104 protein-coding genes, 1 pseudogene and 1 other annotated feature (2 of these 106 cut by a window edge) are annotated in these 115,343 nt (G+C 51.8%); of the genes and pseudogenes, 69 read left to right on the plus strand and 36 right to left on the minus strand.

Annotated elements, in window-relative coordinates:
• From serB to nadR, 3 genes are all read left to right on the plus strand, one after another.
• Positions 1-865 carry the 3' portion of a phosphoserine phosphatase gene (gene serB, locus ACLJQJ_RS14885; RefSeq protein ID WP_001132983.1) on the plus strand. Its footprint begins 104 nt before the window's first position, so 865 of the gene's 969 nt are visible here — the last part of the coding sequence; its start codon lies beyond the left edge, outside the window; it ends in the stop codon at positions 863-865.
• Positions 866-948: 83 nt separating this feature from the next.
• Positions 949-2,331: a DNA repair protein RadA gene (gene radA, locus ACLJQJ_RS14890; RefSeq protein WP_001029710.1), complete on the plus strand. Its 1,383-nt coding sequence runs from the start codon at positions 949-951 to the stop codon at positions 2,329-2,331.
• A gap of 150 nt (positions 2,332-2,481) precedes the next feature.
• Positions 2,482-3,714, plus strand: a complete 1,233-nt coding sequence (gene nadR / locus ACLJQJ_RS14895) for a multifunctional transcriptional regulator/nicotinamide-nucleotide adenylyltransferase/ribosylnicotinamide kinase NadR (RefSeq protein ID WP_000093829.1) — start codon at positions 2,482-2,484, stop codon at positions 3,712-3,714.
• A 117-nt stretch (positions 3,715-3,831) separates the two neighbouring features.
• On the opposite strand, the gene ettA is transcribed toward nadR, so the two are convergent.
• Positions 3,832-5,499 carry an energy-dependent translational throttle protein EttA gene (gene ettA, locus ACLJQJ_RS14900; protein ID WP_000046770.1) on the minus strand — a complete coding sequence of 556 codons (1,668 nt, stop codon included), beginning with the start codon at positions 5,497-5,499 and terminating at the stop codon, positions 3,832-3,834.
• Between the two features lie 175 nt (positions 5,500-5,674).
• On the opposite strand from ettA, the gene sltY reads away from it, so the two are divergent.
• Positions 5,675-7,645: a murein transglycosylase gene (gene sltY / locus ACLJQJ_RS14905; protein WP_155580949.1), complete on the plus strand. Its 1,971-nt coding sequence runs from the start codon at positions 5,675-5,677 to the stop codon at positions 7,643-7,645.
• A 57-nt stretch (positions 7,646-7,702) separates the two neighbouring features.
• Complete coding sequence (gene trpR / locus ACLJQJ_RS14910) at positions 7,703-8,029, plus strand: trp operon repressor (protein WP_000192004.1); 327 nt, start codon at positions 7,703-7,705, stop codon at positions 8,027-8,029.
• A gap of 100 nt (positions 8,030-8,129) precedes the next feature.
• On the opposite strand, the gene yjjX is transcribed toward trpR, so the two are convergent.
• On the minus strand, positions 8,130-8,645 hold the full coding sequence (gene yjjX / locus ACLJQJ_RS14915; RefSeq protein WP_000554314.1) for an inosine/xanthosine triphosphatase: 516 nt from the start codon (positions 8,643-8,645) through the stop codon (positions 8,130-8,132).
• Positions 8,646-8,693: 48 nt separating this feature from the next.
• On the opposite strand from yjjX, the gene gpmB reads away from it, so the two are divergent.
• Positions 8,694-9,341: a 2,3-diphosphoglycerate-dependent phosphoglycerate mutase GpmB gene (gene gpmB, locus ACLJQJ_RS14920; protein WP_000942363.1), complete on the plus strand. Its 648-nt coding sequence runs from the start codon at positions 8,694-8,696 to the stop codon at positions 9,339-9,341.
• Here gpmB and robA read toward each other — a convergent pair.
• Positions 9,338-10,207 (minus strand): MDR efflux pump AcrAB transcriptional activator RobA, encoded by an 870-nt coding sequence (gene robA / locus ACLJQJ_RS14925; protein WP_000371685.1) that lies wholly within the window; start codon positions 10,205-10,207, stop codon positions 9,338-9,340. The genes gpmB and robA overlap by 4 nt on opposite strands.
• A 211-nt stretch (positions 10,208-10,418) precedes the next feature.
• Here robA and creA point away from each other — a divergent pair, with 211 nt between their 5' ends.
• From creA to creD, 4 genes are read left to right on the plus strand one after another with little or no spacing between them, the layout of a single operon-like run.
• Positions 10,419-10,892, plus strand: a complete 474-nt coding sequence (gene creA, locus ACLJQJ_RS14930; protein ID WP_000875811.1) for a protein CreA — start codon at positions 10,419-10,421, stop codon at positions 10,890-10,892.
• Between the two features lie 12 nt (positions 10,893-10,904).
• Entirely contained in the window at positions 10,905-11,594 is a 690-nt protein-coding gene (gene creB, locus ACLJQJ_RS14935; protein WP_001187046.1) for a two-component system response regulator CreB, read from the plus strand.
• Positions 11,594-13,018: a two-component system sensor histidine kinase CreC gene (gene creC / locus ACLJQJ_RS14940; RefSeq protein ID WP_001219523.1), complete on the plus strand. Its 1,425-nt coding sequence runs from the start codon at positions 11,594-11,596 to the stop codon at positions 13,016-13,018. The genes creB and creC overlap by 1 nt, the downstream gene beginning before the upstream one ends.
• Positions 13,019-13,075: 57 nt before the next feature.
• Positions 13,076-14,425, plus strand: a complete 1,350-nt coding sequence (gene creD, locus ACLJQJ_RS14945; protein WP_063809581.1) for a cell envelope integrity protein CreD — start codon at positions 13,076-13,078, stop codon at positions 14,423-14,425.
• Positions 14,426-14,482: 57 nt separating this feature from the next.
• On the opposite strand, the gene sthE is transcribed toward creD, so the two are convergent.
• The 8 genes from sthE to arcA all read right to left on the minus strand — a co-directional run bounded on the left by sthE (position 14,483) and on the right by arcA (position 22,759).
• The gene (gene sthE, locus ACLJQJ_RS14950) at positions 14,483-15,568 is read right to left on the minus strand and encodes a fimbrial major subunit SthE (protein WP_063809580.1); all 1,086 of its coding nucleotides are present in this window, start codon (positions 15,566-15,568) and stop codon (positions 14,483-14,485) included.
• Positions 15,569-15,608: 40 nt separating this feature from the next.
• Entirely contained in the window at positions 15,609-16,166 is a 558-nt protein-coding gene (locus ACLJQJ_RS14955; protein WP_063809579.1) for a fimbrial protein, read from the minus strand.
• A 17-nt stretch (positions 16,167-16,183) separates the two neighbouring features.
• A complete protein-coding gene (locus tag ACLJQJ_RS14960; RefSeq protein WP_001160707.1) occupies positions 16,184-18,721 on the minus strand; it encodes a fimbrial outer membrane usher protein in 2,538 nt (845 codons plus the stop codon).
• A 45-nt stretch (positions 18,722-18,766) separates the two neighbouring features.
• Positions 18,767-19,450 (minus strand): fimbrial biogenesis chaperone SthA, encoded by a 684-nt coding sequence (sthA, locus tag ACLJQJ_RS14965; protein ID WP_000680522.1) that lies wholly within the window; start codon positions 19,448-19,450, stop codon positions 18,767-18,769.
• 70 nt (positions 19,451-19,520) lie between these two features.
• Entirely contained in the window at positions 19,521-20,066 is a 546-nt protein-coding gene (locus ACLJQJ_RS14970) for a fimbrial protein (RefSeq protein ID WP_000482235.1), read from the minus strand.
• A 338-nt stretch (positions 20,067-20,404) separates the two neighbouring features.
• Positions 20,405-21,076: a winged helix-turn-helix transcriptional regulator gene (locus ACLJQJ_RS14975; RefSeq protein WP_000811635.1), complete on the minus strand. Its 672-nt coding sequence runs from the start codon at positions 21,074-21,076 to the stop codon at positions 20,405-20,407.
• A 384-nt stretch (positions 21,077-21,460) separates the two neighbouring features.
• Positions 21,461-21,775 carry a hypothetical protein gene (locus ACLJQJ_RS14980; RefSeq protein WP_000749515.1) on the minus strand — a complete coding sequence of 105 codons (315 nt, stop codon included), beginning with the start codon at positions 21,773-21,775 and terminating at the stop codon, positions 21,461-21,463.
• A 267-nt stretch (positions 21,776-22,042) separates the two neighbouring features.
• Complete coding sequence (gene arcA, locus ACLJQJ_RS14985) at positions 22,043-22,759, minus strand: two-component system response regulator ArcA (protein ID WP_001194359.1); 717 nt, start codon at positions 22,757-22,759, stop codon at positions 22,043-22,045.
• Between the two features lie 95 nt (positions 22,760-22,854).
• On the opposite strand from arcA, the gene yjjY reads away from it, so the two are divergent.
• The 6 genes from yjjY (at position 22,855) to thrC (ending at position 29,125) form a co-directional block, all read left to right on the plus strand.
• On the plus strand, positions 22,855-22,995 hold the full coding sequence (gene yjjY / locus ACLJQJ_RS14990) for a protein YjjY (protein WP_001541509.1): 141 nt from the start codon (positions 22,855-22,857) through the stop codon (positions 22,993-22,995).
• Between the two features lie 399 nt (positions 22,996-23,394).
• On the plus strand, positions 23,395-24,081 hold the full coding sequence (locus tag ACLJQJ_RS14995; protein WP_001266780.1) for a tRNA/rRNA methyltransferase: 687 nt from the start codon (positions 23,395-23,397) through the stop codon (positions 24,079-24,081).
• A gap of 213 nt (positions 24,082-24,294) precedes the next feature.
• Complete coding sequence (gene thrL, locus ACLJQJ_RS15000; RefSeq protein WP_001575544.1) at positions 24,295-24,360, plus strand: thr operon leader peptide; 66 nt, start codon at positions 24,295-24,297, stop codon at positions 24,358-24,360.
• Positions 24,296-24,416: a sequence feature (Thr leader region), on the plus strand. (Overlaps the previous gene by 65 nt.)
• Before the next feature lie 25 nt (positions 24,417-24,441).
• Entirely contained in the window at positions 24,442-26,904 is a 2,463-nt protein-coding gene (thrA, locus tag ACLJQJ_RS15005; RefSeq protein ID WP_063809578.1) for a bifunctional aspartate kinase/homoserine dehydrogenase I, read from the plus strand.
• Between the two features lies 1 nt (position 26,905).
• The gene (thrB, locus tag ACLJQJ_RS15010) at positions 26,906-27,835 is read left to right on the plus strand and encodes a homoserine kinase (RefSeq protein ID WP_000241685.1); all 930 of its coding nucleotides are present in this window, start codon (positions 26,906-26,908) and stop codon (positions 27,833-27,835) included.
• Positions 27,836-27,838: 3 nt separating this feature from the next.
• Positions 27,839-29,125: a threonine synthase gene (gene thrC / locus ACLJQJ_RS15015; protein ID WP_063809577.1), complete on the plus strand. Its 1,287-nt coding sequence runs from the start codon at positions 27,839-27,841 to the stop codon at positions 29,123-29,125.
• A gap of 93 nt (positions 29,126-29,218) precedes the next feature.
• Here thrC and yaaA read toward each other — a convergent pair whose 3' ends face one another.
• Together yaaA and ACLJQJ_RS15025 are read right to left on the minus strand one after the other, a co-directional pair.
• Complete coding sequence (gene yaaA, locus ACLJQJ_RS15020) at positions 29,219-29,992, minus strand: peroxide stress protein YaaA (RefSeq protein ID WP_000906173.1); 774 nt, start codon at positions 29,990-29,992, stop codon at positions 29,219-29,221.
• A gap of 78 nt (positions 29,993-30,070) precedes the next feature.
• Positions 30,071-31,501: an alanine/glycine:cation symporter family protein gene (locus tag ACLJQJ_RS15025; RefSeq protein ID WP_001113807.1), complete on the minus strand. Its 1,431-nt coding sequence runs from the start codon at positions 31,499-31,501 to the stop codon at positions 30,071-30,073.
• 268 nt (positions 31,502-31,769) lie between these two features.
• Between ACLJQJ_RS15025 and tal the strand changes: the two genes are divergently transcribed.
• On the plus strand, positions 31,770-32,723 hold the full coding sequence (gene tal / locus ACLJQJ_RS15030; protein ID WP_000130175.1) for a transaldolase: 954 nt from the start codon (positions 31,770-31,772) through the stop codon (positions 32,721-32,723).
• Between the two features lie 110 nt (positions 32,724-32,833).
• Complete coding sequence (gene mog / locus ACLJQJ_RS15035) at positions 32,834-33,424, plus strand: molybdopterin adenylyltransferase (protein WP_000380373.1); 591 nt, start codon at positions 32,834-32,836, stop codon at positions 33,422-33,424.
• A gap of 56 nt (positions 33,425-33,480) precedes the next feature.
• Here the strand turns inward: mog and satP are convergent, their stop codons facing one another.
• The 3 genes from satP to ACLJQJ_RS15050 form a co-directional block, all read right to left on the minus strand.
• Positions 33,481-34,047 (minus strand): acetate uptake transporter, encoded by a 567-nt coding sequence (gene satP, locus ACLJQJ_RS15040; RefSeq protein WP_000528525.1) that lies wholly within the window; start codon positions 34,045-34,047, stop codon positions 33,481-33,483.
• Between the two features lie 149 nt (positions 34,048-34,196).
• Entirely contained in the window at positions 34,197-34,910 is a 714-nt protein-coding gene (gene msyB, locus ACLJQJ_RS15045) for an acidic protein MsyB (protein WP_001103477.1), read from the minus strand.
• A gap of 35 nt (positions 34,911-34,945) precedes the next feature.
• A complete protein-coding gene (locus ACLJQJ_RS15050) occupies positions 34,946-35,350 on the minus strand; it encodes a DUF2541 family protein (protein WP_001258090.1) in 405 nt (134 codons plus the stop codon).
• A gap of 348 nt (positions 35,351-35,698) precedes the next feature.
• Here ACLJQJ_RS15050 and dnaK point away from each other — a divergent pair, with 348 nt between their 5' ends.
• From dnaK to ACLJQJ_RS15070, 4 genes are all read left to right on the plus strand, one after another.
• Positions 35,699-37,615: a molecular chaperone DnaK gene (gene dnaK / locus ACLJQJ_RS15055; protein ID WP_000516126.1), complete on the plus strand. Its 1,917-nt coding sequence runs from the start codon at positions 35,699-35,701 to the stop codon at positions 37,613-37,615.
• A gap of 85 nt (positions 37,616-37,700) precedes the next feature.
• Positions 37,701-38,840 (plus strand): molecular chaperone DnaJ, encoded by a 1,140-nt coding sequence (dnaJ, locus tag ACLJQJ_RS15060; protein WP_001119009.1) that lies wholly within the window; start codon positions 37,701-37,703, stop codon positions 38,838-38,840.
• A gap of 280 nt (positions 38,841-39,120) precedes the next feature.
• The gene (locus ACLJQJ_RS15065) at positions 39,121-40,068 is read left to right on the plus strand and encodes a LysR family transcriptional regulator (RefSeq protein ID WP_000534911.1); all 948 of its coding nucleotides are present in this window, start codon (positions 39,121-39,123) and stop codon (positions 40,066-40,068) included.
• Between the two features lie 126 nt (positions 40,069-40,194).
• On the plus strand, positions 40,195-40,539 hold the full coding sequence (locus ACLJQJ_RS15070; RefSeq protein WP_000026889.1) for a phage holin family protein: 345 nt from the start codon (positions 40,195-40,197) through the stop codon (positions 40,537-40,539).
• Between the two features lie 60 nt (positions 40,540-40,599).
• On the opposite strand, the gene ACLJQJ_RS15075 is transcribed toward ACLJQJ_RS15070, so the two are convergent.
• Entirely contained in the window at positions 40,600-41,133 is a 534-nt protein-coding gene (locus ACLJQJ_RS15075) for a glycoside hydrolase family 108 protein (RefSeq protein WP_001068132.1), read from the minus strand.
• A 16-nt stretch (positions 41,134-41,149) separates the two neighbouring features.
• A complete protein-coding gene (locus ACLJQJ_RS15080) occupies positions 41,150-41,593 on the minus strand; it encodes a transcriptional regulator (RefSeq protein WP_000860681.1) in 444 nt (147 codons plus the stop codon).
• Between the two features lie 380 nt (positions 41,594-41,973).
• Between ACLJQJ_RS15080 and ACLJQJ_RS15085 the strand changes: the two genes are divergently transcribed.
• The 12 genes from ACLJQJ_RS15085 to ACLJQJ_RS15140 all read left to right on the plus strand — a co-directional run bounded on the left by ACLJQJ_RS15085 (position 41,974) and on the right by ACLJQJ_RS15140 (position 56,553).
• Positions 41,974-44,073 (plus strand): glycosyl hydrolase family 18 protein, encoded by a 2,100-nt coding sequence (locus tag ACLJQJ_RS15085; protein ID WP_063809576.1) that lies wholly within the window; start codon positions 41,974-41,976, stop codon positions 44,071-44,073.
• 92 nt (positions 44,074-44,165) lie between these two features.
• Complete coding sequence (locus ACLJQJ_RS15090) at positions 44,166-47,162, plus strand: hypothetical protein (RefSeq protein WP_063809575.1); 2,997 nt, start codon at positions 44,166-44,168, stop codon at positions 47,160-47,162.
• A 280-nt stretch (positions 47,163-47,442) separates the two neighbouring features.
• Positions 47,443-48,147 (plus strand): winged helix-turn-helix transcriptional regulator, encoded by a 705-nt coding sequence (locus tag ACLJQJ_RS15095; protein ID WP_000738619.1) that lies wholly within the window; start codon positions 47,443-47,445, stop codon positions 48,145-48,147.
• A 429-nt stretch (positions 48,148-48,576) separates the two neighbouring features.
• Positions 48,577-49,119 carry a fimbrial protein BcfA gene (locus ACLJQJ_RS15100; RefSeq protein ID WP_000743357.1) on the plus strand — a complete coding sequence of 181 codons (543 nt, stop codon included), beginning with the start codon at positions 48,577-48,579 and terminating at the stop codon, positions 49,117-49,119.
• Positions 49,120-49,219: 100 nt separating this feature from the next.
• Positions 49,220-49,906, plus strand: coding sequence for a fimbrial biogenesis chaperone BcfB (gene bcfB / locus ACLJQJ_RS15105; protein WP_000739906.1), 687 nt, complete (start codon positions 49,220-49,222; stop codon positions 49,904-49,906).
• Positions 49,907-49,910: 4 nt separating this feature from the next.
• A complete protein-coding gene (bcfC, locus tag ACLJQJ_RS15110; RefSeq protein ID WP_063809574.1) occupies positions 49,911-52,532 on the plus strand; it encodes a fimbrial usher BcfC in 2,622 nt (873 codons plus the stop codon).
• Entirely contained in the window at positions 52,533-53,540 is a 1,008-nt protein-coding gene (locus ACLJQJ_RS15115) for a fimbrial protein BcfD (RefSeq protein ID WP_063809573.1), read from the plus strand.
• Entirely contained in the window at positions 53,541-54,086 is a 546-nt protein-coding gene (locus tag ACLJQJ_RS15120; protein WP_063809572.1) for a fimbrial protein BcfE, read from the plus strand.
• 15 nt (positions 54,087-54,101) lie between these two features.
• On the plus strand, positions 54,102-54,620 hold the full coding sequence (locus ACLJQJ_RS15125; RefSeq protein WP_001243227.1) for a fimbrial protein BcfF: 519 nt from the start codon (positions 54,102-54,104) through the stop codon (positions 54,618-54,620).
• Entirely contained in the window at positions 54,586-55,317 is a 732-nt protein-coding gene (gene bcfG, locus ACLJQJ_RS15130; RefSeq protein WP_077914348.1) for a fimbrial chaperone BcfG, read from the plus strand. The genes ACLJQJ_RS15125 and bcfG overlap by 35 nt, the downstream gene beginning before the upstream one ends.
• A 64-nt stretch (positions 55,318-55,381) precedes the next feature.
• Entirely contained in the window at positions 55,382-56,227 is an 846-nt protein-coding gene (locus ACLJQJ_RS15135; protein ID WP_000291393.1) for a DsbA family protein, read from the plus strand.
• Positions 56,228-56,265: 38 nt separating this feature from the next.
• Positions 56,266-56,553 (plus strand): hypothetical protein, encoded by a 288-nt coding sequence (locus tag ACLJQJ_RS15140; RefSeq protein ID WP_000839831.1) that lies wholly within the window; start codon positions 56,266-56,268, stop codon positions 56,551-56,553.
• Positions 56,554-56,652: 99 nt separating this feature from the next.
• Here the strand turns inward: ACLJQJ_RS15140 and ACLJQJ_RS15145 are convergent, their stop codons facing one another.
• Complete coding sequence (locus ACLJQJ_RS15145; protein ID WP_023238139.1) at positions 56,653-57,102, minus strand: transcriptional regulator; 450 nt, start codon at positions 57,100-57,102, stop codon at positions 56,653-56,655.
• 747 nt (positions 57,103-57,849) lie between these two features.
• Between ACLJQJ_RS15145 and ACLJQJ_RS15150 the strand changes: the two genes are divergently transcribed.
• On the plus strand, positions 57,850-58,062 hold the full coding sequence (locus ACLJQJ_RS15150) for an arylsulfatase (RefSeq protein WP_074182082.1): 213 nt from the start codon (positions 57,850-57,852) through the stop codon (positions 58,060-58,062).
• 204 nt (positions 58,063-58,266) lie between these two features.
• Here the strand turns inward: ACLJQJ_RS15150 and ACLJQJ_RS15155 are convergent, their stop codons facing one another.
• Complete coding sequence (locus ACLJQJ_RS15155; RefSeq protein ID WP_223229620.1) at positions 58,267-58,581, minus strand: 5'-nucleotidase C-terminal domain-containing protein; 315 nt, start codon at positions 58,579-58,581, stop codon at positions 58,267-58,269.
• A gap of 437 nt (positions 58,582-59,018) precedes the next feature.
• Between ACLJQJ_RS15155 and ACLJQJ_RS15160 the strand changes: the two genes are divergently transcribed.
• The 8 genes and pseudogenes from ACLJQJ_RS15160 to nhaR all read left to right on the plus strand — a co-directional run bounded on the left by ACLJQJ_RS15160 (position 59,019) and on the right by nhaR (position 66,683).
• On the plus strand, positions 59,019-59,783 hold the full coding sequence (locus tag ACLJQJ_RS15160; protein ID WP_000052612.1) for an outer membrane protein OmpK: 765 nt from the start codon (positions 59,019-59,021) through the stop codon (positions 59,781-59,783).
• A gap of 20 nt (positions 59,784-59,803) precedes the next feature.
• Positions 59,804-61,297 (plus strand): sulfatase, encoded by a 1,494-nt coding sequence (locus ACLJQJ_RS15165; protein WP_000754367.1) that lies wholly within the window; start codon positions 59,804-59,806, stop codon positions 61,295-61,297.
• A gap of 103 nt (positions 61,298-61,400) precedes the next feature.
• Positions 61,401-62,597 (plus strand): anaerobic sulfatase maturase, encoded by a 1,197-nt coding sequence (locus ACLJQJ_RS15170; RefSeq protein WP_001189145.1) that lies wholly within the window; start codon positions 61,401-61,403, stop codon positions 62,595-62,597.
• Between the two features lie 17 nt (positions 62,598-62,614).
• Positions 62,615-63,868, plus strand: coding sequence for a hypothetical protein (locus ACLJQJ_RS15175; RefSeq protein ID WP_063809570.1), 1,254 nt, complete (start codon positions 62,615-62,617; stop codon positions 63,866-63,868).
• 118 nt (positions 63,869-63,986) lie between these two features.
• Complete coding sequence (locus ACLJQJ_RS15180; protein WP_063809569.1) at positions 63,987-64,235, plus strand: hypothetical protein; 249 nt, start codon at positions 63,987-63,989, stop codon at positions 64,233-64,235.
• Positions 64,166-64,393, plus strand: a pseudogene (locus ACLJQJ_RS15185) (arylsulfatase); the annotation flags it as partial. The gene ACLJQJ_RS15180 and the pseudogene ACLJQJ_RS15185, both read left to right, overlap by 70 nt.
• A gap of 162 nt (positions 64,394-64,555) precedes the next feature.
• Positions 64,556-65,722: a Na+/H+ antiporter NhaA gene (gene nhaA / locus ACLJQJ_RS15190; protein WP_000681340.1), complete on the plus strand. Its 1,167-nt coding sequence runs from the start codon at positions 64,556-64,558 to the stop codon at positions 65,720-65,722.
• A gap of 61 nt (positions 65,723-65,783) precedes the next feature.
• Positions 65,784-66,683: a transcriptional activator NhaR gene (gene nhaR / locus ACLJQJ_RS15195; RefSeq protein WP_000062872.1), complete on the plus strand. Its 900-nt coding sequence runs from the start codon at positions 65,784-65,786 to the stop codon at positions 66,681-66,683.
• A 54-nt stretch (positions 66,684-66,737) separates the two neighbouring features.
• On the opposite strand, the gene ACLJQJ_RS15200 is transcribed toward nhaR, so the two are convergent.
• From ACLJQJ_RS15200 to rpsT, 3 genes are all read right to left on the minus strand, one after another.
• A complete protein-coding gene (locus ACLJQJ_RS15200) occupies positions 66,738-68,777 on the minus strand; it encodes a TIM-barrel domain-containing protein (protein WP_001116446.1) in 2,040 nt (679 codons plus the stop codon).
• A gap of 39 nt (positions 68,778-68,816) precedes the next feature.
• Positions 68,817-70,190 carry an MFS transporter gene (locus tag ACLJQJ_RS15205; RefSeq protein ID WP_000099989.1) on the minus strand — a complete coding sequence of 458 codons (1,374 nt, stop codon included), beginning with the start codon at positions 70,188-70,190 and terminating at the stop codon, positions 68,817-68,819.
• A 455-nt stretch (positions 70,191-70,645) separates the two neighbouring features.
• Positions 70,646-70,909, minus strand: coding sequence for a 30S ribosomal protein S20 (rpsT, locus tag ACLJQJ_RS15210; RefSeq protein WP_001518655.1), 264 nt, complete (start codon positions 70,907-70,909; stop codon positions 70,646-70,648).
• Between the two features lie 105 nt (positions 70,910-71,014).
• Here rpsT and ACLJQJ_RS15215 point away from each other — a divergent pair, with 105 nt between their 5' ends.
• The 8 genes from ACLJQJ_RS15215 (at position 71,015) to rihC (ending at position 79,450) form a co-directional block, all read left to right on the plus strand.
• A complete protein-coding gene (locus tag ACLJQJ_RS15215) occupies positions 71,015-71,230 on the plus strand; it encodes a DUF2575 family protein (RefSeq protein WP_001726890.1) in 216 nt (71 codons plus the stop codon).
• 7 nt (positions 71,231-71,237) lie between these two features.
• Positions 71,238-72,176, plus strand: a complete 939-nt coding sequence (gene ribF, locus ACLJQJ_RS15220; protein WP_000767311.1) for a bifunctional riboflavin kinase/FAD synthetase — start codon at positions 71,238-71,240, stop codon at positions 72,174-72,176.
• A gap of 44 nt (positions 72,177-72,220) precedes the next feature.
• Positions 72,221-75,055 carry an isoleucine--tRNA ligase gene (gene ileS, locus ACLJQJ_RS15225; RefSeq protein WP_038393931.1) on the plus strand — a complete coding sequence of 945 codons (2,835 nt, stop codon included), beginning with the start codon at positions 72,221-72,223 and terminating at the stop codon, positions 75,053-75,055.
• A complete protein-coding gene (lspA, locus tag ACLJQJ_RS15230) occupies positions 75,055-75,555 on the plus strand; it encodes a signal peptidase II (RefSeq protein ID WP_000042736.1) in 501 nt (166 codons plus the stop codon). Before ileS ends, lspA begins: the two co-directional genes overlap by 1 nt.
• A 154-nt stretch (positions 75,556-75,709) precedes the next feature.
• Positions 75,710-76,159, plus strand: a complete 450-nt coding sequence (gene fkpB / locus ACLJQJ_RS15235) for an FKBP-type peptidyl-prolyl cis-trans isomerase (protein ID WP_000047269.1) — start codon at positions 75,710-75,712, stop codon at positions 76,157-76,159.
• Positions 76,160-76,161: 2 nt separating this feature from the next.
• Positions 76,162-77,112 (plus strand): 4-hydroxy-3-methylbut-2-enyl diphosphate reductase, encoded by a 951-nt coding sequence (gene ispH, locus ACLJQJ_RS15240; RefSeq protein ID WP_001166428.1) that lies wholly within the window; start codon positions 76,162-76,164, stop codon positions 77,110-77,112.
• A 199-nt stretch (positions 77,113-77,311) separates the two neighbouring features.
• Positions 77,312-78,514: an XAC2610-related protein gene (locus ACLJQJ_RS15245; protein WP_063809568.1), complete on the plus strand. Its 1,203-nt coding sequence runs from the start codon at positions 77,312-77,314 to the stop codon at positions 78,512-78,514.
• Between the two features lie 15 nt (positions 78,515-78,529).
• Positions 78,530-79,450, plus strand: a complete 921-nt coding sequence (gene rihC, locus ACLJQJ_RS15250) for a ribonucleoside hydrolase RihC (RefSeq protein WP_000127283.1) — start codon at positions 78,530-78,532, stop codon at positions 79,448-79,450.
• A 21-nt stretch (positions 79,451-79,471) separates the two neighbouring features.
• Here the strand turns inward: rihC and ACLJQJ_RS15255 are convergent, their stop codons facing one another.
• The 6 genes from ACLJQJ_RS15255 to citS form a co-directional block, all read right to left on the minus strand.
• Positions 79,472-80,158 carry a response regulator gene (locus ACLJQJ_RS15255; RefSeq protein WP_000377411.1) on the minus strand — a complete coding sequence of 229 codons (687 nt, stop codon included), beginning with the start codon at positions 80,156-80,158 and terminating at the stop codon, positions 79,472-79,474.
• Position 80,159: 1 nt separating this feature from the next.
• Positions 80,160-81,779 (minus strand): sensor histidine kinase, encoded by a 1,620-nt coding sequence (locus ACLJQJ_RS15260; protein ID WP_023216942.1) that lies wholly within the window; start codon positions 81,777-81,779, stop codon positions 80,160-80,162.
• A gap of 134 nt (positions 81,780-81,913) precedes the next feature.
• Complete coding sequence (locus ACLJQJ_RS15265; RefSeq protein ID WP_000444831.1) at positions 81,914-83,215, minus strand: oxalacetate decarboxylase subunit beta; 1,302 nt, start codon at positions 83,213-83,215, stop codon at positions 81,914-81,916.
• A gap of 12 nt (positions 83,216-83,227) precedes the next feature.
• A complete protein-coding gene (gene oadA / locus ACLJQJ_RS15270; RefSeq protein ID WP_108679511.1) occupies positions 83,228-84,997 on the minus strand; it encodes a sodium-extruding oxaloacetate decarboxylase subunit alpha in 1,770 nt (589 codons plus the stop codon).
• A gap of 15 nt (positions 84,998-85,012) precedes the next feature.
• Positions 85,013-85,252, minus strand: a complete 240-nt coding sequence (locus ACLJQJ_RS15275) for an oxaloacetate decarboxylase subunit gamma (protein ID WP_052936230.1) — start codon at positions 85,250-85,252, stop codon at positions 85,013-85,015.
• Between the two features lie 158 nt (positions 85,253-85,410).
• Positions 85,411-86,751, minus strand: coding sequence for a citrate/sodium symporter CitS (citS, locus tag ACLJQJ_RS15280; RefSeq protein ID WP_000183596.1), 1,341 nt, complete (start codon positions 86,749-86,751; stop codon positions 85,411-85,413).
• A 244-nt stretch (positions 86,752-86,995) separates the two neighbouring features.
• Between citS and citC the strand changes: the two genes are divergently transcribed.
• From citC to caiF, 10 genes are all read left to right on the plus strand, one after another.
• Positions 86,996-88,039 carry a [citrate (pro-3S)-lyase] ligase gene (gene citC, locus ACLJQJ_RS15285; RefSeq protein WP_074182168.1) on the plus strand — a complete coding sequence of 348 codons (1,044 nt, stop codon included), beginning with the start codon at positions 86,996-86,998 and terminating at the stop codon, positions 88,037-88,039.
• Between the two features lie 29 nt (positions 88,040-88,068).
• Positions 88,069-88,362, plus strand: a complete 294-nt coding sequence (gene citD / locus ACLJQJ_RS15290; RefSeq protein ID WP_063809500.1) for a citrate lyase acyl carrier protein — start codon at positions 88,069-88,071, stop codon at positions 88,360-88,362.
• Positions 88,359-89,228, plus strand: coding sequence for a citrate (pro-3S)-lyase subunit beta (gene citE, locus ACLJQJ_RS15295; protein WP_001247811.1), 870 nt, complete (start codon positions 88,359-88,361; stop codon positions 89,226-89,228). Before citD ends, citE begins: the two co-directional genes overlap by 4 nt.
• A gap of 10 nt (positions 89,229-89,238) precedes the next feature.
• Complete coding sequence (citF, locus tag ACLJQJ_RS15300) at positions 89,239-90,759, plus strand: citrate lyase subunit alpha (protein ID WP_063809499.1); 1,521 nt, start codon at positions 89,239-89,241, stop codon at positions 90,757-90,759.
• Positions 90,759-91,310, plus strand: coding sequence for a citrate lyase holo-[acyl-carrier protein] synthase (gene citX, locus ACLJQJ_RS15305; protein WP_020437961.1), 552 nt, complete (start codon positions 90,759-90,761; stop codon positions 91,308-91,310). Before citF ends, citX begins: the two co-directional genes overlap by 1 nt.
• Positions 91,288-92,196 carry a triphosphoribosyl-dephospho-CoA synthase CitG gene (citG, locus tag ACLJQJ_RS15310; RefSeq protein ID WP_001103238.1) on the plus strand — a complete coding sequence of 303 codons (909 nt, stop codon included), beginning with the start codon at positions 91,288-91,290 and terminating at the stop codon, positions 92,194-92,196. The genes citX and citG overlap by 23 nt, the downstream gene beginning before the upstream one ends.
• Positions 92,197-92,375: 179 nt before the next feature.
• Positions 92,376-93,197, plus strand: a complete 822-nt coding sequence (dapB, locus tag ACLJQJ_RS15315) for a 4-hydroxy-tetrahydrodipicolinate reductase (RefSeq protein ID WP_000544030.1) — start codon at positions 92,376-92,378, stop codon at positions 93,195-93,197.
• Between the two features lie 863 nt (positions 93,198-94,060).
• On the plus strand, positions 94,061-95,209 hold the full coding sequence (gene carA, locus ACLJQJ_RS15320) for a glutamine-hydrolyzing carbamoyl-phosphate synthase small subunit (protein ID WP_063809498.1): 1,149 nt from the start codon (positions 94,061-94,063) through the stop codon (positions 95,207-95,209).
• 15 nt (positions 95,210-95,224) lie between these two features.
• The gene (gene carB, locus ACLJQJ_RS15325; RefSeq protein WP_001126310.1) at positions 95,225-98,452 is read left to right on the plus strand and encodes a carbamoyl-phosphate synthase large subunit; all 3,228 of its coding nucleotides are present in this window, start codon (positions 95,225-95,227) and stop codon (positions 98,450-98,452) included.
• A gap of 273 nt (positions 98,453-98,725) precedes the next feature.
• Positions 98,726-99,121 carry a carnitine metabolism transcriptional regulator CaiF gene (gene caiF / locus ACLJQJ_RS15330; RefSeq protein ID WP_000333324.1) on the plus strand — a complete coding sequence of 132 codons (396 nt, stop codon included), beginning with the start codon at positions 98,726-98,728 and terminating at the stop codon, positions 99,119-99,121.
• A 77-nt stretch (positions 99,122-99,198) separates the two neighbouring features.
• On the opposite strand, the gene caiE is transcribed toward caiF, so the two are convergent.
• The 6 genes from caiE to caiT form a co-directional block, all read right to left on the minus strand.
• A complete protein-coding gene (caiE, locus tag ACLJQJ_RS15335) occupies positions 99,199-99,795 on the minus strand; it encodes a carnitine operon protein CaiE (RefSeq protein ID WP_000122863.1) in 597 nt (198 codons plus the stop codon).
• A gap of 109 nt (positions 99,796-99,904) precedes the next feature.
• Complete coding sequence (caiD, locus tag ACLJQJ_RS15340) at positions 99,905-100,690, minus strand: crotonobetainyl-CoA hydratase (protein ID WP_000004376.1); 786 nt, start codon at positions 100,688-100,690, stop codon at positions 99,905-99,907.
• A gap of 53 nt (positions 100,691-100,743) precedes the next feature.
• A complete protein-coding gene (caiC, locus tag ACLJQJ_RS15345; protein WP_063809497.1) occupies positions 100,744-102,297 on the minus strand; it encodes a crotonobetaine/carnitine-CoA ligase in 1,554 nt (517 codons plus the stop codon).
• 62 nt (positions 102,298-102,359) lie between these two features.
• Positions 102,360-103,577 (minus strand): L-carnitine CoA-transferase, encoded by a 1,218-nt coding sequence (gene caiB, locus ACLJQJ_RS15350; protein WP_001016212.1) that lies wholly within the window; start codon positions 103,575-103,577, stop codon positions 102,360-102,362.
• A 110-nt stretch (positions 103,578-103,687) separates the two neighbouring features.
• The gene (gene caiA / locus ACLJQJ_RS15355) at positions 103,688-104,830 is read right to left on the minus strand and encodes a crotonobetainyl-CoA dehydrogenase (RefSeq protein ID WP_005124373.1); all 1,143 of its coding nucleotides are present in this window, start codon (positions 104,828-104,830) and stop codon (positions 103,688-103,690) included.
• A gap of 34 nt (positions 104,831-104,864) precedes the next feature.
• Positions 104,865-106,382 carry an L-carnitine/gamma-butyrobetaine antiporter gene (gene caiT, locus ACLJQJ_RS15360; protein ID WP_000787071.1) on the minus strand — a complete coding sequence of 506 codons (1,518 nt, stop codon included), beginning with the start codon at positions 106,380-106,382 and terminating at the stop codon, positions 104,865-104,867.
• Positions 106,383-106,862: 480 nt separating this feature from the next.
• Between caiT and ACLJQJ_RS15365 the strand changes: the two genes are divergently transcribed.
• The 7 genes from ACLJQJ_RS15365 (at position 106,863) to ACLJQJ_RS15395 (ending at position 112,732) form a co-directional block, all read left to right on the plus strand.
• Complete coding sequence (locus ACLJQJ_RS15365; RefSeq protein WP_063814033.1) at positions 106,863-107,633, plus strand: electron transfer flavoprotein FixA; 771 nt, start codon at positions 106,863-106,865, stop codon at positions 107,631-107,633.
• 15 nt (positions 107,634-107,648) lie between these two features.
• Positions 107,649-108,590: an electron transfer flavoprotein subunit alpha/FixB family protein gene (locus ACLJQJ_RS15370; protein WP_063808739.1), complete on the plus strand. Its 942-nt coding sequence runs from the start codon at positions 107,649-107,651 to the stop codon at positions 108,588-108,590.
• A gap of 49 nt (positions 108,591-108,639) precedes the next feature.
• Positions 108,640-109,926, plus strand: a complete 1,287-nt coding sequence (locus ACLJQJ_RS15375) for an FAD-dependent oxidoreductase (protein WP_042312403.1) — start codon at positions 108,640-108,642, stop codon at positions 109,924-109,926.
• Entirely contained in the window at positions 109,923-110,210 is a 288-nt protein-coding gene (gene fixX / locus ACLJQJ_RS15380) for a ferredoxin-like protein FixX (protein WP_000203736.1), read from the plus strand. Before ACLJQJ_RS15375 ends, fixX begins: the two co-directional genes overlap by 4 nt.
• A gap of 146 nt (positions 110,211-110,356) precedes the next feature.
• Positions 110,357-111,697: an MFS transporter gene (locus ACLJQJ_RS15385; RefSeq protein WP_001674927.1), complete on the plus strand. Its 1,341-nt coding sequence runs from the start codon at positions 110,357-110,359 to the stop codon at positions 111,695-111,697.
• An 88-nt stretch (positions 111,698-111,785) separates the two neighbouring features.
• Positions 111,786-112,016, plus strand: coding sequence for a YgdI/YgdR family lipoprotein (locus ACLJQJ_RS15390; RefSeq protein WP_001172089.1), 231 nt, complete (start codon positions 111,786-111,788; stop codon positions 112,014-112,016).
• A 299-nt stretch (positions 112,017-112,315) separates the two neighbouring features.
• Positions 112,316-112,732: a hypothetical protein gene (locus tag ACLJQJ_RS15395; protein ID WP_161976010.1), complete on the plus strand. Its 417-nt coding sequence runs from the start codon at positions 112,316-112,318 to the stop codon at positions 112,730-112,732.
• A gap of 223 nt (positions 112,733-112,955) precedes the next feature.
• Here the strand turns inward: ACLJQJ_RS15395 and srfN are convergent, their stop codons facing one another.
• Positions 112,956-113,246, minus strand: coding sequence for a DUF1471 family virulence protein SrfN (gene srfN, locus ACLJQJ_RS15400; RefSeq protein ID WP_000745961.1), 291 nt, complete (start codon positions 113,244-113,246; stop codon positions 112,956-112,958).
• An 897-nt stretch (positions 113,247-114,143) separates the two neighbouring features.
• Between srfN and ACLJQJ_RS15405 the strand changes: the two genes are divergently transcribed.
• Positions 114,144-115,343, plus strand: partial view of a sulfatase-like hydrolase/transferase gene (locus tag ACLJQJ_RS15405; RefSeq protein WP_000066315.1) — the 5' portion only. The gene runs 690 nt beyond the window's last position; 1,200 of the gene's 1,890 nt are visible here — the first part of the coding sequence; it begins with the start codon at positions 114,144-114,146; its stop codon lies off the right edge, out of view.

The following is a 115,343-nucleotide window of genomic DNA, read 5'->3' on the forward strand; positions in this document are numbered from 1 at the left end:
AGGCCGCAGCGGTTGGCTGCTGTATGGGCGCGGGCTGGATAAGCAGCGTTTAACTCAATATCAGACCAAACTGGGCGCCGCAATGGTGATTGTCGCCGCCTGGTGCGTGGAGGATTATCAGGTCATTCGTCTGGCGGGGTCGCTGACGCCGCGTGCGACGCGGCTGGCGCATGAGGCGCAGCTGGATGTCGCGCCGCTGGGTAAAATTCCGCATCTGCGCACGCCGGGGCTGCTGGTCATGGATATGGATTCCACGGCGATCCAGATTGAGTGTATCGATGAAATCGCGAAGCTGGCCGGTACCGGTGAGAAGGTGGCTGAAGTGACGGAGCGCGCGATGCGCGGCGAGCTTGATTTTACCGCCAGCCTGCGCAGCCGCGTGGCGACGCTGAAAGGCGCGGATGCCGATATTTTGCGCCAGGTGCGCGGGAATCTGCCGCTAATGCCAGGATTAACGCAGTTGGTGCTAAAACTGGAAGCGCTTGGCTGGAAAATCGCTATCGCCTCCGGCGGCTTCACTTTCTTCGCCGACTATCTGCGTGACCAGCTACGCCTGACGGCGGCGGTCGCCAATGAGCTGGAGATCATGGACGGTAAATTTACCGGCCACGTTATCGGCGATATTGTGGATGCTGAGTATAAAGCCAATACCTTGCTTCGTCTGGCGCAAGAGCATGACATCCCGCTGGCGCAGACGGTGGCGATTGGCGACGGCGCTAACGATCTGCCCATGATCAAAGCGGCAGGGTTAGGTATTGCCTTCCATGCCAAGCCAAAAGTAAACGAAAAGACGGAGATTACGATCCGCCACGCTGACCTGATGGGCGTGTTTTGCATTCTCTCCGGCAGCATGAACCAGAAATGATTAACCTGCCCAATGGCAAGGCGACCGTAGGCCGGATAAGCGTCAGCGCCATCCGGCAACAGCGTTAACGAAAGAGGTAAAACGTGGCAAAAGCTCCCAAACGCGCCTTTGTTTGTAATGAATGCGGGGCCGATTACCCGCGCTGGCAGGGGCAATGCAGCGCCTGCCATGCCTGGAACACCATTACCGAGGTGCGCCTTGCCGCGTCGCCGACGGTGGCGCGTAACGAACGTCTGAGCGGATACGCCGGCAGTGCGGGCGTATCAAAAGTGCAGAAACTGTCTGACATCAGTCTTGAGGAACTGCCGCGCTTTTCTACCGGTTTTAAAGAGTTTGACCGCGTGCTGGGCGGCGGGGTGGTACCCGGCAGCGCCATTTTGATTGGCGGTAACCCCGGCGCGGGCAAATCAACGTTGCTGCTGCAAACGCTGTGCAAGCTCGCCGAGCAGATGAAAACGCTGTACGTCACCGGCGAAGAATCGCTACAGCAGGTGGCGATGCGCGCGCACCGTCTCGGCCTGCCGACCGCTAATCTGAATATGCTCTCCGAAACCAGCATCGAGCAGATCTGCCTGATAGCGGAAGAAGAACAGCCGAAACTGATGGTGATCGACTCCATACAGGTGATGCATATGGCGGACATTCAGTCGTCGCCAGGCAGCGTCGCCCAGGTCCGCGAAACGGCAGCCTACCTGACGCGCTTCGCCAAAACGCGCGGCGTGGCGATCGTGATGGTCGGCCACGTCACCAAAGACGGGTCGCTGGCGGGGCCGAAAGTGCTGGAACACTGTATCGATTGCTCAGTATTGCTCGACGGCGACGCCGATTCTCGTTTCCGCACGCTGCGCAGCCACAAAAACCGCTTTGGCGCAGTCAATGAGCTGGGCGTCTTCGCCATGACCGAACAGGGGTTGCGCGAAGTGAGCAATCCGTCCGCCATCTTTTTAAGCCGCGGCGATGAGGTCACTTCCGGCAGTTCAGTGATGGTCGTCTGGGAGGGTACGCGACCGTTGCTGGTGGAGATTCAGGCGCTGGTCGATCACTCGATGATGGCGAACCCCAGACGCGTGGCGGTCGGTCTGGAACAAAACCGTCTGGCAATCCTGCTGGCGGTGCTGCACCGACACGGCGGTCTGCAAATGTCGGATCAGGACGTCTTCGTCAACGTGGTCGGCGGCGTGAAAGTCACCGAAACCAGCGCGGATCTGGCTTTACTGCTGGCGATGGTCTCCAGCCTGCGTGACAGGCCGTTGCCGCAGGATCTGGTGGTGTTTGGCGAAGTGGGGCTGGCAGGCGAGATTCGTCCGGTGCCGAGCGGGCAGGAGCGTATTTCCGAGGCGGCGAAACACGGTTTTCGTCGGGCGATTGTGCCTGCCGCCAACGTACCGAAAAAGCCGCCGGAAGGAATGCAGGTGTTCGGTGTTAAAAAGCTCGCAGATGCGTTAAGCGTGTTTGACGACTTATAATTCTCTGTATGTAGTGATGTTGTATAATTTGCCGGATGGCGATGCAATGCGTCTTATCCGGCCTACGGATTGATACGGATTGATGTTGTAGGCCTGATAAGCGAAGCGCCGTCAGGCAGTGTTATGCGATTTTTCCAGCAGGAGGCTCTTGTGTCATCGTTCGACTATCTCAAAACCGCGATTAAGCAGCAAGGTTGCACTCTGCAACAGGTGGCTGACGCCAGCGGTATGACCAAGGGGTATCTGAGTCAGTTACTTAACGCCAAAATCAAAAGCCCCAGCGCGCAAAAACTGGAGGCGCTACACCGTTTTCTCGGGCTGGAGTTTCCCCGCCGACAGAAAAACATTGGCGTGGTGTTCGGTAAATTTTATCCATTGCATACCGGACACATCTACTTGATCCAGCGCGCCTGTAGCCAGGTGGATGAGTTGCACATCATTATGGGATATGACGATACGCGCGACCGCGGGCTGTTTGAGGATAGCGCCATGTCGCAGCAGCCCACCGTGTCGGATCGCCTGCGCTGGTTATTGCAAACCTTCAAATACCAAAAAAATATTCGCATCCACGCCTTTAATGAAGAGGGGATGGAGCCTTATCCGCATGGCTGGGACGTCTGGAGCAACGGCATTAAAGCGTTTATGGCAGAGAAGGGAATACAGCCGAGCTGGATCTACACTTCCGAAGAGGCTGATGCGCCGCAGTACCTGGAGCATTTAGGGATTGAGACGGTGCTGGTCGATCCTGAACGCACGTTTATGAATATCAGCGGGGCGCAAATCCGCGAAAATCCGTTTCGTTACTGGGAATATATTCCTACCGAAGTGAAGCCGTTTTTCGTGCGTACCGTCGCGATTCTGGGCGGGGAATCAAGCGGCAAGTCTACGCTGGTCAATAAGCTCGCCAATATTTTTAATACCACCAGCGCCTGGGAATATGGCCGCGACTATGTCTTTTCGCATCTGGGCGGCGATGAGATGGCGTTACAGTATTCCGACTACGATAAAATTGCGCTGGGCCATGCGCAATATATTGATTTCGCAGTGAAATATGCGAATAAAGTGGCGTTTATCGATACCGATTTCGTCACCACCCAGGCATTTTGCAAAAAATACGAAGGGCGCGAGCATCCGTTTGTCCAGGCGCTGATCGACGAGTATCGCTTCGACCTGGTGATTTTGCTGGAGAATAATACGCCGTGGGTAGCTGACGGACTGCGAAGCCTGGGCAGTTCAGTGGATCGCAAAGCGTTCCAGAACCTGCTGGTCGAGATGCTGAAAGAGAACAACATTGAGTTCGTTCACGTTAAAGAGGCTGACTACGATGGCCGCTTTTTGCGCTGTGTGGAACTGGTGAAAGAGATGATGGGCGAGCAGGGATAAGAACCAATGCCTGATGCGACGCTTACCGCGTCTTATCAGGCCTACAGTTTCACAACGTACTGGAATCGCTGGGTTTGTAGGCCGGGTAAGCGCAAGCGCCACCCGGCATTCAGACATTTATTTGGCAATACGCTTGTACTTGATACGCTTCGGCTCCAGCGCCTCGGCGCCCAGCGTGCGTTTCTTGTACTCTTCGTATTCGGTAAAGTTGCCTTCGAAGAATTCCACCTTACCTTCGTCCTGATAATCCAGGATGTGGGTGGCGATACGGTCAAGGAACCAACGGTCGTGCGAGATAACCATCGCGCAGCCAGGGAACTCCAGCAGGGCGTTTTCCAGCGCGCGCAGGGTTTCGATATCCAGGTCGTTCGTCGGTTCGTCGAGCAGCAGGACGTTGCCGCCCACCTGCAGCAGTTTCGCCAGGTGCAAACGACCGCGCTCACCGCCGGACAGTTCGCCAACGCGTTTGCCCTGATCGACGCCTTTGAAGTTAAAGCGGCCTACATAGGCGCGGCTTGGCATTTCAGTGTTGCCGATCTTCATGATATCCAGCCCGCCGGACACTTCTTCCCAGACGGTTTTGCTGTTGTCCATCGCGTCGCGGAACTGATCGACCGAGGCCAGCTTGACGGTTTCACCCAGCGTAATGGTGCCGCTATCAGGCTGCTCCTGACCGGACATCATGCGGAACAGGGTCGATTTACCCGCGCCGTTTGGCCCGATGATCCCGACGATAGCGCCTTTCGGCACCGAGAAACTCAGGTCATCGATCAGTACGCGGTCGCCGTAGGATTTACGCAGGTTGCTGACTTCAATGACTTTGTCGCCCAGACGCGGTCCTGGTGGAATAAACAGTTCGTTGGTTTCGTTACGTTTCTGATACTCAACGCTGTTCAGTTCTTCAAAGCGAGCCAGACGCGCCTTACCTTTCGACTGACGGCCTTTCGCGCCCTGACGCACCCACTCCAGCTCTTTCTCAATGGATTTACGGCGTGCCGCTTCGGCAGACGCTTCCTGCGCCAGACGCTGATCTTTCTGCTCCAGCCAGGAGGAGTAGTTGCCTTCCCACGGAATACCTTCGCCGCGGTCAAGTTCCAGAATCCAACCGGCAACGTTATCGAGGAAGTAACGGTCGTGGGTAATCGCCACGACGGTGCCTTCGAAGTCGTGCAGGAAACGTTCCAGCCACGCAACAGATTCGGCATCCAGGTGGTTGGTGGGTTCGTCGAGCAGCAGCATGTCCGGCTTTTCCAGCAACAGACGGCACAGCGCCACGCGACGGCGCTCGCCGCCGGACAGTTTTTCGACTTTGGCATCCCAGTCCGGCAGACGCAGAGCGTCAGCAGCGCGCTCAAGCTGCACGTTCAGGTTATGACCGTCGTGCGCCTGGATAATCTCTTCAAGCCGGCCTTGCTCTGCCGCCAGCTTGTCGAAGTCGGCATCCGGATCGGCATACAGCGCGTACACTTCATCCAGACGTTTGAGGGCGTTAACCACTTCCGAAACGGCCTCTTCAATCGACTCGCGTACCGTGTGTTCCGGGTTTAGCTGAGGTTCCTGCGGCAGGTAGCCAATCTTAATGCCGGGCTGCGGGCGCGCTTCGCCCTCGATATCTTTATCGAGCCCCGCCATGATGCGCAGCAGGGTAGACTTACCGGCGCCGTTAAGGCCCAGCACGCCGATTTTGGCGCCAGGGAAGAAGCTCAGCGAGATGTTTTTCAGAATATGACGTTTCGGCGGAACCACTTTGCCGACACGATGCATGGTATAAACGAATTGAGCCACGTTGGACTTCGCCTCTATGTTTATCGTGATGGTGAATAGATTTCAAAGGCGAAGTGTAGCCTTTTTCCCTGCCTAAGCCCAGCCAGCAGATCGCACTCGCAATAAAAGTAAAAAAGTGTCCGTAACGTGGCGCAAATGGCTATGACTGGTTAGCATAAATTCATTACGCGGCATGATGCTGCATTGGATAACAATTGAGGAAGTGCTTGTGGATAGAGCCAAACCATTTGTCTGGCGTCTCGTCGCCGCCAGCGTATGCCTGCTGACCTTTTGTCACCTCGCGCGGGCCGACTCACTGGAAGAGCAGCGTAACCGCTATGCGCAGATTAAGCAGGCCTGGGACAACCGCCAGATGGATGTGGTAGAGCAGATGATGCCGGGTCTGAAAGATTATCCGCTCTACCCGTATCTGGAATACCGTAAGATCACCGACGATTTGATGAACCAACCGGCGATTGCTGTCACGCAGTTTGTGCGCGCCAATCCTACGCTTCCGCCTGCGCGTACGCTGCAATCACGCTTCGTCAATGAGCTGGCGCGTCGTGAAGACTGGCGCGGCTTGCTGGCGTTTAGCCCGGAGAAACCCGGCACCACGGAAGCGCAATGTAACTATTACTACGCGAAATGGAGTACCGGGCAAACGGAAGCGGCCTGGCAGGGCGCGAAAGACCTTTGGCTGACCGGCAAAAGTCAGCCGAATGCCTGCGATAAACTGTTCAGCGTCTGGCGGGCCTCCGGCAAGCAAGACCCGCTGGCGTACCTGGAACGTATTCGGCTGGCGATGAAAGCCGGGAATACGGGGCTGGTTACGGTGCTGGCCGGACAGATGCCGGCGGAATATCAAACGATCGCCTCAGCGATCATTACCCTCGCTAATGACCCTAATAACGTGTTGACCTTCGCACGCACCACTGGCGCCACCGATTTTACCCGCCAGATGGCGGAAGTCGCGTTTGCCAGCGTCGCCCGCCAGGACGCGGAAAATGCGCGTCTGATGATCCCCTCGCTGGTACAGGCGCAGAAACTTAATGAGGAACAAACGCAGGCGCTGCGCGATATCGTTGCCTGGCGACTGATGGGCAACGATGTGACCGATGCGCAGGCGAAATGGCGCGATGACGCGATTATGCGCTCGCAATCGACGTCGCTTATCGAACGGCGCGTGCGTATGGCGCTGGGGATGGGCGATCGTCGCGGTCTCAATACCTGGCTTGCCCGCCTGCCGATGGAGGCGAAAGAGAAAGACGAGTGGCGTTACTGGCAGGCGGATTTATTGCTGGAGCGCGGTCGTGACGCCGAAGCGAAAGAGATCCTTCATGCTTTAATGCAGAAGCGCGGTTTTTATCCGATGGTTGCGGCGCAGCGTTTAGGCGAAGAGTACACGCTTAAAATCGATAAAGCGCCCGCCAACGTAAACAGCGCGTTGACGCAGGGGCCGGAGATGGCGCGTGTACGGGAGCTGATGTACTGGAACCTTGATAACACGGCGCGCAGCGAATGGGCGAATCTGGTAAAAAGCCGTAGTAAATCTGAACAGGCGCAGTTGGCGCGCTATGCGTTTAACCAGCACTGGTGGGATCTGAGCGTACAGGCGACGATCGCCGGAAAACTGTGGGATCATCTGGAGGAGCGTTTCCCGCTGGCGTATAACGATCTTTTTACCCGCTATACCCGCGGAAAAGATATCTCACAAAGCTATGCCATGGCGATTGCCCGCCAGGAGAGCGCCTGGAACCCGAAAGTAAAATCGCCGGTAGGGGCCAGCGGCTTAATGCAGATTATGCCGGGAACGGCCACCCATACGGTGAAAATGTTTTCGATTCCGGACTACCGCGGCCCCGGCCAACTGCTGGAGCCGGAGACCAACATCAACATTGGCACCAGCTATTTGCAGTATGTCTATCAGCAGTTTGGTAATAACCGTATTTTCGCCTCGGCGGCGTATAACGCCGGGCCGGGGCGCGTGCGCACCTGGCTTGGCAATAGCGCCGGGCGTATCGATGCTGTAGCGTTTGTCGAAAGCATTCCCTTTTCGGAAACGCGCGGCTACGTGAAAAACGTTCTGGCCTATGACGCTTACTATCGCCACTTTATGGGGCAGAAAGAGGCCTTAATGAGCGACTCTGAGTGGCAGCGACGGTATTAATGCAGACGGGTTATGTTATCATTTGTACTCGTGTAACAGTACAAACGGCGGTATAACATGACCCAGCATTCCCCTTATTCATCGGCTATCGCCGAACAACGTAATCAGGAGTGGCTTCGTTTTGTGGAGTTACTCCGTCAGGCATATGCAGAGGATCTGCATCTGCCTTTATTACAACTGATGCTTACGCCGGACGAGCGTGAAGCGCTGGGAACGCGCGTGCGCATTATTGAGGAGTTGCTGCGTGGCGAAATGAGCCAGCGCGAGTTGAAAACCGAGCTGGGGGCGGGCATCGCCACCATCACGCGCGGGTCAAACAGCCTGAAATCCGCGCCGGTTGAACTGCGTCATTGGCTTGAGAACGTACTGCTGAAAAGCGCCTGATTTGCTCGTAGGCCGGATAAGGCGAAGCGGCCATCCGGCAACATCGCGCGAAATGCCTGATGGCGCTGTGCTTATCAGGCCTACAACATAGCGCAAATAATTATCGATACACCGCGTTATGAAACGGGCTTAACGCCAGGATCACCGCCTGGTAGTAAACGCTGGAGCGCGTTAATTTTCCGGCGGTAAATACGCCAATGGCGCCCTCTTTGCGACCAATCTCGTCAATACCGGTATAGTGGGACATCACCGGGCCAAGCGCTTCTCCCTGGCGGACTCTGTCGAGAATGACGGCGGGCAGCGGCAGCGTGGCCGATCGCGCTTCACCGCGCTGAACGCCGTTATCAATCACCACCCAACTAAAGGTGGCGTCATCGTCAATTCCGGCTTCAATGGCTACCCAGAAATCAGCTTGTGGATGCAGGCGTCGCGCATTACCCACGCGATTTCGTGCGCCAGCACGCGTTTCCTCGCTTCCGAAGGGCTGCTCCGGTACGCCGCTCTCGACGGCGACGGGCGTAATATGGCACGATCCTTCGCCGAAAATCTCTTCAAATGCCTGTAGAATTGCCTGAATTTTGGCAGGATTGGTGGTCGCAGAGATAACCTGGTGCATAATTAAGCTCAGTTTTAAAAATTTATCGCAGTATAACGGAAAAAAAACATGTTACAGGTATACCTTGTTCGCCACGGTGAAACGCAGTGGAACGCCGAGCGACGTATTCAGGGCCAATCGGACAGTCCCCTGACAGCAAAAGGCGAGCAGCAGGCCATGCAGGTAGGAGAACGCGCCCGCAGCCTCGGCATCACCCATATCATCAGCAGCGATTTAGGCCGCACAAAACGCACGGCGGAGATTATCGCCCAGGCGTGCGGGTGTGATATCACCTTTGACTCCCGCCTGCGCGAGCTGGATATGGGCGTGCTGGAAAAGCGCCAGATCGATTCGCTGACGGAAGAAGAAGAGGGCTGGCGTCGTCAGCTGGTCAACGGCACGCAGGATGGCCGCATTCCCGGCGGAGAATCGATGCAGGAGTTGAGCGATCGCGTTCATGCCGCGCTGGCGTCCTGTCTGGAGCTACCGCAGGGCAGCCGACCTTTATTGGTCAGTCACGGTATCGCGTTGGGCTGTCTGGTCAGTACTATACTGGGACTACCCGCCTGGGCGGAACGCCGGTTACGTTTGCGCAACTGCTCTATTTCCCGCATCGATTACCAGGAAAGTCAGTGGCTGGCGTCTGGGTGGGTGGTAGAAACCGCAGGGGACGTTTCGCATCTGGACGCCCCTGCATTGGATGAGCTACAGCGTTAACGGCGAATCGGGATCAGAAATTCGCAGCGCAGGTTGATAGGGCGATCGCCGGTTTTGGTATCTTCTGACGGGTAGTATCGCTCTATATCCTGTCCTTTACGACGGGTCAGATTCAGCATTGGCATACAGGTGCCGTAAACGGTCAGGATAAAATCCTGCACGCCGGTTCCTAACCCTTCATAGGTGAACATGACGTATTCACCGCCCTGCAACAGCACAGGATGCGCCGACTGAACATAGCCATCGGCCTGCTCTTGCGGCAGTGCGGTGGTATAGAATACTTCCTGCTCATCGTCTTTCTCCATGCTGGGGCGCGTTTCATTAAGCCCATAAAGCACTGGCGGAATAGTTGGCGAATGACCGAGGAAATCATGCCAGAATTGCACGCGCATTTCGTGGCGGAAGTCGGAAATCTGTTCCAGCGAGCAGGAATAACTCTGCGTGACGCCAAGGAGCGGCGTATCTTCCAGCGTAACGAACTGATGTTCCGGCACGGTAAACTCGCCCAGCCGTAATGGCGGGCGAATGCCAAAGGCGCTCCATTCCGAGGAGCGACGATACAGCGCTGGCGTCTGGGAAAACTGTTTCTTAAAGGCGCGCGTAAAGGTTTGCTGAGAATCGAAGCGGTACTGAAGAGCAATATCCAGAATTGGACGCGCGGTCAAACGCAGCGCCACTGCTGATTTCGATAAACGACGGGCGCGGATGTAAGCGCCAATGGCGTGGCCCGTCACGTCCTTAAACATTCTCTGCAGGTGCCACTTGGAATAGCCTGCTTTTGCCGCCACATTGTCAAGTGACAGCGGCTGATCCAGATGACCTTCCAGCCAGATTAACAGGTCGCGAATTATGCCAGCCTGATCCATAAAATATCCCCATCCTTTCAACAACGAGCACCCGATATCAGGTAAGAGGATAATAGCATTTTTTGTTCTTTTAGCATTCAGTGTTTTTTTTGAGCTTAAATGCTTTTTTTAGGCAACGTGACAGGTAATTATTCTAATCCTGTGATCTATAACCATTTTATTTTAGAATGTCTAATAATTACGCAATGTAACTTTTATGAATGGTAACAATATGAAATACAAGAGCTTAGTACTTTTCTCAATTTTGTTGCTGCTGGGGCAGAGCGCCCGCGCGGAACAAATTGGTTCAGTCGATACGGTATTTAAAATGTTCGGTCCTGACCATAAAATCGTGGTGGAAGCTTTTGACGATCCTGATGTCAAAAACGTGACGTGCTATGTTAGCCGGGCGAAAACGGGCGGCATAAAAGGCGGATTAGGGCTGGCGGAAGATACGTCTGACGCCGCCATCTCTTGCCAGCAGGTCGGGCCTATTGAACTGAGCGACAAAATTAAGAACGGCAAGGCGCAGGGAGAGGTGGTTTTCAAAAAACGCACCTCATTGATATTTAAGTCATTGCAGGTCGTGCGTTTCTATGATGAGAAACGCAACACGCTGGCGTATCTGGCCTATTCCGACAAAGTGGTCGACGGGTCGCCGAAGAACGCCATCAGCGCGGTGCCGGTCATGCCGTGGCGACAATAACAGGGAAAGAGTATGCAGCAACCGCAGGTCTGGTTAGTCGAGGATGAACAGGGAATCGCCGATACGCTCATCTACACCCTGCAACTGGAAGGGTTTACCGTTGAGCTATTCGCTCGCGGGCTGCCCGCGCTGGAAAAAGCGCGTCAGCAACGGCCAGATGCGGTGATTCTCGATGTGGGACTGCCGGATATCAGCGGCTTTGAGCTGTGTCGGCAGTTGCTGGAACGCCATCCTGCGCTGCCGATTCTTTTCCTGACTGCCCGTAGCGATGAAGTGGATCGATTGCTTGGTCTGGAGATCGGCGCAGATGATTATGTCGCCAAGCCGTTCTCGCCGCGCGAAGTGAGCGCCCGCGTGCGCACGCTGTTGCGCCGGGTGAAAAAGTTTGCTGCGCCGTCGCCGGTGGTGCGTACCGGACATTTTGAACTCAATGAACCGGCGGCGCAGATCGCCTGGTTTGGTACGCCGCTCTCGCTGACGCGTTATGAGTTTCTGCTTCTTAAAACCCTGCTGCTGTCGCCGGAGCGTGTGTACTCGCGCCAGCAATTGATGGATATTGTCTGGTCTGATGCCCAGGAGACCTTCGATCGGACGGTCGATACACACATCAAAACCCTGCGCGCTAAGCTACGCGCGATCAACCCGGATCTCTCGCCAATTAACACGCATCGTGGAATGGGATACAGCCTGAGGAGCGTCTGATGCGCATCGGAATGCGTTTGCTGCTGGGCTACTTTCTTATTGTCGCCGTCGCCGCCGTGTTTGTGCTGTCTATCTTCGTTCAGGAGATAAAGCCGGGCGTCCGCCGCGCGACGGAAGGGACGCTGATTGACACCGCAACGCTGCTGGCGGCGCTGGCCCGCGACGATCTCCTTTCCGGCAACCCGACTGACGGCCAGTTGGCGAAAGCATTCGCCCAGCTGCAACATCGCCCGTTTCGCGCCAATATCAGCGGGATCGTCAAAGTGCGCAATGAATACCATGTCTACATGACGGATGCACAGGGGAAGGTGTTGTTTGATTCGGAAAACAAAGCGGTGGGGCAGGATTATTCTCGCTGGAATGACGTCTGGCTTACGCTGCGCGGACAGTATGGCGCCCGCAGCACGGCAAAAGATGCTGCCGATCCCAATAGCACCGTGATGTACGTAGCCGCGCCGATAATCAGCGATGGACGGATTATCGGCGTCCTGTCTGTCGGTAAACCGAATGCGGCAATGGCGCCGGTGATTAAGCGCAGCGAACGGCGCATTCTGTGGGCCAGCGCCGTTTTACTGGGAATTGCGCTGGCGATTGGCGCGGGGATGGTCTGGTGGATTAACCGCTCCATCGCCCGGTTGACGCGCTATGCGGATTCCGTCACCGAAAACCGCCCGCTTGCGTTACCTGCATTAGGCAGCAGCGAGCTGCGTAAACTGGCGCAGGCGCTGGAGAGTATGCGCATTAAGCTGGAAGGCAAGAATGAGATTGAGCAGTACGTGTATGCGTTGACTCATGAGCTGAAAAGTCCACTGGCGGCGATACGCGGCGCGGCGGAGATTCTGCGTGAAGGACCGCCCGCGGATGTGGTTACCCGCTTTACAGAGAATATACTGGCGCAAAATACGCGAATGCAGGCGCTGGTAGAAACCCTGCTGCGCCAGGCGCGGCTGGAAAACCGACAGGATATCCCTCTCGCGCCGGTTGCTGTTGATGAGCTATTTACGCAGCTTAGCGAGGCGCGCAGTATTCAGTTGGCGGCAAAAAAGATCACGCTTACTTTACGGCCTTCCTCGCTGGTTGTCGTCGCCGACGCGGAGCTTCTGGCGCAGGCGCTGGGCAATGTGTTGGACAATGCCATCGACTTTACGCCTGAAAATGGCGTTATCACATTAAGCGCTCAGCCGATGGGGGAGAAAGCGATCCTGCAGGTGACGGATTCCGGCTGTGGTATTCCTGATTTTGCGCTGCCGCGCATTTTCGACCGATTCTATTCGTTGCCCCGTGAAAACGGGCGTAAAAGCAGCGGGCTTGGGCTGGCGTTTGTCAGCGAGGCGGCGCGACTCCTCAACGGTGAGGTGACGTTGTGCAATCGTCCCGAAGGCGGCGTGCTGGCCTCGTTGACACTTCACCGTCACTTCACATAACTTCAAATTCTCCCCACATCGCGTTCTTACACTGCTGGCATTGCAAAGGAGAACGCTATGTTGAAATCCCCCCTGTTGTGGAAAATGATTACGTTAGGCGGCGCCATGATCCTGCTGTTAATTCCCCTGATGATGGTACGGCACACCATCGTGGAACGTGCTGATTATCGAAGCCATGTAGAAGCCGCTATTCGTCAGAGTACCAGCGGCCCACAAAAGGTTGTCGGCCCGCTGGTGGCGGTTCCGGTGACAGAGCTCTATACCGTGCTGGAAGAAGAGAAAGAGGTCCAGTATAAGCGCAGCTATCTCTATTTTTGGCTGCCGGAGTCGCTATTGGTCGAAGGCAATCAAAACGTTGAAGCGCGAAAAATAGGTATTTATCAGGGGCAGGTGTGGCATACCGATATGGCGATAAAGGCGGAGTTTGATGTGGCCCGTCTGCATGAGCTGAACAGACCGAACATTACCCTTGGAAAGCCCTTTATCGTCGTGGGCGTCGGCGATGCGCGCGGTATCAGCGCAGTAAAAGCGCCGCAGGTGAATGGTGAAACGCTCACTGTAGAACCGGGGACCGGCTTACCGGAAAGTAGAGAGGGCATTCATATCCCGCTGCCGGACAGTCAGTGGGCGACGCGCAACCTGACGTTGGCGATGTCGCTAAATTTAAGCGGAACCGGCAGCTTTTCACTGGTTCCCGTCGGGCGTAGCAGTGAAATGACCCTGACCAGCAACTGGCCGCACCCAAATTTTGTGGGGGATTTTCTTCCCGGTAAACGCGAAATCAGCGGTTCAGGATTTCAGGCCCAGTGGCAAACCAGCCGGTTTGCCACGAATCTCGGCGAACAGTTTGCTGATGCGCAAAAGGTGGATTGGGACAACTTACCGGCGTTTAGCGTCGCTGTATCGACGCCAGCCGACCAGTATCAACTGACGGACAGAGCGACGAAATATGCCATTTTGTTGATTACGCTAACGTTTATGGCGTTCTTTGTCTTCGAAACCCTGACGGGGCAGCGGTTACACCCGATGCAGTATCTGCTGGTGGGGTTATCGCTGGTGATGTTCTACCTGCTGTTGCTGGCACTGTCGGAACATATCGGTTTCACGCCAGCCTGGATCGCCGCCAGCCTGGTGGGCGCGTTGATGAATAGCGTTTATTTGCAGGCAGTGCTGAAAGGATGGCGCAATAGCGTACTGTTTACGCTAGCGTTATTGGCGCTGGATGGCGTGATGTGGGGATTGCTGCGTTCGGAAGATAGCTCGTTGCTTCTGGGTACCGGCGTTCTGCTACTGGCGCTTGGCGGCGTGATGTTCCTGACGCGCCATCTGGACTGGTATTCGCTCTCTTGTCAGCAACATAAGTCATTACCGCCAGTAAAAGATGACGAATTACGTTTGTGGAAATAAATCTAACGGGCGCGCGCGTTAACGTTTTCCCGCGCAGCGCCAGAAAATGTGATGCCGTTAGTTATAGGTCAGGTTTAATGTTGCCGTGGCATTCGCTTGCCCGGCCGTTACCGTGGCGGCGGTTTTATAGTAGCGCGCGCTAATTTTCAGAGTGGTCGACATATTCATGGTTCCGCCGTTAACCGTCTGGCTGCCATCGGCATTGGTGGTAATCGTGTGAGTAAAGAGATCAATTTTTTGATTGATTGGCAAACTGTCGGTAAAGAAACCGGCGTCCGGCGCCTGAATACCCAACTGTACGCCAACGCCGGTTGCGCTGGTTGGCGCGCTTGCATTGCTCAACTGGATGACTGAATTATCAGGATTGTTTCCGCTGGCCGGTTGGGCGCTTAACGATGCGGAAATAGCGGTGCCTTGTTCGCAGGTCAATAAGATATCCTGCTCGCCTGTGCCCGCGGTTTGACTGTTAGCGAAACTGCCTAAATTGACGCTGCCTAAATCAACGGTGATGGCAGGTGTTTCTACCCGACATCCCATCGCTTTCATAATCAATTGCGTATTCCCCAAATACAGATGGGTCAGAACATCGCCGCCGGAGTCTTCCGTTGCGCTATCGCGAAAAGATACGCGCGCCAGTGGACTTTGGAATGTCGCGGTACCGGAGGTGATCGGACCGCCTAAGGCGACCAGTTCAACATTGTAGGCGGGAGCCATCGCATGGTGTGTTTTATTGCCATCGCCATTATGGTAGGTATTATCGATTGGCATGACATTATCGTAAGGGCCAGCATTCGTTTGGGTTTTAATCGCAATGCCCACGCCGGAAATCCCGGTGCTAAATACCGGCGTGTTGTTCCCGTCATTCGCATTGATTGTCGCTGATGTATTTGACTGCGCGCTACCGGGTTCATATAAAAAACCGACCTTATAGTCGCGACTACAGCCATCCATTGTGACTTCGGAGGTGGAAACCCAGCCCGATTGCCACAATACCTCGCCTGCGGTATAGGCGTGGCTATCCACCACAAGCTGCGACGGCGGGGTGATAGTGATCGCGCCTTCATTACCGGAACGTTTACAGGAGGCGTAACTATGACCGGAACACGCGAACAGCAGAATAAGCGCCAGATATAACCTTCTCATGAAAAATTCCTGCTTTTATACCAGGTGAAATAGAAAGATGTTATTGCCATGCGATAGTGATCGTCACAACGGACGTGAAATCCCCTGCCGTGACTTTTCCATACGGGGTATACATCCTTGCGGCGACAGGCAAATTGGCTTCATGGGTATTACTGTTGATATCCACCGTGTAAGTGACGTTGTTGGCCAGATTGACCAGACTTTTGCCGTCCAGGTTAAAAAGCTGTAATCCTAAATCCTGCGCCGGATTGGCCGCGCTGTTTGCATAAATCGCAGAAGCATAATGCGGATCGGGATAAGGTACGCCGTTAAATGAAATCGCGGCTTTTGTGGTCGTTGCCGGGCAATTCGTCATTTTTATGGTGAAAGGAATGGTGGCGGTATTGCCGCCGGCCACGGCGATATCCGCCCGGGCATATTGTCCAAGAGAGATCGTGTCAGGTACCGTAACGGTACACGGATCGGCATAAATTAATCCCGTAACGTTAATGTCTACGGCATCTGCGGTATTGTATGCCGCGCTGATCGATGGCGACCATAATGCCAGACCCGTGAACGTTAACAGGGCGGCTAATGCAGCAAATCTGTTCATATTCATCTTTTATCCCACCAGAATCACTGGCATTGCTCGTGTAAGATTTCTACGCCAGAAGCGGAGGGGGAGCTCGGTATACGATAAGAGACCTGACACCGGTCTGCTGCTGTTGGTCCCCACTTCACTAATAACCGCCCTTGTTTTTCCAGTCCGGTTAACCAGGCCTGCCCCGCATCACCAACAAAACTGCTGTGATTGTCTGGTTTTGTTAAAGACGAGACGGTCGCGCCAAAAGGAACAGGCAGATTGTTTATGCGGGTTAATACCATCAATGCCTTGTAACCAATATTGGTTTTATATTCAGCCCTGACCACCGCGCCACGGGTAGGCACCAGCGTTTTACTGGTATCAATGAGCTCAATATTTTTTCTAATGCCTGTCGTATCTAAAGACACTTCATTACGATGGTAAGGCGAAGCATAAGGTACGACGGCATAACCCCGAAAATCGGTGTCCACGCCCGTTTCGTTATTCACGGGGACACCCGCTGCGCCAGGGGCTTTAACCAATATGATGGTGTCGTCCATTGGCTGGGATAGTGTCAGGCCATTTCGATGTAGCAGTACGCCGCCCTGAACGCCATAATTCAGACGGCGCATATGATTATCGTAGCTATACCCGCCGTTAATATCCGCATACGTCCCGTTATAGGTTGCGCTCACATTACCGCTGGTGGCTTTCTCTTGAGAGGAATAACCTTCCTGAACGCTCCATGAGAGATTTTTCTGTGCCAGCGCTGTTCCGTTTAAACCGACAGTATGTGTGGTATCGCCGTCTTTCGCGGAATTCATATTGTAGGTGGCATACGTTGACGGCATAAAGGCATCTAACGGAATACTAATATTGATTGAAATTTGCTGGTCATTACTGTCTTCCGTATCGTCGTCTTCATCCTGAGAATTATCGGCGTTCAGCGTATAAGAATAGTTAATGCCATAGCTTACGTTATGCCATGTGTTGTTATAGCCAATACCTAATGATGTGGTATGAGTGTCATTCCAGTAATCTTCATTATATAAAGTGAGTGAAATGGAACCGTAGATAATGTCTTGCGATAACGACAGGTCGGTGCGATTACGGACATGATCATAGTGACTATTATCGCTATAGGTATCCAGCACATCCTCAAGAGCGTAGTAATCTTTGGTCGAATAACGGTAGCCGGCGACAGTGAAATTGGTGCCTGTTGACTGAATATCTTTGCTGTAACGAATACGCCAGGATTGTCCGGTAAGCGTATCGCTAACCACATCGCCTGCTTTAATTTTTGACCATGAGTTGGTGACGTCTAAAGACAATGCGCCCAGATCGCCAAGGTTTAAGCCTGTCCCGATGAGCGCCGCATGATAAACATCATTGCTCAGCGTACTCTCTATTCCGCCATAGGCGGTTATGCCGCCTGCTAATCCGTATAAGGCCGTCAGTTCAGCGAAGTTCTGTTGCGCGGAATGCGTATCTGATGAACGCGTGCGGCCTACCGTCAGGTCGTATTTCAGGTGGCCTTCACGCTGTAATACCGGAACGCTGGCGTAGGGCACAATGAAATGCTGTTCAGAACCATCGGATTCTTTGATGGTGACGTACAGGTCGCCCGAGCCGCCGGTTGGATAAAGATCGTTGATGGCGAATGGGCCCGCCGGAACGTTAGTTTTGTAGATGGTATAACCGTTTTGTTCAACGGTTACCTGCGCGCTGCTTTTGGCCACCCCGCGAATGACCGGGGCGAACCCTTTCATACTGTCCGGCAACATATCGTCATCAGAAGAGATCTGTACGCCCTTAAATGAAATACTGTCAAAGACGTCTGCGGGCGTGTTATTTTCCCCGGCGATCAGCTGTCCTTTTAAAAATTCGATATCGCGAGAAACATAGGTGTAGGCAGAATCCCAGCTATTTTGCCCATCGCTATCGTGATTCCATGTTGAGTAGTTACGAAAACGCCATGCGCCAATGTTAATACCAGGGCGCAGGTTAGCGTATTCGCTATTTTCCGTCCGGTTTTCATCAATATCGTGATCCTGCGATCCGGTAAAACTGTAGTTCAGCAAAAAAGCATTAATGCCTTCATCCCATTCGCTGGTAGGGACGAATTCTCGCGGGTCGGCGATCAACGCGATTTGAGGGATCGCTAAATCCAGCCGGTTACCGATGACATTAAACTTTGCTACAGCGCCAGCCAGCAGACTAAGATCGGTACACCCGTTTGGGTCATTTTTAAGCTCGGGGAAGTTTTCTGTTTTTACGCCCCACTGCTTGAGTTGTTCAACGCTAAGACACGGCTGTAGGGAGAGCTTATTATCTGCTGATTTTTTATTTTTAAAGGCAATATTTTTTGTTTCAACACTGGTGTTATTAATATAAATATCAACATTATAGGTGCCTTCTGCCTGACCCCCCTTTTCGAAAACCGATAGATCGACATTCTCCACGCCCGGTTCATCATTTTCCAACGATAATGGATTAAAATGATCATGCGCTAACGCTGGTTTTATGGAACAGCATATAAACAGAAACGATAACGCTAATTGAGAACGGGGCTCTACTCTGGAGAATTGCACAGTAAAAGTCCTGAAAGGGTAAAAGTAAAGTGAAGTCGTTAATGGCTAGAATGAACCGGAATGCGGCTCTAAACTCATCCCATAATCGCTGATTAATCGCCACGTTACCGTGCCATGAGGGGCGGCAGTAGAACCCAATTTAAATGACGCTGATGATTTTGGCGGAACGAAAGTCGCTGATTTCACTTCATGGCTGTTAAGCGTCACACTGGCAAAGTTCATATAATAGGGAGTGGGGTTATTTACGGTAATAACATCACCTGCCGTCTGCCATTTTAATTGTTGGCTCTGGCTATCAGGCGTCGATTTTGTTAATGCTGGCGGTCGATATATAAGCTTTATTTGGGTATTAATGGAGATTTCCACGCGGTTCGCGGAGGCATTATCATCAATAGAAGGAATACCCTTAATATTGAGCCAGTACATAGACTCCCGATCTGCAGGTAGGGGGGCGCCAGAGCGAATAACCCGAATACTGTTCTTTTGCCCGGCATCAAGGCGAAAAAGAGGCGGGGTGATAATAAACGCCTGCTTATTTGTGACCTGGGGATCGGCAACCGATAACCATGACTGAACAAGATTCGCTTTGCTGTCTTTATTCTCTACATTGATTGACGACTCATCATTATTGCCGTCGAAAACCAGTCGGGTTCCGCCAACAACAATGCTGGCATGGGCAACATGGCTTGTCAGTAATACGACCAACACGGATTTCTTTATGTGTTTCATTTTTTACTCTGTAAAGATGTTTTACGCTATGGACTGGCATCCTGCCTGTCCACATCAGGATGAGAATGCCTTACTGATACGAAACGGTATACGTAACCTGAGTGCTAACATCTCCACCGGTTACGGTTGCGGAACCATCGTTTGCCATGGCAGCGTAATAGGTAAAGTCTGCTTCCGAACCGTCGGTTGGCAGGTTCACTGCGGCATCATCCGTGTTATCTGTCACATCGCTATGTGAAGCGTTCTGAATAGAAATACCGACACCCGCGGCGCCCGTTTCCGATCCTTCGTCCGCGTTTTTGAAGTACGTTGGGTTGGAATCATCTGTTGCGCCGTGGAAGCGGAACATGGCCTGGGTTGGTACGCCAGTCCCTGCTTCCGGGCAGCTAACCAGGCTTACGGTAAACGGCACGTAATCGGTTGTGGCGCCTTTTTCCGCGATGCGTTCTTTGCTGTAATTGCCTAAATCAATGGTGGTATCCGTGGAGCCATTAACCTGAACCGTACACGCCTGATCGTAAATTTTGCCATTGAACGTAATCGTGTTCTGGGCAAATACCGGTGTGGATGCTACGGCAGTTAACATTGCCAGGATGATAATTTTCTTATTAAACATATTAATTGTTGCCTGATTCTATTCGCTGAAAAATAAAGATAGCCATATAAAATAAAATATTATATTTTACTCTGTATGCGCTTCTTTCTGTTCTGTAGATAAGCAGGCGGCTATTCTACGTATATCAACTATGAACTCAATAAAAATTCTGATGCAATATTGAACGGCAGTCCAGTTTCGGACTCGGTAACAAAGTTTAATAAAATACCACTAAAGAAGTATGGTTGGTGACTGGATTTATAGAGCAAGATCTCTTTTTTGATAATAGTTATTATTTCCTGGAGGATTTATTTAACTCTATATTGCTTTATTTTTAAGAATATACGACGCTTGTCCGTTTAAAATGAAACCGGCAGGTTTCGAAGCTCTAACAGTCTTCCATGCAGTATTTTTATATAGTCCCCCGCTTTTAGTTCTGAAAGTACCTGCATGATACGGCTGCGTGAAAGCCCGGTTCTCTGCTGTATGAAGTTCTGTGCGTTGATCTCAAATCGTGAGCTTTCAGGATACGACCACAGTTCAAGTAACAGCGCTTTTATCTGGCTATAGGCGTCCTGCCCGATAAGGTTTCTGTCACGGTTAGTCATGAAAGCAATGCGGTACATCAGGATGTTCGAAATGTCACGCCAGAGATGCTTTTCATCAGCTATTTCCACAAAATCTTTTACTGGGACAGGATAATATTCACAGGTGGTTTCGGCGATAAAAAAGACGTCTGAATTCTCTTCTAACTGGTATAAGTCAGCATAGGCATCTACAAGGCCTAAAATCATTGGTGAGACACCGCAGCCCATTACAATGCTGTCGATACGCCGACATACTTTAATAGCGCCTTTAGTGATTAACAGGATGTGGGATTGATTATCAATCTTGATATCCAGTGTTTTACCGGCCGTAATAGTGACAGGGGAGATGTTTTGAATAACGTGCCGATGAATATTTAAAATGGCTTGCAGGTTTTTTTCTTTCCCTGTGGGACGATACACATTCCCGCCGTTTAACTGCTTCATATCTTCCCCATTATTATGGCTGATAAAGTGGTTGACTATTAAAAGGTAAAGATAAATTTAATATTCACTTAAAATTATAATTAAGTAAATTAAAATAGCCAACAAGAATATTTAAGTCAATGTATTCACCTTATCAATGCATGAGCGACAACGCTGTTTGTAAGGTTAACCATAGTAAATGTGATGATTTTATTTGCAATCATTTTATGACAGCTATCATAGGTACCGTGCTTAACGAGCGCGTAGAGCGTACAGGATAGCGAAGCGATGAACATCGCTGTTGTAGGATACGAATGAGAGAAAAGTACAAAATGCCGGCGGGCGGCGTTTTACTGAGCGAAATCGCCGCCTGCCGGAACTCCTCCCGGCGGGAGTCATAAGCGGTTAGCGGTACTGGACGATCAGGCTTTGAATCTCCGGATGATCTTTTAACGACACGTGCCGTACCGTGGCGATTCCATTCATCAACGAAATAGCGTTTCCAGACGGTGTGGCGACTGTCTGTAAATGGGGGATATTATTCCGCAAACATGATACCTCGATATTGCGATCGTGAGGCGCAAGATTACAACCATATTCGACAATCTGGCCTTTGAAATGAATAACGCCTGCGGAGACCGGCGCGGTAGCAGCCAGCGCGGCAGATGAAGCTGACATCGCTGCACAAAACAGGTAGCAGCATAATGGTGATTTTTTCATCCTTTGAAACCTCACGTCCTGTGAGCATCCCCTTATTTTTTGGGGACTAACAAATCCCGTGTATAACTCTTTAATGTAAATACACAAACTACCTTAACTTTCGCAAGCTGAGATAAACAGCGCTATACGACAATTTTTATGTAAAAGAGTACGTCATAACGGCAGGTCAGGAGGGAAAGCGAGGCCGCTTAGCGGAAGGGGGGGCATAAGAAACAGCCAGTAAGAATAACTTACCGGCTGTTTTTACGGTTCGGCGCCTGGGCCGAATTAATCCTGCAGGTCGCCGCAGAAGCGATAACCTTCGCCGTGAATGGTGGCGATGATTTCCGGCGTATCCGGCGTGGATTCGAAATGCTTACGAATACGACGAATGGTAACGTCAACAGTACGGTCATGCGGCTTCAGCTCGCGGCCGGTCATTTTCTTCAACAGCTCTGCGCGCGACTGAATTTTGCCAGGGTTTTCGCAGAAATGCAGCATCGCGCGGAACTCGCTGCGCGGTAGTTTATACTGCTCGCCGTCCGGGCCGATCAGTGAACGACTGTTGATATCCAGTTCCCAACCGTTGAACTTGTAGCTTTCAACGCTACGACGCTCTTCGCTGACGGTACCCAGGTTCATGGTACGGGACAGCAGGTTGCGGGCACGGATGGTCAATTCGCGTGGGTTAAACGGTTTGGTGATGTAATCATCCGCGCCGATTTCGAGGCCGAGAATTTTGTCGACTTCGTTATCGCGGCCCGTCAGGAACATCAGCGCAACGTTAGCCTGTTCACGCAGTTCACGCGCTAACAGGAGACCGTTTTTCCCTGGCAGATTGATATCCATGATCACCAGGTTGATGTCATATTCAGAGAGGATCTGATGCATTTCCGCGCCATCTGTCGCTTCGAATACATCATAGCCTTCCGCTTCGAAAATACTTTTCAACGTGTTGCGTGTTACCAACTCGTCTTCAACGATAAGAATGTGCGGGGTCTGCATGTTTGCTACCTAAATTGCCAACTAAATCGAAACAGGAAGTACAAAAGTCCCTGACCTGCCTGATGCATGTCGCAAATTAACATGATCGGCGTAACATGACTAAAGTACGTAATTGCGTTCTTGATGCACTTTCCATCAACGTCAACAACATCATTAGCTTGGTCGTGGGTACTTTCCCTCTGGACCCGACAGTGTCAAAAACGGCTGTCATCCTAACCATTTTAACAGCAACATAACAGGCTAAGACGTACCGGACACCTAATAAAACTACGCTTCGTTGACATATATCAAGTTCAATTGTAGCACGTTAACAGTTTGATGAAATCATCGTAGCTAAATGCTAGCTTTCATCACAAATTTGCAATATTCCAACTAGTTACGTAAGCCAACTAATAAATGCGATGAATCCAAAGAGCAGGATCTATTTTAAATTAAATTATCCTAAATAAACAGCAGGATAACGATGTTCTGTTAACATAAACAGCAATAGTACAGATACGCAATAGTGTAGCGTCTTTTACGAAATCAAAAATGCTTTTTCAGTGATATCCGTTAAAATTTTGTAAATTTGCGAAGCGTAATATGCTTACAAACGCCAGCTAATTTCCTGTAAATTAGTCAAAAAGAGTAATGAAATGCGTGTAACAATCGTTCTTGTCGCTCCCGCCAGAGCGGAAAATATTGGCGCAGCCGCCCGGGCTATGAAGACCATGGGATTTACTGACCTGCGTATTGTCGACAGCCAGGCGCACCTGGAGCCCGCCACCCGTTGGGTCGCACATGGATCTGGAGATATTATTGATAATATTGAGGTTTTTCGCACCCTTGCCGACGCGCTCCACGATGTGGATTTTACCGTCGCGACGACAGCCCGCAGCCGGGCAAAATTTCATTACTACGCTTCGCCCGCTGAACTGGTTCCCTTATTACAGGAAAAATCACGCTGGATGCGTCATGCCGCGCTGGTTTTTGGCCGTGAGGATTCCGGTTTGACCAATGACGAGCTGGCGCTGGCGGATGTATTGACCGGCGTGCCGATGGCGGCGGATTACCCTTCGCTCAATCTGGGTCAGGCGGTCATGGTGTATTGCTATCAATTAGCAGGTTTAATGCAACAGACCACAGAATCCGTTGATATTGCTGATGAATCGCAGTTACAGGCGTTACGCGCGCGTCTTTTACGCCTGCTAACGACTCTGGAGGCGGCCGATGACCACAAATTAACCGACTGGCTACAACAGCGAATCGGCCTGCTGGGACAGCGAGATACGGTAATGTTGCACCGTTTGGTCCATGATATTGAAAAAAAACTAACAAAATAACGTGCTGTAATTTTTAAAATAATAAGAGATTACGTCTGGTTGCAAGAGATCATGACAGGGGGAATTGGTTGAAAATAAATATATCGCCAGCAGCACATGAACAAGTTTCGGAATGTGATCAATTTAAAAATTTATTGACTTAGGCGGGCAGATACTTTAACCAATATAGGAATACAAGACAGACAAATAAAAATGACAGAGTACACAACATCCATGAACCGCATCAGCACCACCACCATTACCACCATCACCATTACCACAGGTAACGGTGCGGGCTGACGCGTACAGGAAACACAGAAAAAAGCCCGCACCTGAACAGTGCGGGCTTTTTTTTCGACCAGAGATCACGAGGTAACAACCATGCGAGTGTTGAAGTTCGGCGGTACATCAGTGGCAAATGCAGAACGTTTTCTGCGTGTTGCCGATATTCTGGAAAGCAATGCCAGGCAAGGGCAGGTAGCGACCGTACTTTCCGCCCCCGCGAAAATTACCAACCATCTGGTGGCGATGATTGAAAAAACTATCGGCGGTCAGGATGCTTTGCCGAATATCAGCGATGCCGAACGTATTTTTTCTGACCTGCTCGCAGGACTTGCCAGCGCGCAGCCGGGATTCCCGCTTGCACGGTTGAAAATGGTTGTCGAACAAGAATTCGCTCAGATCAAACATGTTTTGCATGGTATCAGCCTGCTGGGTCAGTGCCCGGATAGCATCAACGCCGCGCTGATTTGCCGTGGCGAAAAAATGTCGATCGCGATTATGGCGGGACTCCTGGAGGCGCGTGGACATCGCGTCACGGTGATCGATCCGGTAGAAAAACTGCTGGCGGTGGGCCATTACCTTGAATCTACCGTCGATATCGCGGAATCGACTCGCCGTATCGCCGCCAGCCAGATCCCGGCCGATCACATGATCCTGATGGCGGGCTTTACCGCCGGTAATGAAAAGGGTGAACTGGTGGTGCTGGGCCGTAATGGTTCCGACTATTCCGCCGCCGTGCTGGCCGCCTGTTTACGCGCTGACTGCTGTGAAATCTGGACTGACGTCGATGGCGTGTATACCTGTGACCCGCGCCAGGTGCCGGACGCCAGGCTGCTGAAATCGATGTCCTACCAGGAAGCGATGGAACTCTCTTACTTCGGCGCCAAAGTTCTTCACCCTCGCACCATTACGCCCATCGCCCAGTTCCAGATCCCCTGTCTGATTAAAAATACCGGTAATCCGCAGGCGCCAGGAACGCTGATCGGCGCGTCCAGCGACGATGATAATCTGCCGGTCAAAGGGATCTCTAACCTTAACAACATGGCGATGTTTAGCGTCTCCGGCCCTGGAATGAAAGGGATGATTGGGATGGCGGCGCGTGTTTTCGCCGCCATGTCTCGCGCCGGGATCTCGGTGGTGCTCATTACCCAGTCCTCCTCTGAGTACAGCATCAGCTTCTGTGTGCCGCAGAGTGACTGCGCGCGTGCCCGCCGTGCGATGCAGGATGAGTTCTATCTGGAGCTGAAAGAGGGGCTGCTGGAGCCGTTGGCGGTTACTGAGCGGTTGGCGATTATCTCTGTTGTCGGCGACGGTATGCGCACGTTACGCGGCATTTCAGCGAAATTCTTCGCCGCGCTGGCGCGGGCTAATATCAATATCGTGGCGATCGCTCAGGGATCTTCTGAGCGTTCCATTTCTGTGGTGGTGAATAACGACGATGCCACCACCGGCGTGCGGGTAACGCACCAGATGCTGTTCAATACCGATCAGGTGATTGAAGTGTTTGTCATTGGCGTCGGCGGCGTCGGCGGCGCGCTACTGGAACAGCTTAAACGTCAGCAAACCTGGCTGAAGAACAAACACATCGATCTACGCGTGTGCGGCGTGGCGAACTCAAAGGCGTTGCTAACCAATGTGCATGGCCTGAATCTGGACAACTGGCAGGCGGAACTGGCGCAAGCGAACGCGCCGTTCAATCTGGGACGCTTAATTCGCCTGGTGAAAGAATATCATCTACTCAATCCGGTGATTGTTGATTGTACCTCCAGTCAGGCGGTGGCCGACCAGTATGCCGACTTCCTGCGTGAAGGGTTCCATGTGGTGACGCCAAACAAGAAAGCGAACACCTCGTCGATGGACTACTACCATCAGCTACGTTTCGCCGCCGCGCAATCACGGCGCAAATTCTTGTATGACACCAACGTCGGCGCCGGTTTGCCGGTAATCGAAAACCTGCAAAACCTGCTGAATGCGGGTGATGAACTGCAAAAATTTTCCGGCATTCTTTCCGGGTCGCTCTCTTTTATTTTCGGTAAACTGGATGAGGGGATGAGTCTCTCACAGGCGACCGCCCTGGCGCGCGAGATGGGCTATACCGAACCCGATCCGCGCGACGATCTTTCCGGTATGGATGTGGCGCGTAAACTGTTGATCCTCGCCCGCGAGACGGGCCGCGAGCTGGAGCTTTCCGATATCGTGATTGAACCGGTGTTGCCGGACGAGTTTGACGCCTTCGGCGATGTGACCGCCTTTATGGCGCATCTGCCGCAGCTTGACGACGCGTTTGCCGCCCGTGTGGCTAAAGCTCGTGATGAAGGTAAGGTATTGCGCTATGTGGGCAATATCGAAGAGGATGGCGTGTGCCGCGTGAAGATTGCCGAAGTTGATGGTAACGATCCGCTCTTCAAAGTGAAAAACGGTGAAAACGCGCTGGCGTTCTACAGCCACTATTATCAGCCCTTGCCGTTGGTGCTGCGCGGCTACGGCGCAGGCAATGATGTGACGGCGGCGGGCGTGTTTGCCGATCTGTTACGGACCCTCTCATGGAAGTTAGGAGTTTAACATGGTGAAAGTGTATGCCCCGGCTTCCAGCGCGAACATGAGCGTCGGTTTCGACGTGTTGGGCGCAGCCGTCACACCCGTTGACGGCACGTTGCTGGGCGATGTGGTATCCGTTGAAGCAGCGGACCATTTCCGTCTGCATAACCTGGGGCGATTTGCCGATAAACTGCCGCCGGAGCCGCGTGAAAATATTGTTTATCAGTGCTGGGAACGTTTTTGCCAGGCATTGGGGAAAACCATCCCGGTGGCGATGACGCTGGAAAAAAATATGCCGATTGGTTCCGGGTTAGGGTCCAGCGCCTGTTCCGTCGTCGCCGCGCTGGTCGCGATGAATGAGCACTGCGGCAAACCGTTAAACGACACGCGTCTGTTGGCGCTGATGGGCGAGCTGGAAGGCCGTATCTCCGGCAGCATCCATTACGATAACGTCGCGCCGTGCTTTCTTGGCGGTATGCAGTTGATGATTGAAGAAAACGGCATTATTAGTCAGCAGGTGCCGGGCTTTGATGAGTGGCTATGGGTACTGGCTTATCCGGGCATTAAAGTTTCTACCGCAGAAGCACGGGCCATTTTGCCTGCGCAGTATCGCCGTCAGGATTGCATTGCGCATGGACGGCATCTGGCCGGTTTTATTCACGCCTGTTACTCGCGGCAGCCGCAGCTTGCCGCCGCGCTGATGAAAGATGTTATTGCCGAACCATACCGCGCGCGTTTACTGCCGGGCTTTAGCCAGGCGCGGCAGGCGGTGTCGGAGATCGGCGCGCTGGCGAGCGGGATTTCAGGATCGGGGCCGACGCTGTTTGCGCTATGCGATAAACCGGAGACGGCGCAGCGCGTCGCGGACTGGCTGAGCAAACATTATCTGCAAAATCAGGAAGGCTTCGTTCATATTTGCCGGCTGGATACGGCGGGCGCACGAGTAGTGGGATAATCAATGAAACTCTATAATCTGAAAGACCATAATGAGCAGGTCAGCTTTGCGCAGGCCGTCACGCAAGGACTGGGCAAACAGCAGGGACTTTTTTTTCCGCACGAACTGCCGGAGTTTAGCCTGACGGAAATTGATGAGATGCTCAACCAGGACTTTGTCAGCCGTAGCGCAAAGATCCTCTCGGCATTTATTGGCGATGAAATACCGCAGCAAATTCTGGAAGAGCGCGTCCGCGCGGCGTTTGCGTTCCCGGCGCCGGTAGCGCAGGTAGAAAGCGATGTCGGCTGCCTGGAGCTGTTCCATGGTCCGACGCTGGCCTTTAAAGACTTCGGCGGGCGTTTTATGGCGCAAATGCTGACGCATATCAGCGGCGACAAACCGGTGACGATTCTGACCGCAACGTCAGGCGATACCGGCGCGGCGGTGGCTCACGCGTTCTATGGCCTGGAAAATGTGCGGGTCGTCATTCTCTACCCGCGCGGTAAAATCAGTCCGTTGCAGGAAAAACTGTTCTGTACGCTGGGCGGCAACATTGAAACCGTGGCGATCGACGGCGATTTCGACGCTTGCCAGGCGCTGGTGAAACAGGCATTTGATGACGAAGAACTGAAAATGGCGCTGGGGCTGAATTCGGCTAATTCAATTAATATCAGCCGCCTGTTGGCGCAAATTTGCTACTACTTTGAAGCCGTGGCGCAACTGCCGCAGGGGGCGCGTAACCAACTGGTGATCTCCGTCCCCAGCGGCAACTTTGGCGATTTGACGGCAGGACTGCTGGCGAAGTCGTTAGGCCTACCGGTGAAACGTTTTATCGCCGCCACCAACGTCAACGACACGGTGCCGCGTTTTCTGCATGACGGAAAGTGGGCGCCGAAAGCGACGCAGGCGACCCTGTCGAATGCGATGGATGTCAGCCAGCCGAATAACTGGCCGCGCGTGGAGGAGCTATTCCGCCGTAAAATCTGGCGCCTGACTGAGCTGGGCTATGCGGCGGTGGATGACACTACGACACAACAGACGATGCGCGAGCTGAAAGCGAAAGGTTATATCTCGGAACCTCATGCGGCGGTAGCGTATCGGGCATTACGCGACCAGTTAAACCCTGGCGAGTATGGCTTGTTTCTCGGAACGGCGCATCCGGCGAAGTTTAAAGAAAGCGTGGAGTCCATTCTGGGAGAAACGCTGGCATTGCCTGAAGCGCTCGCCGAACGCGCCGACCTGCCGCTGCTTTCACATCATCTGCCTGCGGATTTTGCCGCCCTGCGTAAGCTGATGATGACCCGCCAATAACCATTGCGCCCGGTGGCGCTGTCGCTTACCGGGCCTATGGGGTGGTGTCGATTTGTAGGCCGGATAAGGCGTAACCGCCATCCGGCGATGCCGTTACTGCTCGTAGCGTTTAAAGACCAGTTCGTCTTGTGTGGAGGTTTCTTCATCAAAGAAATACCCTTCACGGTCAAACGCGATAAGCTGTTCCGGCTTCGTTAAGCGGTTTTCAATAATAAAACGGCTCATCAGTCCGCGCGCTTTTTTGGCGTAGAAGCTTACCACCTTAAACTTGCCGTTTTTCTCATCAAGGAACACGGGCTTAATCAGTTCGGCATTCAGTTTCTTCGGCTTCACCGATTTAAAATATTCCTCGGAGGCCAGATTCACCACCACCCGATCGCCCTGCGCCTCAAGCGCTTCGTTGAGCTTATCGGTAATGATATCGCCCCAGAATTGATAAAGATCTTTGCCGCGCGGATTCTCCAGGCGAATCCCCATCTCCAGACGATAAGGCTGCATTAAATCCAGCGGGCGCAATACGCCATACAAGCCAGAGAGCATGCGCAGATGCTGTTGGGCAAAATCAAAATCCGCGTCGTTGAACGTTTCCGCCTGTAGGCCGGTATAAACATCGCCTTTGAACGCCAGAATCGCCTGGCGTGCATTATCCGGCGTGAAATGAGGCTGCCAGTCATGAAAACGCGTGGCGTTGAGATCCGCCAGTTTGTCGCTAATTCCCATCAGCCTGGAAATTTGCGGCGCCGAAAGCTGGCGGGCCTGTTGAATAAGCTGCTGGCTGTGATCCAACAGCTCCGGCTGGGTATAGCGGGTCGTGGCCAGCGGGCTTTGATAATCAAGCGTTTTTGCAGGTGAAATCAGAATCAGCATATTCAGTCCTTGCAGGGAATTTTCTGCGACTTTAGCAAAAAAACGCCGCAGAGTTGACCGATGGTTGCGATTGTCGGCTTAATCGCGCGATGCCGCATCCCAGGTATCTGGCGCCAGTTGTGGTTCGATATCCGGGAAGCGCCGCGGATCGAACTGCGGTCTTACGCCCAGTTTCCGTTGTCGCAGATAATCGCCGGCGAGGGTATACACCACCGGTGAGAGCAACAAAATCGCCGTCAGATTGGTAATAGCCATACAGGCCATGATCATGTCAGCAAGCTGCCATATCAGCGGAAAACTGATGAGCGTACCGGCGATGACCATGCCAAGCGTCGCAAGGCGTAATAGCCAGATGGCCTTTGCGTTATGTAACCGCAGAAAAAACAGATTGTTCTCGGCGTAAATATAGTTGGCGACGATAGAACTGAACGCGAACAGAATGACGATAAGCGCGACAAAACTGGCGCCCCATTCACCGGTCAACGAAACCATTGCATGTTGGAGAAGCTGAATGCCTTCTGTTGACGAATGGGACGCGTGATTCCCCGCCAGCAGGATAATCATTGCGCTGGCGGTACAGATGATAATGGTGTCGCTGAATACGCCAATCATTTGCACAATCCCCTGCGCGACAGGGTGAGGGGGATACGACGTTGCCGCCGCGGCCGCATTAGGCGTTGACCCCATTCCCGCTTCATTAGAGAACATCCCACGCTGAAAACCGCTGGTAATAGCCTGAGTGAGCGTATATCCGGCTGCGCCTGCTGCGGCTTCCTGCCAGCCAAATGCGCTTTTGACTATCGAAGCGATAACGCCAGGCATTTGCTCAATATGCCAGAGGCAAATGAATACGCTGCCGGCGACCCACAATAACGCGATGAGGGGAATCAGCCATTGCATCAGGCGGGCGACGCCTTTTATGCCGCGAATGATAATTAACAGGGCACAGAACGCCAGAGCAATGCCGGAGATAAGCGGCGGAATGTTGAAGGCGAAATGGAGCGCGCGTGAGACGGCATTCGCCTGCACGCTATTAAAAATCAACCCGTAGGCGACGAGCAGAAAGAGGGCGAAAACCACGCCCATCCAGCGCATTCCCAGCCCGCGCGCCATATACCACGCCGGGCCGCCGCGGAACTGGCCTGTCGGGTCACGTTCTTTATAAAGCTGGGCAAGCGAACACTCGGCGAAGGAGGTCGCCATGCCAATGATGGCCGAGACCCACATCCAGAATACCGCGCCGGGACCGCCTGCGGCGATAGCCAGCGCCACGCCGGCCAGATTACCGCTGCCAATCCGCGCCGCGAGGCTGGTACACAGCGCCTGAAATGACGTCAGGCCGCCTGGCTGCGGGCTAAAGCTGCCTTTCAGACTGCGGCTAAATTGGCGAATATAACGAAATTGAATGAATCCGGTACGCCAGGTAAACCAACATCCTGCGCCGAGCAGCAGGTAAATCATTACCGAGCCCCAGAGTATTTCGTTAATAAAACTGAAAAACTCAGGCATTAACGTCCCTCTTGTTGATGCCGTCACGCTTTGATGATCCTGTATAAGCGTGACCCATGATGTAGATGACCTTGTCAGACTAATATTAACGGCAGTTTACCATAAATACGGCGGTATCCTTTAATTGCGCATCAACCGTCGGCAGATACGCAAACAGTGCACAAGGGCAGCCAGGTGCATGTAGGCGGTTGCGCTGTGAGTGCGTCGTGTTATCATCAGGGTAGACCGGTTACATCCCCTAACAAGCTGTTTAAAGAGAAACTCTATCATGACGGACAAATTGACCTCCCTTCGTCAGTTCACCACCGTAGTGGCTGATACCGGAGATATCGCGGCAATGAAGCTGTACCAGCCGCAGGATGCTACAACTAACCCTTCTCTCATTCTTAACGCAGCGCAAATCCCGGAATATCGTAAGCTGATTGACGATGCTGTCGCCTGGGCGAAACAGCAGAGCAGCGACCGCGCGCAGCAGGTTGTTGACGCGACCGATAAGCTGGCGGTGAATATTGGCCTGGAAATCCTGAAGCTGGTGCCGGGGCGTATTTCTACCGAAGTTGACGCGCGTCTGTCTTATGACACTGAAGCGTCTATCGCCAAAGCAAAACGTATCATTAAACTCTACAATGATGCGGGTATCAGCAACGATCGTATCCTGATCAAGCTGGCGTCCACCTGGCAGGGCATTCGTGCAGCCGAACAGCTGGAAAAAGAAGGCATCAACTGTAACCTGACGCTGCTGTTCTCCTTTGCGCAGGCGCGTGCGTGCGCCGAAGCGGGCGTCTACCTGATCTCGCCGTTCGTAGGTCGTATTCTTGACTGGTATAAAGCCAATACCGACAAGAAAGACTATGCGCCAGCTGAAGATCCGGGCGTGGTTTCCGTAACGGAAATCTACGAGTACTACAAACAGCATGGTTACGAAACCGTCGTTATGGGCGCAAGCTTCCGTAACGTAGGCGAAATTCTGGAGCTGGCGGGCTGCGACCGTCTGACTATCGCACCGGCATTGCTGAAAGAACTGGCGGAAAGCGAAGGGGCGATTGAGCGTAAGCTCTCTTTCTCCGGCGAAGTCAAAGCGCGCCCGGAACGCATTACCGAAGCCGAGTTCCTGTGGCAGCATCACCAGGACCCCATGGCGGTTGACAAACTGGCGGATGGTATCCGTAAGTTTGCGGTAGACCAGGAAAAACTGGAAAAAATGATCGGCGATCTGCTGTAATCATTAACGCGTGGCCCTGATATGGGTCACGCTACCTCTTCTGAAACCTGTCTGTCCTTCCCTTCGCAGTGTATCATTCTGTTTAACGAGACTGTTTAAACGGAATAATCATGGATACCTTACGTATTGGCTTAGTTTCTATCTCCGACCGCGCTTCAAGCGGCGTTTACCAGGATAAAGGCATTCCTGCGCTTGAGGAGTGGCTCGCTTCTGCGCTGACCACGCCTTTCGAGGTCCAACGGCGCTTAATTCCTGATGAACAGGAAATTATCGAGCAAACGTTGTGTGAACTGGTTGATGAGATGAGCTGTCATCTGGTGCTGACCACTGGCGGTACCGGTCCGGCGCGTCGCGACGTCACGCCGGACGCGACCCTTGCCATCGCCGACCGTGAAATGCCAGGTTTTGGCGAACAGATGCGCCAGATCAGCCTGCGCTTTGTGCCGACCGCCATTCTTTCCCGCCAGGTGGGCGTTATCCGTAAACAGGCGTTAATTCTTAATCTGCCTGGACAGCCAAAATCGATCAAAGAAACGCTGGAAGGCGTAAAAGCGGACGATGGCAGCGTTAGCGTGCCGGGCATTTTTGCGAGCGTGCCGTATTGTATACAGCTGCTTGACGGGCCGTATGTCGAAACCGCGCCGGAAGTGGTTGCCGCTTTCCGTCCGAAGAGCGCCAGACGTGAGAATATGTCGTCCTGACCGGAAAATACTGATAGTAGGGTTATTCCTCCCGGTGCGGGAGGAATAAAAGAGATTTAGTGCGCCTCGCCGATTGGCAGAATAGTGCGGCCAAATTGCTCGTTTAGCACTTCACCCATCGCCAGATAAATAGCGCTGGCGCCGCAAACCAGACCAACCCAGCCTGCGATATGGATAATGGCTTCGTTACCGGTGATATTGCCGACCGCCAGCAGAGCGAACAGTACGGTCAGGCTCAGGAAAACAAATTGCAGCGCGCGGGCGGCTTTCAGCGTACCGAAGAACATAAACAGCGTGAACACGCCCCACAGACCCAAATAAGCGCCGAGTAGCTGAGCGTCAGGCGCATCCGTCAGGCCCATTTTCGGCATCAGCAGGATAGCGACCAGCGTCAGCCAGAACGAACCGTAAGAGGTAAAGGCCGTTAAACCAAAGGTATTGCCTTTTTTATACTCCAGCAGACCGGCAAAAATTTGCGCGATACCGCCGTAGAAAATCCCCATCGCCAGAATAATACCGTCCAGGGCGAAAAAACCGGCATTGTGCAGGTTAAGCAGAATGGTGGTCATGCCGAAGCCCATCAGGCCCAGCGGTGCCGGATTAGCCAACTTAGTGTTGCCCATAATTCCTCAAAATCATCATAATTGAATGGTGAAATAGTTTCCCAGAATAACGAGTTCCGTATTCGGGGCGCGGCATAATAATCAGGGGGAAGAGGACTGTCTATGATCTAATAAGGGGGAAAAGAAAATATTTCCCCCTGTGAGGGCATTCACGCCTGAACGGCTGCCATCATTCGTCGCAGGCAGGCTATTTGCAACACCGCCGGAATAGTCACGCGATACGCGCTGCCGCTCATCGCTTTGACGCCGTTTAACGCCGCGCCGACCGGGCCGCCAAGACCTGCGCCGCGCAGCAATCCGTGGCCCAGGATGCTCATTGCGGCATGGGTACGTAAAATGCGGGTAAGCTGGGTGGAAAGCAGGTGGGAGACCCCTTTTGCCAGACTGCGATCTTTCATGAGCAGCGGCAGCAGTTCTTCCAGTTCAGAAACTTTGGCGTCTACGGCTTGCAGAAATTCCTGCTTATGCGCCGCGTCCATCTTCTGCCAGGTATGACGTAAAAAATGCTCCAGCAGTTGCTGTTCTATTTCAAACGTCGACATGCTTTTATCTGCTTTAAGTTTTAGCCGTTTTGCGACATCCAGCAGAATCGCGCGGTACTGTTTTCCGTGCCCGCGCAATTTGTTGGCGATACTGTCGCCGCCGTAATGCTGAAACTCGCCGGCAATGAGCTGCCAGTTACGGCGGTGTTGCTCCGGGTGACCTTCCATCGCTTTGAACAGTTCGTTATGACTAAGGACGCTCGACAAGCGAGCCTTGCCCTTTTCGTTATGCGTCAGCAAACGGGCGAAATCGGCGAGTTGTTCTTCGCTACAATGCTGAAGAAAGTCTAAATCCTCGTCGTGTAAATAGGTGACGTTCATTTTCAGTCTGGCTTTTGGAATAGAAATAACAGCGATTAATCGTCGCCAATGACTTTAAGTCTCGCCATATCGGAAGAATTTACCGTATGGCCTGAGAAGGTAATCTTTGATACGCAGCGTTTGTTGTCGTTATCGCTATTAATATTGATCCAGCCTGTTGTCTGGCCCTCTTTGATTGAGGAAGGGACGTTCAGGCTTTGGCTGGCGCTACGCGCAGTTTTAAAATAGACGGATGCGCCGCTAAGTTCGATGTCGCCGTGATCCGCCGTGAGTTGAATGCGCTTCACGATGCGGCAGACGGGAATTTTCAGCGTGAGATCGTTCGTTTCATTTCTGGGCATGGCAATAACACCCAGTATTTTATGGTCGTTCGCGTGCGCGACGCTACTTAACGCCAGGCCGAAAAGCAGGCTGGCGGAAATCGTTAACACAGATCGCATGAAATTTCTCTTTGACGGGTTCAATAAGCAATTACCGTCTATCATACTCTGCTCATGGCAACGATTCAGTTTTGTAATCTTTTCTTTTTATTACAATTTTTCTGTGAATAGTATTCGTTGTTTAATTTATTTCATGAATGTTTGTTTGCCTGGTTTTCCATCGCGCCCTCTCGTCACTAAAAAATTTTTTCATCTCCCCCTTGATGACGTGGGTTACGACCCCATCTTGTAGTCAACCGCAGTGGTGAGTCTGAAAAAAAACGATTCAGGGTAGTTGAAACCGCACGTTTCGCCCTTATTACAGATTCACAACCACATGATGACCGAATTTTTAGTGGAGACGTTTAGATGGGTAAAATTATTGGTATCGACCTGGGTACTACCAACTCTTGTGTAGCGATTATGGATGGAACGCAGGCACGCGTGCTGGAGAACGCCGAGGGCGATCGCACTACGCCTTCTATCATTGCTTATACCCAGGATGGTGAAACTCTGGTTGGTCAGCCGGCTAAACGTCAGGCAGTGACAAACCCGCAAAACACCCTGTTTGCGATTAAACGCCTGATTGGCCGCCGCTTCCAGGACGAAGAAGTTCAACGTGACGTTTCTATCATGCCGTACAAAATCATCGGCGCCGACAACGGCGACGCATGGCTTGATGTGAAAGGTCAGAAAATGGCGCCGCCGCAGATTTCTGCCGAAGTGCTGAAGAAAATGAAGAAAACGGCTGAAGATTATCTGGGCGAACCGGTAACTGAAGCGGTTATCACCGTACCGGCTTACTTTAACGATGCGCAGCGTCAGGCTACCAAAGATGCTGGTCGTATCGCGGGGCTGGAAGTTAAACGTATCATCAACGAACCAACTGCCGCAGCGCTGGCTTACGGTCTGGATAAAGAAGTCGGCAACCGTACTATCGCGGTTTACGACCTCGGTGGTGGTACTTTCGATATCTCTATTATCGAAATCGACGAAGTTGATGGCGAAAAAACCTTTGAAGTTCTGGCAACCAACGGTGATACCCACCTGGGTGGTGAAGACTTCGATACCCGCCTGATCAACTACCTCGTTGACGAGTTTAAGAAAGATCAGGGCATTGACCTGCGTAACGATCCGCTGGCCATGCAGCGCCTGAAAGAAGCCGCAGAAAAAGCCAAAATCGAGCTGTCTTCTGCGCAACAGACCGACGTGAACCTGCCGTACATTACCGCAGATGCCACCGGTCCGAAACACATGAACATCAAAGTGACTCGTGCGAAACTGGAAAGCCTGGTTGAAGATCTGGTGAACCGTTCTATCGAGCCGCTGAAAGTCGCACTGCAGGACGCTGGCCTGTCCGTGTCTGATATCAACGACGTGATCCTCGTCGGCGGTCAGACCCGTATGCCAATGGTGCAGAAAAAAGTGGCTGAATTCTTTGGTAAAGAGCCGCGTAAAGACGTTAACCCGGACGAAGCTGTGGCTATCGGCGCAGCGGTACAGGGCGGCGTATTGACCGGTGATGTGAAAGACGTACTGCTGCTGGACGTTACCCCTCTGTCTCTGGGTATCGAAACGATGGGTGGCGTGATGACTCCGCTTATCACCAAAAACACCACCATCCCGACCAAGCACAGCCAGGTGTTCTCTACTGCGGAAGACAACCAGTCTGCGGTAACCATCCATGTGCTGCAGGGTGAGCGTAAACGTGCGTCTGATAACAAATCTCTGGGTCAGTTCAACCTGGATGGCATCAACCCGGCGCCGCGCGGTATGCCGCAGATCGAAGTCACCTTCGATATCGATGCTGACGGTATCCTGCACGTCTCCGCGAAAGATAAAAATAGCGGCAAAGAGCAGAAGATCACCATCAAGGCATCTTCTGGTCTGAACGAGGAAGAAATTCAGAAAATGGTTCGCGATGCAGAAGCGAACGCTGAATCCGACCGTAAGTTCGAAGAGCTGGTTCAGACCCGTAACCAGGGTGACCATCTGCTGCACAGCACCCGTAAGCAGGTTGAAGAAGCAGGCGATAAACTGCCGGCTGATGACAAAACCGCTATCGAGTCTGCCCTGAGCGCGCTGGAAACTGCCCTGAAAGGCGAAGATAAAGCCGCTATCGAAGCGAAAATGCAGGAGCTGGCGCAGGTTTCCCAGAAACTGATGGAAATCGCTCAGCAGCAACATGCGCAGCAGCAGGCTGGCTCCGCTGACGCTTCTGCAAACAACGCGAAAGATGACGACGTTGTCGACGCTGAGTTTGAAGAAGTAAAAGATAAAAAATAATCGCCCTTTGAACGGGTAATTACTGGCACGGGCGAAGAGGTTTCCTCTCCGCCCGTGTATGCATGTTAAGGGCAGATAAAAAGAGATGGCGAAAAGAGATTACTACGAGATTTTAGGCGTTTCCAAAACAGCGGAAGAGCGTGAAATCAAAAAGGCGTATAAGCGCCTGGCCATGAAATATCATCCGGACCGCAATCAGGGTGATAAAGAGGCCGAAGCTAAATTTAAAGAGATTAAAGAAGCCTATGAAGTGCTGACCGATGCGCAAAAACGCGCAGCCTACGATCAGTATGGTCACGCCGCGTTTGAACAAGGCGGTATGGGCGGCGGATTTGGCGGCGGCTTTAATGGCGGCGCTGATTTCAGTGATATCTTTGGTGACGTTTTTGGCGATATCTTTGGCGGCGGGCGTGGTCGCCAACGTGCGGCGCGTGGGGCTGATTTGCGTTATAACATGGATCTCACCCTGGAAGAAGCGGTGCGTGGCGTGACCAAAGAGATCCGTATTCCGACGCTGGAGGAGTGCGACGTTTGCCACGGCAGCGGGGCGAAAGCTGGCACGCAACCGCAAACCTGTCCGACCTGTCATGGTTCTGGTCAGGTACAGATGCGCCAGGGATTCTTTGCTGTACAGCAGACCTGCCCACACTGTCAGGGACGCGGTACGCTGATCAAAGATCCGTGCCATAAATGTCACGGTCATGGGCGTGTTGAAAAGAGTAAAACTCTGTCCGTTAAAATCCCGGCGGGTGTGGATACCGGCGATCGTATTCGTCTGGCAGGCGAGGGCGAAGCGGGCGAGCATGGCGCACCGGCAGGCGACTTGTACGTTCAGGTCCAGGTGAAACAACACCCTATTTTCGAGCGTGAAGGCAATAATCTTTATTGCGAAGTGCCGATCAACTTTGCGATGGCGGCGCTCGGCGGTGAAATTGAAGTGCCGACGTTAGATGGTCGCGTGATGCTGAAAGTACCGAGCGAAACACAAACGGGCAAGCTGTTCCGTATGCGCGGCAAAGGCGTGAAGTCCGTACGCGGTGGCGCGCAGGGCGATTTGCTGTGCCGTGTGGTCGTTGAAACGCCTGTCGGTCTGAGCGAAAAACAGAAGCAATTGCTAAAAGATCTTCAGGAAAGTTTTGGCGGCCCGACGGGAGAGAAAAACAGCCCGCGTTCAAAAAGCTTCTTTGACGGCGTGAAAAAATTCTTTGACGATTTGACTCGCTAATCTTTTTCCCGTTGTATTTTTCTTCAGCCCGGGTGTATATCCGGGCTTTTTTCTGCCTGTACGCGCCCAGGCTTCTGTTAAACGCATCGTATCCTCTCATTTGTTGATATTTTGTTTTTACTGATAAACAAATTGATGTTAATCAGCAGTTTTGTATACGCTTATTCTTTAAAAAAACGTGATGTGATGACATTAATGATTGCTTTTTTAGATGCTGTGAATTGATTTATCTTGAGTATTATCTATATTGCTTTTTTTAGTTTCCGGAGGCAGACAGCGAATGGGATCGAAAGGTGCCAACAAGAGCTTTGATTATAATTTAATCAAAATTCTTGACGCTGTTATTTTGTCAGGAAATGCGGCTATGGCGGCAAAAAAGTTAGGCATTACACCGGCTGCCGTTTCTCTGGCGTTAAAGCGCCTGCAGAGTTATTACCCGGAAGAACTGTTTAGCAGAGGGAAAGGCGGGCTCATCCCCACAGCTAAGGCTGTCGACATTCACCAAAATTTCAGTCAGGTGATGAAACTGGTGGATGACACATTTCTCTGTAATAGCAAAAAAGATGAAGCGTTCCAGATAACGTTATTAGGCAGTGATATTGTTGAAAGCTATTATCTTTCTCAGCTCTATAACAGCGATATATTTGACCGTATTTTGATAAATCATTTCACTGTCAGAAATATGAGTCGGGAGCATATCAGCGAACTTCTGTTTACTGCGCAAGGCGATCTGTTGATTAGTGCCGAACCTTTGCTGGAGTCCGGCATAGAGAATCAAATTATTGATAGTTTTAAATCATTTGTTTGTATTTGTAGCAGTAAACACATGCTGAGTACCCTCTCACAACTGTCGCTACATCATTTTTATTCTTCGCGTCATGCGTTATATCAGCCGGGGATGGGGGCTTCAGTGATATATCATGATAGCGAGTTATTTAAGGATGAGCTTTACTATACTGGCAGGCGTATTGTCGGCTATCGCAGTGATTCGCTTAACGGTTTGATGAGCATGATCGAACGAACCTCATTGATTGCATTGATGCCTTTGAAATTAGCGCTTTTTTATAAAAATCATCGTAAATATGACATTAAATTTATTCAGCCTCCGCCCGAACTGGCTTTGAAGTCAGTTCAGGTCTATGCATCCTGGAATAAAAATAGTAGAAATATATCGACGATTAATGAGATGGTAAGTATGTTACAAACGCTTTCCTCCTTCCGTCGCTAATACACCTCATTTTTACGCTTTGATTTAATATGGTTTTAAATGATGTGCTTTGATTTTTACCCTTCTGACAGGGCGCTTACACTCCTTGTGTTAATTATTCATTTATAATGATTTCGGAGTGTTAAAATGTCTATTCCCAACCATGTGTCGACAACGGAAGTTGTGCTATTGGAGCTAGAGATCTTACTCACTATTATTTCGATTGGCGCGTGGGGAGGCTTTGTCAGCTATCTTTTACGCAAAGATAAGACAGAATATAATAGTTCTCATGAAAGTATTAAATATTGCTTAACGCAGATCGTGATTTCCTGCTTCACCAGTTTCTTGTTAAGCGCGATTGCAATCGAAAAAGAATGCAGTTTCAACATTGTTCTGTTGGCGGCAGGCTTAGGCGGTGTTTTCGCGAGTCCGATCTTAAAAATTCTTGGGCGGCGGATTAAAAAAATTATCGAAGGGAATAATTCAGATTAATTATCATTCGCAGTATCAGGCTCATCCGTGAGCCTTTTACGCGTTTTTTTTCAGCCGGGTCTAGGTCACTCTATTCTTGATCCAGCCATAAATAAATTGTTCGTTATTGTGGTTTTTCTCAGCAACGTTTAAGTAGTACGTGCCCTGACTGCAATTGAGGGCTTTCACCAAAACGGCTTCCCCTTCCTGGCCTCGCCAGGCCAAATAATGTTCGAGAGCGGCAAGCGTCCGCGGGCCAATATTGCCATCCACATGAATATCCGGGTAGCGTTTACCTTCGTGATTAAAGACGTTCAACCAGCGTTGCAGCCACGCGCTGGGGTGGTAAGCGCCTATGTTGACTGCCGCATCGCACAGCTCGAAGGAGACTGGCCACGATAGCGTCGAGATGACGTCAAAGCCTGGTTTTATCCAGTAATCCTCTTCGAGAATCGCGTAGGCTTCAGCGTGGGTCAGATCCCGCATATCGCCAGCATAGCCATGCGCTCGCGCCGTGGCTTCGGTAATGCCCCAATGGGTGGCGCCGCCTTTATCTTTAGGGTTAAATACGTAACCGCCTTCAAGCGCAATAATTCCATCTATAATTGGATTCATCTTCCCTTTCCTTCGCTTAGTGAATATGCAGATACATGAGAGAACCTAACGTTACTGAAAATACGGTCGTCAGGGCGGCGATGGTTTGCCGTACAATCTGTTTTTTTCTTCCCTTTGTTTCGCTATCCGTCGCGATAATGGCGATATCACTATTCACTTTGAGACCTTGTCTTGGAATGGTAATAAAAAGATCGTTAATACCAAGCGCTTTAAGGTCACGTCTGATTAAATAGAGAATCTGCGTTAGATTTGCATCATTAACATAGTGGCTTCGACTTCCCCATAACGCAGTGGTTATTTTTTGTCGCTCGATAATCTCCAGATGAGCATTCTCGATGATGAAACTGAGACATTTGGCTCTCATCGCAGTCATTTTAATAACCTGTGAATTTGAGACCGTCCTCAGTTCATATTTACCTTCATTGTAAATGCAGTTGCTATTAATGATATAAGTTTTCATAACGTCTTCCTTTAGAAATGTACATCCTGGTTGTCTGTGGTGACTATATTGTATGAGAAATGTCTTAATCCAATAAATGTCACTGGTTTTATTGTATTGTCATTGTCTATAGCGAGTGTAATCACATTATTTCATTGAAATTAAATGATATTTAATTACATGATAAATGATATTTACTATGCTCTCACCAGAACGGACTAAGCGGGCGCTGAGAGATGTTGTTTTCTCTTCGACAGACGGTGTTGTTAACCTCATTTTTATGATTTTTATATCATCTAAAAAGATGATGTTTTGTGATTAGCTATTTTTTATGCCTGTAACGATTATGGACCCCGCAGAACGAGCTGCGACAATTTTGAAACGTAAAAGGAAATTTGAAAATGGCTACAAGCAAACTGATTCAAGGCGATACAATTACTGAAACTACCCATGCAGCGAATGGTTTTGACCCTGCAACAAGCGATGATAAAATAAGCTATACTTCCGCTCGTGTTGCGAAACCGGTATACAATAAATATAAAAATTCCACGACTAAACCGAAGGTATTTGGTTATTACACCGACTGGTCACAGTATGACAGCCGTCTGCAAGGCAATATGTCCGAACCAGGCCGTGGTTATGATTTAACCAACGTTTCACCGACGGCTTATGACAAACTGATTTTCGGCTTTGTTGGCATCACCGGTTTCAGAAAAATTGATAAAGAAGACCGCGATGTCGTAGCAGAAGCGGCAGCACAGTGCGGCAAAGTGAAATATGAACCGACCTTCCTCGATCCGTGGGGCGATTTCCAGTCTTATATCAACCTGGGTTTTGAAACCAGCGGCTGGGATGTTGATCCGAAAACCGTGACCCAGGCTAACGCCAAAGGTATGCTGGGCGCGCTGCGTGATATGCAGGCAAAAGCGAAAGCCGCAGGTCACACGCTGGCGCTCTCCATGAGTATCGGCGGCTGGAGCATGAGTAACGGGTTCCACGAAACCGCCGCTTCTGACTCTTCTCGTAAAATCTTCGCCAAAGGCGTGGTGAAACTGTTCAAACAGTTCCCGATGTTCAGCGAAGTGGATATTGACTGGGAATACCCGAACGATGAAGGGGCGGGCAACCCGTTTGGTCCGGAAGATGGCGCTAACTACGCGCTGCTGATTGCCGAACTGCGTAAACAGCTGGATTCTGCTGGTCTGAGCAATGTGAAGATCTCTATTGCCGCTTCTGCTGTCACTACTATTTTTGACTATGCGAAAGTAAAAGATCTGATGGCTGCCGGCCTGTATGGCATCAACCTGATGACCTATGACTTCTTCGGTACGCCGTGGGCGGAAACTCTGGGCCACCACACCAACCGCAAAGCGCTGGAAGAGGGCGGCTGGGCTGTCGAAACCATCGTTGATCACCTGCTGGCGGAAGGTTTCTCCGCTGACCGTATCAACATCGGTTATGCCGGCTATACCCGTAACGCTCGTCAGGTAGAAATTGAATCCCTGTCGCCGCTGAAAGGTTCTTACAACCCAGGTTCAGGCCCTACTACCGGTTCCTTCGAATCCGGCACCAGCGAATGGTATGACGTCATTTATAGCTACCTGGATCTGGAAAACCAGAAAGGCCGTAACGGTTTCAACGTTTACACCGACCAGGTCGCTGATGCTGACTACCTGTATAGCCCGGAATCCAAACTGTTTTTATCCCTGGATACGCCGCGTACCGTCAAAGCAAAAGGCGAATATGCAGCGAAACTGGGCCTGGGCGGCGTGTTTACCTGGACTATCGATCAGGACAACGGCGTGCTGGTTAACGCCGTGCGTGAAGGTCTGGGTTATGAAATCGAATCTGAAGTTATCGATATGGAACCGTTCTACTTTGAAGGTATCAATGTAGAAAAAGATGAAGAGCAGAGCGACAGCGACGACGCACAGAAGGTCAACCACGCGCCGAAAGCGGCGATTGAACTGCTGGTCGTAGGCGGATCTACGGTACAGCTGTCTGGCGCAGGTTCTTCTGATGAAGATAACGATGAGCTGTCCTTTAGCTGGGGCGTGCCTTCTCAAATCACTGTGGCAGACAAAACGGCTGAAATCATTGAGGTTGTGGTACCGGAAGTTAGCGAAAAAACAGCCTTCCAGTTCACCCTGTTTGTACGCGACTGCTACAACGAACCGTCCTCTCAGCAGCGCTTTGTTCTGACGGCTGTGCCTGCGCTATCTCAGGTTCAACCGGAACCGGAAGAGGAAGAAGAGATTATCGTTCCTGTACCGGACGAGGAAGAAGATACCACGCCGGCTGAGGATGATACGCCAGCAGATGACAAAACGTCACCTTACGCGCAGTGGGATGCTTCTACCGTTTATGGCGCAAACTGGGGTTCTTTCGAAATCGTTAGCTGGAAAGGCCATAACTATCAGGTGAAATGGTGGTCTATGGGCGACCAGCCTGACCTGAACTGCGGTGTCGGCGGTGCATGGACCGATCTTGGCGCTTACTAATACACGGCATTAAGCACGATGTATTGGGCTTCATGATTCAAGCCCCGGTTTACCGGGGCTTTTCTCCACCAGGGACAGAGGAAGAGCAGACCATGACCATTTCCATCCATGCCAGCGCATTTGACGTCAACAGCTGGTATCAAAAAATCACCTTAACCTTTATCAATGAGAGCGGTAATCCGGTCGATATGAACCATGCCGCAATATCATTCACGGCTTCCGGGCACATCGATCCATGGGGAAATAGCGGCGGTACGCTCAAAGGGAACCTGCCGCTTACGCTGAATGAGAGTTCGTATGGCACGCTGGAAACTAACAACATCATCATTAATAACAGCGATGCATTACTTCTTCAGCCGGGCGAACGCGGGACGCTCTCTTTCAGCCTCGCGGCGACGCAGGTGCCGGTAAAAATGTCCGCCATCACCTTGACGCTGGCGTCATCGTCATCCGAAGACACAGAGTCTGAAACCCCATCCGATCAGGAGACGCCAGCGATACCCGCCGCAGACGAACAACCCGCCGAACCCGATGTGCCGGAAAAGGACAATGACCTTCAGGAACGCGGCCTTACGCTTAACGTTAGCGAGTTGAATACCGCGAGTTGGTATCAACGCGTCACCTTTACGCTGACCAACCTCTACGCTCAGGCGGTAGATCTCAATCAGCTTCAACTGAATTTTACGGCCAGCGCGCACCCCGATCCCTACAGTCCGTTTCAGGGAACAATGCTGGGGAATCAGGCCGTGACGCTGGCCAGCGATGGGGGATGGCCCATCGAGAAGAATACCATCACCATTAATCATGACGGCGCGCTGATGCTGGCGGCGGGGGATACCGCCGAATTACAGTGCTATCTGGCCGCCACGCAGATGCCAGTTGCTATCAGCGATTTGAGCGCGACGTTGGCCCATGACCCTGCCCGTCAGGGAAAAATTTGTGTTCATTTTCCTGCCATGACGCAGACCGTGGCGCTCAAACCGGCGATTGAGCTGCTGTTTCCTGCCGGCGAAACCCGGCGCTTTGTCGGCGAGTGGGGAGAGGTGCTGACAATAGGCGATCTTAGCGCAGGAACGTATCGGCTTACCGTACCGGTACTGGCGAATGATGAGATGCAAATCGCGCCAGTCGAGTCCTCTTTTACCGTTACGCTGCAATCCGGCGATGCCGCCGCGCAGGTCCAGGTATCCTGTCTGCCGATTGTCCGTTATGCCAGCGCGCGTCTGATGATTGACGCCCCTGCGCTTGGTAATGCGAAATTGACCGTTGATATCGCTGATACTACGCAAGCGGATGAGCGTACCGTCACGCTGATCGCCAACCAACCGCAGTTAATCACCCGGCTACTGGCGGGGCATCATTATACGGTCAATCTGCAGCCTGCGATGATTAATAACCGCTTTATATCGGCACCCATACAGCTTACGGGGTTTATCCCTGCTGCGGCGCAGGTTGCCGAGGTTGCTGTCGCTTACCAACAGTCAGCGCTCGACACGGCGAGTTTCGTGACGGTGGATGCCACTCTACTGGGCCTACCCGATGGCGTCGCGCCGCAGCGTTATCTGTTCAGCAGCGGTAAATATCAGTACTCATTAATGCTGGAGAGCGGCAGCGATCGGCAGACGTTGGCATTACGCTTTGCGCCCGGGCTGTATGATGTTCAGACGGACGATATTTTCATCGACAGCGTGCCGTGGCGTTGTGAACAGGCCGGGCCGCTACGGTTGTTGCAAAAGGTCAACCATGTGGCGCTGGAGTTTCTGCCCGGCGTGACGCTACAGGTAAAAGGTTGGCCTGATTACCTTGCTCATGGCGGCGTGACGGTTAACGCGCCAGAGACGGTTTCTCTTTATCGCGATATACCGTTTAGCGCGTTGTTTAAATACGATGGTTTTGACGGCGGCGGCGATCCGGTTCCGGCCGCGGAGGTTGACGTGAACGGGGATGGTTTTCTGGATTACGCGACGTTACCGATCCATAAAACCGTTGCGCTGGTGCGCCAGATAGAAAAAGAAGCCGGGCGTAGCGTCATGCCGGTAATGGTCATTTATACCGCGAATGCCAGCGGCGGTAGCGCGCTGGCGGATTTACAGGATGCGCAAAAGCTACGTAACCATTTTGGTAACTTTATTACCCAGTGTCTGGCAGCGCAGTCATACAAAGATGAGACGCATCCTGTCCCGGCCACCTTTGTGCTTAACCCGGATTTTCTCGGGGCGCTACAGCAAGGACCGTATGGCTATACCGTAGTACGGCAAAAAAACAGTGTGCCGGTGAATGCCCAACTGGCGGCGGCGATACAAGCATTACCGGCGATGGCTGGCTTTATCGCGCCTTCGTTGCCGACGTTTAGCGACGATCTCTACGGCTATATTCAGGCGGTGAACTATCTTGTTCGTCAGTTTGCCCCGGATGTGGCTTTTGGCTGGCAGACGAATGTCTGGGCGACAGGAACGGCGGACTGGGTGCTGCGCGATACCGCTGATCCGGTAGCTGAAGGGCAGGCGATCGCCGGATTTATTCATGAACTGGGCGTTTATAGCGGAGAATATGCGCCGGACTTTATTGCGTTTGATAAATTTGAGCGTGACTGTTTCAGTCCTGATGCGCTTGCCCACTATGGCTGGAATGCGACATGCTGGCTTAATTACCTGGCGATGGTCAAACAGGTGACGAAAGCGCTGCTGACGCCCGCCATGCTGTGGCAAATCCCTGGCGGCCATATGCCTACAGTAGAAGAGGGCGTCAGTAAAATCAGCGCTGCGCACTTTGCATCCGGCGGAACCTTTTTTATGGGTGACGCCCGCATTGGCAGCGATCCTGACACGCTCTCTTTGCAGCTACTCAATACGGCCTTAAATAGCGCGACTTACGGCGTCCCGACCGTCGGCGACTTTTTACGTAAAGATAAGGGGTATGACTGGGGCCAGATGCAGGCGCTGAACCTACCGGACTTTAACGTCTTTTCGATCTTATGGGGCGGTGGTTCTACTATCAGTATTACGACAATCCATTCTAACGGTGAAGACGGCGGCTGGCTGGCGGATAAAATGGTAGAGTATTATGCTGCTCCACGCTATTTCAGATAATATCACTGCTTATTTGCATTAATCTGGACTATTAGTTTGAGATTCGAAGGCGCGCTCTTTCGAATCTCTTTTCTTGCGCCCCCTGACCTCTCATTCTTTATGCGTAATTCGTTATTAATTTTCTGTAATCATTTTGTATTAAGAATTGTCTTAATCTTAAAAATATTGCGTATTAGTGCCTTGTGAATACAGAAATACTGCATAGCGATGTTATTTATTATTAATTTAAGTACTTTTTGAGAGGTTATACTGTGACGCTACATTGAGTAGACAACCGTTAATGAAAAAAATGATGAACGACGCTTTTGCTAAAGATAATAATGAGAATTCATTACACTCTTTTCTTTTTTCTCAGCAGGCTAAACCTCACGCGGCGATTGATGCCTTATTTTCGGCCTTGTTGCCATTTGGTCAACCGTTTACGCTGGGTATCGGCGATGAGTTTTATTTACAGGCAAACGATGAACACTACATTGTATTACTGGAGTCTGGAGTTGTTTCTTTCTGTCATAATGACAAACGACTCCATATATCTTCATCGTTTGCGCCATCGGTCGTGGGTATGGTTGACAGCTATGGCGCTACCTATAATGTCCCCGCGCGACCGGAACACTTTTTGCTCGCAGAAACGGTTTGTACCGGTAGATTTGTTCGCCTGCCGGATTTTATAAAAATCGCCGATGAATGCGATTTGTGGCACGACGTGGCCCGTTGTCTGGCTTACCGTCTGATGGTGATGAGCGCGCGCGATCGTGAATTAGTCGGCGTCGATTCTTATCTGAAAGTTCGGGCGCTGCTGACTGAAATATGGGCTTATCCACAGGCCTACCGGGAAAGCATTATCGTGTTGAATTTTATTCAACGGCGTACCGGGATATCGCGCAGTCGGACCATGAAGATTCTGTCTGAACTAAAAAAAGGCGGGTATATCCATATTGATAATGGGCGGCTGACGGCGCTCGGAAAACTGCCAGTGGCGTATTAATGTACTATACGCAACGATATATTTACATATCTCGACTGAATTTGCCTGATATCGTTAATAGAATGTTTTACTGAAGGTTGTTATGAAGGTTATTTTTAAAAAGTCAATACGGCTAAAGGAGATAGGCCGAACGACTGGTGTAAAGTTAATATAAAACAATAGGTTATGCCTGGTCCTATAAAACCAAATGTCGATGATTGCAACTTGCCGTTGGCTTGCTAATAATTAATAACATCGTTATCTCATTATAACGTAAAGATTAACTCACGACGTTGAGTGGCTGTTTTATTGCCTCTGACATTTATATCAGAACAAGAAGACACTTTTTTTCGCATAAGAAAAAGTCGTGATATTGCTGTGAAGAAATATCAGCAGCCGTTTCGTTAAAAAATCTGATTACCCTCATTTTTATATTTAAAAGGAGCTTGAATGAAAAAGCCTGTACTAGCATTAATGGTCTCTGCAATTGCCTTTGGCGGAATGTTGTCCACCGCGCAAGCGGATACTACAACCGTCACTGGCGGTACGGTAAATTTTGTCGGACAGGTCGTTGACGCCGCCTGTTCTGTTTCCGCTGACTCTGTCGATCAGACCGTGACATTAGGCCAGGTTCGCGCCAGTAAATTAACCGAGGCCGGTATGGTGGCGAATCAAAAAGAAGATTTCACCATTAAACTGGAAGACTGCGATACTCAGACCAGCCAGAATGCGGCGGTGATTTTTAATGGCCAACAGGACGCAAACCAGCCGGGGTCGCTGGCGAATACCGCTGGGGCAGGTTCGGCGACGAATGTGGCATTACAACTTTATGGACCAGATGGCCAGGCGCTGAATATCGGTGAATCGTCCAGTACTGTTACCTTGAACGATGGCGAAAACGTTATTCCGCTTAGCGTGGATTATATCGCTACCGGTACGGCGACTGCCGGTAATGTTACCGCGACGGCGACATTTAGCATGGTTTATTCCTGATTCCTTATCGGGATTTTTTTCTCGTCTGTTGGGAGGCGAGAAAGGGGAGTTACGCGCGTCACTGCGCGTAACAAACCGACGGCATCAGGATATTACGCAGATGAAAAAAAACTTACCGATTTTCCTTCGATTATTGCTACTGCTGTCGGCGGCCGGCCTGTCGTTTGCCGCGCAGGCGGGAGGTATTGCGCTGGGCGCGACCAGGGTGATTTATCCGCAGGGAAGTAAGCAAACCTCCTTGCCGATTATTAATTCTTCTGCCAGCAATGTTTTTTTAATTCAGTCATGGGTCGCCAATGCCGATGGTTCACGCTCGACGGATTTTATCATTACGCCGCCTCTCTTTGTGATCCAGCCTAAAAAAGAAAATATATTACGTATTATGTATGTCGGGCCGTCATTACCGACCGATCGCGAAAGCGTATTTTATTTAAACAGTAAAGCGATACCCTCTGTCGATAAAAATAAATTGACCGGCAACTCCCTGCAAATTGCGACGCAAAGCGTGATTAAGCTATTTATCCGCCCGAAAAATCTGGCGGAGGCGCCAGCTCATGCCCCGTCGACGCTTCGCTGCCGTAACGAGCGCGGCCAGCTAACGATTACTAACCCTTCGCCGTACTACGTTTCGATGGTTGAACTGTACAGCGCGGGGAAAAAACTGCCGAATACTATGGTACCGCCGAAAGGCGCGATCACTCTCCCGGCGACGCCCGGCCAGGTATCTTTGCGCACGGTAAACGATTTTGGCGCAACGACGCCAGCACGCGTTTGTCCAGCTTCATGATGTTATGCGTAATCAGCTTTTCATGACGCGATATTACTCCAGCGTAGCTAAACCCGTATTAACCCCGCTGGCGTTGGCTATCGCACTGGTGCCTGCGCCGGGGTGGGCGGAAAACTATTTCAACCCGGCATTTCTGTCTGACGACCCGTCTGCGGTGGCCGACCTATCGACCTTTTCCCGTAATGCCCAGGCGGCGGGGATGTATCGCGTTGACGTTTACCTGAACAATACGTTTCTCGCGACCAGAGACATTGCCTTCCAGGCGGTGAAGACGACGGAAAAAAGCGCGCCCACCGATGACAGCGGATTACGCGCCTGCCTGACGCCTGAAATGCTTAAAAATATGGGGGTAAACACCGGGGCGTTTCCACTGTTGGCGAAGGCGGCGGCGGGAAGTTGTCCGGATCTCGCCAGTGCGATACCGGCCGCCCGGACCCGCTTTGATTTTGCGCAGCAACGTCTCGACATTAGCATCCCGCAGGCGGCGATGGTTGCCAGCGCCAGAGGCTATATCCCACCGAAATACTGGGATGAAGGTATTAACGCGTTGCTATTGAATTACACCTTTACCGGCGCGAATAGTCAGGATCGGAGCCCAGGCGGCAGTGCGGAGAACAGCTATTTTCTTGGATTGAATAGCGGCCTTAATCTGGGGGCCTGGCGGTTACGCGACTACTCCACATGGAACGCGAATAGCGGCGATCAGAATAGCGACAGCGACTGGCAGCACATCAGTACTTATCTGGAACGTGATGTGGTCTTTTTGCAGGGAGAACTGACGGCAGGCGATAGTTATACCCCCTCCGCATTATTCGACAGCCTTCCTTTTCGCGGGCTACAACTGGCGTCTGACGACAATATGTTGCCAGACAGCATGAAGGGCTTCGCGCCGACCATTCACGGCATTGCCAGAAGCAACGCGCAAGTGACCATTCGGCAAAACGGCTACATCATTAATCAGCGCTATGTGCCGCCCGGGGCATTTACTATTAATGATCTCTATCCTACCGCCGCCAGCGGCGATTTGACTGTGGAAGTCAAAGAATCCGACGGTTCTATTAATCGCTATAACGTGCCCTATTCCGCCGTGCCGATTCTACAACGAGAAGGGCGGCTGAAGTATGCGGCGACGGTGGCGGAGTATCGTAGCGATAGTAGTCAAAAAGAGAAGGTGAAATTCAGTCAGGCGACCTTGATATGGGGGTTGCCGCATGGTTTTACGCTGTATGGCGGAACACAACTTTCCAGTCATTATCACGCGCTGGCGATCGGCAGCGGCGCAAATCTGGGCGACTGGGGCGCGGTGTCGCTGGATGTCACCCAGGCTACCAGTACGCTGGCGGATAATAACACCTACCAGGGGCAATCGCTGCGTTTCCTGTATGCCAAATCGCTTGCACAGTCAGGAACCAATTTACAGCTTATGGGCTATCGCTATTCAACCTCGGGCTTTTACACGTTGGATGATACCACGTGGAAACGGATGAGCGGCTATGACGAGGACGATCGGACTGACAGCGATAAAAGCAGGCCGGAATGGGCGGATTATTACAATCTTTATTATACCAGGAGGGGGAAAGTACAACTCGATATCAATCAACAGCTAGGCGGGTTGGGATCGCTTTTTATTACCGGTAGTCAGCAAAGTTACTGGCACACTGATGAAAAGGATTCTTTGTTGCAGGTGGGATACAGCGATACGCTGGCGGGTATTGCATGGAGCGTTTCTTACAACAATAACAAATCCGCAGGCGATGCGGAGCGCGATCAAATTTTCGCGCTGAATATCTCGGTGCCGCTAAGTCAATGGCTGCAACACGATGATGAAGTCACGCGCCATCACAATGTTTACGCTACCTTTAGCACCAGTACGGACAAACAGCATAACGTTACGCAGAATGCGGGCCTTAGCGGCACACTACTGGACGAAAACAATCTTAGTTACAACATACAGCAAGGCTATCAGAATCACGGTATTGGCGAAAGCGGCGCCGCCAGCCTGGAATACGATGGGGCGAAAGGTAACGCCAACATTGGCTATAACGTTAGCGATAACGGCGATTACCAGCAGGTGAATTATGGCCTGAGCGGCGGCCTGGTGGCGCACGCGCATGGAGTGACACTAAGCCAGCCGCTGGGCAATACCAATATTTTGATTGCCGCGCCGGGCGCAGCCAACGTCGGCGTTGTCGACCAGCCGGGTATTCATACGGACGCGCGTGGCTATGCGGTGGTGCCGTATGCGACAACATATCGCCAAAACCGTATGGCGCTGGACGTTAACGCCATGGCTGATGATGTCGATATTGATGACGCGGTGACTCGCGTTGTGCCGACCGAAGGCGCGCTGGTTCTGGCCCGCTTTAAAGCGCGGGTCGGCGCGCGTGCCCTGGTAACGCTGAATCATAACGGTAAGCCTGTACCCTTTGGCGCAACGGTGACGGTGAATGATCGCCATGCGGAGGCGATTGTTGACGAGGCCGGGGAAGTCTATCTTTCCGGGTTGTCAGCGCAAGGCGTTCTGCACGTTCGCTGGGGGAACCTGCCGGATCAACAGTGCGTCGCATCCTATCATCTCTCTTCCTCCCGTCAGATTCTGAGTCGACAACATGCGGAGTGTCATTAAATGAAAATACCTCTTTTATTTGCTCTGCTGGCGGGAAGTGTCTTATCGCAGTACGCCTTCGCAGACGTGTGTAAAAACGTTAACGGTGTACCTTCCAGTATTAATTACGATTTAACGACCACTCTGACGGCAGAACAAAACCAGGTGGGAAAAACGGTTCAACTGGAAAAAAGCCAGGAAGTTAATGTACAGGCGGTGTGTCCCGCCGGCGCGGCGACCTATAGCCAGACTTATCGCTCCTATGTGTCGCCATATCCGGTCGTAGAAACAAGCGGTAACTGGAAATATTTAAAGCTGGATCCGGACTACCTGGAAGGCGGAATGCGAATTGAGGATTCTTCGGCGGGCGATATCTATCCGCCAATGAACAATGTCCTGATGGGATATGATGAAAATGTGAAAGCGGGTCAACCGTTTTACGTTCGTGACTCAAATCTGGAGTTTCAGCTCAAAATTGTTAAACCGTTCGTCGGCACGGTGAATATTAGTCCTAAGACTATGTTCAATGTTTATGTCATGACCGCCGCAGGCGATCCGCTGACAGATGTCGTATACAGCATTCTTTATAGTGGAACGGTGACCGTACCGCAAAGCTGTGAAATCAACGCCGGACAAACGATTCTGGTGAATTTCGGTGCATTATACAGCGGCAATTTCAACCATGCAGGCCAAAAGCCGGAGGGGGTACGAGCGAAAAAATTCAGCGTACCGGTAAAGTGCAGCGGTCTGGATTCGCAGGTCAATTTAACAATGCGTCTTATCGCTACGCCGGATAGCCACTTTCCCCAGGCTATCGCTTCGGATAATGCCGATGTCGGCGTAGTGGTCGAAACCGATGAAGGAAACGCGCTTATCCCCAATGATGTACAGAGCGTCGCGCCTTTTATCACCGATAGCGCCGGACGCGCTAACATCACATTGCAAGCCTACCCGGTAAGTACAACAGGCGAAACGCCTGCGGAAGGGGCATTTACCGCACTGGCCAGCCTGCGAGTGGACTTTGACTAAATGAACAGATCACACTGCGCTCTTTTGGCCATGGGACTGATGCTGTGTCCACAAATCAATGCCAGCGCTGACGACCTCGCTTATAACCTCGAATTTACCGGCACTATTGTGGCGCAAACCTGCGACATAGATATTTCCAGTCTCAGTCAAAGTATTGATTTAGGACAGTTTGCGGTTGGCGACTTTCCTTCGACAGGAACAACGACAAAATTTAAGCCCTTTAATATCAACCTCAAAAATTGTTCCCGAGGAATTGCCGGGGCGAAGATCTGGTTTACCGGCGAACCCGATCCGGACAATCCCGCGCTACTGGCGATAACCGACACCGGGATGGGAAGCGGAAACATGTTAGCAAGCGGGGTTGGGGTGGAAATTCTGAATGATGATCAGGATACCATCAGTATCAATAATGCCGACTCGGTGGTCTATCCGTTGAAAGCCGGACGCAACACGCTGTCTTTTTATATTCGCTATAAATCGACCCGGCCGACGGTCACGTCCGGGAACGCGACGGCGGTCATGTATTTCGATATGCAGTATGAATGAGGAGCCATCGTAATTATGCGTAACGATATCCTGTACGGCATCGGGATGCTGCTGGCGGCATCCGGCGTCCAGGCGCACGATGGCCGGGTTTATGTCTCCGGAACCATCACGGACAATACGTGTTCGCTCTCTCCAGACTCGGAAAATATTAACGTGGCGATGGGCGCGGTTTCTCAACGGCAGTTTTATCGCGCGGGCGACGGTTCCGCATGGCAACCTTTTGCTATCGATTTACAAAACTGCGGCAGCACTGCCAGCGGCGTAACGGTCAGTTTTAGCGGTGCAGCGGACAGCCGTAATACGGATTTATTGGCGCTTACCGCAGGGGAAAGCGACGCTTCAGGCATTGGGATTGCGCTTTATGATCAAAATAAAACTTTAATCCCACTGGGGCAAGAGAGTGATGTGGTGACGCTCAGTCCGGGTCAGGCGTCGGCGCATCTGCAATTTTACGCGCGTTATCTTGCCGATGGCGGCGCGGTAACGCCCGGGGACGCCAATGCCTCCGCAACCTTCATTCTTGCCTATGAATAAGTTCTTTTTACGCTGCGCGATATATTGGTGCTTGCTTCCCATATCATGGGCGCAGGCTGGCGTGGTAATTGGCGGTACTCGCTTTATCTATCATGCGGGCGCCCCGGCATTAAGCGTACCGGTAAGTAACCATTCAGAAGCGTCCTGGTTAATTGATACGCATATTTTACCTGGTGGCCGCTGGCCCGGAACCAAAAACGAAGGGAATATCACGCCCTTCGTAGTCACGCCGCCATTATTTATGCTTTCAGCGCGCCAGGAAAACTCAATGCGGGTGGTTTATACCGGCGCACCGCTACCCGCCGACAGGGAAAGTCTGTTTACCTTGAGTATCGCCGCTATTCCCTCCGGTAAACCGGAAGCGAACCGTGTACAAATGGCGTTTCGTTCGGCTTTAAAATTGCTCTATCGCCCTGAGGGACTCGCCGGCAATCCGCAGCAGGCCTACCGGCATCTGATCTGGTCGCTTACCCCCGATGGCGCGACGGTACGCAATCCGACACCCTATTACGTTACGCTCTTTTTATTACGCGCTAACGAGCGCGCCCAGGACAACGCCGGGGTCGTGGCTCCCTTTGCAACGCGTCGAACGGACTGGTGCCGGCACGCGGTTCGCTGCACTGTGCGCTGGCAAAGTATTAATGACTATGGGCGGGTAATGCCAGCGCAAACCGTGGATCTGACGCGTATTCATTAACCTATTTTTCAGGCGTCTCCCGATAGCGGGAGGCTTTCCGATCTTATCGAACGAGACTTTTATTATGTATTATCACGCGTTAAAACTTTCCCGACTGGCGATGTTGACGTTGGCAGGCGTTGCCGTATCCGCCTCGGCAATCGCCGCCGATTCTGCCCCGACGTCGCAAATTGGCCCGACGGCGGAAGCCTACATCGTCAGTCATCCGGATAAAGTGGGAGAGGTGGTGGCAACGTATTTGGCCGAACATCCGGAATTTTTGGTCGCCGCCAGCGAGACGTTGCATCAGCGTCAGCAGATTGCGCAACAACAGGCGTATGTTCAACTGGCATTACAGTATCGTGCTGAGTTGCTCAGTAGCAGCAGTCCTTCCGTTGGGCCCAACGAGGCAAAAGCGGCGGTGGTGATGTTCTTTGATTACCAGTGCTCGTGGTGTAGCAAAATGGCGCCTGTGGTCGAAAACCTGATTAAGGCGAACCCGGATACCCGGTTTATTTTCAAAGAGTTTCCTATTTTTTCCTCCCGCTGGCCGGTATCCGGACTGGCGGCCAGAGTCGGCGAACAGGTATGGCTTACCCAGGGCGGGGCGAAATATCTCGACTGGCATAATGCGCTTTATGCCACAGGGAAGGTGGAAGGCGCGTTAACGGAACACGATGTCTACACCCTGGCGCAACATTATCTAACGCCGACGCAGTTGGCCGCCGTAAAAGAAGCGCAAAGCAGTGGTGCAGTACATGATGCGCTCCTCACTAACCAGGCACTGGCGCAGCATATGGACTTTAGCGGCACGCCTGCTTTTGTCGTCATGCCTCAGACGCAAAACGGTGATGTAAAACGGGTGACCGTGATCCCGGGAAGCACGACTCAGGATATGTTGCAAATGGCGATTCAGAAAGCGAAGGGGTGATATTCGCTCAGAGGAGAACGCACAGGAGTGAAAGTAAAATGAAGTCTATGCGTTGCGTCATACCGGTGATTTTACTTTCCTTTATCGTTCATGAAGGGACAGCGAAACCGACCGCTCAGATTCATTTTATGGGATCGGTTGTTGAGGCAGGCTGCTGGAATGACGTGGGAACCTTAGAAATTCAATGCCATAATAAAGAGGGAATTGAACGTTATATTATTGTCGAGAATATTATCACGCCGATATCGTCTCCTCATGCAACGGTAAAACGAGATTATTTGGATGAAGATAAGCAATTAACAGTGCTACGCATTGTCTATGACTGAACCGCGTAGCAGACCGCAGATGGTGTCCCGTCAGTGTCGTGTGAGGATATTATGAAAAATGTTCTCACCTTCCCGGGACACGGTCTATAGACTTTATCTTCAGATAAATGGCGCTAAAAAGAAAAGTACGATCAATAAAAAAAGAGTGGGAATACCAATAGATATAATTTTATTACATCGGTGAGCATGATGTTGAATAGCTTGTGGCAGTATGTCAGCAGCGTCAATGATAAATCTTTCATCGATTTTTATCCCCTGCCTGGGGAGCGTAACGAACAGTTCGAAAAGCCCGATTTGTTGTAAATCTCGTCGCAGCAGATAAAGAAGTTGCGTCAAATTAGCATCGCTAACAAATTGACTTCGCTCTCCCCAAACTGCGTACGCGACACCTTCACGGATAATCAATTCCTGATGTGCGTTTTCTATTAAATAGCTCAGGCACCAGGCCCGCATAAATGTCATTTTGAACGCTGCATTGCTGCGCAAGGACGTGATTTCCCTTAATGATTCATTGTAAATAAACTCATTATTTATTTTATGCTGTCTCATGATTACTCCATTTGTGCTTTCAGGCCATGACATCCCACTTGTTCCGTATAGTCAGCATCGTTGCAACGTGTCCGCTATGCTATGAGCAAGGATAGGTTGGGGCGACAGGCCTGAAAAATCAACTGTCATTAAATTGGCTAAATTGTTTAAGTGAAATAAATGTTATTGTGTTATTGTTTTTGTGTTCTTTCTATAAGCATGTTGATTCTGTTTTATCAATATTTAATGAGGTATGCATATAACGCGTCGTTTAAGGATTATCAAACCATGTTTTTGAGCGGTAAATAATATGTATGTCATTATTTTTTATTCAGTTGATGAGAATTGTCTGTTGTGATTCATTAATTTGAAAATGCGGTTAGTTACAAAAAATGACATAAAAATAATATTTTTCCACCGTTTATGATTAATTTTATTAAGTGGTGCTATGATTTTAGGTTAAGCATTTTTTATGTGCTTGAATGATAATTTATGTTATCTGGTGTAACTTTTATTTCGGCCTATTGGTCGGTCTTATGGATGCTATAGGATATAGGTAAAAAGAACTAAATAAATATTCGATGATGACTTGCTTTCTCAGGATGAAATTTTATGAGTAGATGGCGATATAAAATATTTTTATGATTTTTTTTGTTATTGCGTTATACATGATAACTATGCTGAACATCTTCGGAATATTACGTTGGACGGGCAGAGAAATTGCCTCTGCATTGCAGAAGTCTCATAACGTATAGTCTGGAGAGCATTATGTATGTAAACCAACAGTCCTCACTCGCCATGCCTGCACCAAGAGCGCCGATGAATCAGAAAATTGATACCGATAACGCGATGGTGCAAAACCATAACGCCATATACCAACAGCTCCTCGACCAAATTCGTGAGGACAATACATATACACATGCCGTTATTACCCTTAATCCTTATGGCACCGCGACGTTAAGCCTTTATCCTGGTGTCTGAGTTGAAAGCAGCGAACCGGGTATCGTGGAGTTTCTGGTTTTTGACAACGGTAATTATCGTTTCCGCGAAGATAATATCAATCTGCCGCCACCGGGTAACGACCGCATGAGAGTTGTTTTATTTACTGATGTCGTCAACACGCATGGTGTGATCCGGAACGATGTTATTGATATGTTCCATATAATCAGCAATTGCCTGCGAGGTTTATAGCCCTTTAATGTCTTTGACATTTTTACCTTTCGTGAAGCCTGATCCGCCACGGCCTTTATCGATAAAGGAGTCCAGCGCGACGGTACTGAATGTATTGTCTGCGACCTGTTTACCTTTGATATCAAATTCGACAATACGCTGTCCCAGCGGTTTTGTGCTGTAGTGTTTGAATTTGGCCGTTTTCGACACATGCAGCATGCTGTTCTTCGGATCGGCTGCATGAGACATCATCGCCTTCAGATCGTTACCGCTAACTTCCACGTTCATTACGTCGTTAGTAAAAGGATGCATACTCAGAACATCGACCATCAGGTAACCATCGTCATATCAATAATGGTGTGATGGAGGGCACCGTTGTAGTGATGGCTGAGCTGGCAGGTTTTCAGGTATTGCTTACAGCGATAGAGTTGCACTCCTGAGGGGGAAATGACCGTTTCGGATCACCTCCTGAGTTACGGAACAGCGGGGCAAATCACATCAATCTTTGCTATCAGTTATCCAAAAGGTAAAGCTTAGTACAACACTAAATCTGCGGTATGACCTAAAAAGATGAAGTGTTGATTTAATAATAAACATTGAGTTATTTTTTATAAAAAAACATTTCTCGACACATTATTTTTAAATACTTTTATCCTGCGTGATGTGAGATTTATATCACTATTCTATAACTAGATTTGGTTAAACTTCGACACCGGAGTAAAACATATTCATTGATGAATAAAATATAACTATGGGAAATATATTCAATGTCTCTGATAAAGCGAACAGTATTATTTAGTCTCTTACTTACAATATCTACTGTTTTTAGCCATTCTGTACATGCACTGGAATATAAGAATTCATTTGGATCAATTAATGCCGGTTATGCTGACTGGAATAGTGGATTCGTCAATGTACATCGTGGGGAGGTGTGGAAAGTAACTGCTGACTTTGGTGTCAATTTCAAAGAGGCAGAATTCTATTCATTTATTGAAAGCAACGTGTTAAATCACGCTGTTGCTGGAAGAAATCATACTGTTTCTGCCATGACTCATGTACGACTCTTTGATTCAGATTATACTTTCTTCGGTAAGATATATGGTCAATGGGATAACTCATGGGGCGATGACCTCGATATGTTTTATGGAGCGGGGTATTTAGGTTGGAGCGGGAGTTGGGGGTTCTTCAAACCCTATATTGGTCTGCATAATCAATCTGGTGATTATGTCTCGCAGAAATATGGGCAGACAAGCGGCTGGAATGGCTATGTTATTGGCTGGACTGCAGCCTATAATTTTAATTTATTTGGTGAAGATTTTGTTTTATCTGACTGGAATGAAATCGAACTAGATAGAAATGACGCTTATACGGAGCAGCAATTCGGTCGAAATGGATTAAATGGTGGATTAACACTGGCATGGAAATTTTATCCCCGCTGGAAAGCTACTGTGACATATCGTTATTTCGCGAACAAACTAGGTTATGACGGATATGGAGACCAGATGATTTATATGGTCGGATATTCATTTTAAATAAAATCAAAGGAGTTGAAATGAAAAAAACAGTCATTGCCAGCATGATTGGACTGGCGCTTTGTGCGACAAGTACGTTATCTGTCGTGCACGCGGCTGCCGAAAAACGCCCGAACTTAGTTTTTATTGTGGCAGATGATCTTGGCTATGGTGATTTGGCGACTTACGGTCACCAGATAGTGAAAACCCCGAATATTGACCGCCTGGCGAAAGAAGGGGTCAAATTCACTGAATACTATGCGCCGGCTCCTTTGTGTTCTCCTTCCCGCGCCGGGATGTTAACAGGCCGTATGCCCTTCCGCACCGGTGTACGCTCCTGGATCCCTGAAGGTACTAATGTTTCTATTGGACGTAACGAATTGACCATAGCCAATCTGCTGAAACAGCAGGGTTACGATACCGCGATGATGGGTAAACTGCATCTCAACGCCGGGGGCGATCGTACCGATCAGCCGCAGCCGAAAGAGTTAGGTTTTGATTACTCTCTGGTGAACCCGGCTGGCTTTGTGACCGATGCTACGCTGGATAATGCCAAAGAGCGCCCGCGTTACGGCGTCGTCCACCCAACCGGCTGGATGCGTAACGGCAAACATATTGATCGTGCCGATAGCATCAGCGGCGAATTTGTCAGTTCTGAAGTGGTGAACTGGCTAGATAACAAGAAAGACGACAAACCGTTCTTCTTATACGTTGCCTTTACGGAAGTTCACAGCCCGCTGGCCTCGCCGAAAAAATACCTCGATATGTATTCACAATACATGAGCGAATACCAGAAGCAGCATCCCGATCTGTTCTACGGCGACTGGGCGGATAAACCGTGGCGCGGTACCGGTGAATATTACGCCAATATCAGCTATATGGATGCGCAAGTCGGCAAAGTACTGGATAAAATTAAAGCGATGGGGGAAGAAGATAATACCATTGTCATCTTCACCAGTGATAACGGCCCGGTGACGCGTGAAGCGCGTAAAGTCTACGAGCTGAACCTCGCAGGCGAGACTGACGGTCTGCGCGGACGTAAAGATAACCTGTGGGAAGGCGGTATTCGCGTTCCGGCAATTATCAAATACGGTAAACACATTCCACAGGGCGTCGTTACCGATACGCCGGTGTATGGTCTGGACTGGATGCCGACGCTGGCGAACATGATGGATTTCAAACTGCCTACTGATCGTACATATGACGGGCAATCGCTGGTTCCGCTGTTGGAGCAGAAAACGTTAAAACGTAATAAGCCGCTGATCTTCGGTATTGATATGCCGTTCCAGGATGATCCGACCGATGAATGGGCGATCCGCGACGGCGACTGGAAGATGATCATCGATCGCCAGAATAAACCTAAATATCTCTATAACCTGAAAAAAGATCGGTTCGAAACGCTGAACCAAATTGGCAAACAGCCTGAAATTGAAAAACAGCTGTATGGCAAGTTCCTGAAAATGAAACAGGACATCGATAACGACTCATTAATGAAAGCCCGTGGCGACAAACCAACGCCGGTGACCTGGGGCTAAAAGGATAATTATAAAAAATTAAGTATGCCACTTAGGGCTCTGCCCGCCTGATTCAGCGCCCTCGTGCTGAGTCAGGTTCTTTTATTTTAGGGATACGGAAAATATGCAACGGAAAAGCTGTCAGGTAATGATCAAACCGACCGGGTCGGTGTGTAATCTTGATTGTAAATATTGCTTCTATCTGGAAAAGGAAATGCTCTATCCCGATAGAAAAAACCATTACAAGATGACGGAAGAAACGCTGGCGTTGTTTGTGCAACAGCATATTGCGGCGCAGGATGTGGATGAAGTGATTTTTGCGTGGCAGGGTGGGGAACCGACGCTGATGGGGCTGCCATTTTACCGCCAGGCGGTAGCGCTCCAGCAACGTTATGCTAATGGAAAAGCCATCGTTAATACTTTTCAGACCAATGGCATTCTGATTGATGATGAATGGGCGAGATTCTTCAGGGCGCATGACTTTCTGGTTGGTATTTCGATTGATGGCGATGCGGCGCTGCACGACGAATGGCGGGTAACTCGCGCAGGGCAACCTACCCATCATAAAGTTGAACAGGCGATAAAATGCCTGGCGAGTCATGGCGTTGAATTTAATACTCTCACGGTGGTGAGTCAGAGCAATATGCTGCACCCACAGCGGGTTTATGCGTATCTGAAATCTATCGGCAGCCGCTATATGCAGTTTATTCCGCTAGTGGAAAGAGCGGCAAATAAAGACGGAATGCTGGCGCATCCGCAGGACGAGCAAACCGCAGTAACCCCCTGGTCAGTGGACGGATTACAGTTTGGAAAGTTCCTGAATGCCATTTTTGATATCTGGATCCGCGAAGATATTGGTGATATCGGCATTCAACTCTTTGAACAAACGCTGGCGGCATGGTGTGGACTCCCCCCTCAGGTTTGCGTTTTTGCGCCCGTTTGCGGTAGCGCTTTTGCAATGGAAATGAATGGCGATGTGTATAACTGCGATCATTTCGTTTACCCGCAATATAAGCTCGGCAATATTAACGACACGCCGCTGCGTCAGATGAATAATAGCGCGCAAAACCAGCAGTTTGGTCTCGATAAAAGCCGCACGATGGCGCAGGAATGCCATACCTGCCCGTGGCAATTCGCCTGTTATGGCGGTTGCCCTAAACACCGCTTTTTGCCTTCGGCTTGCGGACCGATGAAGCAAAACTATCTTTGTGCCGGCTATCAGTGCTTTTTCTCTCATACCGCGCCAATGATGAAAGCGATGAAAACCCTTTACGTAAATAACCTGTCACCGGCGGAGATCCGGTCTGTTTTTTTTAAGTAATGCTCAAGGAGGAACGCATGTTTGCCAATATTAATGTGGACTGCTGTAAAACGCCGGGATGTAAAAATCTGGGCGTGTTGAACAGTCCGGATTATGTCCGCCAGGGAAAAGATGTTCTTTGTCGGGAATGTGGTTTCCTGTTTCCTGTTATTTCCGCTGGGGCGTTAAATCTTTTTCGCCACACGGTAAACCGGGGATGGAAAGGCCTGGTCAAACAGTGTCCTGCCTGCGGCAGCACCTCATTAAAGAAATACGGCTTCTCGACTCAGGGCGAACACCGCATGGCGTGTAGTCAGTGTCGGAAAACGTTCATCGTCCCCGAAAAGGCAAAAAGCGATTGCCGACAGGGCGAGCTGGCAACCCTAATTGAGGAAGGGACGTCGCTTGCCGGGATCCGCTCACAGCTGAAATTAGACAGCACAGGTCTTAACCGGGCGCTGTTTAAACTATCCCGTAATGCAAACCTTGCAGAGCGATGCCAGCAGTTTCCGGCCTTCGATATCGCACTCAGCACCCGCGCTTTCAGGGTGAACTATAACGGTGGAGACAGCAGCCTGTATGTTCTGGTGACGGCAGAAGAACAAAGCGGAAGGGTGGTGGCGATTTCGTCAAATTATTCAGCACAGCCGCTGGATAAAGCCTGGCAGTATCAGTCGTATTATGAAGAACGGCTACCTCCGGGTACGCTGGCGCATATGGTGCAACGTAAGGAAGCGATTACAGCGCGCCGCGAAACTTTATTTGATATCGACTACGGTCCGGCCTCGTTATATAAGAATGACTCCGGAATGATCGTAAAGCCGGTGTTGCCTGCCTACCGCCATTTTGAACTGGTGCGGATGCTGACGGACGAACGCTCCTTAAACGTTCAGCATTACCTCGATCATGAATGCTTTATTCTGGGGGGATGCATGATGGCGAATATGCCGCATGTCCATCAGGGCCGTTGCCATATTTCATTTGTCAAAGAACGCGGTACGACGCCGCTGCAAAAAGATATTCCGCCACGCCTGTTTTTAAGCGGCGGTATCCGTAACAATGTCTGGCGTACTTTTTCTACCCGCGATTATGCTATGGCGGTGTGTAATCTCACCGGTAATAAAAAAATTACCCAGCAACGCTATGCTACGTTACAAGGCGCGACGGCGTTCATTAATTATCTGTATGCGCATCCTTTTTTGGCGCAGCTTAATCGTCTGTCACCGGCAAATGTGACGGCAACGCTGGATTATCTGAAGTATGAATATAATCAATCCCGTAAGGTCGGATAACGCATCGCATGCCGTGTGATAGAGCTGAGTCGATGGCTTTTGATTATCAGTACAACCCTCTCCAGCGTATCTATTTCGTTGTTCCAGCAAGGAACGACAACGATATACTGGAGAGATCATGGGGCCGTTCAAACATCAAAAGAATACGCTTCCTGCCCCGTGTCTTGCCGTCAATCAGAGGATTGATAAGCAAAATGCGATGGTGCTCAACCATACGGCGATTTATGAGCACAGCCTCAGCCAGATTACAGAAAGTAATACAGTACAAAATGCGCTGATTATTCTTAATCCGTTTATGGCCGCGCCATCTCTTGCCAGCCTGGCGAGAGCGATATTATCGATCCGCAGGCGGGCAGCGAGGCGATAGGGCTGCTAATTTTACAGGAGATTGCGCCTACGGAGAAAACCGTGCTTTTTGAAGCGACCATGACGTCAGGTTACTACAAAAACGCGGAAACGAACGGGGAAGGCTATCGCTACGATATTACCAGTTTCCGGGTGTATAAAATGGATCTGTACGCGTAGCGGTCTATCATCAATGACTGACTGCACTAAAAAAGTCCGGCGTAAGTCGGACTTCATTTCGTAAAAAACGAGCTATTCATCATATATAATCTAATTTTAACGATGAGTCAGGCGAGGTAAGATAGTAGATCCGAAGAATTCACCTGATTGAGAGAATAAAAAGTGAAACATCTGCACCGATTTTTTAGCAGCGATGCCTCTGGGGGCATCATTCTCATCATCGCCGCTGCGCTGGCTATGCTGATGGCCAATATGGGCGCGACCAGTGGATGGTATCATGATTTTCTGGAGACGCCGGTTCAGCTACGGGTTGGGGCGCTTGAGATCAACAAAAACATGCTGTTGTGGATCAACGATGCGCTGATGGCCGTGTTTTTCCTGTTGATTGGCCTGGAAGTTAAGCGCGAACTGATGCAAGGCTCGTTAGCCAGTCTGCGCCAGGCCGCTTTTCCGGTGATTGCCGCCATCGGCGGGATGATTGTACCGGCATTGCTCTATCTGGCCTTTAACTACTCCGATCCGGTCACTCGCGAGGGCTGGGCTATTCCTGCCGCGACGGATATCGCCTTTGCGCTGGGCGTGTTGGCGCTGTTGGGCAGCCGGGTTCCGCTGGCGCTGAAAATTTTCCTGATGGCGCTGGCGATCATCGATGATCTCGGCGCCATCGTTATTATCGCACTGTTTTATACCAGCGATCTTTCTATCGTCTCGCTGGGCGTGGCGGCGTTCGCGATTGCCGTGCTGGCGCTGCTGAACCTGTGCGGCGTCAGACGGACTGGGGTATATATTCTGGTCGGGGCAGTGCTGTGGACGGCGGTACTGAAGTCCGGCGTTCACGCGACGCTGGCAGGCGTCATTGTCGGTTTCTTTATTCCGCTGAAAGAAAAACACGGTCGCTCGCCGGCCAAGCGTCTGGAGCATGTTCTGCACCCGTGGGTCGCGTACCTGATCCTGCCGCTCTTCGCTTTTGCGAATGCTGGCGTTTCTCTTCAGGGCGTCACGATTGACGGTCTGACCTCCATGCTGCCGTTGGGAATTATTGCTGGTCTGCTGATTGGTAAGCCGCTGGGGATTAGCCTGTTTTGCTGGCTGGCGCTGCGTTTCAAGCTGGCGCATCTGCCGCAGGGGACCACTTATCAGCAAATCATGGCGGTCGGCATTTTGTGTGGCATTGGCTTTACGATGTCCATCTTTATCGCCAGCCTGGCATTTGGCAATGTCGATCCGGAACTTATTAACTGGGCGAAATTGGGCATTTTGATTGGTTCATTGCTCTCCGCAGTGGTGGGGTATAGCTGGTTGCGCGCGCGTTTGAACGCGCCGGCATAATCAGTACGAAGGAAAGGGGGAGCGATGTATCACTCCCTTGCGACATTGAACAGGGAGAGGAATGAGCATGTCTCATATTAACTACAACCATCTTTATTACTTCTGGCATGTCTATAAAGAAGGTTCTGTCGTGGGTGCCGCAGAGGCGCTTTTTCTGACGCCGCAAACCATTACTGGTCAAATTAAAGCCCTGGAAGAGCGTTTACAGGGGAAGCTATTTAAACGTAAGGGACGCGGTCTTGAACCCAGCGAACTGGGCGAGCTGGTTTTTCGCTATGCGGACAAAATGTTTACGCTAAGCCAGGAGATGCTGGATATCGTCAATTACCGCAAAGAATCAAACCTGTTGTTTGATGTCGGCGTCGCCGATGCTTTATCCAAGCGTCTGGTCAGCAGCGTTCTGGATGCGGCGGTGGTGGTAGACGAACCCATACATCTGCGTTGCTTCGAGTCCACGCACGAAATGTTGCTCGAACAGCTCAGCCAGCACAAGCTGGATATGATTATCTCCGACTGCCCGATAGATTCCACGCAGCAGGAGGGGCTATTCTCAGTCAAAATCGGCGAATGCAGCGTCAGTTTCTGGTGTACGAATCCGCTTCCTGAAAAAGCGTTCCCTGCCTGCCTGGAAGAGCGACGGTTGCTGGTGCCGGGACGGCGCTCAATGCTGGGACGTAAGTTGTTGAACTGGTTTAATTCGCAGGGGTTGCAGGTTGAGATCCTCGGTGAATTTGATGACGCGGCCTTAATGAAGGCGTTTGGCGCGACGCACGATGCGATTTTTGTGGCGCCGAGCCTTTATTCGCTGGATTTTTATGCCGATGAGTCGGTAATAGAGATTGGGCGCGTGGAGAATGTCATGGAAGAATATCATGCGATTTTTGCCGAGAGAATGATCCAGCATCCGGCGGTGCAGCGTATTTGCAATGCGGACTACTCGGCATTGTTTAAACTACAGTAGACGTACCTACCGTAATACTTCCGGCTGCGGAACTAGCCCGCAGCCGGAATCATTCTACAAGTTCAGCAGGCTACGGTACTGCCCACCTTCGCGGATAAACACCGGAATTCTGTTCAGTGGCGTAGCGTAATGCAGCGTCTGCCCTCCTGAATAGCTTTCACCGGTCGCAAGATCCGTCCATGTTTCCCCTTCCGGTAGCCAGATATCACGTTCGCGCATACCTTCATGCATGACGGGGGCGATCAGCAGGTCAGGACCAAAACAATACTGGTCGGTGATTGCCCAACTTGTTTCCTGTTCGGGGAATTCAAAGAACAGGGGGCGCATCACTGGCGTATTGTGCTTATGGGTTTCCTCCATCAGCGCTTTGATATAGGGCTTGAGTTTTTCTCGCAACGCCAGGCAACCTGTCAGTACCTCGCATACTTCCTCACCGTAGCTCCAGACCTCGTTCGGCGCACCTGTAGGGCACTGGGCGATACCATCCCGGTATGGTTGTGCGGGTAAAATCTGCGGATCGCGGTTGCCGTGCAGACGCATCACCGGGCTAAAGACGCCCCACTGGAACCAGCGAATCAGCAATTCATGGAATTTCGGGTCGTGAATATTACCGCCATGGAAACCGCCGATATCCGTCGTCCACCACGGTATCCCCGCGATTCCCATATTGAGTCCGGCGGCAAACTGGTTGCGTAGCGATCTAAACGAGGAGTGAATATCACCTGACCAGACCAGTGCGCCGAACTTCTGACTGCCGGCCCAGGCGCAGCGTAGCAGGTTGATAACCTGGTCTTCGCCATCGGCTTTCATGCCGTCAAAAAAGGTTTTAGCGTACATACGTGGGTAGATATTGCCCACTTCCAGTACCGGCCCGGCATGGTAGCGATAGTTGTCGTAGTCGTAAACGCTGAACTCAGGTTCGGCTTCATCTAACCAGAATAACTTCACGCCTTTATCGTAATAGTTGCGTTTGGCTTTGCCCCAGACGTAGTCGCGCGCGCCCGGATGAGTCGCATCAAAGTAAGTGGTATTGCCGAGGAAATCCATATTGATCGGCAAGCCACGTTCCGTTTGTACCAGCCAGCCGTTTTCGCGCATCTCCCGATAGCTTTCGGTACGGTTATCCACCGTCGGCCAGACGGAGACCATCAGTTCAATTCCCAGCGATTTCAGCTCGGCAATCATGGCATCAGGATCGGGCCAGTCGCGCGCATCGAACATCCAGTCACCCTGATTCGGCCAGTGAAAGAAGTCGATTACGATCACTGAGATAGGCAGATTGCGGCGCTTATATTCGCGGGCGACCTCCAGCAGCTCTTCCTGCGTACGATAACGGAGTTTGCACTGCCAGAAGCCCATGGCGTAGTCCGGCATCATCGGCGGCGTGCCGGTAGCCAGCGCGTAAGCCCGGCTAATTTCTGCCGGGGTATCGCCAGCCGTGATCCAGTAGTCCAGCTGTTCGCTGACCTGCGCTTCCCATTCGGTAACGTTTTGGGCAAAGGTTACGCGTCCGACTGCCGGGTTGTTCCATAAAAATCCGTAGCCCAGACTGGAGAGCATAAACGGTACTGAGGCCTGGGAGTTACGTTGCGCCAGCTCAAGCACGCATCCTTTGAGATCCAGGTTGGCCTGTTGATACTGCCCCATACCATAAATTTTTTCCCCTTCGGTGGCTTCGAAGCGGGCTTTCAGTGAATATTTCCCACCCTGAATCGGGCGGAACTCGCGTCCCTCAAGGTTGAGTGCGCTAACGTACTGGCCGTGAGATGATTCATCCTCGCCAATTTCGCCCCGCAGGCGCCAGAACTCCTGCAACAGGGGTTTGTGTGGATGGCGGTAAAAGGTAACTTGTCCTTTTTGATTGACGATAGCGATAATTTTGCCGTTGGTCAGCGTTGCCTGGTGGTGCTCATAATCAATGTGGCACTGACTTTCTGCGACTGGCTCAGTCAATGCCCAGTCTTCATTTCTCATTACCGGCAGATGACGGCCGCTGCGTACGCGCAGGCTGTTCTCGCCCCAGGGTTCAATCCATAAATAGCGATCGTTTTGCTGCCAGACCAGACGACGCGGGTCTTGTTGCATAAATGGCATGGTGGTGCCTCCCATATTCGAGGGTGAAGGTAAAGAACGTTATGAGTTGACGGTTTCCAGATCGTGGCGAATCTTCTCTTCCATCGCTTCGTATTTGCGAAAGAAAAGTAGTGGGATCGCTGCGAGCGCGAAGAGTAGGGCGGGTGCCCAGATAAAGGCCCAGATAATGCCCTCCAGACCCGCAGCACTCTGGGCATGGTTGGGGACATAGCCAAAACTGTTCATGATCCAGGCGGCGAAAGCGGTGCCGAGGCCACTACCCATCTTGATGCAGAAGGTACTGCCGAAGGCGATAAGAATGCCGGTAGCCTTAATACCGGTCTTCCAGGCGCCGAAATCGACGGCGAAGCCCAGCATGGCAAACGGCATTGAGCAGGCGATACCGCTGCCGATATTGCCGAGTATCCAGGCGGCGATGAGGAAAGTAATGTTGTCCGCTGCCAGCCACATCATGACGCCGCCAAACGTGGCGACCAGCAGACCGCCTACCCATATCCAGGTTTTAGCCAGGTATTTGCTAAAGAAGGGGATAGCGATGATAAACAGGATCTGAATCGTCGCCAGGCTGTTAATCAGCGGTACCAGATCTTTACGGTCGAGGTTGTAGGTCAGATAATAGACAATGGTCGTGTTGCGCTGCTGTAGGGCAATCCAGAAGATCAGATTAGCCAGCACCATCAGGATCCACGGCCAGTTACCTTTCATCGCCGCGAAACTTTTTTTCATCGGCAACTTAGGTTCATGCTGTATTTTATCCGTATCCATTTCACGAATGTTTTTAAACGCAAAGAGCGTTAGCGCGCAGGATATAATGGCAAACGTAATTGCCGTATAAATAAAACCAGCGTGATCATCACCGTTACCTAAAAAAGCGACTAACGGCAAGGCGGTCGCGTTCATTAATAAAACCCCAATTTGCCCACCGGTCATTCGCCAGGAATTTAAAACCAGTCTTTCCTTGGGAGATAAGGTCATCAGGGGTAATATTGCACTGAGTGGTGTATTAAGTCCGGTAAATAGAATGCTGGCAATCATATAAGATATTGCTGCATAGATGGCTTTTCCTGTCATACTGATATCAGGAGACCAAAATGACAGCGCGCTGAATACCGCAAAAGGCAGCGGTAACCATAAAAACCAGGGACGACATTTACCGTAGCGTGAACGCGTTTTATCGATGATGATCCCCCATATGGGGGCGTCTATGCCATCGATAATACGCGCCAGCAGCAGGATAACGCCTGCTACGGCAAGGCTAATGCCCGCAACGTCTGTGTAGAAATATAAAATGTACGTTGAACCGAAGCAGTACAGCAGATTACCCGCCACATCCAAAGAGCCGTAGCTAATACGCTGTAGTAAAGACAATGATGCTGACCCGGAAGGCTGGGTATCCTCAATGACAGAACTCATAATGATAACTCCGATATTGGTACGATACGCCCAGAAAAACAACCTCTACTTTCTAAGCAAGTTTTGAATATTATTTTTATGTCGTTTTTGAATTTAACCTCAGATTAAAATGAGTAAGTAAGGTGTACATGAAAAGTAGTTAACCCGACGGCATCAATCAATTATTAAATCTTACATCAGGATTGCGTTTATTAGTTTTTGAATGAGCGATGTTTTTATTTGCTAAGGTGGTCACAGTTTTTTCAGTAATGAAATAAGAAAAGGAAAACAGTGAAAGAAAATAACTTTCAAGTATTACGTGACTGAGGGAGGGGTAGCTGAAAAAATAGGCTGGTCAGGAAGAGCGTGAACGAGTGAGGTCAGAGCCAGCGGTTGTCGAGCAAAACGGCAGATAGCAGGCATAAAAAAACCCGCTTTACGCGGGTTTTTCTACAAAGCTGATAACAAGCAGGCGATTAAGCCAGTTTGTTGATCTGTGCAGTCAGGTTAGCTTTATGACGTGCAGCTTTGTTTTTGTGGATCAGACCTTTAGCAGCCTGACGGTCCACGATCGGTTGCATTTCGTTAAATGCTTTCAGTGCAGCAGCTTTGTCGCCAGCTTCGATAGCTGCGTATACTTTCTTGATGAAAGTACGCATCATAGAGCGACGGCTTGCGTTGTGCTTACGAGCCTTTTCAGACTGAACGGCGCGCTTCTTAGCTGATTTGATATTAGCCAAGGTCCAACTCCCAAATGTGTTCTATATGGACAATTCAAAGGCCGAGGAATATGCCCTTTTAGCCTTCTTTTGTCAATGGATTTGTGCAAATAAGCGCCGTTTAAATTGCAGCACTCGTTGCGTAGTGATGGCGCAGGATTCTACCAGCTTGCGTGCTGTGAATACAGCCTTTCCATGAGAAAAATTGCATTAAGCGGCGGGTTTTGGGGCGGAGTTTGCCGCATGGCGATGAAAAGCATCTTCTTTATGTTTCATCAGGGCAATAGTCGGTTAACCTTGACCGCTGTACAAGGTATACTCTTGCGATTTTCACTGTTTTGAGTCAGACATGAAGCTGATACGCGGCATACATAATCTCAGTCAGGCCCCGCATGGGTGTGTGCTGACCATTGGTAATTTCGACGGCGTACATCGGGGGCATCGCGCTCTACTGCAGGGTTTGCAGGAAGAAGGACGCAGACGCGGTCTGCCGGTGGTGGTCATGATTTTCGAACCGCAGCCGCTGGAGCTGTTCGCGACGGATAAAGCGCCCGCTCGCCTGACGCGCCTGCGTGAAAAACTGCATTACCTTGCGCAGTGCGGCGTGGACTATGTGCTGTGCGTGAAATTCGATCGCCGCTTTGCCGCTTTGACGGCGCAAACGTTTATCAGCGAACTGCTGGTGGAGCGACTTGGCGTGCAATTTCTTGCCGTCGGCGATGATTTCCGCTTTGGTGCTAGCCGCGCGGGCGATTTCTTGTTATTACAGAAGGCGGGGGCGGAGTATGGTTTTGCGGTTTCCAGCACCCAAACCTTTTGTGAAGGCGGCGTGCGTATCAGTAGTACCGCAGTGAGACAGGCGCTGGCGGAAGATAACCTGGCGCTTGCCGAAAGCCTGCTGGGACATCCCTTTACTATTTCCGGGCGTGTCGTTCATGGCGACGAGCTGGGACGTACCATTGGCTTCCCGACGGCGAACTTACCGCTGCGCCGTCAGGTCTCCCCGGTCAAAGGGGTCTATGCGGTGGAAGTCACCGGGCTTGGCGATAAGCCGTTACCCGGCGTAGCGAACATTGGCACTCGTCCAACGGTGGCTGGCGTGCGTCAACAACTGGAAGTGCATCTGCTGGACGTTGTAATGGACCTCTACGGTCGCCATATAGATGTAATACTGCGTAAAAAGATACGTAATGAGCAGCGATTTGCGTCGCTTGATGAGCTAAAAGCGCAAATCGCACGCGATGAGTTAACGGCCCGCAAGTTTTTTGGGCTAGCCGGGCAGGTGTAACCCTGACGGTGTTTATCAAACCGAAATACGGAACCGAGAATCTGATGAGTGACTATAAATCGACCCTGAATTTGCCGGAAACAGGGTTCCCGATGCGCGGCGACCTCGCCAAGCGTGAACCGGGAATGCTGGCGCGTTGGACCGATGATGATCTGTACGGCATCATTCGTGCGGCCAAAAAAGGCAAAAAAACCTTCATTCTGCATGATGGCCCTCCATATGCGAATGGCAGCATTCATATTGGTCACTCAGTTAACAAGATTCTGAAAGACATTATCGTGAAGTCCAAAGGACTGTCGGGATTTGACTCGCCTTACGTGCCGGGCTGGGACTGTCACGGTCTGCCTATCGAGCTGAAAGTCGAGCAGGAGTTCGGTAAGCCGGGCGAGAAATTCACCGCCGCTGAATTCCGCGCTAAGTGCCGCGAATATGCCGCTACGCAGGTTGACGGCCAGCGTAAAGACTTCATTCGTCTGGGCGTGTTGGGCGACTGGTCGCATCCGTACCTGACTATGGACTTCAAAACCGAAGCCAACATCATCCGTGCTCTGGGCAGAATTATCAAAAACGGTCATCTGCACAAAGGCGCTAAGCCGGTGCACTGGTGCGTTGACTGCCGTTCCGCGCTGGCGGAAGCGGAAGTTGAATATTACGACAAAACGTCACCGTCTATCGACGTGGCGTTCCGCGCCGTCGATCAGGATGCGGTGAAAGCGAAGTTTGGTCTGCCGGGCGTGAGCGGCCCTGTGTCGCTGGTTATCTGGACCACCACGCCGTGGACTCTGCCGGCTAACCGCGCCATCTCCCTGGCGCCGGACTTTGATTATGCGCTGGTGCAGATTGACGGTCAGGCGGTGATTCTGGCGAAAGATCTGGTTGAAAGCGTCATGCAGCGTATTGGCGCGGCTGAATACACCATTCTCGGCACCGTTAAAGGCGCGGAGCTGGAACTGCTGCGCTTTACCCATCCGTTTATGGGCTTTGACGTGCCGGCGATCCTCGGCGATCACGTCACCCTGGACGCCGGTACCGGCGCGGTACATACCGCCCCTGGCCACGGCCCGGATGACTACGTGATCGGCCAAAAGTATGGCCTGGAAACGGCTAACCCGGTTGGGCCGGACGGCGCTTACCTGCCAGGCACATATCCAACGCTTGACGGTGTTAACGTCTTCAAAGCGAACGATATCGTTATTGAACTGCTGAAAGAAAAAGGCGCGCTACTGCATGTCGAAAAAATGCAGCACAGCTATCCGTGCTGTTGGCGTCACAAAACGCCGATCATTTTCCGCGCGACCCCGCAGTGGTTCGTCAGCATGGATAAAGAAGGGCTTCGTCAACAGTCCCTGAAAGAGATCAAAGGCGTTCAGTGGATCCCGGACTGGGGTCAGGCGCGTATTGAATCAATGGTCGCTAATCGTCCTGACTGGTGTATCTCACGTCAGCGTACCTGGGGCGTACCGATGGCGCTGTTCGTGCATAAAGAAACGCAGGAGCTGCTGCCGATTGAGCGTACTCTGGCGGCGATGGAAGAGGTGGCGAAACGCGTCGAAGTTGACGGTATCCAGGCGTGGTGGGATCTCGACCCGAAAGAGATCCTCGGCGAAGATGCCGATCAATACGAGAAAGTTCCGGATACGTTGGACGTTTGGTTTGATTCCGGTTCCACCAGTTACTCCGTGGTTGACGCACGTCCGGAATTCGCCGGTCATGCTGCCGATATGTATCTGGAAGGCTCTGACCAGCATCGCGGCTGGTTTATGTCTTCCCTGATGATTAGCGTGGCGATGAAAGGCAAAGCGCCATACCGCCAGGTACTGACTCACGGTTTCACCGTCGATGGTCAGGGGCGCAAGATGTCCAAGTCCATCGGTAACACCGTGTCGCCGCAGGATGTGATGAATAAACTGGGCGCGGATATCCTGCGTCTGTGGGTGGCGTCTACTGACTATACCGGCGAAATGGCGGTCTCTGACGAGATCCTCAAACGTGCTGCCGACAGCTATCGTCGTATCCGTAATACCGCGCGCTTCCTGCTGGCGAACCTCAATGGCTTCAATCCGGCCACCGATATGGTCAAACCGGAAGAGATGGTGGTGCTGGACAGGTGGGCGGTGGGCTGCGCGAAAACGGCGCAGCAAGAGATTCTGAAGGCATACGAAGCTTACGACTTCCATGAAGTGGTACAGCGCCTGATGCGCTTCTGCTCCGTTGAAATGGGCTCGTTCTACCTCGACATCATCAAAGACCGCCAGTACACCGCGAAGGCCGATAGCGTCGCGCGTCGTAGCTGCCAGACTGCGCTGTATCATATCGCAGAGGCGCTGGTTCGCTGGATGGCGCCTATCATGTCCTTCACGGCTGATGAAATCTGGGGCTACCTGCCGGGCGAGCGTGAAAAATATGTCTTCACCGGCGAATGGTACGACGGGTTGTTTGGCCTGGAAGAGAATGAAGAATTTAATGACGCATTCTGGGACGATGTCCGCTATATCAAGGACCAGGTCAACAAAGAGCTGGAAAATCAGAAAGCCAATGGCATCAAATCGAACCTGGAAGCAAAAGTGACGCTGAAATATGCTGACGATGCTAACGGTACGATCAAGAAGCTAAAACTGTTGGGTGAAGAGGTCAGATTTATCTTCATTACTTCCCAGTTCGTGATTTCTGAGCAAGCGGGGGGTATTGATGATGAAAATATTCAGTACAATGCTGGTAATACGACAGTTCAGGCAGTGGTAACGCGTGCCGAGGGTGATAAGTGTCCGCGCTGCTGGCACTACACTACTGATGTCGGCAAGGTGGCGGAACATGCAGATATCTGCGGACGCTGTGTCAGCAACATCGCCGGTAATGGCGAACAACGTAAATTTGCCTGATGAGTAAACCACTCTGTTCAACAGGACTACGCTGGCTATGGCTGGTAGTAGTCGTGCTGATTATCGATTTGGGCAGCAAATACCTGATCCTCCAGAATTTCGCTCTGGGGGATACGGTAGGGCTGTTCCCGTCGCTTAATCTGCATTATGCGCGTAACTACGGCGCGGCTTTTAGCTTCCTGGCGGATAGCGGCGGCTGGCAGCGCTGGTTCTTTGCCGGGATTGCGATAGGGATCTGCGTAATTCTTTTGGTGATGATGTATCGCTCGAAAGCGACGCAGAAGCTGAATAACATCGCTTATGCGTTAATCATCGGCGGCGCGCTGGGTAACCTGTTCGACCGCCTGTGGCACGGCTTTGTTGTCGATATGATCGATTTTTACGTCGGCGACTGGCATTTCGCGACGTTCAACCTTGCCGATAGCGCGATCTGTATCGGCGCGGCGCTGATAGTACTGGAAGGCTTTTTGCCGAAGCCGACAGCGAAAGAACAGGCATAAGCGTAAATACCGGGTGGCGCTTATCCGGTTTTGTAGGCCTGATAAGCGCAGCGCCATCAGGCAAACGTGGTGCCGGATGGCGGTGAAAACGCCTTATCCGGCCTACGGTTTTATCGTTCTTTGTGCCTCCGGGCAAAACACGTGAGCAATTTGCATGTCTAAATCCGTACAGAGCAACAGCGCGATCCTCGTTCACTTCACCCTGAAACTGGATGATGGCTCAACGGCGGAATCTACCCGCAATAACGGCAAGCCAGCCCTGTTCCGTCTTGGCGATACCTCGCTTTCCGAAGGTCTGGAGCAGCAGCTTCTGGGGTTGAAAGAAGGGGAAAAGAAAGCGTTTTCGCTGGAGCCTGACGCCGCGTTTGGCGTCCCCAGTCCGGACTTGATCCAGTATTTCTCGCGCCGTGAGTTTATGGCGGCGGGCGAACCGGAAGTCGGGGCGATTATGCTTTTTACCGCAATGGATGGCAGCGAAATGCCTGGCGTGATTCGCGAAATCAACGGCGACTCGATTACCGTTGATTTTAACCATCCGCTGGCCGGGCATACCGTTCACTTTGATATTGAAGTGCTGGAAATCGATCCGGCGCTGGAGGCATAAACATGCAGATCCTGTTGGCCAACCCACGCGGTTTTTGCGCCGGGGTAGACCGCGCTATCAGCATTGTTGAAAATGCGCTCGCCATTTACGGCGCGCCAATTTACGTTCGGCACGAAGTCGTGCATAACCGCTATGTAGTGGACAGCCTGCGCCAGCGCGGGGCGATCTTTATAGAGCAAATTAGCGAAGTGCCGGATGGCGCCATTCTGATTTTCTCCGCTCATGGGGTTTCCCAGGCGGTGCGTAACGAGGCGAAAAGCCGCGATCTTACCGTTTTTGACGCCACCTGCCCGCTGGTGACGAAAGTTCATATGGAAGTGGCGCGCGCCAGCCGTCGCGGTGAAGAATCTATTCTCATCGGCCACGCCGGGCACCCGGAAGTGGAAGGCACCATGGGTCAGTACAGCAACCCGGAAGGGGGGATGTACCTGGTTGAGTCGCCAGAGGACGTCTGGACGCTGAATGTCAAAAATGAAGGCAAGCTCTCCTTCATGACGCAAACCACGCTTTCCGTGGACGATACGTCCGATGTGATTGATGCGCTGCGTAAACGCTTTCCGAAAATCGTCGGCCCGCGCAAAGACGATATTTGCTATGCCACTACTAATCGTCAGGAAGCGGTGCGGGCGCTGGCGGAGCAGGCTGACGTGGTGCTGGTGGTCGGCTCGAAAAACTCTTCTAACTCTAACCGATTGGCGGAACTGGCCCAACGGATGGGAAGAACCGCGTTTCTTATCGACGATGCGGCGGATATCCAGGAGGCGTGGGTGAAAGAAGCCGCCTGCGTCGGCGTCACCGCTGGCGCTTCCGCGCCGGATATTCTGGTGCAGAATGTTATTGCGCGTCTGCGCGAGTTTGGCGGCGGCGAAGCTGTCACGCTTGAGGGGCGCGAAGAAAATATTGTTTTCGAAGTGCCGAAAGAGCTGCGTGTGGATGTTCGTGAGGTCGAATAAGATTTCATAATTCAGAAATCTGCCTGATGACGCTACGTTGACCAGATCTTAAGAATTTCTTTTGATATTCAATGTGCGACAGGAAGAATAAGGCGTAGTCGTCATCCGTTGCTAATGCCCCACCTTTTTGCTATTCATCTGAAAAACCAGCACAATCGTTGCTGGTTTTTTAGTTGTAATGCCTACAGGGATAAGGGAAATGGGCAAAATAAAATATGGATTGCCAACGTTACTCGCCATCGGCTTTTGGATGGACGCAACAAGCGCCACGGTGCTGGAGCTACCCGCCTGGGAGCGAAACTATACCGGAACTATCGCGGGGAAACCGGTAAACGTTAATATCACGCGATTTGGTAACACGCTTTATGGGTATTACTGCTATGAACCTTGCAATCAGCACAAGGCAGCGATTGTTCTACGCGGCTCACTCCAGGATAAAGAGGTGCATCTTGAAGAACGCGTAAAGGCGCTTTCGGGTTACTGGAATGCGGAAATCTCCAGCAGTGAGATTAAAGGCGAATGGACGTCCGCAGATAAAAAACGACATTTTCCTGTTGCCCTTATCTACCTCAAACCTAAAAACTCCCCTGATATTGTGCTGGTCACGAACACGAATGATGCAGGGGGTTACGACCCTTCCAAAGAGATTGATTGCGGCAATACGCCGGCCATTTCGGCGATAAAATTATACCGTGATGGTAAACTCATACAGACCTTAGATACCGCCTCGGTGGGCACTTGTAGCCCGTTTATGCCTCAATGGGGGGATGTCAATTTTGATGGCTACCCGGATCTGTCGATTGTAACAGAGCTACTTGCAGGGCCGGATGCTCCAGTACAAACATGGCTCTATGACCCCGCCAAACAGCGTTATGTTGATGCGCCAGCGTCTTATCAGGAAATCACTTCACCAGAGATCGATGCTGAACATAAACAGATTGTCAGCTATTGGCGCGGCGGTTGCTGCAGCCATGGCGTCAATGTGTATCGCTGGAAAGGAAAAACGATTGAACTGATCGATCGCGGTGAAAGCTACTTTCAGCCTGTGATCAGTAAAGGCAAAATGTATAACTGCTACATGATACCTTCCTACGCTGATGGGCGTATTATTTATCCGCTAGTACGTAAAAATGGTCATTTGACGCCGCCTCTTAGCCTTGATGGGACGTGTCAATCTTTTTGGCTAACCGGTAATATTCGTACCGTGATTCAGGCAGAAAAACCCGGCGCTGAGCCCGAATCGCTTGAGATTCAGTGGCAGGAAAACAAAGCATCGCCAGGGCGTTTTTGCCCATTAGTTCCGTTTGTCGAAGGTGATAAGCTAAGTCCGCGTCTGGTGACGGATGACGATGTGCCTGATGCCTGTATCAGTCGCGCTGAGTATGAAGATATAAAACAATAGGTCAGGAGAGCATTAATGACAGCATCCCTACACATTATTCTTGATACCGATCCGGGCATTGATGACGCGGCTGCTATTGCCGCTGCGCTGTTCGCCCCCCAGCTTGATCTGCAACTAATAACCACCGTCGCAGGCAATGTTTCCGTTGAAAAAACGACCCGTAATGCGTTGCAGCTTCTGCATTTCTGGAACAGCGATATCCCACTTGCCCAGGGGGCCGCGACGCCGCTGCTGCGTCCGTTACGCGATGCGGCATACGTCCACGGCGAATCCGGTATGGAAGGCTATGATTTTGTCGACCATCAGCGCCAACCGTTGGCGAAGCCTGCGTTTATCGCTATCCGGGATGTGTTGATGAACGCCCCGGAGCCCATGACATTAGTGGCGATTGGGCCATTGACCAATATTGCGTTGCTACTGATGCACTATCCGGAGTGTGCGTGTAACATTCGCCGTCTGGTGTTGATGGGCGGTTCCGCAGGGCGCGGCAATTTTACGCCTAATGCTGAATTTAACATTGCTGTCGATCCGGAAGCCGCGGCGCTGGTGTTCCGCAGCGGTCTGGAGATTGTGATGTGTGGGCTGGACGTCACGAATCAGGCAATGCTCTCGCCAGATTTTCTGAATAAACTGCCCGCGCTGAATCGCACCGGTAAGATGTTGCACAGCCTGTTCAACCATTATCGCAGCGGTAGTATGCGCACTGGCGTCCGGATGCACGATCTCTGCGCGATCGCCTGGCTGGTGCGTCCGGAGCTTTTTACCCTGCAATCCTGTTTTGTGGCCGTAGAAACGCAGGGGCAATATACCGCCGGTACCACGGTGGTAGATATTGAAGGGCGTCTTGGGCAGCCCGCCAACGCGCAGGTGGCGCTGGCGCTGGATGTGGACGGTTTTCGTCAGTGGGTGGCTGAGGTGTTTGCCTATGCGCCGTAATTACATGTTGGCGCCATAATCTCATACTTTGCCGCGATAGAGTCTCTCCGGCCTGCCCACTTTCCCGTAGCTGATCTCCGCTTCGAGAAAGTTATTTTTCACGCCTTGTTCCAGATAGCGTCGGGCAGTGGTTTTACTGCTGCCCAGAATTTGCGCCAGAGTGTCTGCTGTATGTACTGCCTGCGGGTCGGCGAATATTTGTCGTACCCGGTTGAAGGTGTTTTCATCAATTCCCCGCAGTCCGCTATTCGGTTCTGCGGTTTGTTCTTTGGCCTGGATATTAAATAAGGCATCAACGTGCGTCTGGTTTGCCTGCTCACTGGAACGTAACGAACTGCGGTAACGGGTGAACCGCTCCAGGGTATGCTGCAGGCGCTGATAATGTACCGGCTTAATCAGATAATCGAATACGCCCATGCGTAAGGCATCGCTGATGGTATCCATATGATTGTCGGCGGTAATGAAAATAATTCGCCCCGTGTAGTTGGCGCTGATGGTATGACGAATTAAATCGATCCCTTTGCCATCGGGTAAAAAATTATCCAATAGAATTAACTGTGGTTGATAGAGGCGTATTTGCTTCTTTGCACTTTCCAGTTTGTCTGCGATGCCGATGATTGAAAACTGGGGAAAAAGCTTGATGGTGTCCACCAGGATTTCCGCTAGCATCGGTTCGTCTTCAACGATGAGTGTCGTAATGCTATCCATGTTATTCTTCTCTGGTAAAAGGGATATAGAGGGTAAAAATGGTGCCAAAAGGATTATTGTTATCGACGATAATGTCGCCATTGGCCTGCTTGACGTAGCTGTGCACCAACCATAATCCAATTCCGTGATCGCCGTTGTTGTGGGTGGTCACTCCACGCTCGAAAATATGCTGGCGGATATTTTCGTCAATACCACATCCCTGATCGGCAACTTCAATAATGACTTCATTACCTTCGCTATTGATCAGGCACTCAATCTGTCGCGAGCCTTCGCTATTGAGCAGGGTAGCGTTATAGGCGTTGTCCAATAAATTGCCAACAATCGAAATCCATTCATTATGCGAGAGCGATGACGGCAGGTGTTCAACAAAGCTTGAAGGATCGAAAATCAGCTCCAGCCCCAGCTCTTTTGCCCGATAATATTTACCGATTAATAGCCCCGCAAGGTGGTGGTCGCGGAAATTATGGGAAATAAAATCGAGTACTTTCTGGTGGCTTTCCGACTGCTGCTGAATCAGCGCCAGCGCATTATCGTAGCGCTTCAGGAACAGCAGTCCGGCAATGGTGGAAATAAGGTTGCGATGCTCATGCTGCACGGCGCGCAGGTTATCGGCGTATTGCCGCACCTGACTTAACTGCAGGCTGAGTGTATTGATATCGTCTTTGTTGCGAAAGCTAATAACCCAGCCCTGAGGCTGGTTGTCAATAATGACCGCCATGCGACTGGCGATGACTTTCATTTGGTTAAAGGTGACGATCTCATCTTTTTTGTTTTTTTGCGGCGCATCGTAAAAGAAGGCCTCCGGCAACACGACATGGTGGATTGCATAGCCAATGAGTTCAGACTCCGGTTGGCTCAGATTCAGTAAGCGGCGAGCCGTTTGGTTAATAGCGGTAATACGGTGATGGGAGTCAATGGCGATCAACCCTTCAAATACCGACTCAAACAACACGCTTTGCTGAATTAATAGTTGTGAAAGCTGCTGCGGCTCCATGTTAAGCATCTGCTTTTTAATATGCAGCGAGAAGCGGCGGGCGCAGTACAACAGTACCAGCAGCAGTAACGCCATCGGGAACAGCAACGAGCTGATTTGTAAGTTAAGCCAGCTCTCCAACTGTTCCAGAGTATAGCCGACGGAAACAATACCGATGACTTTACCGGTACTGTCCTGAATCGGGGATTTACCACGTAAGGAAGAGCCTAATGAACCTTTGCGCACCGATACGTAGCTTTTAGCGTTATACAGCGCGTCGTCGCTATCGCCGCCCTCCATATATTTGCCGATCTCATCCGGGTTGACGTGATACAGTCGCTGACCTTTTTCGTTGCCAACGGTAATGTAAGTCGCATCCGAAAACGAGCGCATTGGGTCAATCAGCGCTTTGATGCGTGACAAATCATGCGCCTCTACGGCTTCAACTAATTCTGGCATAGCGGATATTTGCATTGCCTGAATAAGCGCACGTTGGCCCACCTGATAATGCAGGCGCTCTTTCGTGATATCGGTCAGATACCAGGTGATTGCCAGCATCACGATGGTGGATGTAAACAGGATCAGTAGAAATATCCGGTTTTGAAACGAGCGTCTGGCAAACCAGCGTGTAATTTCCCGTATAAACATATTGGTATTTAGATATTTAATTACGGTATTTTCTTGCATTCGGCATCACCGGAACCTGAACCAGTTCATACTTACTTTTCTTTCAGAAAAAATTTGGATGAAAATGGGATACGACATGCGTATCCCATCCACTATTACATCGCCAGCACGTACTTGAGCATCACGCCCGCCGCAATGGCCGAGCCAATCACCCCGGCCACGTTCGGGCCCATCGCGTGCATCAGCAGAAAGTTCTGCGGGTCTGATTCCAGGCCCACCTTGTTCGATACGCGGGCCGCCATCGGCACCGCCGACACCCCCGCCGAACCGATAAGCGGGTTGATTTTGTTCTTACTGCACAGGTTCAGCAGCTTCGCCATCAGCACCCCGGCGGCAGTCCCGATACCAAACGCAATCACCCCCAGCAGCAGAATGCCCAGCGTCTGCGGCTGCAGGAACTTGTCCGCCACCAGTTTTGCGCCAACGGAAAGCCCCAGGAAAATGGTCACGATATTAATCAGCCCGTTCTGTACCGTGTCGCTCAGACGCTCCACCACGCCGCTTTCGCGCATCAGATTGCCAAAGCAGAACATCCCCAGCAGCGGCGCGGCGTCCGGCAGCAGCAGCGCCACCAGTAGTAACAGCACCACCGGGAAGAGGATTTTTTCCCGCTTACTCACCGTGCGCAGCTGCACCATGCGGATTTTCCGCTCTTTCTCGCTGGTCAGCGCGCGCATAATCGGCGGCTGGATTAACGGCACCAGCGCCATATACGAGTACGCCGCCACCGCGATGGCCCCCAGCAGCTCCGGCGCCAGCTTGCCCGACAGGTAAATCGCCGTCGGGCCGTCCGCGCCGCCGATGATGCCGATGGCCGCCGCCTGCGGCAGGGTGAAGCTGATAAGGCCGAAGTAGTTCAGCGTCAGCGCCCCCAGTACGGTGGCGAAGATACCGAACTGCGCCGCCGCGCCGAGCAGCAGGGTGCGCGGGTTGGCCAGCAGCGGGCCGAAGTCGGTCATCGCGCCGACGCCCATGAAGATGACCAGCGGCGCGACGCCGGAGCCAATCGCCACTTTATAGAACAGCGCCAGCACCCCCGGCGTGTAGCCCATGTCCACCGCCAGGTTCTCCATCTGGCCCTGCACCGACGGCAGCGCCAGCGCTAATGCCTCTTTAATGGCGTGCACGTCCGGCGCGCAGTTAAGCTTCGCGGCAATCACCGCCAGCTGCCCGGCGTCGTGATGGGCCAGCAGGCTTTCCAGCGCGGTCAGCGCCATACCCGCTTCCGGGATGTTGGAGAGCAGACCGCCGAAGCCAATCGGCAGCAGCAGCAACGGCTCGAACTTTTTCGCAATCGCCAGCCACAGCAGCAGCAGGCTGACCAGCAGCATGATGGCCTGGCCTGCGCCAAGGTGCATCAGCCCCATGCCCTGAAGCAGGGCGTTCAGACTTTCCATCGATTCCGTTCCTTACGCCAGCGTCATCAGGGTATCGCCCACGGAGACGGCGTCCCCGGACTTCACGGCGATACCGCGTACGGTTCCGGCCTGCGCGGCACGGATTTCGGTTTCCATCTTCATGGCTTCCAGAATCAGCAACACATCGCCTTCGGCCACCGTCTGGCCCTCGGTGGCAATCACCTTCCAGATGTTGCCCGCCAGCGGGGCGGTGACCGGGGTGCCGGCGCCTGCCGGGGCCGTCGCCGGAGCAGAAGAGGCAGCAGGTGCAGCCGCAGTGAGCTGGCTGATATCGCCGCCGTCGCTGACCTTCACCACAAAGGCTTTGCCTTCCACTTCCACGGTGTAGATACCGGAAGCGGCAGGCTTCTCTGCTTTTGCCACCGGCTGCGCGGCTTCCGCCTGCGGCAGTGGCTCAAACGCCGCCGGGTTGTGGCGGTTCTCAAGGAATTTGAGGCCGATTTGCGGGAACAGCGCCACGGTGAGCACGTCGTCGATGGCGTTTCCCGCCAGAGTGATGCCCTTCTCCTGCGCCTGGCGCCTGACGTCCGCTTCCAGTTCAGCCAGTTCCGGTTTGAGTAAATCCGCCGGACGGCAGGTCACCGGAGCGCCCCCTTCCAGCACGCGGGCCTGTAACGCCGCGTTCACCGGCACCGGGGTGTGGCCGTATTCGCCCTTCAGTATCCCGGCGGTTTCCTTCGCGATGGTTTTGTAGCGCTCGCCGGTCAGGACGTTGAGCACCGCCTGGGTGCCGACAATCTGCGAGGTGGGGGTCACCAGCGGGATAAAGCCGAGGTCCTCGCGCACGCGGGGGATTTCCGCCAGCACCTGGTCCAGCTTGTCCGCCGCGTTCTGCTGCTTCAGCTGGCCTTCAAGGTTAGTGAGCATTCCGCCCGGCACCTGGGCCACCAGAATACGGCTGTCATAGCCTTTCAGCTGGCCTTCAAAGGCGTGATACTTTTTGCGCACCTCGCGGAAGTACGCGGCGATGTTTTCCAGCTTCAGGATATCCAGCCCGGTGTCGTGTTCCGTGCCGGCAAGCGTTGCCACCAGCGCTTCGGTGGCCGGGTGGCCGTAGGTGGCGCTCATGGAGGAAATCGCCGTGTCGACGCCGTCGACGCCCGCTTCAATGGCCTTCAGCAGGGCCATCTCCGCCATCCCGGTGGTGGCATGACAGTGCAGGTGCAGGCGCACCTCAAAACGTTTTTTGATTTCGCTGACCAGCTCATACGCCGCGCCCGGCGTGAGAATGCCGGACATATCCTTGATGGCAATCGAGTCAACGCCGGTTTCCAGCAGTTGCTCCGTTAAATCCAGCCAGGTCTGCAGCGTGTGTGCCGGGCTGGTGGTATAGCTCAGCGTGCCCTGGGCGTGCGCGCCGTGGCTGCGCACCGCCTGCAGGGCGGCTTTCATATTGCGCGGGTCGTTCATGGCATCGAAGACGCGGAACACGTCCATGCCGTTTTTCACCGCCCGCTCAACGAAGCGTTCCACCACGTCATCGGCGTAGTGGCGATAACCGAGCAGGTTCTGACCACGCAGCAGCATCTGCAACGGGGTTTTGGGCATGGCTTTTTTCAGTTCGCGCAGGCGCAGCCACGGGTCTTCGCCGAGGAAACGGATGCAGGCGTCAAAGGTGGCGCCGCCCCAGCACTCCAGCGACCCGTAGCCCACGTCGTCGAGCGCGGCGGCAATCGGCAGCATATCGTCAAGGCGCAGACGGGTGGCGAAAAGGGACTGGTGGGCGTCACGCAGGACGACGTCGGTAATGGCAATAGTCATGGATCCCTCCGGGAATTAAGCGTGGTGGCGGTGATGGTGAATGGCGGCGGCAATCACCGGCTTTAAGCGGGTGAAGTCGTCCACGACGGGAACGGCGCGCGGTGCGGGCGCGGCGACGGGTTCCGGGAAGAAGCGAGTAATCACGGCAGACATGCCGCGAATGGCAAAGATGAGCAGGAACAGAAAGCTCAGTACGAACCCCATCCCTAAAAACATCAGGGTGAAACCTTCACCCAGTAGTACAGCTTCATTCATGAATCATTTTCCATAATGAGAGGCACGACGGTGGCCTTGACGACAACCTTCCTGGTGAATCCGGCTAAGGAGTAGAGTGGATTTCCCTTGGCCGCCTCTGGCTTTGGCCTCTACTTTTCTCCAGGTCGTTTGCGGCAAAGACACCGCCGTGCGTTTTTTTACACCATCATGCTGAACACGATGCTAGCGATAACCAGCACAATACCGCCGCCCAGACGAGAGGAAATTTGTGCATATGAAATGAGGTTCATACGGTTACAGGCGGAGAGCACTTCCAGATCGCCGGAGCCGCCGCGGTTGGCCATACAAAGACCCGCAGTAATGGATGATTCAATCGGGTAGAAGCCAATCAACCAGCCCCCGATAGCTGCGCCAACGACAGCGCCGACCACAATGATTGCGGCGATAACGACGTTCGCGAACGTCAGGGCATCGATGATCTCTTGCAGATCGGTGTAGCAAACACCCACACCTACCATCAGCACCCACAGCAGTTGTTTGGAGAAGAAGTCAGAAAGACGTTTCGCCCCGGCTTTAATCTCCGGTGAGCAAAGACCTGATGCGTTCAGCGCAGCAACAATCAGGACCATCCAGGCGAAGTAGTGAATAGAGACGCCGCCGATGCTTGGCAGAATTTTTTTGGCAACAACATAGGCCAGCAGGAAGCAGGTGGTGGATAGCACCATGCCAACCGCCGTTTCACGATGGGTAATCTGACCGGCCTTTTCATCATCTTCGGTTTTGAAGGAAGCCTTACGAACCAATTCACCTTCACCGCTAAGCCAGGTGTATTTTTTGCCTATCATATCGAGGAGGGCGGCGAAAATAATGGCGAAGATATTCGCAATGGTCAGAATAGCAATAGCCGTTGAGTAATACTCTTCGCGAGAACGTCCGGTAACCGAGTGATAAATTTCAGACAGAGGCACGGCGCCCGCGCCGTTACCACCGCCCATAATCGGCAGAACGTACAGCATCATGATACGGTCGACCGGGATACCGAAGCACAGACCAATGACGATACCGAAAAGGGACGCGCCGACAATCCCGGCGAGGATGGTTGGGATATAGCCCAGCAGTGATTTTAATAGCAGCTTACGGTTTACCGACAGGATCGCGCCTGTGATCAACACTGCGATAAACAGGTTAAGGAAGTTGCTTTTATCCATTACGTTGCTGATCGCATCAATTTCTTTCTGCGTAAATATGCCAGCATAGACAAAATAAGCTGCAACCAGAAATATCATAACCGGTGCGCCGCCAATATATTTATTGAAGATCGGTAAACGTTTGCCGATTTCACCAAAAATGGCCCCCATAACAAACATAAGAGCAAAACCACCGACTAAGTCAGTCGGTATAGCGTTATAGAAATGAGACAGTAATAAAGTAATTAATGCAAAAGCATAAAGCGGTAGCGGCATACCAAAGATTTTGAATCTGAGTAAATCGCCAGCCCCCTTTTTCTCCGTCGCCGAAGCCTGGGTCATGTTGGTCATAAACATTTTCCTGTGTATTGATGGGTAACAAGACCCGCGCATACTAATAAATTCAATGAACCGTGAGATGTGACTATCTTCACTGAATGGTTGTGTTTTTAATTAATTTAATTATTTTTATTAACTCTGGTTAATTAAGGAAATAAAAACCATAAAGCTTATAAAAGCAAGGGGGAAAGTGTGATGTCTATTCCAGACGAGTAATACAAACGCTGGCGAAATATGCGACGTTATTTGCTGACGGATGCAGAATAGAGTGAATCTAATATTTAAACGCATTTATTTGCAAAAGGATGTATTGCGTCGCGAGTCGGTCACCATGTTTCTGGAGGGCGTGGGACTCGCCCTGGAAGATGATTGTGAAATCGCGGTATGCGCATATTGGCAGGGTGAGATAGTTGGATGCGGCTCGCTGGCCGGAAACGTACTGAAATGCATCGCCGTTTCCCCGGTTTTACAAGGGGAAGGGCTCAGCCTCAAATTGCTGACTGAGCTGCTTACATTGGCCTACGAGTTAAACCGCAGCGAGCTTTTCCTGTTCACTAAGCCGCAAAATCGGTTGCTGTTTTCTGGCGCGGGGTTTTGGCCCATTGCGCAGGCAGGTGAGCTGGCGGTGTTAATGGAGAACAGCAGTGAACGGTTAGCGCGCTTTTGTCGCCAACTGGCGCTTTATCGTCAACCGGGAAAAACGATCGGCGCCATCGTCATGAACGCCAATCCGTTTACATTGGGCCACCGTTATCTGGTGGAGCAAGCGGCTGCGGCCTGTGACTGGTTGCATCTGTTTGTAGTCAAAGAAGATGCTTCATTTTTTTCCTATACCGACCGTTGGGCGCTGATCGAACAAGGAATCGCGGGTATTGACAACGTCACGTTGCATTCCGGCTCCGCTTATATGATCTCGCGTGCGACGTTTCCCGGCTATTTCCTCAAAGAAAAAGGGGTTGTGGACGACTGCCATTGCCAGATCGATCTGCAACTCTTCCGTGAACATCTGGCTCCAGCGCTGGGGATTACCCATCGTTTTGTCGGCAGTGAGCCGTTTTGTCCTCTGACCTGTGCCTATAACCAGCGAATGCACGACATTTTGCACGATCCGAAGCGTAGCGGCCCGGTTATTGAGGTCGTCGAGTTGGCGCGGGTGGAGAAAAACGGCGTGGCTATTTCCGCCTCTCGCGTCAGAAAACTGTATAGCGAACGTAATTGGCCGGCGATAAGCGCGCTGGTGCCTGTTGGCACCCTGGCATATCTGCAGCGGCATGCCGCCAGACACACTGAAACCATATGACGTAACACCGTTAACAAGGAACATAACTAATGAAAATCATTAAAGATGCCCTGGCAGGCACGCTGGAATCCAGCGATGTGATGATCAGGATTGGTCCATCCAGCGAGCCAGGAATTCGACTGGAGCTAGAGAGTCTGGTGAAGCAGCAGTTTGGCGCGGCGATTGAGCAAGTCGTGCGCGAAACGCTGGCGAAGCTGGGCGTCGAACGTGCGCTGGTTAGCATCGATGACAAAGGCGCGCTGGAGTGTATTTTACGCGCCCGAGTGCAGGCGGCGGCGTTACGCGCTGCAGAACAAACGGAAATTCAATGGAGTGCGTTATGAGACCTCGTCGCAGTATGTTGTTTATTCCCGGCGCAAATGCGGCCATGTTGAGCACCTCGTTTGTCTACGGTGCGGACGCGGTGATGTTCGACTTAGAAGACGCCGTAGCGTTACGTGAGAAAGATACCGCCCGTCTTTTGGTTCATCACGCGCTTCAACATCCGTTCTATCAGGATGTTGAAAAAGTGGTGCGCATTAATCCACTGAACACGCCATTCGGTCTGGCCGATCTTGAGGCCGTCGTGCGTGGTGGCGCGGATATCGTGCGTCTGCCGAAAACCGACAGCAAAAACGATGTGCTGGAGCTGGAAGCGCAGGTTGAACGGATCGAACGTGAATGTGGACGTGAAGTCGGCAGTACCAGGCTGATGGCGGCGATCGAATCAGCGAAAGGCGTGGTCAATGCCGTCGACATCGCCACCTCCAGCCCGCGCATGGTGGCAATTGCGCTGGCGGCATTTGATTACGTGATGGATATGGGCACCAGCCGGGGCGATGGCACCGAGCTGTTCTACGCCCGCTGCGCAGTGCTGCATGCGGCGCGCGTTGCGGGTATTGCCGCCTATGATGTCGTTTGGTCGGATATCAATAATGAAGAAGGCTTCCTGAAGGAAGTGCAGTTGGCGAAAGGGCTTGGTTTTAACGGTAAGTCCTTAGTGAACCCACGTCAGATTGAGCTGTTACATCAGGCTTATTCTCCGACACGTAAAGAAGTTGAGCATGCGTATGAGGTGATTGCCGCCGCTGAAGAGGCTGAGTCTCGCGGTCTGGGCGTCGTTTCACTCAACGGCAAAATGATTGACGGCCCGATTATCGACCACGCGCGCAAAGTGGTGGCGCTGTCGGCTTCCGGTATTCGTGATTAAGGAAGGAACCATGAAAGAGACTGTAACCATGCTCAACCAGCAATATGTCGTACCGGAAGGATTACAGCCCTACCAGGGGGTAACAGCGAACAGCCCGTGGCTTGCCAGTGAAACGGAAAAGCGTCGGCGTAAAATTTGTGACTCGCTTGAAGAGGCTATCCGTCGTTCCGGGCTTAAAAATGGCATGACGATATCCTTCCACCATGCGTTTCGTGGTGGCGACAAAGTTGTCAATATGGTGATGGCGAAGCTGGCGGAAATGGGATTCCGCGATCTGACGCTTGCCTCCAGCTCATTAATTGATGCCCACTGGCCGCTTATCGAACACATTAAAAATGGCGTGGTGCGGCAGATTTACACCTCCGGGCTGCGCGGCAAGTTAGGGGAAGAGCTCTCCGCTGGCCTGATGGAAAACCCGGTACAGATCCACTCTCACGGCGGCCGCGTAAAACTGATTCAGAGCGGTGAGCTGAATATTGATGTCGCTTTCCTCGGCGTGCCGTGCTGCGATGAATTTGGTAATGCGAACGGCTTTAGCGGCAAGTCACGCTGCGGCTCTTTGGGGTATGCGCAGGTTGATGCGCAGTACGCTAAATGTGTGGTGCTCCTGACTGAAGAGTGGGTCGAATTCCCCAATTATCCGGCCAGTATCGCGCAGGATCAGGTTGATTTGATCGTACAGGTGGACGAAGTAGGGGATCCGGAAAAAATCACCGCGGGTGCGATTCGTCTGTCCAGCAACCCGCGTGAACTGTTGATCGCCCGGCAGGCGGCCAATGTGATCGAACACTCAGGTTATTTTTGTGATGGTTTCTCGCTGCAAACCGGCACCGGTGGCGCTTCTCTGGCGGTCACCCGTTTCCTGGAAGACAAAATGCGTCGCCACAACATTACGGCGAGTTTTGGCCTGGGTGGGATCACCGGCACCATGGTGGATCTGCATGAGAAAGGGTTGATCAAAGCGCTGCTGGATACGCAATCATTCGATGGCGATGCAGCCCGTTCGCTGGCGCAGAATCCACATCATATTGAAATCTCAACCAATCAATACGCGAACCCCGCCTCTAAAGGCGCGGCATGCGAACGCCTGAATGTGGTGATGCTGAGCGCACTGGAAATTGACGTGAATTTCAACGTTAACGTGATGACCGGTTCAAACGGCGTACTGCGTGGCGCATCGGGCGGCCATAGCGACACTGCGGCAGGTGCGGATCTGACCATTATCACTGCGCCGCTGGTCCGTGGCCGAATTCCTTGCGTGGTGGAAAAAGTGCTGACTACCGTCACGCCTGGGGCAAGTGTTGATGTGCTGGTTACCGACCATGGTATTGCGGTGAACCCTGCGCGTCAGGATCTGCTTGATAACCTGCGTGCTGCGGGCGTGGCGCTGATGACCATCGAACAACTGCAACAGCGCGCTGAGCAACTGACCGGTAAACCGCAGCCGATTGAGTTTACCGATCGGGTGGTGGCTGTGGTGCGTTATCGCGACGGTTCAGTGATTGACGTGATTCGCCAGGTTAAAGGCTGATGAAGGGCACAGACCTGCTGTATCAGGGCCAGGCAGTTACGCTGGAGGAGATGCTACAAGCGCGTGATAAACGTGCCGCCAGGCAGCGTCAGGCGTTGAACTGCTATCGGCTACCGTTGATTTCCCTCACGCTGGTTGCACCGGGCGCCGTTAAAAACTCAGCGGTCTGGCGGCGTGTCGCCGATTACGCAATTGCCGAAATACTGGCGCTTTGCGAACAGAAGGAGTGGGTCAACGTCTGGGAAATGCAGGTAAATGAACGCAGCGGCCCGGAATGGATGGCAGCGGTCTGTGCGCCGGCAATGGCGTTGAAACAGCACATGTCGACACTAGAGATGTGCCATCCGTTAGGGCGGCTTTGGGACATCGACATTATTGATAGCGACGGTAAGTCGCTATCACGCCGTGAACTCGGGCATCCTGCCCGGCCATGTTTGATATGCCAGCAGGATGCTCATCTCTGTGCCCGGGGCAAGCATCACACCCTTGACCTTTTGTTGGATGAAATTGCACGAAGGATTGAATGCTATGAACGTGAGCGTTGTGACTGAACGGCGTACGCCAGCGTACTCATCGCTGGCGGCTGGCGAACTTAATGGGTTGGTTGCAAGAGCGCTGCTGACGGAAGCCAGGCTGACACCAAAACCCGGTCTGGTCGATATTCGTAATTCGGGAGCGCATAGGGATATGGATCTGGCGGCATTTGAACGTAGCACTACCGCCATTGCTCCGTGGATGGAAAAGTTTTTTATCATGGGCAACAACACGGCGGCGCTGGCGGCAGAAAATGTCCTGGTGATGCTGCGTCCGCTGGGGATGGCCTGTGAGAACGATATGCTACAGGCGACCAATGGAGTGAATACCCATCGCGGGGCGATTTTCGCTTTTGGCCTGCTGAGCGCAGCGATTGGCCGACTTCTCGCGCGGGGAGAACCGTTGGAGCAAAATCGTATCTGCGACCAGGTTGCTCGCCTGAGTCGGAATATTGTTGCCCACGAGCTCTCAGCAAAAAAAGCGGGAAAACTGACAAAGAGTGAAACCCATTTCCAGTGTTATGGCCTGTCGGGCGCGCGGGGAGAAGCGGAAAGCGGTTTTCGAACCGTCAGAACGCAGGCTTTGCCGGTGTTTAACCGGGTCGTGCAGGAGCATGACGATACCCATCTTGCCCTACTGCAAACATTGTTGCATCTGATGGCGTGGAATGATGATACCAATCTGGTGTCGCGGGGAGGCCTGGAAGGGCTTTACTACGTGCAGCAGCAGGCACAAAAATTGTTGTGGCAAGGGGGCGTATTGGTTGAGGGGGGCATTGAAGCGATGCAGTCCCTCGATGATGAACTCATCCTGCGTAACTTAAGCCCTGGCGGTAGCGCGGATTTACTGGCAGTGACCTGGTTTTTAAGTCATTTTCCTGCCGGTTCCCTCTATCCTGAGTAAGTTTCTCTTCTTTCATTCTCTCCAGCAATGATTCATCCTGCGGGATGAATCATGTCTTTTACTGATATCGCTCCCTGTTTATCATTAATTTCTAATTATCGGCGATTTTAGATGGCGGCCTCCGGGCGCGCTGGTTACTCTGAAAACGGTTTACGCAATTTTTACAAAAGAGAATAGCTATGCATGAAGCACAAATCCGCGTCGCCATTGCCGGCGCCGGTGGCCGCATGGGACGGCAGTTAATCCAGGCCGCCATGGCGATGGAAGGTGTTCAGCTGGGTGCCGCGCTGGAGCGCGAAGGCTCTTCCTTGCTGGGCAGCGATGCTGGCGAACTGGCGGGGGCGGGAAAGTCCGGCGTGATCGTTCAAAGCAGCCTTGAGGCGGTAAAAGATGATTTTGACGTTTTCATCGATTTTACCCGTCCGGAAGGCACGTTGACGCATCTGGCGTTTTGCCGCCAGCATGGTAAAGGGATGGTGATTGGTACTACCGGCTTTGACGACGCCGGTAAACAGGCCATTCGCGAGGCGTCGCAAGAGATTGCGATCGTTTTCGCCGCAAACTTTAGCGTCGGCGTTAACGTCATGCTCAAGCTGCTGGAGAAAGCGGCGAAGGTAATGGGCGACTATAGCGATATTGAAATTATTGAAGCGCACCACCGCCATAAAGTGGATGCACCGTCGGGTACGGCGCTGGCAATGGGCGAGGCAATCGCCGGGGCGCTGGATAAAGATCTGAAGGACTGCGCGGTCTACTCGCGTGAAGGTTATACCGGCGAGCGCGTACCGGGAACGATTGGCTTTGCGACCGTACGCGCGGGCGACATCGTCGGCGAACATACCGCGATGTTTGCCGATATTGGCGAGCGCGTAGAGATTACGCATAAAGCTTCCAGCCGCATGACGTTTGCAAATGGCGCGTTGCGATCGGCGTTATGGCTAAAAACGAAGAAAAATGGGCTATTTGACATGCGGGATGTGCTGGGGCTGGATGTATTATAGCGACTAAATACCTTCGTGATGTGGTTGTGGTAATCAAGATTAATTGATTACAAAGGGCAATATATTATTGCCCTTTTGTTTTTTGCCCCCCGGTTATTCGGTCAGATAAATAACGCCTTTCACCATTCATGTTTCGACAGTTTCTTCTCCCACGACATGTTCTGCCGCAGTGGCTTACCGTATGCAAAAGGCACCTCGACCAGACTAATAAGACTGATATCCATTGGGGGGGAGTGCTGTTCCATGGGGTCATTTTATCTCTTTTACTTCAATGGGTTAGCTTTTTTATGCTGTAGTGAGGCTGGTTGTGTTCCAATCTTATGCACTAGTCTTAAAGAAAAAGAAGTTGGATCTTTATATCGCGATTGTAATTCTTATTACATTGTCTTAATTTGCTGTTTTTTGTTGGTTTTATGATGCATTTGTTTTATTTTTTTATGTTTTTAACATCTTGATTTTTAAAATGTTTTTGTCGTTAATTTGCTTAATTTTGAATTTTTTATTCATTTAATAGTGTTGATGGCTATTAAATGAATTTTTATCGTTGTTTTTTGTTGTTTTAATGTGAAATTTGACCATTTGGTCCACTTTTTATCGTTCCGGTCAGCTTTTTTCGAACTTAAGGAAGCGCAAGCGTTTTCTATCGTCACTTAGTTGATCTTTTTGCCTCTTAAACAGAATAACTTCCTTATAATGTGCAAAATAACATAAAAAATACCCTCTTTAAGTTGACTTTTATCCGGCTTAACTTCAGAATGCCGCCGTTTGCCAGAAATCCACGGGTAAGCAAATTTGCATTGCTTCATACTGACTGAATGAATTAATATGCAAATAAAGTGAGTGAATATTCTCTGGAGGGTGTTTTGATTAAGTCAGCGCTATTGGTTCTGGAAGACGGAACCCAGTTTCACGGTCGGGCCATTGGGGCAACGGGTTCGGCGGTTGGGGAAGTCGTTTTCAATACTTCAATGACCGGTTATCAAGAAATCCTCACTGATCCTTCCTATTCCCGCCAAATCGTCACTCTTACTTATCCCCATATTGGTAATGTCGGCACCAATGAAGCCGATGAAGAATCTTCTCAGGTTCATGCGCAAGGTTTAGTGATTCGCGATCTGCCGTTGATTGCCAGCAACTTCCGTAACACCGAAGACCTCTCTTCTTACCTGAAACGCCATAACATCGTGGCGATTGCTGATATCGATACCCGTAAGCTGACCCGACTGCTGCGTGAGAAAGGCGCACAGAACGGCTGCATCATTGCAGGCGATAGCCCGGATGCGAAGCTGGCGCTGGAAAAAGCGAAAGCATTTCCTGGACTGAACGGTATGGATCTGGCGAAAGAAGTGACCACGGCGGAAACTTACCGCTGGACGCAGGGTAGCTGGACGCTGAAAGACGGTTTACCGGAAGCGAAATCTGAGGATGACCTGCCGTTCCACGTGGTGGCCTACGATTTTGGCGCCAAGCGCAACATTCTACGTATGCTGGTGGATCGCGGCTGCCGCCTGACGGTGGTACCGGCGAAAACTTCCGCGGAAGAAGTGCTGGCGATGAATCCGGACGGCGTGTTCCTGTCAAACGGCCCTGGCGACCCGGCTCCGTGCGACTACGCCATCGAGGCGATTGAGAAATTCCTCCAGACCGACATTCCGGTATTTGGCATCTGCCTCGGTCATCAGCTACTGGCGCTGGCGAGCGGTGCGAAGACCGTTAAGATGAAGTTCGGCCATCACGGCGGCAACCATCCGGTAAAAGATATGGACAGAAACGTGGTGATGATCACCGCGCAGAACCACGGCTTTGCGGTGGATGAAGACTCGCTGCCCGCCAACCTGCGCGTGACCCACAAGTCGCTGTTCGACGGCACCCTGCAGGGCATTCACCGTACCGACAAACCGGCGTTCAGCTTCCAGGGACACCCGGAGGCGAGCCCGGGCCCGCACGATGCGGCGCCGCTGTTCGACCACTTTATCGAATTGATTAAGCACTACCGTTCTTCAGCAAAATAATCAGGAGCCAACAAAATGCCAAAACGTACAGATATAAAAAGCATCCTGATTCTGGGCGCGGGCCCGATTGTTATCGGTCAGGCGTGTGAGTTTGACTACTCCGGCGCTCAGGCGTGTAAAGCGCTGCGCGAAGAGGGCTATCGCGTCATTCTGGTGAACTCTAACCCGGCCACCATCATGACCGACCCGGAAATGGCCGATGCCACCTACATCGAGCCGATTCACTGGGAAGTGGTGCGCAAAATCATTGAAAAAGAGCGTCCGGATGCAGTGCTGCCGACCATGGGCGGCCAGACGGCGCTGAACTGTGCGCTGGAGCTGGAGCGGCAGGGCGTGCTCGAAGAGTTCGGCGTCACCATGATTGGCGCCACCGCCGACGCCATTGATAAAGCCGAAGACCGTCGTCGCTTCGATATCGCGATGAAGAAAATTGGTCTCGACACCGCGCGTTCTGGTATCGCGCACACTATGGAAGAAGCGCTGGCGGTTGCCGCTGACGTGGGCTTCCCGTGCATCATCCGTCCGTCCTTTACCATGGGCGGCACCGGCGGCGGTATCGCTTACAACCGTGAAGAGTTCGAAGAAATCTGCGAACGCGGTCTGGACCTCTCGCCAACCAACGAGCTGCTGATTGATGAATCGCTGATCGGCTGGAAAGAGTACGAGATGGAAGTGGTGCGTGATAAAAACGACAACTGCATCATCGTCTGCTCCATCGAAAATTTCGATGCGATGGGCATCCATACCGGCGACTCCATCACCGTGGCGCCCGCCCAGACGCTGACCGACAAAGAATACCAAATCATGCGTAACGCCTCGATGGCGGTACTGCGTGAAATCGGCGTCGAAACCGGCGGTTCTAACGTCCAGTTCGCAGTGAACCCGAAAAACGGTCGTCTGATCGTTATCGAAATGAACCCGCGCGTCTCCCGCTCCTCGGCGCTGGCGTCGAAAGCCACCGGTTTCCCGATTGCCAAGGTAGCCGCCAAACTGGCGGTGGGTTATACCCTCGACGAGCTGATGAACGACATCACCGGTGGCCGTACACCGGCCTCCTTCGAGCCGTCTATCGACTACGTTGTCACCAAAATTCCGCGCTTTAACTTCGAGAAATTCGCCGGTGCTAACGACCGTCTGACCACCCAGATGAAATCGGTCGGGGAAGTGATGGCGATTGGCCGCACCCAGCAGGAATCCCTGCAAAAAGCGCTGCGCGGCCTGGAAGTGGGCGCCACCGGCTTCGACCCGAAAGTCAGCCTCGACGACCCGGAAGCGCTGACCAAAATCCGCCGCGAGCTGAAAGATGCGGGCGCAGATCGTATCTGGTATATCGCCGATGCCTTCCGCGCAGGCCTCTCCGTCGACGGCGTGTTCAACCTGACCAACATCGACCGCTGGTTCCTGGTGCAAATTGAAGAGCTGGTGCGTCTGGAAGAGAAAGTGGCTGAAGTCGGTATTACCGGCCTCAACGCCGACTTCCTGCGTCAGCTGAAGCGTAAAGGGTTTGCCGATGCGCGTCTGGCGAAACTGGCGGGCGTACGCGAAGCGGAAATCCGTAAGCTGCGTGACCAGTATGACTTGCATCCGGTCTACAAGCGTGTGGATACCTGCGCGGCGGAATTCGCCACCGATACCGCCTACATGTACTCCACTTATGAAGATGAGTGCGAAGCGAACCCGTCCGTTGACCGCGACAAAATCATGGTCCTCGGCGGCGGCCCGAACCGTATCGGCCAGGGCATTGAGTTTGACTACTGCTGCGTACACGCCTCGCTGGCGCTGCGCGAAGACGGTTACGAAACCATTATGGTCAACTGTAACCCGGAAACCGTCTCCACCGACTACGACACTTCCGACCGTCTGTACTTCGAGCCGGTGACGCTGGAAGACGTGCTGGAAATCGTGCGCATCGAGAAGCCGAAAGGCGTTATCGTGCAGTACGGCGGCCAGACGCCGCTGAAGCTGGCGCGCGCGCTGGAAGCGGCAGGCGTGCCGGTTATCGGCACCAGCCCGGACGCCATCGACCGCGCGGAAGACCGTGAACGCTTCCAGCATGCGGTTGACCGTCTGAAGCTGAAGCAACCGGCCAACGCCACCGTCACCGCCATTGAACAAGCGGTTGAGAAGGCGAAAGAGATCGGCTACCCGCTGGTGGTACGTCCTTCTTACGTGCTGGGCGGCCGGGCGATGGAAATTGTCTATGACGAAGCCGATCTGCGTCGCTACTTCCAGACGGCGGTCAGCGTCTCTAACGATGCGCCGGTGCTGCTGGACCGCTTCCTTGATGACGCGGTTGAAGTGGACGTGGACGCTATCTGCGACGGCGAAATGGTGCTGATTGGCGGCATTATGGAGCACATCGAGCAGGCGGGCGTACACTCCGGCGACTCCGCCTGTTCCCTGCCAGCCTACACCCTGAGCCAGGAAATTCAGGACGTGATGCGCCAGCAGGTGCAGAAGCTGGCCTTCGAGTTGCAGGTGCGCGGCCTGATGAACGTGCAGTTTGCGGTCAAGGACAACGAAGTCTACCTGATTGAAGTCAACCCGCGTGCGGCGCGTACCGTACCGTTCGTCTCTAAAGCCACCGGCGTACCGCTGGCGAAAGTGGCGGCGCGCGTGATGGCCGGCAAATCGCTGACCGAGCAGGGCGTGACCCAAGAAATTATCCCGCCGTACTACTCGGTGAAAGAAGTGGTGTTGCCGTTTAACAAATTCCCGGGCGTTGACCCGCTGTTAGGGCCAGAAATGCGCTCCACCGGGGAAGTGATGGGCGTCGGCCGTACCTTCGCGGAAGCGTTCGCTAAGGCGCAGCTGGGCAGTAACTCCACCATGAAGAAACAGGGCCGTGCGCTGCTCTCCGTCCGCGAAGGCGACAAAGAGCGCGTGGTGGATCTCGCCGCCAAGCTGCTGAAACAGGGCTTTGAGCTGGATGCCACCCACGGTACGGCGATTGTGCTGGGCGAAGCCGGTATCAACCCGCGTCTGGTGAACAAGGTGCACGAAGGTCGTCCGCACATTCAGGACCGTATCAAGAATGGCGAATATACCTACATCATCAACACCACCGCAGGCCGCCGCGCGATTGAAGACTCCAGGGTGATTCGCCGCAGCGCGCTGCAGTATAAAGTGCATTATGACACCACGCTGAACGGCGGTTTTGCCACGACGATGGCGCTCAATGCCGATGCCACCGAGAAGGTAACCTCGGTGCAGGAAATGCACGCGCAGATCAAAAAGTCGTAAACAAAGGGTCCGGCGGATATTGCTCTAACCGGACCTGTAATATAATGTTGAAAGGGTTTCTGTAAAGAAACCCTTTTTTTATCTTGCGTAAGGTCATTCCTGGAGAAGTCCGTTTCCGTAACCACATTTTCAATGTAATAAGCACGATATTGCTCACACTAATCAATATTTAAGTCGCATACTATCTTGCATATCCACAATTTTAATATGGCTTAGTTTTTATTAGTTTGGACAGGCCGTAGCCAGATTTTTAATTTGTGAAATGGTGTGCTTATGTGTGAAAAATATGTTGAAAGACCGCTTTATTTGTTAATTGCTGACTGGATGATGGCAGAGAACCGATGGATCACTGCCAGGGAGATTTCCCGTCAATTTGATATTGAACATTGCAAAGCAATTAATACGCTCTCCTATATTCTGTCAGAAGTGGGGGAAATTGTTTGTGAAGTGAAGATGATCCCTAACCAAATTGCAGGACGAGGCTGCCAGTGCCAGCGTCTGGTGAAAGTCGTGAGTATCGACTCTCAACTCTATCGCCGATTGAATCATAATTTGCAGGAAAGAAAAGTGAGCGTGGCGAAAGCGCCGCGGCTGTCTGCCGTTCCCCCCACAGAGCTAAACCGTGAGCAGAAATGGCAGATGATGCTCTCCAAGAGTATGCGTCGCTAATTGTCTGTTTAACCTGATGGCGGGGTAAACGGTAATTGACGCGTAGGCCGGATAAGCGTGAGCGCATCCGGCATCAATTACTGTGCTGATTTTGGCTTCACGTCCGTCGTGCCTTTCAGGCGCGGTCGGTTTTCTTCGACCTGCGTTAACGGCTTCGTTTCAGATAACCCCGTTCGACAACGGATCGCAAGATCCTGATATTCTTTGGTATTGAGGCGTTTCCAGTGCAGCTCCTGGTCCGTCACCTGGCGTAGTACGCGCGCCGGTGAACCCACCAGCAGTTGCCTTGCCTCACCCTGAAATCCGGCTTTGACAAAACTCATGGCGGCGACAATGCTCTCTTCGCCAATCACTGCGCCGTCCATAATGACGCTATTCATGCCGACCAGGGCATCCCGTCCCACCACGCAGCCATGTAGAATAGCGCCGTGGCCGATATGGCCGTTTTCATGCACGATGGTATCGGTATCGCAGTAGCCATGCATAATGCAGCCATCCTGCAGATTAGAGCCTGCCTCCAGGATCAGGCGACCATAATCCCCACGCAATGACGCGAGTGGGCCAATATAAACACCGGCGCCCACGATGACATCGCCAATCAGCACGGCGCTGGGATGGACAAACGCGTCCGGATGCACCACCGGGATCAGTCCTTCAAAGGCGTAATAGCTCATAGTTGTACCTCGGTTTTTTTGCCGGATGGCGGCGTAAACACCTTATCCGGCCTACGGTTGCGCATGTGCTGTAGGCCGGATAAGCGAAGCGCCATCCGGCATAGTCACATTAACGACCTTTCCACACCGGATCGCGTTTTTCGGCAAATGCCTGCGGTCCTTCGAGCGCATCTTCTGAATGCAGTACCGACGGATAATGCTTCAGCACGCCGCTGCGGATGTAGCGGTAGCCTTCTTCTACCGGCATTTCGCTGGTCGCGCGATAAATCTCTTTCAGCGCCGCGATAGCCAGCGGGGCGCTATTGACCAGTTGTTGCGCCAGTTCGCGCGCGCTATCCATCAGTTCGCTCTGGCTGACAACGCGGTTTACGATCCCCCAACGCAGCGCTTCTTCGGCGCTCATTCGTCTGCCGGTCATCACCATTTCGTTGACGATAGCCGGTGGCAGCAGCTTAGGCAGACGCAATACGCCGCCGCTGTCAGGCACGATGCCGAGCTTTGCTTCCGGCAGCGCGAAGCTGGCGTTTTCGGCGCAGACAATAAAGTCCGCCGCCAGCGCCAGCTCAAAACCGCCGCCAAACGCGTAGCCGTTCACCGCGGCGATAACCGGCTTATCGAGGTCAAATATTTCGGTTAAACCAGCAAAGCCGCCGGGACCAAAATCGGCATCCGGCGCTTCACCTTCCGCTGCCGCTTTTAAGTCCCAGCCAGCAGAAAAGAATTTCTCACCGCCGCCGGTAATGATTGCTACGCGTAATTCCGGATCGTCACGGAAATTAAGAAAAGCTTCACCCATTGCAAAGCTGGTTTTGGCATCAATGGCATTCGCTTTAGGTCGGTCGAGGGTAATTTCCAGGATCGGGCCGTTACGGGTCAGATGTAATGACTCACTCATAGTTCATCTCCAGATAAATAGTTTCCCGGCGGGAGGGATTCCTGCCGGAAGGTTTATTTCAGATTTTTTTTGATTATTTTTCCTGAACAGTTGCGCGGCAGGTCGGTCCTGATCTCCATAAAAGAGGGAACCTTGAATTTCGCCATATTGTTTTCGCAGAAGCTGAAAAACTCGGCCTCGCTTAATGTTTCACCTTCATTAAGGACAATAAATGCTTTAATGGCTTCATCACGGATCGCATCTTTAATACCAACCACTACAATGTCCTGAATTTTCGGATGTGCAGAAATAATATTTTCCAGCTCGACGCAGGAGACATTTTCCCCGCCGCGTTTAATCATGTTGCAGCGTCTGTCGACAAAATAGAAATAGCCATCCTCATCCTGGTAACCCGAATCACCGGTATGTAACCAGCCCTCTGGTTCCAGCGCCCTGGCGGTTGCCTCCGGCTGCATGTAATACTCTTTGAAGATAGTCTTGCCGGGAATGCCTTTAATACAGATTTCGCCAATTTCTCCGGCGGGCAGCGGGCGATTTTGATCGTCGCGAATTTCAGCTTCATAGCTAAAACCCACGCGACCAATGGAAGGCCAGCGCCGTTTGTCTCCGGGACGGTCGCCAATAATTCCGACAATGGTTTCAGTCATACCATAAGAGGTCAGCAGCCTGACGCCAAAGCGTTCGGTAAAATCGTCTTTTTCCTGCGCGGATAGATTGAGATAGAACATCACTTCGCGCAGATGATGCTGCCTGTCCGTTGGCGCGGCGGGCTGGACCATCAGCGTGCGGATCATCATCGGGATGCACTCGGTCACCGTCGCCTGATATTTACGTACCTGATCCCAGAAGGCCCTGGCACTGTACTTCTCTAGCAGGACAAAGGTGCTGCCAGCGGAGAATGCAGGCATTGCGGCGGTACACTGACAATCGATATGAAACGCGGGCATCACCGTCATGTACACGTCATCATCGCGCAGGGCGATTTGCCAGGCAGAGTAGTAGCCTGCAAAACGCAGGTTATAGTGGGTAATCACCACCCCTTTTGGACGCGAGGTGGTACCGGAGGTAAACAGAATTTCCGCTGTATCGTCAGTGGATAACGCGGGCGTATAGCACAGCGTGGCCGATTGACGTGCTTGTAGTTGGGTAAAGTGGCTCACGCCATCGTCAGCCGGAAGCTGCTCGCCAATCAGACAGATATGATTAAGCGGAGTGCTCTTGTCCTGGCGTATTTCACGGTACATAGGATAAAACTGGGCGCTGGTAACCAGCAGACTCACCTGGCTGTTTTGCAGGATCCAGGCGCTTTCTTCGCCCAGTAAGCGGGCATTAATCGGCACCATAATGGCGCCGATTTTTGCCAGTCCAAACCAGCAAAAGATGAATTCCGGACAGTTATCCAGATGCAGCGCGACCCTATCACCCTTGCGGATCCCTAAGGAATAAAAAAGGTTCGCCGTGCGGTTAATCTCTTCATTGAGCGAAGCATAGCTAAACTGCCGAACGATTCCCTCACAGGATTCGAAAATTAGCGCCGTTTTATCTCCGTACACCCCGGCCAGGTCGTCCCACATCTGACGTAAGTTTTGTCCGCCAACGATATCCATATTGCTTTATCCACTGAAATCAGGCGTGAGCGCTAACCGGAAAACCGATTAGCGCATCGCGTTTAATCCTCAACTTTGGCCAGGCCTTTGCCGACCAGTTCCTTAATATCTGCTTCGCTATAACCAATGTTTTTCAGAATGGCGGCGGTATCCATGCCGTGTGACGGCATGCCACGCCAGATTTTCCCCGGGTTGTTTTTAAATTTCGGCATGATGTTCGGCCCTTTACAGGTGCGACCGTCCATTGTTTGCCACTGAGTAATCGATTCGCGGGCAACGTACTGCGGGTTACCTTCCAGTTCCGGAATGGTGAGCACCTTCGCACAGGCGATATTCAGCTCAGCAAAACGCGCCTGAACGTCGGCGATGGTGTGTGTTGCCAGCCAGGCGTCCAGTTTCTCTTCGACGAGCGGGCCGTAAGGGCATTCCACGCGATGGATGAGCTGCGTGCCTTCCGGAACTTCCGGCGTACCGAGAATGTGGGCCAGGCCAATATCTTTAAAACACTCGTTGATTTGCGTGATGCCGACCAACTCCATGACGATGTAACCATCGGCGCATTTATACAGGCCGCAACCGGCATAGTAGGGGTCTTTCCCTTTCGTCATACGTGGACAGATTTCGCCGCCGTTGAAGTAGTCCATCATGAAATACTGACCCATGCGCAGCATCACTTCGTACATGGCGATATCGATGCTTTCACCTTTACCCGTTTCGCGTACTTTGTGCAGGGCTGCCAGCGCGGCTGTCGTCGCGGTCATCCCGGAGAAGTAATCGGCGGTATACGGGAAGGCTGGCATCGGCTGATCAACGTCGCCGTTTTGGATCAGATAACCACTGAATGCCTGCGCGATGGTGTTATACGCCGGAAGATTGGTGTACTCCTCGGTACCATACTGGCCGAAGCCGGAAAGGTGGGCAATGACCAGTTTCGGGTTATGTTCCCACAGCACTTCATCAGTAATACCACGGCGGGCAAAGGCCGGGCCTTTACTGGCTTCAATGAAAATATCGGTGGTTTCCATCAGTTTCAGAAATGCTTCCCGACCTTCATCTTTGAAAATATTCAGCGACAGGGCGTGCAGGTTGCGGCGTGAGAGCTGCGGGTAGTTAGGCTGTACGCGAATGGTATCGGCCCATGCGACGTTTTCAATCCAGATAACCTCGGCGCCCCATTCGGCGAACATCTGTCCGGCGAATGGACCGGCGATTTCGATTCCTGAAAAAACAACGCGTACCCCAGCAAGCGGGCCAAAGGTTGGCATTGGTAAATGATTCATCATTTTCTCCTGGCATTTTTTGCGGTATGTAGGCCGGATAAGCACAGCGCCATCCGGCATGATTGCCTGATGGCGACGCCCCGCGTCTTATCAGGCCTACAAGGGATCGATTAGCGGTATTGCTTGAGTACCGCACGACCCAACGTCAGGATCTGCATTTCGTCAGAACCACCAGAAACACGGTCAACGCGCAGGTCACGCCAGAAACGCGTGATGCGGTGGTTGCCCGCGATACCAACACCTCCCAGTACCTGCATGGCGGTGTCTACCACTTCAAACGCGGCGTTGGCGCAGAAGTATTTGCACATTGCCGCGTCGCCGGAGGTAATGGTGCCGTTATCCGCTTTCCACGCGGCTTCCAGCAGCATATTTTTCATGGAGTTCAGTTTGATCGCCATATGCGCAAACTTCTCCTGAATCAGCTGGAAACGGCCAATAGCTTCACCAAACTGCACGCGCTGATTAGCGTAACGCGCAGCGTCTTCAAAAGCGCACATTGCGGTACCGTAGTTGGTCAGCGCGACGAGGAAGCGCTCATGGTCAAACTCTTCTTTCACGCGGTTGAAGCCGTTACCTTCCCGACCGAACATGTCTTTTTCGTCCAGTTCAACGTCGTCAAAGGTGATTTCACAGCAGCTATCCATGCGCAGACCAAGTTTCTCCAGTTTGTTGACCTTGATACCCGCTTTGCTCATGTCAACAAACCACTCGGTGTAAACCGGTTTATCCGGCGATGCACCGTCTCTCGCCATGACCACGATGTACGGGGTATAGGCGCTACTGGTGATAAAGCACTTACTGCCATTAAGATAAACCTTACCATTTTTGCGTGTATAAGTGGTTTTCAGACTACCAACATCCGATCCCGCTCCCGGTTCGGTGATAGCAGAGTTCCACATCTGCTTACCGGTGCCCTGGAACGCCATGATTTTATCAATTTGCTCCTGAGTCCCTTCACGCAGGAAAGTGTTAAAACCTCCCGGCAATTGGTACAACACGTAAGTTGGCGCGCCAAGACGTCCCAGCTCCATCCAGACGGCGGCGACGGTAACAAAACCCGCTTCCAGACCGCCGTGTTCCTCCGGGATCAGCAGGCTATCAATGCCCATATCCGCCAGCGCCTTTACAAAACGCTCAGGGTAGACGCTGTCACGATCGCACTCGGCAAAATAAGCTTCCCAGTTCTCACTGGCCATCAGTTCACGAATACCGGCGACAAACAGCTCCTGTTCGTCATTTAAGTTGAAATCCATCTTTCAGCCTCTTGATCAATTGGGTTAATAAGAATTACTTGTCTTTCCAGTGCACTTTGGCGTCTTTAATAAAGGACAGCGTCACCATAATGTTGACGAAGAACAGCGGGCATCCTCCGGCGATAATCGCGGTCTGAATCGGCTTCAACCCACCCAGCGCCAGCAGAACGATACCGATGATGCCGACCAGCACTGACCAGCCGATACGCACTAACAGAGGCGGCTCTTCACCATCGCGAACTTCGCGACAGGTCGACATCGCCAGGGTGTAAGAGCAGGCGTTAATCAGCGTAACGGTGGCAATAAAGCAGAGGATGAAGAAGCCCCACATGGTGGCGGTGCTGAGCGGCAAGGCGGCCCAGGTTTCGATAATGGCGCGCGCCACGCCGTGTTGTTCAATCAACTGCGGAATGTTGAGGATGTTTTTATCCATCAGCAGCAGTGTGTTACTGCCAAGGACAGTCCACAGGATCCAGGTAGACGCGGTCAGGCCCAGTACCATCCCGAAGCACAGTTCACGTACGGTACGACCACGGGAAATACGGGCCAGGAAGATACTCATCTGGATGGCGTAAATAACCCACCACGCCCAGTAGAAAACGGTCCAGCCCTGCGGGAAGCCGCCTTTACCGATGGCATCGGTATAGAACAGCATCCGTGGCAGGTGCATTAACAGCATCCCGACGGAGTCGGTGAAGTAGTTCATGATGAAGCTGGCGCCGCTGACGATAAACACCCAGCCGAGCATCAGGAAGCTCAGGTAGCTACGCACATCGCTGGCGATTCTGACCCCTTTTTGCAGGCCGCAGGCCACGCAAATCGCGTTCAGAATGATCCAGCAGGTAATGATGATGGCATCCAATTGCAGCGTATGCGGAATACCGAACAGCCATTGCATACACTCGGTGACCAGCGGGGTAGCCAGCCCGAGGCTGGTGCCCATCGCGAAGATCAGCGCCACCAGGTAGAAGTTATCGACAATGGTACCGAACAGCCCTTTCGCATGCTTTTCACCGACGAGCGGTACCAGCGTGGAGCTGGGGCGGATGACATCCATCTTGCGTACAAAGAAGAAGTAGGCGAAGGCCACGGAAAGGAAGCTATAGGTTGCCCACGGCAATGGCCCCCAGTGGAACAGGCTGTACGCCAGACCTATCTCTTTCGCGCCGGTGGAATTTGGTTCCAGACCGAACGGCGGGGTGGAGATATAGTAGTAGATCTCAATAGAGCCCCAGAACAGAACTGCAGCTGATGTACAGGAGGCGAACATCATGAAAATCCAGCTGGCGGTACTAAACTCCGGTTTTTCGTCGCCTAATCTCTTTTTAGCATAGGGGCCAAAAACCAGCCAGAACCAGCCGAAGAGCATGACGACCATATACCATTCAAATGCCCAACCCCAGACATTGGTGACATAACTGAATACCGCATTAATAACGACGTTAGCGGCATCAAGATCTCTTACTGTTAGCCAGCAAAGTATCCCGACAATTATTAATGGCGGGAAAAAAACCTTCGGTTCAATTCCCGATTTTTTCTTTTCATTTTTCATAAGTGAATTCCAGTGTGAAAACGAAATTTATTTAGCGTGCCAGTCCATGAACGTTTGTTTATTTATTATTAATGATTTGTTGATAAGTTTTTAACCTCTGGGACGCCTCAATGAGTAACTCATGATGGGTATTCACTTCGGGTGATTCTGTTATCTTCGTCACACTTTTTTGCGTTGATTATTTTGTGTTTAAATTTTGATTTTTGCTTTATTTATCAATCTGTTGGTTGTGGTTTTTTAACTTTTTTAAGTATCTGGCGTTCAATATTGTTGAGCCAGCAAACAATATTGAAAATTTTCATATTTGGCATATTTCTTTCAATATTGGTGAGGTGCGTAACACTATTGAAAGTTACGAATATCAATGTGTGACATTTTCAATATTGGTGATTAAGGTTTTATTTCCGAATTAAAGAGCGTGATATCTGTATTTAACACCGCCGATATAAATACGTTTCCTTCATGATTTCTGGAGATGCAATGAAGATAATTACTTGCTACAAATGCGTACCTGATGAGCAGGATATTGCGATTAATAATGCTGACGGAACACTCGATTTCAGCAAAGCGGATAGCAAAATCAGCCAATATGATCTGAATGCAATTGAAGCTGCTTGCCAGTTAAAACAGCAGTTGGGAGACGCTCAGGTTGTCGCCATGAGCGTTGGCGGCAAAGCGCTGACTAATGCAAAAGGGCGCAAAGATGTCCTCTCTCGTGGCCCTGATGAACTGATTGTGGTCATTGACGATCAATTTGAGCAGGCGCTGCCGCAACAAACTGCTACCGCGCTGGCCGCCGCGGCGCAAAAATCAGGTTTCGATCTACTTATCTGCGGCGACGGTTCTTCCGATCTTTATGCTCAGCAGGTTGGTTTGCTGGTGGGCGAAGCGCTGAACATTCCGGCGATTAACGGCGTGAGTAAAATCCTCTCTCTTACCGACAGCACATTGACGGTAGAACGCGAACTGGAAGATGAAGTTGAAACGCTGAGCATCCCGCTCCCGGCGGTGATCGCGGTTTCCACCGACATTAACACCCCACAAATCCCTTCGATGAAAGCCATTCTTGGCGCGGCGAAAAAACCGGTTCAGGTCTGGTCGCCTGCGGATATCGGGCTGAACAGCGTACCCGCGTATTCCGCACAACAGGTTGCCGCACCGAAGCAGCGCGAGCGTCAGCGTGTGGTGATTGAAGGTGACGGTGAAGAACAAATCGCCGCGTTTGTCGAGAATCTGCGCAAAATCATTTAATTATCAGGGGATGTTATGAACAAATTTTCCAGTGTCTGGGTATTCAGTGATACCCCTTCTCGTCTGCCCGAACTGATGAGTGGCGCGCAGGCTGTAGGTGAAAAAGTTAACGCGTTCGTACTGAACGAAGCGGACAGCGCGACAGCATGTCATTTGGGCGCGGATCATGTCTGGCTGCTCAGCGGCAAACCAGAAGACCGCATGATCGAAGACTACGCTGCTGCGATGGCTGAGACTATTCGTCAGCATAGCGAGGGCGGCGCGGTGCTGCTGCCGAATACGCGTCGGGGCAAGCTGTTGGCGGCAAAGCTGGGCTATCGCTTGTCGGCTGCGGTTTCCAACGACGCCAGCGACGTCTCCCTGCAGGATGGAAAAGCGGCGGTTAAACATATGGTCTACGGCGGTCTGGCGATAGGGGCAGAAACCATCGCTTCGCCGTTTGCCGTGATCACACTCAGCAGCGGAACGTTTGACGCACAACAACCGGACACTTCTCGCAGCGGCGAGATGCACACCGTGCAGTGGCAGGCTCCGGCCATTGCCGTGACCCGCACCGCAACCCAGGCGCGTCAGAGCAACAGCGTTGACCTCGACAAAGCGCGTCTGGTGGTCAGCGTGGGACGCGGCATCGGCAGCAAAGAGAATATCTCGCTGGCCGAAGCGCTGTGCCAGACGATTGGCGCCGAGCTGGCCTGTTCTCGCCCGGTGGCGGAAAACGAGAAGTGGATGGAGCACGAGCGCTACGTCGGTATCTCCAACCTGATGCTCAAGCCTGAACTGTATCTGGCGGTGGGGATCTCCGGGCAGATCCAACACATGGTCGGCGCCAACGGCGCGCAGACGATTTTCGCCATCAACAAAGATAAAAACGCGCCAATCTTCCAGTATGCGGATTTTGGCATCGTTGGCGATGCGCTGAAGATCCTGCCTGCGCTGACGGCTGCCTTAGCGCGATAAACCATTTCGGGCAGGATGCGAAGGTATCCTGCCGCTGACAGGAGTACGTATGTCCGAAGATATCTTTGATGCCATCATCGTGGGTGCAGGTCTGGCCGGTTCGGTTGCGGCGCTGGTGCTTGCTCGCGAAGGTGCACAGGTGCTGGTTATCGAGCGCGGCAATTCTGCTGGCGCGAAGAATGTCACCGGTGGGCGTTTGTATGCACATAGCCTGGAACGCATCATTCCCGGCTTTGCGGATCAGGCCCCCATTGAACGCATGATCACCCACGAAAAACTCGCCTTTATGACCGAAAAAGGGGCGATGACGATGGATTATTGCAACGGCGAGGACGCCGCATCGTCGCAAGTTTCTTATTCCGTTTTGCGCAGTAAATTTGACGCCTGGCTGATGGAGCAGGCCGAAGAGGCGGGGGCGCAACTGATCACCGGTATTCGCGTGGATAATGTCGTTCAGCGTGATGGCAAAGTCGTGGGTGTGGAAGCCGATGGCGATATTCTGGAAGCCAAAGTCGTAATTCTCGCTGACGGGGTGAATTCTCTGCTGGCTGAAAAGCTGGGCATGGCAAAGCGTGTTGAGGCATCGCATGTTGCCGTCGGTGTGAAGGAACTGATCGAATTGCCGAAGTCGGTCATTGAAGATCGTTTCCAGCTACAGGGCAACGAAGGTGCCGCCTGTCTGTTTGCCGGGGCGCCAACCGATGGTCTGATGGGCGGTGGCTTCCTGTATACGAATGAAACAACCCTTTCCCTGGGGCTGGTCTGCGGACTTCATCATCTGAAAGACGCGAAAAAATCGGTCCCGCAAATGCTGGAAGATTTCAAACAGCATCCGGCAGTTGCGCCGCTGATCGCCGGTGGCAAGCTGGTGGAATATGCCGCGCACGTTGTACCCGAGGCGGGAATGAATATGCAGCCTGAACTGGTGGGCGATGGCGTACTGATTGCCGGGGATGCTGCCGGCATGTGTATGAACCTCGGCTTTACCATCCGGGGTATGGATCTCGCCATATCCGCAGGCGAAGCGGCGGCGAAGACGGTGCTTTCGGCGATGAAGCGTGACGATTTTAGCAAGCAGTCGCTGGGTGAATACCGTCAGCATCTGGACGAAGGTCCGATGCGCGATATGCGCATGTATCAGAAACTGCCAGCTTTTCTTGATAATCCCCGCATGTTTACCGCTTATCCCGAAATGGCGGTCAGTATCGCGCGCGACCTGTTCACCGTGGATGGCTCCGCGCCGGTGCCAATGCGTAAAAAAATCCTGCGCCATGCGAAGAAAGTGGGCTTCATCAATCTGATGAAAGATGGCCTGAAAGGAGTGACCGTATTATGACATCTCCCGTTAATGTGGACGTCAAACTGGGCGTCAATAAGTTCAATGTGGATGAAGACAGCCCGCACATCATTCTCAAAACCGATCCTGATAAACAGGCGCTGGAGGTGCTGATTAAGGCCTGTCCGGCGGGACTGTATAAAAAGCAGGACGACGGCAGTGTTCGTTTTGATTACGCCGGGTGCCTGGAGTGCGGAACGTGCCGGATCCTCGGCCTTGATACGGCGCTGGAAAAATGGGAATACCCGCGCGGGACGTTTGGCGTGGAGTTCCGCTACGGCTAATAAGTACGAAGTTGTGCCCCCGTAGGCCGGATAAGATGCGGTAGCGTCACCATCCGGCAATCATGTGGCGCCAATGCCGGATGGCGGCGGAAACGCCTTATCCGGCCTACAGATGCGCTTTGCCCGTGTTGAAACAGGACATCACCATGCAGCAGCCCAGGAACTTTGATGACCTTAAATTCTCCTCCATTCATCGCAGAATTATGCTGTGGGGAAGCGGCGGCCCGTTCCTTGATGGCTACGTGCTGGTGATCATTGGCGTGGCGCTGGAACAACTGACGCCGCTATTGCACCTGGATGCTGAATGGATTGGCGCGCTCGGCGCGGCTACGCTTGCCGGACTGTTTATCGGCACCTCGTTGTTTGGCTATATTTGCGATAAAGTCGGGCGGCGTAAAATGTTCCTGCTTGATATTATCGCTATCGGCGTTATCTCCGTGGCGACCATGTTTGTTTCCACGCCGCTTGAATTGCTGGTGATGCGCGTTTTAATTGGCATTGTTATCGGCGCGGATTACCCTATCGCCACTTCCATGATTACGGAGTTTTCCAACACCCGCCAGCGCGCGTTCTCCATCGGTTTTATCGCCGCGATGTGGTACGTCGGCGCGACCTGCGCCAACCTGGTGGGTTACTGGCTGTATGACATGGAAGGCGGCTGGCGCTGGATGCTTGGCAGCGCCTTTATCCCGTGCTTAATCATTTTGATTGGCCGCTTTGACCTGCCGGAATCGCCACGCTGGCTATTGCGAAAAGGACGGGTAAAAGAGTGCGAACAAATGATGATCAAACTGTTCGGCGAACCGGTCTGCTTTGACGATGAGCCGCCGCAGGAGACCCGCTTCCTGCAGCTGTTTAATCGCCGTCATTTTCCGTTTGTACTGTTCGTTGCGGCTATCTGGACCTGTCAGGTGATCCCGATGTTCGCTATCTATACCTTTGGGCCGCAGATCGTCGGGTTACTCGGCTGGGAGCAGGGGCGCAACGCGGCGCTCGGCAATGTGGTGATTAGCCTCTTTTTTATGCTGGGCTGTATACCGGCGATGTTCTGGCTAAACAGTATTGGCCGTCGCCCTCTGCTTATTGGCAGCTTCGCCATGATGACTATCGCGCTGGCGCTGCTGGGGCTGGTGTCAAATCTGGGCATCATACTGGTCGTGGTGGCGTTTGCGGTATACGCCTTCTTTTCCGGCGGACCGGGCATACTGCAATGGCTTTATCCTAATGAACTCTTCCCGACGGATATTCGCGCTTCGGCCGTGGGGGTCATCATGTCATTAAGCCGCATCGGAACCATTGTCTCCACCTGGGCATTACCGATTTTTATTACTCGTTACGGTATTAATAACGTCATGCTGATTGGCGCGTTGATTTCGTTAGTCGGGCTTGGCGTATCGGTGATGTTTGCCCCGGAAACTCGCGGCTTGACGCTAACACAGACCGGAAACATGACTTTGCGCGGAACGCCATCGGATAACCCTCATTAAGAGTGTTCTGCATTTCTCCCTGCTTTTCGCCAATAACGCTACAGTTAACAGTCACATGCTAAAACAACTGAAAAGCAGGGAGAACACCATGCAAAAACGTCTTATGACCGCACTGTTTACCGCAGCAACACTATTCACCGTCGCAGGATGCTCTTCTAACCAGGCGGTTGAAACCACGGATGGCAAAACTATTGTCACCGACGGGAAACCCGAGGTCGATAACGATACCGGTATGGTGTCTTACAAAAACGCCGCCACCGGGAAAACCGAACAGATTAACCGCGATCAGCTGAAAAATATGAGCGAGCTGGATAATTAATTCAATTTTTTCTGGTTAGCCGCGCAATAATATTCTCTCTTTATGCGCATCCATTTATTCCCATGCGAATAAACGGATGCCTGAACAGGCAGGGACGCCGGAAAACGTCGAAATACGTTAGACCATTCGCCCGTGTTCCCGCTTTCCCCACCGCGCTGTCCGCTTACATGAGGTTACACTCATCGACATTTCTCTGAACAGCGGCTCAACATTTCCCGGAAAAAAACATATCGCAGGGCATTTATCCTTATGATTAGGTATAAATGATGAGGTATAAGGAACAGGAGTCTGTAATGAAACTGAAACTAATACCTTTTTATTTTCTCGCGCTATTTTCTGCCGCCTCCGGGGCTACGGAGATAAACGCCTGCAAAGACCTGATCGGAACATGGAAAACCACGGCAGATAACCCGCCTTATACCATGACAATATTGCCGCCAGTAGAAGGCTGCGGGGAAAAATGTGTGAAACTGAACGTGCAGTATGAACTTGACGTGACTCACCGCAACGCGCTTTATTGCCATGAAGGACAAGAGGGGGTAAAAGGGCAGGGACCCATGGTGATAGCATTTGAAGGGGCGTATGGTGGACACGTTATTGGAACCTATAACCGACAGCTGCAATTACTTTGGGCTGGCGTAATACCGAAAAATAAAAAGGGGAAATGGATAACGAAAATGGAAAATTACTGGTTCAGGCAGGTAAAAGCGCACTAAATATCATCTTAAAACAGCCCGCAAAACCGTCTTATTTACGAAGGGCTTACTGCCTGCGCGCGCACATTCCAACGGCTTGCCAGCCCCGGATGAACTGTTGATAAAAAAGAGGGCCAGCATCTGTTTCCAGACGGCCCTGAGTGGATTGTGACGTAACATGGCACCTTGCTGGCGCTCTCTTATTATTTCATGCCTGTGCCCTCGTTATGGCGCAATCAGAGCTTTATTTCGTCGCATCGTTATAAACTTCGGCAACGGCTTCAAAATTCGGACCATGCTCACGTGCAGCGATAATATGATAATATTTTCCGCCTTTCGCATCGGCTAATTCTGACAGTTTTTCGCGTAGATCAGAGGGTGAGGAAATCTGCCCGCCACTCTGGGACACATTTATGGTGCCGACCTTAACCAGTTTGAAGTGGCTGATTTCTTGTTTAGAGACCTGTTCTGCCGCAAGTGTGCTGAATGAAGCAACCGTTGCCAGTAATGCGGCGGCAATAATGCGTTTTTTCATAGTTCTGTTCCTGTTGCATTGATGATAAGGTTTGCGCAATATCAGTAATCCGTAACGAAATTATTTATCCCCTTCATACTTCAGGTTGCTTATGGGTTGGCTACGGATTACTCGGCCCACCCATGGGCCTCGCCCTGACGGGCCGTCGCACGCGACGTTCAAATCTGCTCCCGGCAGATTTGTCGCTCACCTCAGTCACATAATTATCTATGCTCCTGGGGACTCGCTCCCTTGCCGCCTTTAAGCAACTCGAATTATTTTGGGTAATAACCTCGGTTGATTATCTGAAAATAGCCTTATTTGGTGTGACCGTCTTATATCTTGTTATAGTCACCTCTTTATGTTGTTGTCAATGTAAAATAATGCACTGCCAGCTAAAAAGAAAATTAACTCCCTGTAAATAATAGTTTTTATATTATTTCTTTTAATGGCGTAATTTTTATTGAATCACGCGGCAATACGCTAGTTTTATTCATAAGCAACATAACAGAATTGAGTTATGTTTTAATTTCCCAGAGTGATATTACCGGTTGTATGTCTATGGTTGCGCGGCCTGTTACTGATAGTGTTTCTTTCGGGGCGATTTTATTGTAGCGGCATAGGGTAATCACCGTAGCTGAAGGGAAAAGGCACGAACACAGCGCTATAGAGTATGTTTAATAATGTATTTTTTTATGAAGTAATGTCTGCAGTTGTATCTCTAAAATAAAAACAATGAACTTTTCATCTAAATAATTTTTCAGTGAATTATGGTTATTTATTAATATATTTCTAATTTGAAATAAAAATCAATTTATAACACATATTCTTACCCGTAAGGCATTGATACATATCCACGCTTCCTCGTACAGTAATAAATGAATATGTGATAAAGTTACTGACTACAGGTATAATAATATGAGTAATAAAAAAAATCTGTCCGCAGAAGAGACGGATCTTACGCGTAGGAAACTGTTAACCAGCGCCGGTATTCTTGCCGCCGGCGGTATGCTATCCGGCGCGGTAAAGGCTGATGAAAAATGTGCCGTCAAGGCGAAACCGGCGTGGGATAAACCGTTTACCGGCGAAATCCCGGAAAAATTGCCAGAAGGATATAATATTCTGTTAGTCGTGACCGACCAGGAGCGTTTTTTTCCTACGTTTCCTTTCCCGGTACCCGGCAGAGAGCGGCTCATGAAAACGGGGGTGACATTCTGTAATCATCAGAATACCAGTAATGTCTGTACGCCTTCCCGCTCCGTATTGTATACCGGCTTACATATGCCCCAGACAAAGATGTTTGATAATCTGGGCTTACCCTGGATGCCTTATGACCTTGACCCCGCTCTTGGAACCACAGGCCATATGATGCGGGAACTGGGATACTATACGGCCTATAAAGGTAAGTGGCATCTTACAGAAAAACTGGAGAAGCCTTTGCCTGACGAAAAAGATGAGGATATTGATGTCGGGGATATTCCTGAACCAGAATTACATAAAATTATGGAAAAATATGGTTTTGCTGACTATCACGGCATCGGCGATATTATAGGCCATAGTAAAGGCGGCTATTTTTATGATTCAACCACCACGGCTCAGACTATAAATTGGTTAAGATGCAAGGGGCAGCCCTTGAATGACCAACACAAGCCCTGGTTCCTGGCCGTTAACCTCGTTAATCCTCATGACGTCATGTTTATTGATACCGATAAAGAGGGAGAAAAGGTACAGTGGCGTGGCGAGTTGGATCAGGATGATAATACCCTGGCGCCCACGCAGCCGCCGGAAAACGAGCTTTATCAGGCAAGCTGGCCGAACTATCCGCTGCCGGCAAACAGGCATCAGTCATTCAATGAGCAGGGAAGACCGCCGGCGCATCTTGAATACCAGACGGCGCGCGCTGCGCTGGAAGGGCAGTTTCCTGATGAAGATCGTCGTTGGCGTAAACTGCTTGACTACTATTTCAACTGTATCCGCGATTGTGATACTCACCTTGACCGGATATTAAATGAACTGGATGCCCTCAAGTTAACTGATAAAACGATTGTTGTATTTACTGCCGATCATGGCGAATTAGGCGGAAGCCATCAGATGCACGGTAAAGGCGCTTCCGTTTAT

Source organism: Salmonella sp. SAL04202, assembly GCF_046550775.1.
Lineage (GTDB): Bacteria > Pseudomonadota > Gammaproteobacteria > Enterobacterales > Enterobacteriaceae > Salmonella > Salmonella enterica.

Excerpts from the sequence above, each read along its gene's own strand:
- ACLJQJ_RS15025 (WP_001113807.1), bottom strand. The coding sequence starts at position 31,501 with ATGCCTGAGTTTTTCAGTTTTATTAACGAAATACTCTGGGGCTCGGTA.
- thrC (WP_063809577.1), top strand. The coding sequence starts at position 27,839 with ATGAAACTCTATAATCTGAAAGACCATAATGAGCAGGTCAGCTTTGCG.
- caiE (WP_000122863.1), bottom strand. The coding sequence starts at position 99,795 with ATGAGCTATTACGCCTTTGAAGGACTGATCCCGGTGGTGCATCCGGAC.
- arcA (WP_001194359.1), bottom strand. The coding sequence starts at position 22,759 with ATGCAGACCCCGCACATTCTTATCGTTGAAGACGAGTTGGTAACACGC.
- ACLJQJ_RS15275 (WP_052936230.1), bottom strand. The coding sequence starts at position 85,252 with ATGAATGAAGCTGTACTACTGGGTGAAGGTTTCACCCTGATGTTTTTA.
- ACLJQJ_RS15175 (WP_063809570.1), top strand. The coding sequence starts at position 62,615 with ATGTTTGCCAATATTAATGTGGACTGCTGTAAAACGCCGGGATGTAAA.
- caiF (WP_000333324.1), top strand. The coding sequence starts at position 98,726 with ATGTGTGAAAAATATGTTGAAAGACCGCTTTATTTGTTAATTGCTGAC.
- caiB (WP_001016212.1), bottom strand. The coding sequence starts at position 103,577 with ATGAATCATTTACCAATGCCAACCTTTGGCCCGCTTGCTGGGGTACGC.
- ispH (WP_001166428.1), top strand. The coding sequence starts at position 76,162 with ATGCAGATCCTGTTGGCCAACCCACGCGGTTTTTGCGCCGGGGTAGAC.
- msyB (WP_001103477.1), bottom strand. The coding sequence starts at position 34,910 with ATGAACGTCACCTATTTACACGACGAGGATTTAGACTTTCTTCAGCAT.
- caiA (WP_005124373.1), bottom strand. The coding sequence starts at position 104,830 with ATGGATTTCAACTTAAATGACGAACAGGAGCTGTTTGTCGCCGGTATT.
- ACLJQJ_RS15390 (WP_001172089.1), top strand. The coding sequence starts at position 111,786 with ATGCAAAAACGTCTTATGACCGCACTGTTTACCGCAGCAACACTATTC.
- ACLJQJ_RS15085 (WP_063809576.1), top strand. The coding sequence starts at position 41,974 with ATGGCTACAAGCAAACTGATTCAAGGCGATACAATTACTGAAACTACC.
- creC (WP_001219523.1), top strand. The coding sequence starts at position 11,594 with ATGCGCATCGGAATGCGTTTGCTGCTGGGCTACTTTCTTATTGTCGCC.
- ribF (WP_000767311.1), top strand. The coding sequence starts at position 71,238 with ATGAAGCTGATACGCGGCATACATAATCTCAGTCAGGCCCCGCATGGG.
- ACLJQJ_RS15090 (WP_063809575.1), top strand. The coding sequence starts at position 44,166 with ATGACCATTTCCATCCATGCCAGCGCATTTGACGTCAACAGCTGGTAT.
- ACLJQJ_RS15050 (WP_001258090.1), bottom strand. The coding sequence starts at position 35,350 with ATGCGATCTGTGTTAACGATTTCCGCCAGCCTGCTTTTCGGCCTGGCG.
- nhaR (WP_000062872.1), top strand. The coding sequence starts at position 65,784 with ATGAGCATGTCTCATATTAACTACAACCATCTTTATTACTTCTGGCAT.
- creB (WP_001187046.1), top strand. The coding sequence starts at position 10,905 with ATGCAGCAACCGCAGGTCTGGTTAGTCGAGGATGAACAGGGAATCGCC.
- fkpB (WP_000047269.1), top strand. The coding sequence starts at position 75,710 with ATGTCTAAATCCGTACAGAGCAACAGCGCGATCCTCGTTCACTTCACC.
- bcfC (WP_063809574.1), top strand. The coding sequence starts at position 49,911 with ATGCGTAATCAGCTTTTCATGACGCGATATTACTCCAGCGTAGCTAAA.
- ACLJQJ_RS14980 (WP_000749515.1), bottom strand. The coding sequence starts at position 21,775 with ATGAAAAAATCACCATTATGCTGCTACCTGTTTTGTGCAGCGATGTCA.
- citF (WP_063809499.1), top strand. The coding sequence starts at position 89,239 with ATGAAAGAGACTGTAACCATGCTCAACCAGCAATATGTCGTACCGGAA.
- ACLJQJ_RS15365 (WP_063814033.1), top strand. The coding sequence starts at position 106,863 with ATGAAGATAATTACTTGCTACAAATGCGTACCTGATGAGCAGGATATT.
- ACLJQJ_RS14995 (WP_001266780.1), top strand. The coding sequence starts at position 23,395 with ATGCGTGTAACAATCGTTCTTGTCGCTCCCGCCAGAGCGGAAAATATT.
- citG (WP_001103238.1), top strand. The coding sequence starts at position 91,288 with ATGAACGTGAGCGTTGTGACTGAACGGCGTACGCCAGCGTACTCATCG.
- lspA (WP_000042736.1), top strand. The coding sequence starts at position 75,055 with ATGAGTAAACCACTCTGTTCAACAGGACTACGCTGGCTATGGCTGGTA.
- ACLJQJ_RS15160 (WP_000052612.1), top strand. The coding sequence starts at position 59,019 with ATGTCTCTGATAAAGCGAACAGTATTATTTAGTCTCTTACTTACAATA.
- ACLJQJ_RS15155 (WP_223229620.1), bottom strand. The coding sequence starts at position 58,581 with ATGGTCGATGTTCTGAGTATGCATCCTTTTACTAACGACGTAATGAAC.
- ACLJQJ_RS15125 (WP_001243227.1), top strand. The coding sequence starts at position 54,102 with ATGCGTAACGATATCCTGTACGGCATCGGGATGCTGCTGGCGGCATCC.
- ACLJQJ_RS15180 (WP_063809569.1), top strand. The coding sequence starts at position 63,987 with ATGGGGCCGTTCAAACATCAAAAGAATACGCTTCCTGCCCCGTGTCTT.
- robA (WP_000371685.1), bottom strand. The coding sequence starts at position 10,207 with ATGGATCAGGCTGGCATAATTCGCGACCTGTTAATCTGGCTGGAAGGT.
- ACLJQJ_RS15070 (WP_000026889.1), top strand. The coding sequence starts at position 40,195 with ATGTCTATTCCCAACCATGTGTCGACAACGGAAGTTGTGCTATTGGAG.
- yjjY (WP_001541509.1), top strand. The coding sequence starts at position 22,855 with ATGACTAAAGTACGTAATTGCGTTCTTGATGCACTTTCCATCAACGTC.
- ACLJQJ_RS14955 (WP_063809579.1), bottom strand. The coding sequence starts at position 16,166 with ATGAATATGAACAGATTTGCTGCATTAGCCGCCCTGTTAACGTTCACG.
- citS (WP_000183596.1), bottom strand. The coding sequence starts at position 86,751 with ATGACCAACATGACCCAGGCTTCGGCGACGGAGAAAAAGGGGGCTGGC.
- ileS (WP_038393931.1), top strand. The coding sequence starts at position 72,221 with ATGAGTGACTATAAATCGACCCTGAATTTGCCGGAAACAGGGTTCCCG.
- ACLJQJ_RS15165 (WP_000754367.1), top strand. The coding sequence starts at position 59,804 with ATGAAAAAAACAGTCATTGCCAGCATGATTGGACTGGCGCTTTGTGCG.
- ACLJQJ_RS15245 (WP_063809568.1), top strand. The coding sequence starts at position 77,312 with ATGGGCAAAATAAAATATGGATTGCCAACGTTACTCGCCATCGGCTTT.
- carB (WP_001126310.1), top strand. The coding sequence starts at position 95,225 with ATGCCAAAACGTACAGATATAAAAAGCATCCTGATTCTGGGCGCGGGC.
- ACLJQJ_RS15260 (WP_023216942.1), bottom strand. The coding sequence starts at position 81,779 with ATGTTTATACGGGAAATTACACGCTGGTTTGCCAGACGCTCGTTTCAA.
- caiD (WP_000004376.1), bottom strand. The coding sequence starts at position 100,690 with ATGAGTGAGTCATTACATCTGACCCGTAACGGCCCGATCCTGGAAATT.
- bcfB (WP_000739906.1), top strand. The coding sequence starts at position 49,220 with ATGAAAAAAAACTTACCGATTTTCCTTCGATTATTGCTACTGCTGTCG.
- yaaA (WP_000906173.1), bottom strand. The coding sequence starts at position 29,992 with ATGCTGATTCTGATTTCACCTGCAAAAACGCTTGATTATCAAAGCCCG.
- ACLJQJ_RS15140 (WP_000839831.1), top strand. The coding sequence starts at position 56,266 with ATGAAGTCTATGCGTTGCGTCATACCGGTGATTTTACTTTCCTTTATC.
- ACLJQJ_RS15150 (WP_074182082.1), top strand. The coding sequence starts at position 57,850 with ATGTATGTAAACCAACAGTCCTCACTCGCCATGCCTGCACCAAGAGCG.
- sltY (WP_155580949.1), top strand. The coding sequence starts at position 5,675 with ATGCTGCATTGGATAACAATTGAGGAAGTGCTTGTGGATAGAGCCAAA.
- rihC (WP_000127283.1), top strand. The coding sequence starts at position 78,530 with ATGACAGCATCCCTACACATTATTCTTGATACCGATCCGGGCATTGAT.
- thrA (WP_063809578.1), top strand. The coding sequence starts at position 24,442 with ATGCGAGTGTTGAAGTTCGGCGGTACATCAGTGGCAAATGCAGAACGT.
- ACLJQJ_RS15145 (WP_023238139.1), bottom strand. The coding sequence starts at position 57,102 with ATGAGACAGCATAAAATAAATAATGAGTTTATTTACAATGAATCATTA.
- dnaJ (WP_001119009.1), top strand. The coding sequence starts at position 37,701 with ATGGCGAAAAGAGATTACTACGAGATTTTAGGCGTTTCCAAAACAGCG.
- ACLJQJ_RS15080 (WP_000860681.1), bottom strand. The coding sequence starts at position 41,593 with ATGAAAACTTATATCATTAATAGCAACTGCATTTACAATGAAGGTAAA.
- ACLJQJ_RS15170 (WP_001189145.1), top strand. The coding sequence starts at position 61,401 with ATGCAACGGAAAAGCTGTCAGGTAATGATCAAACCGACCGGGTCGGTG.
- bcfG (WP_077914348.1), top strand. The coding sequence starts at position 54,586 with ATGCCTCCGCAACCTTCATTCTTGCCTATGAATAAGTTCTTTTTACGC.
- ACLJQJ_RS15370 (WP_063808739.1), top strand. The coding sequence starts at position 107,649 with ATGAACAAATTTTCCAGTGTCTGGGTATTCAGTGATACCCCTTCTCGT.
- ACLJQJ_RS14975 (WP_000811635.1), bottom strand. The coding sequence starts at position 21,076 with ATGAAGCAGTTAAACGGCGGGAATGTGTATCGTCCCACAGGGAAAGAA.
- dapB (WP_000544030.1), top strand. The coding sequence starts at position 92,376 with ATGCATGAAGCACAAATCCGCGTCGCCATTGCCGGCGCCGGTGGCCGC.
- ACLJQJ_RS15205 (WP_000099989.1), bottom strand. The coding sequence starts at position 70,190 with ATGAGTTCTGTCATTGAGGATACCCAGCCTTCCGGGTCAGCATCATTG.
- ACLJQJ_RS15115 (WP_063809573.1), top strand. The coding sequence starts at position 52,533 with ATGAAAATACCTCTTTTATTTGCTCTGCTGGCGGGAAGTGTCTTATCG.
- ACLJQJ_RS15075 (WP_001068132.1), bottom strand. The coding sequence starts at position 41,133 with ATGAATCCAATTATAGATGGAATTATTGCGCTTGAAGGCGGTTACGTA.
- caiT (WP_000787071.1), bottom strand. The coding sequence starts at position 106,382 with ATGAAAAATGAAAAGAAAAAATCGGGAATTGAACCGAAGGTTTTTTTC.
- sthA (WP_000680522.1), bottom strand. The coding sequence starts at position 19,450 with ATGAAACACATAAAGAAATCCGTGTTGGTCGTATTACTGACAAGCCAT.
- ACLJQJ_RS15375 (WP_042312403.1), top strand. The coding sequence starts at position 108,640 with ATGTCCGAAGATATCTTTGATGCCATCATCGTGGGTGCAGGTCTGGCC.
- ACLJQJ_RS15095 (WP_000738619.1), top strand. The coding sequence starts at position 47,443 with ATGAAAAAAATGATGAACGACGCTTTTGCTAAAGATAATAATGAGAAT.
- trpR (WP_000192004.1), top strand. The coding sequence starts at position 7,703 with ATGACCCAGCATTCCCCTTATTCATCGGCTATCGCCGAACAACGTAAT.
- dnaK (WP_000516126.1), top strand. The coding sequence starts at position 35,699 with ATGGGTAAAATTATTGGTATCGACCTGGGTACTACCAACTCTTGTGTA.
- yjjX (WP_000554314.1), bottom strand. The coding sequence starts at position 8,645 with ATGCACCAGGTTATCTCTGCGACCACCAATCCTGCCAAAATTCAGGCA.
- tal (WP_000130175.1), top strand. The coding sequence starts at position 31,770 with ATGACGGACAAATTGACCTCCCTTCGTCAGTTCACCACCGTAGTGGCT.
- gpmB (WP_000942363.1), top strand. The coding sequence starts at position 8,694 with ATGTTACAGGTATACCTTGTTCGCCACGGTGAAACGCAGTGGAACGCC.
- sthE (WP_063809580.1), bottom strand. The coding sequence starts at position 15,568 with ATGAGAAGGTTATATCTGGCGCTTATTCTGCTGTTCGCGTGTTCCGGT.
- ACLJQJ_RS15100 (WP_000743357.1), top strand. The coding sequence starts at position 48,577 with ATGAAAAAGCCTGTACTAGCATTAATGGTCTCTGCAATTGCCTTTGGC.
- mog (WP_000380373.1), top strand. The coding sequence starts at position 32,834 with ATGGATACCTTACGTATTGGCTTAGTTTCTATCTCCGACCGCGCTTCA.
- ACLJQJ_RS15385 (WP_001674927.1), top strand. The coding sequence starts at position 110,357 with ATGCAGCAGCCCAGGAACTTTGATGACCTTAAATTCTCCTCCATTCAT.
- creD (WP_063809581.1), top strand. The coding sequence starts at position 13,076 with ATGTTGAAATCCCCCCTGTTGTGGAAAATGATTACGTTAGGCGGCGCC.
- ACLJQJ_RS14970 (WP_000482235.1), bottom strand. The coding sequence starts at position 20,066 with ATGTTTAATAAGAAAATTATCATCCTGGCAATGTTAACTGCCGTAGCA.
- ACLJQJ_RS15255 (WP_000377411.1), bottom strand. The coding sequence starts at position 80,158 with ATGGATAGCATTACGACACTCATCGTTGAAGACGAACCGATGCTAGCG.
- ACLJQJ_RS15265 (WP_000444831.1), bottom strand. The coding sequence starts at position 83,215 with ATGGAAAGTCTGAACGCCCTGCTTCAGGGCATGGGGCTGATGCACCTT.
- citX (WP_020437961.1), top strand. The coding sequence starts at position 90,759 with ATGAAGGGCACAGACCTGCTGTATCAGGGCCAGGCAGTTACGCTGGAG.
- citD (WP_063809500.1), top strand. The coding sequence starts at position 88,069 with ATGAAAATCATTAAAGATGCCCTGGCAGGCACGCTGGAATCCAGCGAT.
- fixX (WP_000203736.1), top strand. The coding sequence starts at position 109,923 with ATGACATCTCCCGTTAATGTGGACGTCAAACTGGGCGTCAATAAGTTC.
- caiC (WP_063809497.1), bottom strand. The coding sequence starts at position 102,297 with ATGGATATCGTTGGCGGACAAAACTTACGTCAGATGTGGGACGACCTG.
- creA (WP_000875811.1), top strand. The coding sequence starts at position 10,419 with ATGAAATACAAGAGCTTAGTACTTTTCTCAATTTTGTTGCTGCTGGGG.
- satP (WP_000528525.1), bottom strand. The coding sequence starts at position 34,047 with ATGGGCAACACTAAGTTGGCTAATCCGGCACCGCTGGGCCTGATGGGC.
- srfN (WP_000745961.1), bottom strand. The coding sequence starts at position 113,246 with ATGAAAAAACGCATTATTGCCGCCGCATTACTGGCAACGGTTGCTTCA.
- ACLJQJ_RS15135 (WP_000291393.1), top strand. The coding sequence starts at position 55,382 with ATGTATTATCACGCGTTAAAACTTTCCCGACTGGCGATGTTGACGTTG.
- ACLJQJ_RS15200 (WP_001116446.1), bottom strand. The coding sequence starts at position 68,777 with ATGCCATTTATGCAACAAGACCCGCGTCGTCTGGTCTGGCAGCAAAAC.
- citC (WP_074182168.1), top strand. The coding sequence starts at position 86,996 with ATGCAGAATAGAGTGAATCTAATATTTAAACGCATTTATTTGCAAAAG.
- ACLJQJ_RS15065 (WP_000534911.1), top strand. The coding sequence starts at position 39,121 with ATGGGATCGAAAGGTGCCAACAAGAGCTTTGATTATAATTTAATCAAA.
- citE (WP_001247811.1), top strand. The coding sequence starts at position 88,359 with ATGAGACCTCGTCGCAGTATGTTGTTTATTCCCGGCGCAAATGCGGCC.
- thrB (WP_000241685.1), top strand. The coding sequence starts at position 26,906 with ATGGTGAAAGTGTATGCCCCGGCTTCCAGCGCGAACATGAGCGTCGGT.
- oadA (WP_108679511.1), bottom strand. The coding sequence starts at position 84,997 with ATGACTATTGCCATTACCGACGTCGTCCTGCGTGACGCCCACCAGTCC.
- ACLJQJ_RS15120 (WP_063809572.1), top strand. The coding sequence starts at position 53,541 with ATGAACAGATCACACTGCGCTCTTTTGGCCATGGGACTGATGCTGTGT.